This is a genomic window from Enterobacter cloacae complex sp. P12RS (assembly GCF_014895875.1).
Classification (GTDB): Bacteria; Pseudomonadota; Gammaproteobacteria; order Enterobacterales; family Enterobacteriaceae; genus Enterobacter; species Enterobacter bugandensis.
This window is the reverse complement of sequence record NZ_JADBQO010000018.1, coordinates 53,438-158,337: the sequence shown is the minus strand read 5'-3', so window position 1 is coordinate 158,337 and position 104,900 is coordinate 53,438. Positions and strand designations below refer to the sequence as shown.

Genomic DNA, 104,900 nt, shown 5'->3' with positions numbered 1-104,900 from the left:
GTTTGAATGAAACCATAAACCAAATCAATATACAATAACCATCCAGTTAAGGATGACTTAAGTATAATTAAACTGTTATCGACATTGAGCAGAATTAAGTTAACAATCTGTTATCAATGATTCTATTTGAAGGTAGAAAGAGTTCTCTTAAAAAACATAACTCGATGATAGTAAAACGGTTTAAAGAGAAAGCATTTGTGAGGACTGCGTCATCTGAAAAATACCCGTTATGTTTATTCGTTTCTGCAAATGTTTTTTAAGTCCAAAAATAGACAATTAGTTAAGTTAAAAATCAAAAACCCAGCACAATAAGCTAAACAACACACCCTCTCTGTTTAGCCTTCTGGGGCCGTTTTTACCATCAGGGGTTGACATGCACAGCGGTATCCAGTACCACTAAAAGCATATTGAATTTAACGGAGCACGATTCATGACACGCACCATTCGTTTCATCGGTCTACTACTACTAAACGCATCCACTGTGCGCGGTAGACTGGCGGGCGAAATTCAGCGTTGAATCGTCACCAGTAAGACTAAAAACCCGCGCCACTGCGCGGGTTTTTTTATGCTCGTAGCAAGGCGCCCTAAGACTGACAAGGACCTAACCCATGAGCCAGCAAGTCATTATTTTCGATACTACTTTACGTGACGGTGAACAGGCATTACAGGCAAGCCTGAGTGTAAAAGAAAAACTGCAGATTGCGCTGGCTCTCGAGCGTATGGGCGTCGACGTGATGGAGGTTGGTTTCCCCGTCTCCTCTCCGGGTGATTTTGAATCCGTACAGACTATCGCCCGCACCATTAAAAACAGCCGCGTGTGCGGTCTGGCGCGCTGCGTAGAGAAAGACATCGACGTTGCGGCTGAGTCACTGAAGGTGGCCGAAGCCTTCCGTATTCATACCTTTATTGCAACCTCACCAATGCACATCGCAACCAAGTTGCGCAGCACGCTGGATGAGGTCATTGAACGCGCGGTATACATGGTTAAGCGCGCACGCAACTACACCGATGACGTTGAATTCTCCTGTGAAGATGCGGGCCGTACGCCGATTGAAGACCTGGCGCGCGTAGTCGAAGCCGCCATCAACGCGGGCGCTAAAACCATCAACATCCCGGACACCGTCGGCTATACCATGCCGTTTGAGTTCTCCAACATCATTACCGGCCTGTATGAGCGCGTACCTAACATTGATAAAGCAATCATCTCAGTACATACCCATGATGATTTGGGCCTGGCCGTAGGCAATGCCATCGCTGCGGTGCACGCCGGTGCACGTCAGGTAGAAGGTGCAATGAACGGTATCGGTGAACGCGCGGGCAACTGTTCACTGGAAGAAGTGATCATGGCGATCAAGGTGCGCAAAGACATCATGAACGTGCACACCCGCATCAATCACAACGAAATCTGGCGCACCAGCCAGACCGTCAGCCAGATTTGCAACATGCCGATTCCGGCTAACAAGGCGATTGTTGGAACCGGCGCTTTCGCCCACTCCTCCGGCATTCACCAGGACGGCGTGCTGAAAAACCGTGAAAACTACGAAATCATGACTCCGGAATCCATCGGCCTGAACCAGGTTCAGCTGAACCTGACCTCCCGTTCCGGTCGTGCGGCAGTGAAACACCGGATGGAAGAGATGGGCTATCAGGACAGCGATTACAACATGGATCAGCTGTACGACGCGTTCCTGAAGCTGGCCGACAAGAAAGGCCAGGTATTCGATTACGACCTGGAAGCGCTGGCCTTCATCAACAAGCAGCAGGAAGAGCCAGAGCACTTCCGTCTGGACTACTTCAACGTGCAGTCCGGCTCCAGCGACATCGCTACCGCCTCGGTCAAGTTGGCCTGCGGTGATGAAATTAAAGCGGAAGCCGCCAACGGTAACGGCCCTGTGGATGCCATCTATCAGGCGATCAACCGCGTTACCGAGTACGACGTAGAGCTGGTGAAATACGACCTGACGGCGAAAGGGCACGGTAAAGACGCGCTGGGTCAGGTGGATATCGTCGTCAACTATAATGGCCGCCGTTTCCACGGTGTGGGCCTGGCGACGGATATTGTCGAATCCTCCGCGAAAGCGATGGTGCACGTCCTGAACAACATCTGGCGCGCCGCTGAAGTCGAAAAAGAGTTGCAACGCAAAGCTCAGAATAAAGAGAACAACAAGGAAACCGTGTAATGTCGAAGAACTACCATATTGCTGTGTTGCCGGGTGACGGTATTGGTCCGGAAGTGATGGCACAGGCGCTGAAAGTACTGGAAGCCGTTCGCTCGCGTTTTGCGATGAAAATTACCACCAGCCACTACGACGTGGGCGGTATTGCGATTGATAACCACGGAACGCCATTGCCGAAAGCCACCGTTGAAGGCTGCGAAAATGCCGATGCCGTGCTGTTTGGCTCCGTCGGTGGCCCAAAATGGGAACACCTGCCGCCGGCAGAGCAGCCAGAGCGCGGCGCGCTCCTGCCGCTGCGTAAACATTTTAAGCTGTTCAGCAACCTGCGTCCGGCTAAGCTGTATCAGGGGCTGGAAGAGTTTTGTCCGCTGCGCGCGGATATCGCGGCCAACGGTTTCGACATCCTGTGCGTGCGTGAGCTGACGGGCGGGATTTACTTCGGTCAGCCAAAAGGTCGCGAAGGCAGCGGGCAGCACGAGAAAGCGTTTGATACCGAGGTGTACCACCGTTTCGAAATTGAACGTATCGCCCATATCGCCTTTGAATCTGCACGCAAGCGCCGCCATAAGGTGACCTCTATTGATAAAGCGAACGTGCTGCAGTCGTCCATTTTGTGGCGCGAGATCGTCAGTGAAGTCGCTAAGCAGTACCCGGACGTTGAGCTGTCGCATATGTACATCGACAACGCGACCATGCAGCTGATTAAGGATCCGTCCCAGTTTGACGTGCTGCTCTGCTCCAACCTGTTCGGCGATATTTTGTCTGACGAGTGCGCGATGATCACCGGCTCTATGGGCATGCTGCCATCCGCCAGCCTGAATGAAGAAGGCTTTGGCTTGTACGAACCGGCGGGCGGTTCCGCGCCGGATATCGCAGGCAAGAACATTGCGAACCCGATTGCGCAGATCCTCTCCCTGGCCCTGCTGCTGCGCTACAGCCTCGATGCAGGTGACGCAGCAACCGCAATTGAAAACGCCATTAACCGGGCGTTAGAAGAAGGCGTCCGTACCGGTGACTTAGCGCGCGGCACGGCAGCAGTCAGTACTGATGAAATGGGCGACATCATTGCCCGCTATGTCGCTGAAGGGGTGTAATCATGGCCAAGACGTTATATGAAAAACTGTTTGATGCGCACGTTGTCTACGAGGCGCCAAACGAAACCCCGCTGCTGTACATTGACCGCCACCTGGTGCACGAAGTGACCTCTCCGCAGGCCTTCGACGGCCTGCGCGCGCACAAGCGTCCGGTGCGCCAGCCGGGTAAAACCTTTGCCACGATGGATCACAACGTCTCCACCCAGACCAAAGACATCAATGCTTCCGGCGAGATGGCGCGCATCCAGATGCAGGAGCTGATCAAGAACTGCAACGAATTTGGCGTGGAGCTGTACGATCTGAACCACCCGTATCAGGGCATCGTCCACGTGATGGGACCTGAGCAGGGTATTACGCTGCCGGGCATGACCATCGTCTGCGGCGACTCCCATACCGCGACCCACGGCGCGTTTGGCGCGTTGGCGTTCGGCATCGGCACATCGGAAGTTGAGCACGTTCTGGCGACGCAAACTCTGAAACAGGGCCGCGCCAAAACCATGAAGATTGAGGTGAAGGGCAAAGCCGCGCCGGGTATCACCGCGAAAGATATCGTGCTGGCGATTATCGGCAAAACCGGCAGCGCAGGCGGTACCGGTCACGTGGTGGAATTCTGCGGCGACGCGATTCAAGCGCTGAGCATGGAAGGCCGTATGACCCTGTGCAACATGGCTATTGAGATGGGCGCTAAAGCAGGCCTGGTCGCACCGGACGAAACCACCTTCAACTATGTGAAAGGCCGTCTGCACGCGCCGAAAGGTCAGGATTTTGACGACGCGGTCGCGTACTGGAAAACCCTGAAAACTGACGACGGTGCCACCTTTGATACCGTTGTCACGCTGCAGGCGGAAGATATTGCGCCGCAAGTCACCTGGGGTACCAATCCTGGCCAGGTCATCTCCGTCAACGACAGCATTCCTGACCCGGCTTCCTTCGCCGATCCGGTCGAACGCGCCAGCGCGGAAAAAGCGCTGGCCTATATGGGGCTGAAACCCGGCGTACCGCTGACCGATGTGAACATTGATAAGGTGTTTATCGGCTCCTGCACCAACTCCCGTATCGAGGATTTACGCGCGGCGGCAGAGATTGCCAAAGGTCGCAAAGTGGCGCCGGGCGTGCAGGCGCTGGTGGTTCCTGGCTCCGGTCCGGTGAAAGCCCAGGCGGAAGCGGAAGGACTGGATAAGATCTTTATCGAAGCAGGCTTCGAATGGCGCCTGCCGGGCTGCTCCATGTGTCTGGCGATGAACAACGACCGCCTGAATCCGGGCGAGCGCTGCGCCTCCACCAGCAACCGTAATTTTGAAGGCCGTCAGGGCCGGGGTGGACGCACCCACCTGGTCAGCCCGGCAATGGCCGCCGCTGCGGCAGTCACCGGCCATTTCGCCGATATTCGCAGCCTGAAATAAGGAGACAATCATGGCAGAGAAATTTACCCAACATACGGGCCGTGTTGTCCCGCTGGACGCCGCTAACGTCGATACGGACGCGATCATTCCGAAGCAGTTTTTGCAGAAAGTGACCCGCACCGGTTTTGGCGCACACCTGTTCAACGACTGGCGTTTTCTGGACGACAAAGGCGAAGTGCCAAACCCGGAGTTCGTCCTGAACTTCCCGGAATACAAAGGTGCATCCATTCTTCTGGCGCGGGAAAACTTCGGCTGCGGCTCCTCGCGTGAGCATGCGCCCTGGGCGCTGACCGACTACGGCTTTAAGGTGGTTATCGCCCCGAGCTTCGCGGATATCTTCTACGGCAACAGCTTCAACAACCAGTTGCTGCCGGTGACGCTGAGCGACGAGCAGGTCGATGAACTGTTCGCGCTGGTTAAGGCAAATCCGGGGATGGCATTTGAGGTGGATCTGGAAGCGGAAGTGGTGAAAGCCGGGGATAAGACCTACAGCTTCAGCATTGATGCCTTCCGTCGCCACTGCATGTTGAACGGTCTGGACAGCATTGGCCTGACGCTCCAGCACGAGGACGCCATCTCAGCGTACGAGAAAAAACAGCCTGCATTTATGGGCTAAAGGCAATGGCCCGCAGGGCGCGGGCCATTGATAAGGGTGCGTTGAGGCAAGTACGTTTTGGCATTCCAGCCTCCTTATTGCTTTTCGGCAATGAAGAGACTAACCTCGCAATGTTGGTTGTGAAGTTGGTCTCCCCATCAGTTTTTTGATGTGGGACTCTCCACTGTTTGCCTCTTGCGAAAGCCTGAGGCAAACAGCCTCAAGCACCCGTCACGCGCTCTATGCGCCTTCTCTGTATCTGTCAGAAAATCGTTTCATTTCGTGAAGCCGCCTTCCAGAATCAAACATCCTTGACCCGGCAGGTCAGCCCAAGCGTTACCACCGAAATCGCCGCAATCATCCAGTAAACCGAGGCATGACCATAACTTTGCGCCAGCGCGCCCTGAATCACTCCCGCCAGAATAACGCCCGTCGAAATACTGTTGGTAAAAAGCGTTGTCGCAGAGCCGGCGCGGCCGGGCATGAGATCCTGGAACCAGAGCATGCCGATCCCGGCAACGATGCCGATAAACACGGCATTAAACAGCTGCAGCGCCAGCAACGCTTCACGCGAATGGAAAAGGAGCAGCCCCGCGTAGAACAGCACCCCAGCCGCCACGGCAACGATCATCATCCGACGCTTTCCGAAGCGCTTAACGTAATACCCCGCCAGAATCATCGCCGGAATTTCCAGCCCGGCGGCGGTCCCCATTAAGATCCCCGCAAGCTTGTCCGGTAGGCCTAGATCGCTGCTGATCCACAGCGGCATATCAATAATGTACATGGTGTTGCAGGTCCACATCAGCGTGGAGGCGATAAACAGCATCCGCACGTTTTTATCCTGCCAGCCGCTTACCTGAGTGATGGGCTTATCCGTCGTCTGCTCAACCCGGGCGACAGACGGCAGCGCAAAGGCAATCAGAGCCAGACTGATAATAAAAATGCCTGCCGCGATAGAAAACATGACCGTAAAGCCATAGTTCAGCGCCAGCATGAAGGCCAGCGGCGGGCCGATGACCCACGCCAGCGAGAGCTGTGCGCGCATCACCGAGCTGAACATCACCACCTCTCGCGCCGAGCTGTCGGCGTATTCACGGGCCAGCGCGAACAGCTGCGGCATGGCGGTGTTCGCCAGAGAGGCCAGCAGCACGCCGCAGGTGATGAGCGTCAGGTAATGGCGGTTAAAGGCAAAAAGCAGCGCGTTGCCCACGGCCATGGCGCAGCAAAAGAGGATCAGCCTGCGGCGATCGCCCTGGCTGTCGGATCGTTTCGCCAGCCCCAGGCTAACGAGGATCCCGGCAATCGCGTTAACGGTATAAAACAGGCCCACCCAAAACGGCTGCGCCCCCACCTCGCGGCTGAGAAACAGGCTCAGCGTCGGTGCCTGTAGCGCACCGGCCACGCCCATCATGAAGGCCACCAGCATAAAAGCAGCGTACACGCCATTCAGGCGGCGCCCCATCGTCATCAACCACAGCATGCGCAAGTCCTTGTGAAAGCGAATCGAAATTGGGTGAAAGAATAAACGAAAAAAGCCAGCAAAAACATTTTGCTGTAGGGTGATAAACACCAATACTCAGTCACACATGATCGAGGCGAGTTAGCGAGAAGAGGTCGGTTTCGTAACGTCCCACTGCATCAGATCTTCCAGGATTCTCAGCCGCTGCTCTGCGCACTGGCGGGCCAGCCAGGACACTCCCTTTGTCGCTGAAAAATAGTGCTGATAAAACTGACGTGCGGTAGACCTCTTCATAATTTACCTCCTCGCTTCATCGGGAAGAATTATTGGCCTAATATAGGGATAAATAAATTGCTGATTTTTTGTCAGGAGTTCCTCTTTTATGCCATCCGGTCGACTGCAACAACAATTCATTCGCCTGTGGCAGTGCTGCGAGGGTCAATCGCAGGAGACCACGCTTAACGAGCTGGCAGAACTCCTCAACTGCTCTCGCCGCCATATGCGCACGTTACTCAACACCATGCAGCAGCAGGGCTGGCTAAGCTGGGAGGCCGAGGCGGGACGCGGCAAGCGCTCACGCTTGACCTTCCTTTATACCGGCCTGGCGCTGCAGCAGCAGCGGGCGGAGGATCTGCTGGAGCAGGACCGCATCGATCAGCTGGTCCAGCTGGTGGGTGACAAGGCCGCCGTGCGCCAGATGCTAGTCTCACACCTGGGACGCAGCTTTCGCCAGGGACGCCACATTCTGCGGGTGCTTTACTACCGCCCAATGAAAAATCTGCTGCCCGGCACGGCATTACGACGTTCTGAAACCCACATGGCCCGGCAGATATTCAGCGGTCTGACGAAAATAAATGAGGAAAACGGGGAACTGGAAGCGGATATCGCGCACCACTGGCAGCAGCTTTCCCCCCTGCACTGGCGTTTCTTTTTACGCCCGGGCATTCACTTCCACCATGGCCGCGAGCTGGAGATGCGTGACGTCATCGCTTCTTTAGAGCGCGCCCGCACGCTGCCGCTCTATTCGCATATCACGCGGATCCACTCCCCAACGGCCTGGACGCTGGATATTGAACTGTCCCAGCCAGACAACTGGCTGCCGTGGCTTCTGGGCTACGTGCCCTCGATGATCCTGCCTGCCGAGTGGCGATCCCTGAACAATTTTTCCAGCCAGCCGATCGGTACAGGCCCCTACTCCGTTACGCGCAATAACAGCAATCAGCTGAAGATCCGCGCCTTTGATGACTATTTTGGCTATCGGGCGCTGATCGACGAAGTGAACGTCTGGGTGTTACCGGACCTCAACGAAGAGCTGAGCGCAGGCCTCACCCTGGAGGGGCCCACAACCAGCGAAAAGGCGTTCGAGAGTCGCCTGGAGGAGGGCTGCTACTATCTTCTTTTTGACAGCCGCAGCCATCGCGGGGCGAATCACGACGTCCGCAAGTGGATCAGCCATATTCTGGCCCCCGCTAACCTGATTTATCACGCTGAAGAGCAATACCAGACCTGGTGGTTTCCGGCCTATGGCCTGCTTCCGCGCTGGCACCATGCTCAGCCGGTGCGCAGTGAAAAACCCGCCGGGCTGGAGACCATCACCCTCAGCTACTATCGCGATCACATTGAGCACCGGTTTATCGCGAGGATCATGAGTAAACTGCTGGCGGCCGAAGGCGTGACGCTGGCGATACAGGAAGTCGATTATGATGAATGGCACCGCGGGGATGTCGTCAGCGATATCTGGCTCAACAGCGCGAACTTTACGCTGCCGCTTGATTTCTCGCTCTTTTCACACCTGTATGAAGTGCCTCTTATTCAGCACTGCATCAGCCGGGACTGGCAGCAGGACGCCGCAAGGTGGCGGGCAGGAGAGATGGATCTGGCCGCGTGGTGCCAGGAACTCCTGACCGGGCAGACGATCGTACCGTTGATCCACCACTGGCTGCTGATCCAGGGACAGCGCAGCATGCGCGGCCTGCGGATGAATACCCTGGGCTGGTTTGATTTTAAATCCGCCTGGTTTGCGCCGCCGGAGCCATAACGCTTTCGTAATATTCACCAAATCATTACAATAGCGCCGTTCTCAACGGGGTGCTGCATCACAGATGTGCGCTGAGATAATACCCGTCGAACCTGATCCGGATAACGCCGGCGAAGGGATTTGAGGCTGTTTCTCAAAATCCTTTGCCACTCAACCCTGAGGTGCAAAGTGTTAAAAAACGTTCTTCCTCTGCTGGCGCTGGTTGCGCTGCCTGTTTTTGCTAAGCCTGTTCTGACGGTCTATACCTACGACTCCTTCTCCGCCGACTGGGGCCCCGGCCCGGTGGTTAAAAAAGCCTTTGAAGCCGACTGCAACTGCGAGTTGAAATTCGTGGCGCTGGAAGATGGCGTGTCGCTGCTTAACCGCCTGCGCATGGAAGGGAAAAACAGCAAGGCCGACGTGGTGCTCGGGCTGGATAACAACCTGCTGGAAGCCGCCACGCAAACCAGACTGTTTGCCAAAAGCGGCGTAGCGGCAGATGCCGTCAACGTGCCGGGCGGCTGGAAAAACGACACCTTCGTTCCCTTCGATTACGGCTACTTTGCGTTCGTCTACGATAAAAACAAGCTGAAGAACCCGCCGAAGAGCCTGAAAGAGCTGGTCGAAAGCGATCAGAAGTGGCGCGTGATTTATGAAGATCCTCGCACCAGCACGCCGGGTCTGGGCCTGCTGCTGTGGATGCAGAAAGTCTACGGCGACAAAACGCCGGAGGCGTGGCAAAAGCTGGCTGCGAAAACCGTTACGGTCACTAAAGGCTGGAGCGAAGCCTACGGCCTGTTCCTGAAAGGCGAAAGCGATCTGGTGCTGAGCTACACCACCTCTCCGGCCTATCATATTATTGCCGAGAAGAAAGACAACTACGCCGCCGCGAACTTTGCCGAAGGGCATTATCTCCAGGTGGAAGTGGCGGCGCGGACCGCTGCCAGCAAGCAGCCGGAACTGGCCGAAAAATTCCTGAAATTTATGGTCTCCCCGGCATTCCAGAACGCCATTCCGACGGGCAACTGGATGTACCCGGTTACCGACGCGGCGCTGCCGGCAGGCTTTGAGCAGCTGAACAAACCGCAGAGCGCGCTGGAATTTACGCCGCAGCAGGTTGCCGCTCAGCGTGCCGCATGGATAAGCGAATGGCAACGCGCCGTCAGCCGCTGATCCCCGGCTGGTTAGTTCCCGGACTGATTGCCGCCATACTGATGGTGGTCGTCAGTCTGGGAGCGTTTCTGGCGCTGTGGTTTAACGCGCCAGAGAGCGATCTGCTCGCGCTCTGGCACGATAGCTATCTCTGGCACGTCATCCGTTTCTCCTTCTGGCAGGCGTTTCTTTCCGCGCTGCTGTCAGTCATCCCGGCCATTTTCCTTGCGCGCGCCCTCTATCGCAGACGTTTCCCCGGCAGGCTGGCCCTGCTGCGCCTGTGCGCCATGACGCTGATCCTGCCCGTGCTGGTGGCCGTTTTTGGTATTCTGAGCGTATACGGTCGCCAGGGCTGGCTGGCCTCGCTCTTCGCGTCTTTAGGCCTGGAATGGACCTTCTCCCCTTACGGCCTGAAGGGCATCCTGCTGGCACACATTTTCTTCAATATGCCGATGGCGACGCGCCTCTTTTTGCAGGCGCTGGAGAACATACCCGGCGAGCAGCGCCAGATTGCGGCCCAGCTCGGCATGCGCGGATGGTCATTCTTCCGCTTTGTCGAATGGCCGTGGCTGCGACGCCAGATTGCCCCGGTGGCCGCGCTGATCTTTATGCTCTGTTTCGCCAGCTTTGCGACCGTGCTTTCTCTCGGCGGCGGCCCGCAGGCCACCACCATTGAGCTGGCGATCTATCAAGCATTAAGTTACGACTACGATCCGGGCCGCGCCGCGTTGCTGGCGATCGTACAAATGGTGTGCTGCCTGGCGCTGGTGTTACTCAGCCAGCGGCTGAGCAAAGCGATCCCCGCAGGAAGCAATAATCTTTCTGGCTGGCGCGATCCGCAGGACAGCCTGCACAGCCGCATCTCGGACGTGATGCTGATTGCGTTGGCGCTCCTGCTTCTGCTGCCGCCGCTGCTGGCCGTGATCGCCGATGGCCTCAACAGGAATGTGGTATCGGTACTTCAACAGCCGGTCCTGTGGCAAGCCACATGGACCTCATTGCGCATCGCGCTGGCAGCCGGGCTAATCTGCGTGACGCTGACCATGATGCTGCTCTGGAGCAGCCGCGAGCTGTACGCGCGACATGCCCGTAAAGCCGGACACGCGCTGGAACTGACGGGCATGCTGATTCTGGCGATGCCGGGCATTGTGCTGGCGACTGGCTTCTTTTTACTGTTTAACAGCACCATCGGCCTGCCGGAAAGCGCCGACGGCATCGTCATTTTTACCAACGCCTTAATGGCCATACCGTACGCGCTGAAGGTGCTGGAAAACCCGATGCGGGATGTTAACAGCCGGTACAGCGCCCTGTGCCAGTCCCTTGGCATTATGGGCTGGCGGCGGCTGAAAGTGGTCGAACTACGCGCCCTGAAGCGGCCGCTCGCCCAGGCGATGGCCTTCGCCTGCGTGCTGTCGATTGGGGATTTTGGCGTGGTGGCCCTCTTTGGCAACGAGGATTTCCGCACGCTGCCTTTCTGGCTTTATCAGCAAATTGGCTCCTATCGCAGCCAGGACGGCGCGGTCACGGCACTTTTACTGCTGGTGCTGTGCTTTGCGTTATTTACCGTTATCGAAAAACTCCCGGGGCGTGATGTTAAAACTGACTGATGTAACCTGGCTTTACCAGCACCTGCCGATGCGTTTTACCCTCTCTGTTCGTCAGGGAGAGCGAATTGCGGTGCTTGGCCCAAGCGGGGCCGGTAAAAGTACCCTGCTCAATTTGATTGCCGGTTTTTTGCAGCCTGTCAGCGGGTCGATAGTCATTGATAATGGCGAGTATACCTACGCTCCGCCGTCTAAGCGCCCGGTGTCGATGCTGTTTCAGGAAAACAATCTGTTTAATCACCTTACGGTGTGGCAGAACATCGCGCTGGGAATCGATCCGGGGTTAAAACTCAATGCTGCGCAGCGTCAGAAGCTGGAGGCGATTGCCGAACAAATGGGCCTGTCCGCGTTGATTTCAAGACTGCCCGGTGAGCTTTCCGGCGGCCAGCGTCAGCGCGTGGCGCTGGCACGTTGTCTGGTGCGCGAACAGCCGCTGCTGCTGCTCGACGAACCCTTCTCGGCACTCGACCCGGCCCTGCGCCAGGAGATGCTCTCGCTGGTGGAAGAGGTTTGCCAGCGCCAGCAGATCACGATGCTGATGGTTTCGCACAGCATTGAAGATGCCGCACGCATTGCACCCCGATCGGTAGTGATCGCGGAGGGACGGATTTTGTGGGATGGAGAAACAGAAGAACTTCTGAGTGGTAACGCGGGGGCGTCTTCATTGTTGGGCATTCGTGCGGTCTGACGCCCTCGCCCTCTCCCACGGGGAGAGGGAAAACACCTTAACGGCTCACCACCTTCAGCAGGATCTCGCCGTACACCGGCATCAGCGGGTGACGAATCAGCGCGACCAGCGCCACCACCGCCACGCCCAGCGTCAGCGGGGCCAGCCAGAGCAGGCGCGCGCGGGGGAGATAGCGCGTCAGGCGATCGACGCTGGCTTTCGCGCTGCGCCATAGCCGCCAGCAGAGCCAGACCGCCAGCCACAGCAGCACCGCCGTTCCCAGCAGCAGCCACTTGAACTCACCGCTTTGCATACCGTCAGGGATATCAATGGCCGCACCCGCGAGGATCCCCGGCAGGAAGTAAAACGGCGGCCAGAATACGCAGCCGATAATGTTCGGCACCACGAATTTTGCGACGGGCAGATCCAGCATCCCCGCCACCATCGGCACCAGCGGACGCGTTGGCCCGACAAAGCGGCCTACCAGAATGGTGAACATGCTGTGCTGGTGCAGCGCATGTTCGGTTTTATCCAGCAGCGCTTTGTTCTTTTTCATGAACGACCAGCGGTGCAGCGGCTTCTTAAAGCGCCAGCCCAGCCAGAAGGAGATCCAGTCCCCCAGCAGGCAGCCGATAATCCCGGCCAGCCACGCCTGCCAGAAATTGACCTCACCGCTGCCAATAAGCGCCCCAAGCCCCGCCATCATCACGGTGCCGGGCAGGATCAGCCCAACCAGCGCCAGCGATTCCAGAAACGCCACCAGCGCCACGGCGATGAGCGAATACATAACGGACTGGGTAATAAAGTGTTCCAGCAATGCCTGCATAACTATTCCGGTCAGAAAACGAATCAGCGATTCTGCTTAGCGCCCCGCACCGCGTCAAGGCATCAATTGTCTGAATAGTTTACAGGATGCTCCTGAAGTTCACCTGAATGTTTACCGTTTATTCACATCCCGCGCGGAATTCACTGGGACTGGCGCCGGTGCACTTCTTAAACACGCGAGAGAAATAGAGCTGATCTTCAAAGCCCACGTTGCGTCCGACGGTCGCGATAGGCATCCGGGTGGTGCTGAGCAACAGCTTTGCCTGGCTGATGCGCTGATCCTCACGCCAGCTCAGCACGCTCACGCCAAGCTGCTGGCGGAACAGGTGTGACAGGCGGGACGGCGAAAGACAGACGTGCTGGGCAACGCTGGCGATATCAAACTGGCTGTCGGCCAGATGGTCGCTGATGTACTGGCAGGCGTCGCGGACGCGGTTATCCAGCGGCGGGTTAAGCGACTCGTTGATCGCCTCCATGCGGCGCAGCAGCACCTGCTCAAGCAGGTTGATCGCCAGCAGTTCGGCATAGCGCCCGCCCGCCTGCCCCGCCTCAATAATTTGTGCGAACAGTTCACGAAACTGCGCCAGATGCGCCTCATCCGGACGATAAAAACCCGTTTGCGCGAAAATAGCCGGCCATGAGAGCCACTCCTGCCAGTAGGCGCGCGGACGGAAATAGACCCACTGGTGATACCACTCTTTGGCGTCCGGGTGACGCCCGTAGTGGTGGATCTCCCCCGGCGGGAACAGCAGCATATCGCCCGGGCGGCAAACAAACTGCCGATCGCCGTTTTTGATCACCCCTTCCCCGCGTACGGTCAGGTTCAGAATATACCCTTTCATGCCGAGCGGCCGGTCGACGTAAAAATCGAGATACCCCTCGGCCTCAATTGGCGTCAGCCCCGCCACCAGATGGGCGTTAAATGAGTATCCCGGCAGCAGGGGATCGTTTTGCGGTTCGGCCATAGATTCAGTTCTCCCAAGGGTCCTGAAGGAAACCATTTGTCCATATCGTTAAAAGCAGTATAAAAATGGCCTGCGAAAAGATCCAAAAAGCATCACGCCTCTTTTACGTCCGCCATGTTTCAGCCTTTTCCCCTGATTTTTCTGCCGGCACGGGCAGAGAAGCAGTAACAAAAGTGTCTATAAGTGCGGCAGAAATGTCCACATTGAATATTTGCACGGCGTCACACTTTCCGTTGCTACAGCAATTTAGTCCATAAGATTAGCGGATCCTGCCTGACGATTTTTATCCCCAGTCTCTAATGTTCTTCCATACCTGTTTCGGATGGAGCAACACCATGGCAATTGCAATTGGCCTCGATTTTGGCAGCGACTCGGTTCGCGCGCTGGCAGTGGACTGTACGACTGGCCAGGAGATAGCAACCAGCGTTGAGTGGTATCCGCGCTGGCAAGAGGGGCGCTACTGCGACGCGCCAAACAACCAGTTCCGTCACCACCCGCGCGATTACATTGAATCGATGGAAGCGGCGATCAAAACCGTGCTGGCTGAACTGACTGACGCCCAGCGGGCCGACGTCGTGGGGATTGGTGTCGACAGCACCGGTTCAACGCCAGCCCCGGTGGACGCTGAAGGCCGCGTGCTGGCGCTGCGCCCGGAGTTTGCCGACAACCCGAACGCCATGTTCGTGCTTTGGAAAGACCATACTGCCGTGGAAGAGGCGGAAGCCATCACCCGCTTATGCCATCAGCCGGGCAAAACCGACTACTCGCGCTACATCGGCGGCATCTACTCCAGCGAATGGTTCTGGGCCAAAATCCTGCACGTTACCCGCGCGGACGCCTCGGTCGCCCAGGCCGCAGCATCCTGGATTGAGCTGTGCGACTGGGTTCCCGCCCTGCTCTCCGGCACCACTCGCCCGCAGGATATCCGCCGCGGCCGCTGCAGCGCCGGGCATAAATCCCTGTGGCATGAAGGCTGGGGCGGTCTTCCTCCGGCAGCGTTCTTCGATGAACTTGACCCGATCATCAACAAAAACCTGAAATACCCGCTCTTTACCGACACCTTCACCGCCGATATTCCGGTCGGCACGCTCTGCGAAGAGTGGGCGACGCGTCTCGGCCTGCCGCAAAACGTGACCATTTCCGGCGGCGCGTTCGACTGCCATATGGGTGCCGTGGGCGCGGGTGCGCAGCCTAACACGCTGGTGAAAGTGATCGGCACCTCCACCTGCGACATCCTGACGGCAGATAAAACCAGCGTCGGAGACCGCGCGGTGAAAGGGATTTGCGGCCAGGTTGACGGCAGCGTGGTGCCAGATTTTATCGGCCTCGAAGCAGGGCAGTCCGCGTTTGGCGATATCTACGCCTGGTTTGGCCGGGTGCTCGGCTGGCCGCTGGATCAGCTGGCTGCCGCGCATCCTGAGCTGAAAACACAGATTACCGCGAGCAAAAAACAGCTCCTGCCGCAGCTCACCGAAGCCTGGGCAAAAAATCCGTCCCTAGACCACCTGCCGGTGGTGCTGGACTGGTTTAACGGTCGCCGCACGCCGTTTGCCAACCAGCGCCTGAAAGGGGTGATTACCGATCTCAACCTGGCGACCGATGCCCCGGCGCTGTTCGGCGGTCTTATTGCCGCCACCGCGTTCGGCGCGCGCGCCATTATGGAGTGCTTCACCGAACAGGGCATCGACGTGAACAACGTGATGGCGCTGGGCGGTATCGCCCGTAAAAACCCGGTGATTATGCAGGCCTGCTGCGACGTGCTGAACCGTCCGCTGCAGATTGTGGCCTCCGATCAGTGCTGCGCGCTGGGCGCCGCGATTTTCGCTGCCGTGGCCGCAGGCGTTCATGCGGATATCCCGACCGCGCAGCAGCACATGGCAAGCGCCGTCGAAAACACGCTCCAGCCGCGTGTCCAGCAGGCACAACGCTTTGAACAGCTTTATCAGCGCTACCAGCAATGGGCAAAAAGCGCCGAGCTTCACTATCTCCCTGTCGCCGCCCCGGCCAAAAGCACCGCGGACACTACGGCAACCCTGACCCATTAAGGACACGATGATGACCATTTTTAATAATTATGAAGTGTGGTTTGTGATTGGCAGCCAGCATCTGTACGGACCGGAAGCGCTGCAGCAGGTAACGAAACACGCGGAGCACGTGGTTAACGCGCTGAACGCGGAAGCCAAACTGCCGTGCAAACTGGTGCTGAAGCCGCTGGGTACGACGCCGGACGAAATCACCAATATCTGCCGTGACGCCAACTACGACGACAAATGCGCCGGCCTGGTCGTGTGGCTGCACACCTTCTCACCGGCCAAAATGTGGATCAACGGCCTGGCAATCCTCAACAAACCGCTGCTGCAGTTCCACACTCAGTTCAATGCCTCCCTGCCGTGGGACAGCATCGACATGGACTTCATGAACCTGAACCAGACCGCGCACGGCGGCCGCGAGTTCGGCTTCATCGGCGCGCGCATGCGCCAGCAGCACGCTGTGGTCACCGGCCACTGGCAGGACGGCAAGGCGCAACAGCGTATCGGCTCCTGGATGCGTCAGGCGGTCTCTAAGCAGGATACCCGCCACCTGAAAGTGGTGCGTTTCGGCGACAACATGCGTGAAGTGGCGGTGACCGACGGCGATAAAGTCGCGGCGCAGATCAAGTTCGGCTTTTCCGTGAATACCTGGGCGGTGGGCGACCTGGTGCAGGTGGTGAATGACATCAGCGACGGCGACGTGAGCGCGCTGGTGGACGAGTACGAAAGCAGCTACCGCCTGACGCCTGCGGCGCAAGTTAACGGCGACAAGCGCCAGAACGTGCTGGATGCAGCGCGCATTGAGCTGGGCATGAAGCGTTTTCTGGAACAGGGCGGCTTCCACGCCTTTACCACTACATTTGAAGACCTGCACGGCCTGAAACAGCTGCCGGGTCTGGCAGTACAACGTCTGATGCAGCAGGGCTACGGCTTTGCGGGTGAAGGCGACTGGAAAACTGCCGCTCTGCTTCGCATCATGAAGGTGATGTCGACCGGTCTGCAGGGCGGCACCTCCTTTATGGAGGACTACACCTACCACTTCGAGAACGGCAACGATCTGGTGCTCGGTTCGCACATGCTGGAAGTGTGTCCCTCCATCGCGGTTGAAGAGAAACCGATCCTTGACGTGCAGTACCTCGGCATCGGCGGCAAAGCGGATCCGGCCCGTCTGATCTTCAACACCCGTACCGGTCCGGCCATCAACGCCAGCCTGATCGACCTCGGCGACCGCTTCCGCCTGCTGGTGAACTGCGTCGATGCGGTTGAAACCCCGCACTCTCTTCCGAAGCTGCCGGTCGCCAATGCCTTGTGGAAAGCGCAGCCGGATCTGCCAACCGCGTCAGAGGCGTGGATCCTGGCGGGTGGCGCGCACCACACCGTCTTCAGCCACGCGCTGGACCTGAACGATATGCGCCAGTTTGCCGAGCTGCACGATATCGAGCTGACCGTGATTGATAACGACACCCGTCTGCCAGACTTTAAAGATGCGCTGCGCTGGAACGAAGTCTATTACGGTTCAAAACGCTAAGTACGTAATGCCCGGTGGCGCTGCGCTCGCCGGGCAGGGAGACAACGATGTTAGAAGATCTCAAACGTCAGGTACTTGAAGCCAACCTGGCGCTGCCAAAACATAACCTGGTGACCCTGACCTGGGGCAACGTCAGCGCCGTTGACCGGGATAAAGGTGTATTCGTGATCAAGCCTTCGGGCGTGGATTACACGGTGATGACCGCAGAGGATATGGTCGTGGTCAGCATCGAAACGGGTGAAGTGGTGGAAGGTAACAAAAAACCGTCGTCCGATACGCCCACCCACCGTCTGCTGTATCAGTCCTTCCCGACTATCGGCGGCATCGTGCATACCCATTCGCGTCACGCGACCATCTGGGCGCAGGCGGGCCAGTCCATTCCGGCCACCGGCACCACCCACGCGGACTACTTTTACGGCACCATTCCCTGCACGCGTCTGATGACCGATGCGGAGATTAACGGTGAGTACGAATGGGAAACCGGGAACGTGATCGTCGAAACCTTTGAAAAACAGGGGATCGACGCGGCGCAAATGCCCGGCGTACTGGTGCATTCTCACGGCCCGTTTGCCTGGGGTAAAAACGCGCAAGACGCGGTGCATAACGCAATAGTGCTGGAGGAAATCGCCTACATGGGGATCTTCTGCCGCCAGCTGGCACCGCAGTTGCCGGATATGCAGCAAACCCTGCTGGATAAACACTACCTGCGCAAGCACGGCGCGAAGGCCTATTACGGACAATAAACTGTATATATCCCCAGCATAAAACATTCAACCAGGCTATAATCAGGCCTGGTTTTGTTTTTGGGATAACGGCGTGGCACAGGCGCAAGAAGGCTTTTTACTGACCCGACACTGGCGGGATACCCCTCAGGGCACCGAGGTTGCGTTCTGGCTGGCGACAGATAACGGCCCGCTGCACGTTACGCTTCCTCCTCAGGAATCCGTGGCGTTTATCCCTGAACATTACGTCGAGAAGGTAAAACAACTGCTGCGCGATGAGAACGGCTGGCGCCTCACGCCTCTTGAGCTAAAAGATTTCCATCGTCAGCCGGTGTATGGCCTTTACTGCCGCGCCCATCGCCAGCTGATGCGCTACGAAAAACTGCTGCGCGAAGCGGGCGTGACGCTCTACGAAGCGGACATTCGTCCGCCGGAACGCTTTCTGATGGAGCGGTTTATTACCGCCCCCGTCTGGGTTGACGGCACTGAGCAAAACGGCACCCTTATTAACGCTCGCCTCAAGCCTAATCCGCATTATCGCCCCCCGCTAAAGTGGGTATCCCTGGATATCGAAACCACCCGCCACGGCGAACTGTACTGCATCGGCCTGGAAGGCTGCGGGCAGCGGGTTGTCTATATGCTCGGGCCGCCGAACGGCGATGCGTCCGCGCTCGATTTTCAGCTTGAGTACGTCAACAGCCGACCGCAGCTGCTGGAGAAGCTTAACCAGTGGTTTGCCGAGCACGACCCGGACGTGCTGATCGGCTGGAACGTGGTGCAGTTTGACCTGCGCGTGCTGCAAAAACACGCAGAGCGGTATCGCATCCCACTGATGCTCGGGCGCGGAAATACGGAGCTGGAGTGGCGTGAGCACGGCTTTAAGAACGGCGTGTTCTTTGCGCAGGCCAACGGCCGCCTGATTATCGACGGCATCGAGGCGCTGAAATCCGCGTTCTGGAATTTCTCCTCCTTCTCTCTGGAAGCGGTAGCGCAGGAATTGCTCGGTGAAGGCAAATCCATCGACAATCCGTGGGACCGCATGGACGAGATTGACCGGCGCTTCAACGAAGACAAACCGGCGCTCGCCACCTATAACCTGAAAGACTGCGAGCTGGTGACGCAGATATTCCACAAAACCGAGATCATGCCGTTCCTGCTGGAGCGCGCGACGGTAAATGGCCTCGCGGCTGACAGGCACGGCGGCTCGGTAGCCGCCTTTAGCCACCTCTATTTCCCACGAATGCACCGTGCGGGCTATGTTGCGCCCAACCTCGGGGACGTACCGCCGCAGGCCAGCCCCGGCGGCTACGTGATGGACTCCCGCCCAGGACTGTATGACTCGGTTCTGGTGCTGGACTACAAAAGCCTCTACCCGTCAATTATCCGCACTTTCCTTATTGACCCGGTGGGGCTGGTGGAGGGGATGGCGCAGCCAGACGACGCGCACAGCACCGAAGGTTTTCTCGGAGCACGCTTCTCGCGCGAAAAACACTGTCTGCCGGAGATTGTGGGGAACATCTGGCACGGCCGCGACGAGGCGAAACGTCATGGCAACAAGCCGCTCTCGCAGGCCCTGAAAATTATTATGAACGCTTTCTACGGCGTGCTGGGTACCAGCGCCTGCCGCTTCTTCGATCCGCGTCTGGCGTCGTCCATCACCATGCGCGGACACGACATCATGCGTCAGACCAAAGCGCTGATTGAATCCCGGGGCTATGACGTTATCTACGGCGACACGGATTCAACCTTTGTGTGGCTGAAGGGCGCACATTCAGAAGACGACGCCTCACGAATCGGCAAAGAACTGGTGGCCTTCGTAAACGAGTGGTGGCAGGAACATTTGCAAAAAGAGCGGTTAACCAGCGCATTAGAACTGGAATTTGAAACCCATTTTGCCCGTTTTTTAATGCCCACCATCCGCGGAACCGACCAGGGCAGCAAGAAGCGCTACGCCGGGCTGATCCAGGAGGGTGAAAAGCAGAGAATGGTCTTTAAAGGCCTGGAGACGGTGCGCACTGACTGGACGCCGCTGGCCCAGCAGTTCCAGAAGACGCTCTATCTGCGGATTTTCCGCAACGAGCCCTATCAGGACTACATCCGCGAAACCATCGCCAGCCTGATGGCCGGCGAGCTGGATGACCAGCTGGTGTATCGCAAGCGCCTGCGCCGCCCTCTGGCGGAGTACCAGCGCAACGTCCCACCCCACGTGCGCGCCGCGCGCCTGGCGGACGAAGAGAATGTACGCCGGGGACGCGCGCCGCAGTATCAGAACCGGGGGACGATAAAATACGTCTGGACAACGAACGGGCCGGAGCCCGTTGATTACCAGCAGTCGCCTCTCGATTACGATCACTACCTGACCCGCCAGCTTCAGCCGGTTGCGGAGGGAATTTTACCGTTCATCGACGACGATTTTGCTACACTTGTGACAGGGCAACTTGGCCTATTTTGACGCGTGACGAAATGGCTGCCATCCAGTACCATAGCGCCCTTTCCATTCCCGGACCCATTTTTCGATGACCGTCTTTTTTGACGGGGGTCGAACTATTGCCTGCAATTAAAGATTAGAGCCGAACAACTATGCCTTTTACACTTGGTCAACGCTGGATCAGCGATACAGAAAGCGAACTTGGATTAGGAACCGTCGTTGCCGTTGATGCGCGCATGGTTACCCTCCTCTTCCCTGCTACCGGTGAAAACCGCCTGTACGCTCGCAATGACTCCCCTGTGACCCGCGTAATGTTCAATCCGGGCGACACCGTGACCAGCCACGAAGGCTGGCAGCTAAAGGTTGAAGACGTAAAAGAAGAGAATGGACTGCTCGCCTACATCGGAACGCGTCTTGATACCGACGAGACGAACGTCATCCTGCGTGAAGTACTGCTCGACAGCAAACTGGTGTTCAGCAAGCCGCAGGACCGCCTGTTTGCCGGGCAAATCGACCGTATGGATCGCTTCTCGCTGCGCTACCGCGCGCGTAAGTTCCAGAGCGAACAGTACCGCATGCCGTGGAGTGGCCTGCGCGGCCAGCGCACCAGCCTGATCCCCCACCAGCTGAATATCGCCCATGACGTGGGCCGTCGCCATGCGCCCCGCGTGCTGCTTGCCGACGAAGTGGGCCTGGGTAAAACCATCGAAGCGGGCATGATCCTGCACCAGCAGCTGCTCTCCGGCGCTGCCGAGCGCGTGCTGATTGTCGTGCCGGAAACCCTCCAGCACCAGTGGCTGGTGGAGATGCTGCGCCGCTTTAACCTGCGCTTCTCCCTGTTCGACGACGAGCGCTATGCCGAAGCGCAGCACGACGCGGACAACCCGTTTGAGACCGAACAGCTGGTGATCTGCTCGCTGGATTTCGTGCGCCGCAGCAAGCAGCGTCTTGAGCATCTGTGCGATGCCGAATGGGACCTGATGGTCGTCGACGAAGCGCACCACCTGGTGTGGAGCGAAGATGCCCCAAGCCGCGAATATCTGGCGATTGAACAGCTTGCCGAGCGCGTGCCCGGCGTCCTGCTGCTGACCGCAACGCCGGAGCAGCTCGGTCTGGAGAGTCACTTCGCCCGTCTGCGCCTGCTCGATCCAAACCGTTTCCACGACTTCGCTCAGTTCGTGGAAGAGCAGAACAACTACCGTCCGGTTGCGGATGCCGTCGCGCTGCTGCTGGCGGGTAAACGTCTCTCAAACGACGAACTTAACACCCTGAGCGATCTGATTGGCGAGCAGGATATCGAACCGCTGCTGCAGGCTGCGAACAGCGACAGCGAGAATGCGGGATCCGCGCGTAAAGAGCTGATCGACATGCTGATGGACCGTCACGGCACCAGCCGCGTGCTGTTCCGCAACACCCGTAACGGCGTGAAAGGGTTCCCTAAACGCGAACTGCACACCATCAAGCTCCCGCTGCCGACGCAGTATCAGACGGCGATTAAAGTCTCCGGCATTATGGGCGCGCGCAAAACTCAGGAAGAGCGCGCGCGTGACATGCTCTACCCGGAACAGATTTATCAGGAATTTGAAGGCGATACCGGCACCTGGTGGAACTTCGACCCGCGCGTGGAGTGGCTGATGGGCTACCTCACCGCGCACCGCTCCCAGAAAGTGCTGGTGATCTGCGCCAAAGCCGCCACCGCTCTGCAACTGGAACAGGTTCTGCGCGAGCGCGAAGGCATTCGTGCCGCCGTGTTCCACGAAGGCATGTCCATCGTCGAGCGCGACCGCGCGGCGGCGTGGTTCAGTGAAGAGGACAGCGGCGCGCAGGTGATGCTGTGCTCCGAAATCGGTTCTGAAGGGCGTAACTTCCAGTTCGCCAGCAATCTGGTGATGTTCGATCTGCCGTTCAACCCGGATCTGCTGGAGCAGCGTATCGGCCGTCTGGATCGTATCGGCCAGGCGCATGATATTCAGATCCATGTGCCGTACCTGGAAAAAACCGCTCAGTCCGTGCTGGTGCGCTGGTTCCACGAAGGTCTGGATGCGTTTGAGCATACCTGCCCGACGGGTCGCACCATTTATGACCAGGTGCATGGCGATCTGATCGGTTACCTGGCCGCACCGGAAAATACCGACGGTTTTGACGATCTGATTAAATCCTGCCGCGAGAAACATGAAGCGCTGAAGGCGCAGCTTGAACAGGGGCGCGACCGCCTGCTGGAGATCCACTCCAACGGTGGCGAAAAAGCGCAGGCGCTTGCCGAGAGCATTGAAGAACAAGATGACGACACCAGCCTGATCGGCTTCTCCATGAACCTGTTCGACATTGTCGGGATTAACCAGGACGATCGTGGCGAGAACCTGATCGTGTTAACCCCGTCAGACCACATGCTGGTGCCCGATTTCCCGGGCCTGCCGGAAGATGGCTGTACCATCACCTTCGAGCGTGACGTGGCGCTGTCCCGCGAAGATGCTCAGTTCATCACCTGGGAACACCCGCTGATCCGCAACGGGCTGGATCTGATCCTCTCCGGTGATACCGGCAGCAGCACCATCTCCCTGTTGAAAAACAAGGCGCTGCCCGTAGGCACGCTTCTGCTGGAGCTGATCTATGTTGTGGAAGCGCAGGCGCCGAAACAGCTTCAGCTCAACCGCTTCCTGCCGCCAACGCCGGTGCGTTTGCTGCTGGATAAAAACGGTACGAACCTGGCAGGACAGGTGGAGTTCGAAAGCTTCAACCGCCAGCTGAGCGCGGTGAACCGCCATACCGGCAGCAAGCTGGTGAACGCGGTGCAGCAGGACGTGCACGCCATTCTCCAGCAGGGCGAAATCCAGATCGAAAAAGCGGCCCGAGACCTGATTGACGCCGCGCGCAATGAAGCCGACGAGAAACTGTCTGCCGAGCTGTCCCGTCTGGAAGCGTTAAAAGCGGTCAACCCGAACATCCGCGACGACGAACTGGCGGCAATTGAAAGCAACCGTCAGCAGGTGCTGGAAAGCCTGAATCAGGCAGGCTGGCGTCTGGATGCCCTGCGTCTTATCGTTGTGACGCATCAGTAAACGGAGCGCAAGATGGTGATGGAGCCGTATAATCCGCCGCAGGATCCCTGGCTGGTCATTCTGTATCAGGATGAACACATTATGGTGGTCAATAAACCGAGCGGCCTGTTGTCCGTGCCGGGCCGTCTGGATGAGCACAAAGACAGCGTGATGACGCGCATTCAGCGCGATTATCCGCAGGCCGAGTCCGTCCATCGCCTGGACATGGCCACCAGCGGCGTGATTGTGGTGGCGCTGAATAAAGCAGCGGAGCGCGAGCTGAAGCGTCAGTTCCGCGAGCGCGAGCCGAAGAAGCAGTATGTTGCCCGCGTCTGGGGCCACCCGGCGCAGGCGGAAGGGCTGGTGGATTTACCGCTGATTTGCGACTGGCCGAACAGGCCAAAGCAGAAGGTGTGTTATGAAACCGGCAAGGCCGCGCAAACCGAATATGAAGTGCTGGAGTACGCACCGGATAATACTGCGCGCGTCCTGCTTAAGCCGATTACCGGACGTTCACACCAGCTGCGCGTGCATATGCTTGCGCTGGGTCACCCGATTCTGGGTGACCGCTTCTACGCCCCGCCAGAGGCCCTGGCGTTAGCGCCACGCCTGCAGCTCCATGCGCAGACGCTCACCATCACCCACCCTACTTTCGGTAACGCGATGACGTTTAAAGCCCCGGTGGACTTCTGAAAAAAAAGCCCGACATTGTCGGGCTTTTTCTTATTTGAAACCTTTCTTCTCTTTAATGAGCTCGTACGCCTTCTGGATTTCCTGCGCTTTTTGCTTCGCCATCTCCATCATTTCCGGCGGTAAACCTTTCGCCACCAGCTTGTCAGGATGATGCTCGCTCATCAGCTTACGGTAGGCACGTTTAATCGTGGTTTGATCGTCCGTGGGCTTCACGCCAAGCACGTTGCAGGCATCTTCCAGCGTCGGGCCACGCTGCGCCTGCTGCCATGCACCGCCGGAAGACTGCTGGTGATAGCCGCCGCCAAACTGGGCGCCGCCCTGCATCATGCGCAGGAACTGGTCAAACTGCATACGGGAGATACCCAGTTCTTCCGCAATAACGTACAGGACATCGCGTTCATTGGGGTGAAGCGAGCCGTCGGCAAACGCCGCCTGGATTTGGATTTCCAGAAACATCCGAATTAAATCAAAACGTCCGAAGCAGATGCTGCGGAACTGGCGCATCTTTTCACGCAGCGGATAGTTATCCGATTTACCGATGCGAAACGCATTCTGCGCCGCCAGGCGGGACTCACCATGCAGGTTCATGCGATCCATAAAAACGCTGGCAATCTGAATATCCGCTTCGGTCACGCGGCCTTTGGATTTGGTTAAGTGCCCCATGACCTCAAAGGTGGTGGAGAAAAAGAGCGACTGGCGCTCGCGCTGATTGGCAAACCAGGCCATTTTGCGGCTGCGTGCCTTATCAAACATATGGCCAATGATAAGCCCAAGCACAATTCCCCAGAACCCGGCACCCATGATGATGGCGAACGCAACGCCGATTATTTTACCCCAATACTGCATATACTCCCCGGATAGTCATATTCCCTGCCGACGCAACGTCATCATCACAGTGTTCAAGCCACGGTCAATTGAAGGACATCGCCTATAATTTGCTTTATCATACTCGTCATTCGATAGCGAGCCTAACACTCTGGCGCGCAAACGGGCAGGATTAACGCTGGTACTGCGCTGATGAGTAAGATAGTCTCTGAGCGTTTGTAAGCCGTAGCCACTGATGACGGAACAATAAAATATAACGTATGAAAAAACGTATCCCCACCCTCCTGGCCACAATGATTGGCTCCGCCCTGTACAGTCAACAGGGGCTGGCGGCCGATCTCGCCTCGCAGTGTATGCTTGGCGTCCCAAGTTATAATCGCCCACTGGTGGAGGGCGATACAAATAGCTTGCCGGTAACCATTACTGCCGATAGCTCCAAAGGTACTTATCCTGACAATGCCACGTTTACGGGCAATGTGGATATTAACCAGGGCAATAGCCGCCTGCAGGCTGATGAAGTGCAGTTGCACCAGAAGCAGCCGGAAGGCGCGGTCGAGCCGGTACGAACGGTGGATGCGCTGGGTAATGTGCACTATGACGACAATCAGGTCATCCTGAAAGGTCCGAAAGCCTGGTCAAACCTGAATACCAAAGATACTAACGTCTGGGAAGGTGATTACCAGATGGTGGGTCGCCAGGGACGCGGTAAAGCGGACCTGATGAAACAGCGCGGTGAAAACCGCTATACGATTCTGGAGAATGGCTCCTTTACATCATGTCTGCCGGGTTCAAATACCTGGAGCGTGGTCGGGAGCGAAGTTATCCATGACCGTGAAGAGCAGGTCGCAGAGATCTGGAACGCACGCTTTAAGCTGGGTCCGGTGCCGGTATTCTACAGCCCTTATCTCCAGCTTCCCGTAGGTGACAAGCGTCGCTCGGGCTTCCTGATCCCGAATGCCAAATACAGCACCTCGAACTACTTTGAGTTCTACCTGCCGTATTACTGGAACATCGCGCCCAACATGGACGCCACGATCACGCCGCATTATATCCACAAGCGCGGCAACATCATGTGGGAAAACGAGTTCCGCTATCTGACTCAGGCCGGTGCTGGCCTGATGGAGCTGGATTATCTGCCGTCGGATAAGGTCTTCCAGGATGAGCACCCTACAGAAGGCGATAAACACCGCTGGCTATTCTACTGGCAGCATGCCGGAGTGATGGATCAGGTGTGGCGCTTTAACGTTGACTATACCAAAGTTAGCGACTCATCTTATTTTAACGACTTCTCGTCTAAATACGGTTCGAGCACGGATGGCTATGCCACGCAGAAGTTCAGCGTAGGCTATGCGGTGCAGAACTTTGATGCAACCGTCTCAACCAAGCAGTTCCAGGTATTCTCTGACCAGTCCACGCCTACCTATGGTGCAGAGCCGCAGCTGGACGTTAACTGGTATCAGAATAATGTAGGTCCATTCGACACCCGGGTTTACGCTCAGGCGGTACATTTCGTGAACACGGATTCGGACATGCCAGAAGCTACGCGTGTTCACCTGGAGCCGACGATCAATCTGCCGTGGTCTAACGACTGGGCAAGCCTGAATACCGAAGCCAAGCTGATGGCGACGCACTATCAGCAAAAAAATATTGATAATTACAACACCACGAAGAATGCGCATCTGGAAGAGTCGGTTAACCGAACGCTCCCGCAGTTCAAAATGGACGGGAAGCTGATCTTCGAGCGTGATATGGGCCTGCTGGCGGATGGTTATACCCAGACGCTTGAGCCACGTATGCAGTATTTGTACGTACCGTACCGCGATCAGAGCAAGATTCAGAACTACGACTCGTCTTTACTGCAGTCTGACTACAGCGGCCTGTTCCGCGATCGTACTTACGGCGGTCTGGACCGTATCGCATCCGCTAACCAATTAACGACCGGCGTCACAACACGCGTTTATGATGATGCCGCCGTTGAACGTTTTAACGTTTCTGTTGGTCAAATCTACTATTTCACCGAGTCACGTACCGGTGATGACAACATTAACTGGGAGAAGGACAACAAAACGGGCTCGCTGGTTTGGGCGGGAGACACGTACTGGCGCATGACTGACCGTTGGGGCCTGCGTGGTGGTGTGCAATATGACACTCGCCTCGATAATATCGCCACAAGCAGTGCCGCTATTGAGTACCGTCGCGATGAAGACCGCATGGTACAGTTGACGTATCGTTATGCCAGCCCGGAATATATTCAGGCAACATTGCCTTCTTATGCAGGCGCAGAACAGTATAAAGACGGCATCTCGCAGGTTGGTGGTGCAGCAAGCTGGCCTATCGCCGACCGCTGGTCAATCGTAGGCGCTTACTACTTTGACACTAACGCGAATAAGCCAGCGGACCAGATGGTAGGTCTGCAATATAACTCCTGCTGTTACGCGCTGCGCGTCGGTTACGAGCGTAAGCTTAACGGCTGGGACACTGTAAACAATCAGAGCAAATACGATAACGTGATTGGCTTTAATGTCGAACTGCGCGGCCTGAGCTCCAACTACGGCCTGGGCACGCATCAGATGCTGCGTTCGAACATTCTGCCGTACAGTAGTTCTTTGTAATGTGCTTGATTTACAACGTAATCCGCTTTGCGGTTAATTGAAATGGAAAAAGTATGAAGAACTGGAAAACGCTGCTGCTTGGTGTCGCTATGGTTGCGAATACCAGCTTCGCGGCCCCCCAGGTTGTTGATAAGGTCGCCGCTGTCGTTAACAACGGCGTCGTGCTCGAAAGTGACGTTGATGGTCTGATGAAATCCGTGAAGCTCAATTCGGGCGAAGCGGGTCAGCAACTTCCGGATGACGCCACGCTGCGCCACCAGATCCTGGAGCGTCTGATCATGGATCAGATTATCCTGCAGATGGGTCAGAAAATGGGCGTGAAGGTGACCGACGAGCAGCTCGATCAGGCTATCGCTAACATTGCAAAGCAGAACAACATGTCGCCGGACCAGATGCGCAGCCGTCTGGCCTATGACGGCATCAGCTACGCTACCTACCGTAACCAGATCCGTAAAGAGATGCTGATCTCGGAAGTGCGTAACAATGAAGTGCGTCGTCGCGTCACGATCCTGCCTCAGGAAGTGGATGCGCTGGCAAAACAGGTGGGCAACCAGAACGATGCGAGCACAGAGCTGAACCTGAGCCACATTCTGATCCCACTGCCAGAGAACCCAACGTCAGATCAGGCTGCTGAAGCAGAAAGTCAGGCACGTTCAATTGTCGACCAGGCGCGTAACGGCGGCGACTTTGGCAAGCTGGCTATCACCTACTCTGCTGACCAACAGGCCCTGAAAGGCGGTCAGATGGGCTGGGGACGTATCCAGGAGCTGCCATCTATCTTTGCTCAGGCGCTGAGCACGGCGAAGAAAGGCGATATCGTCGGTCCAATCCGTTCAGGGGTGGGCTTCCACATTCTGAAAGTGAACGATCTGCGCGGTCAGAGCCAGAATATCTCCGTGACTGAAGTTCACGCCCGCCACATTCTGCTGAAGCCGTCACCGATCATGACTGACGATCAGGCGCGTGCGAAGCTGGAGCAAATTGCCGCAGATATTAAGAGCGGTAAAACGTCGTTTGCCAATGCAGCGAAAGAGTTCTCTCAGGATCCTGGCTCTGCGAACCAGGGCGGCGATCTGGGCTGGGCGGCTGCGGACATTTACGATCCTGCCTTCCGCGATGCGCTTATGAAACTGAATAAAGGCCAGATCAGTGCCCCGGTTCACTCTTCATTTGGCTGGCATCTGATCGAGCTGATGGACACCCGCAACGTGGACAAAACGGATGCGGCGCAGAAAGACAGAGCCTATCGTATGCTGTTTAACCGTAAGTTCTCCGAAGAAGCGGCAACCTGGATGCAGGAACAGCGCGCCAGTGCTTACGTGAAAGTCCTGAGCAACTAATGAAACAGCATCGTGTTGTTATCACTCCCGGCGAACCCGCCGGGATTGGGCCTGACCTCGTTGTCCAGCTCGCCCAGCGCAGCTGGCCAGTAGAATTGGTTGTCTGCGCGGATGCAACACTGTTACAAGACCGGGCGAATCTGCTCGGTCTGCCCTTAACGCTCATCCCTTACGTTGAAGGCCAACAGCCCGCACCACAGCAGGCCGGTACGCTCACTCTTCTTTCTGTTCCCCTTCGTACACCCGTTGTTCCAGGCAAGCTCAGCACGGAAAATGGCCACTACGTCGTGGAAACCCTTGCCCGCGCCTGCGACGGTTGCCTGAAGGGCGAATTTGCCGCTCTGATCACCGGCCCCGTGCATAAGGGCGTCATCAACGAAGCGGGCATCCCTTTTACCGGGCATACGGAGTTCTTCGAAGAGCGCTCGCACAGCCCGAAAGTGGTGATGATGCTGGCGACGGAAGCGATGCGCGTTGCTCTCGTGACCACCCATCTACCGATCAAGGCCATTCCTGATGCCATCACCCCGGAACTGCTGCGGGAGATCATCGGGATCCTGCATCACGACCTGCAAACGAAGTTCGGCATCAAGCGGCCGCATGTGCTGGTCTGCGGCCTCAATCCGCACGCCGGCGAAGGCGGGCACATGGGCACCGAAGAGATCGACACCATTATTCCGGTGCTTGAAGAAATGCGCGCCAAAGGGATGAATCTCAGCGGGCCGCTGCCTGCGGACACCCTTTTCCAGCCAAAATACCTGGATAATGCCGACGCCGTCCTCGCGATGTACCACGATCAGGGTCTGCCCGTGCTAAAATACCAGGGCTTTGGCCGCGGGGTGAATATCACCCTCGGTTTACCCTTTATTCGAACGTCCGTTGACCACGGCACTGCGCTGGATCTGGCAGGCCAGGGGAAAGCGGATGTCGGCAGTTTTATTACGGCGCTTAATCTCGCCATCAAAATGATTGTTAATACTCAATGACTAATCGAGTCCATCAGGGCCACTTAGCCCGTAAACGCTTCGGGCAAAACTTTCTCAACGATCAATTCGTGATCGACAGCATCGTCTCTGCTATTAATCCGCAGAAGGGTCAGGCTATGGTCGAAATCGGCCCGGGCCTTGCCGCACTGACCGAGCCGGTAGGCGAACGCCTCGACGAGCTGACCGTTATCGAACTGGACCGCGACCTTGCCGCACGCCTGCAAACGCACCCGTTCCTCGGACCAAAGCTGACCATCTATCAGCAGGATGCCATGACCATGAACTTTGGCGAACTGTCGGAAAAAATGGGCCAGCCGCTGCGCGTGTTCGGCAACCTGCCGTATAACATCTCCACGCCGCTAATGTTCCACCTCTTTAGCTATACTGATGCCATTGCCGACATGCACTTCATGTTGCAAAAAGAGGTTGTTAACCGTCTGGTTGCAGGGCCGAACAGTAAAGCGTATGGTCGTTTAAGCGTGATGGCACAATATTACTGCAACGTGATCCCGGTACTCGAAGTACCGCCATCAGCGTTCACGCCGCCACCGAAAGTAGATTCTGCGGTTGTGCGCCTTGTGCCGCACAAAACGAAACCGTATCCGGTTAAAGATCTGCGTGTACTGAGCCGCATCACCACGGAAGCCTTTAACCAGCGCCGTAAAACGATCCGTAACAGTCTGAGCAATTCGTTTACCGTTGAGGTGTTAGCAGAGCTGGGGATCGACCCGGCAATGCGTGCGGAAAACATTTCCGTAGAGCAGTACTGCAAGCTGGCTAATTACATCAGCGAAAATGCGCCGCCGAAGGAGAGTTAAGCCATGATTGATTCGCCCCGCGTATGTGTCCATGTACAAAGCGTCTATGTTGAATCGCAATCCTCGCCGGATGAAGAGCGTTTTGTCTTTGCTTACACCGTGACCATTCGCAATCTGGGGCGGATGCCCGTGCAGCTGCGCGGGCGCTACTGGCTTATCACCAACGGCAATGGCCGCGAAATTGAAGTTCAGGGTGAAGGTGTGGTCGGTGAACAGCCCCACATCGCCCCTGGCGAAGAGTATCAGTACACCAGCGGCGCGGTAATTGAAACGCCGCTGGGTACCATGCAAGGCCATTATGAAATGGTCGACGTCGATGGCAATGTGTTCCGCGTTGCTATTCCTGTGTTCCGTCTCGCCGTAACCACACTCATTCATTAATCTAATGTCTACATATCTGATTGGCGACGTTCACGGTTGCTACGATGAACTGATCGCATTGTTAAAACAGGTCGACTTTACGCCAGGACAGGACACGCTCTGGCTGACGGGCGATTTAGTCGCGCGTGGCCCGGGCTCGCTTGAGGTTTTACGTTTCGTCAAATCTCTGGGCGACAGCGTGCGCATGGTGCTGGGCAATCACGATCTTCACCTGTTGGCCGTATTTGCCGGGATCAGCCGCAACAAACCTAAAGATCGCCTCTCTCCCCTGCTGGATGCGCCAGACGCGGACGATCTGATTAACTGGCTGCGCCGCCAGCCTTTACTGCAGGTCGATGAGGAGAAAAAGCTGGTCATGGCTCATGCCGGGATCACCCCGCAATGGGATCTTGAGACGGCTAAAACCTGCGCGCGTGACGTTGAGGCGGTGCTGGCGAGCGACTCGTACCCCTTCTTCCTTGATGCCATGTACGGCGATATGCCGAATCACTGGAGCGAGGATCTCAGCGGTCTGGCCCGCCTGCGCTTTATTACCAACGCTTTTACGCGCATGCGTTTCTGCTTCCCGAACGGGCAGCTGGACATGTATTCCAAAGAGACGCCGGAAAGCGCGCCTGCCCCGCTCAAACCGTGGTTTGCCATTCCTGGCCCCGTGACAAGCGAGTACAACGTCGTCTTTGGCCACTGGGCTGCGCTGGAAGGAAAAGGCACGCCGGACGGGATCTACGGTCTGGATACCGGATGCTGCTGGGGCGGAGAGTTGACCTGCTTACGCTGGGAAGATAAAACTTACTTTGTTCAGCCGTCCAACCGACAGCTGGACTTAGGGGGAAGTGAGGCCGTTGCCTCCTGAATCATTCCCTCTCCCGGGCGGGAGAGGGACATCACTTAACGACGTTCCAGAATCTCGAAGCAGTAGCTGTGGGAGTTCTGTGCATCCGCGTCGTGGAACTCGCTGAATACCGATTCCCACTCGTCCGGATCGTAATCCGGGAAATGGGTGTCCCCTTCCACTTCCGCATCAATGTGGGTCAGATACAGCTTCTGCGCTTTTGGCAGGAACTGCTCATACACGCGGCCGCCGCCGATCACCATGATCTCTTCGGCGTCACCGCAGGCGGCAATCGCTTCATCAACGGACTTAACCCATTCGACGCGATCGTCAGTGCCCGGCTGGCTACTGATAACGATATTCTTACGGCCCGGCAATGGACGACCAATCGACTCCCAGGTCAGGCGGCCCATCACTACCGGCTTGTTTAACGTAGTACGTTTAAACCATGCGAGATCGGCAGGCAGGTTCCACGGCATGGCATTTTCCATACCGATAACGCGGTCCACCGCCAGCGCTGCAATCAGACTGATCATTGAAAATTTCCCGGATGCAAAAAATTGCCGCCACTATACGGAAAGCTTAATCTTTCGTCGACTGGCGGCAGAGTAAAGATAAAGAAATTTTTTATTATTGCTGGCAACTCCACTTCACGCGGAAGGTTTACTCTCGGGCTCGTCAGCCGGATCGCCGGTATGCTTGCCCTCTTCCGTGCCCTGCCAGCCATGACGTTGGATCAGCGACAGGTGATTGCGGTCCTCGTTAATGATTTCTGTCAGCATGGCGCTGGTGCGTTTAAACACCGCCGCACGCTCCGTGGCCGAACTTCCCGCCATCGCCGCCATCTCTTCCACCATCCCGGTGTTAAAGCGCCGGAACAGGTCCGCACGTTCGCGCGCTTCATACGCGCCGAGCCCCAGATTCTCCAGCGCCAGGCGGCCAGACTTCAGCGCGCCTTCGAACGTTTCACGCTCCGGCGCCTCTACGCCCGCCTGACGCAGCCGGATGTAATGATCCACATCGCGCGCGCGGGAGATAATGGTCAGCCCTGGAAAATGCTCTTTTACCAGCTCCACCATCTGCATGCTGGTCTCAGGATCGTCAATGGCGTTAATCAATACCTCGGCTTTTGCCGCCCCGGCGGATTCCAGCAGATCGACGCGAGTCGCATCGCCGTAAAACACCTTCATATCAAATTTACGCAGGGTATCGACATGGTCAGGATCGTGATCGAGAATCACCATTTTCACCCCGCTTGACAGCAGTAAACGCCCGACGATCTGCCCGTAGCGACCAAATCCGGCGATGATGACGCGCGGCTGCTCCTCATCGATCTCGTCGGCTTCGCGCTCCTGCTCGCTGCCTGATTTTTCCAGACGCGTCAGCACCACCAGTAGAACAGGCGTTGCCGCCATCGACAGCGCGACCGCCAGCGTCAGCGCTTTCGCCCACTCGGGATCGAGCACGTTTGCCATCTGCGCGGCACCAAAGACCACGAATGCAAATTCGCTCCCCTGACCCAGCAGTACGGCAAACCAGCGGCGCTGCTTGTTCGGCACCTTCAATGGACGCGTAATTAGCCACAGCATCGCCATTTTAATGATCAGGAAACCGACGAGCAGGATGACGATCCGCAGCGGGTGCGTGACCAGCGTGCCGAAGTCGACAGACATCCCCACGCCGATGAAAAACAGCCCCAGCAGCAGCCCTTTGAACGGCTCGATATCGCTTTCCAGGGCGTGACGATATTCAGAGCTCGCCAGCAGAACGCCTGCAAGGAACGCCCCCATCGCCATCGACAGTCCGGCTTCCTCCAGCAGCAAACCAAAGCCAAACACCAGGAACAGCGCCACGGCGCTGAACACTTCGCGCAGGCCTGAACGGGCAACAAACCGCAGTAACGGGCGGGTCACGTAGCGGCCAAGCAGGACCACCAGCGCCAGCGCCCCCACGACTTTTAATGCCGACAGCGCAAACGCCCCCAGCGTCGTGGATGAGCCGCTTGCCGCCAGCAACGGGATCATCGCCACCAGCGGAATAGCGGCGATATCCTGGAACAGCAGCACCGAGAACGCGCTGCGTCCCATCTGCGAGACCGTCAGATTTCGCTCGTTCATCGCCTGCATGGCAATGGCCGTCGAGGAGAGCGCCAGCGTCATGCCGATAAGCTCCGCCACTTTCCAGTCCATGCCCAACAGGATGCAGAACCCACCGAGCAGCAGGCCGCAGGCCACCATCTGCAGCGCGCCTCCACCAAATACCGAGGCGCGAAGTTTCCATAACCTCTGCGGATCCAGCTCCAGACCAATCACAAACAGCATCAGCACGACGCCAATTTCAGCGAAATGGAGGATCGCCTCCGCATCCGTTACCAGTCGAAAGCCCCAGGGCCCAATGACGCAGCCCGCAATCAGGTAGCCGAGAACCGACCCCAGCCCCAGACGTACCGCCACCGGCACAATCAGCGCCGCCGCGCCGAGATAAATCAGCGCCTGTATCAGCGTATGGCTATCCATGATGCGTCTCCTGCCACTCAAGCAAGCGTTGTTTATAATGGCGAGCCTGCGCCTGCAGCGTTTCATCGTCGCAAACAAAGGTGCAATGCATCGCAAAAGGCGGGAGCCAGTTCAGCCCGCAGTAAAGCGCCGTAGCCTGCAGCGGCTGCGCCAGGACGTCAAACCCCGGGAAGGAACCGATATCAAAGTGGCTTTCCCCACCGCCGGTGGTAACCGCCCACATCAGGCTTTTGCCTTTTAGCGCATGGCCGTTGTGACCATACGCCCAGCCGTGGGAGAAGACTTTATCAATCCACAGCTTCAGGAGCGGCGGCGTGCTGTACCACTGCATAGGATGTTGCCAGACGATCAGATCGGCACGGGAGAGCGCCTCCTGTTCAGCGGCGATATCGATATTAAAATCGGGATAGAGTCGATAGAGGGAACGTATCTCTACGTTTTCGAGCGTCCTTGCCTGCTCAAGCATCCGCTTATTCGCATGCGAGTGCTGCGGATAAGGGTGCGCATAAATTATCAGAATCATTGAGTAGCCTGTTGTTTTACTGCCTTCTTTTAACAAAAGAGTGTAGTCAGTAATTCAACAGGCTAATAGTGAATATTATTGACGGGCTTACGTCAGAATTCTGAATTAGTTATCCAGCTCGCCCATGGATTTCACCTGGTCGCGATTAATCTGTTCAGTTTGACCGGTTTCGGCGTTTTTGTACGACACCAGGCCGGTATCGTCATCCACCTGCGGTTTCCCGTCAGTCACGATGGTTTTACCATCGGTGGTTTTTACGGCCTGATTGGACGAACAGCCCGCGACGGTAAACATTGCGGTGGCAGCCAGAACGGAAGCGATCAGTAATTTATTTTGCATGGTGTTTTCCCCTGCTCTCAGTTGAATTTTCGTTATCGACCTAACTATTTTAGGCTAACTGACTGAAAGCGGATGAAAAACCAGAAGGTTCTTAAGATGGGAAAATTGCCCGGTAACCGAACGGTACCGGGCAATGGGGGTTACTTGCTAATCTGCGCGTGCATTTCCTGCACCGAAATCACCTTTTCGGTGGCATCCGCATTCAGCGCCATCGCTGTTGCGAAACCGCCATTCAGGGTGGTGTCGTAGTGCACTTTGTATTGCAGCGCGCTGCGGCGAATCAGCTTGGAGTCTTCAATCGCCTGGCGTCCTGCGGTGGTGTTGATGATGTAGGTATATTCGCCATTCTTGATACGATCCTGAATGTGCGGACGACCTTCATGCACTTTGTTCACCAGACGCGGGTTAATACCGGCTTCACCCAGCACAATCGCCGTACCGTGGGTTGCGTCCAGCTCGAAGCCCTGTTTCAGCAGCTTGGCGGCCAGGTCAACCACGCGCTCTTTATCGCCTTCGCGAACGGAGAGCAGCGCACGGCCCGATTTTCTCATGGTAGAGCTGCTGCCCAGCTGCGCCTTGGCAAACGCTTCTGCGAAGGTGCGGCCCACGCCCATCACTTCCCCGGTCGAGCGCATCTCTGGCCCTAACAGCGGGTCAACGCCCGGGAATTTGTTGAACGGCAGCACCACCTCTTTCACCGAGTAATACGGCGGGATGATCTCTTTGGTTACGCCCTGCTGCGCCAGCGTCTGGCCAGCCATCACGCGCGCCGCCACTTTCGCCAGCGGAATACCGGTCGCTTTAGAGACGAACGGTACGGTACGCGCCGCACGCGGGTTGACTTCAATCAGATAAACTTCGTTGTCTTTCACCGCGAACTGAACGTTCATCAGGCCACGAACCTGCAGCTCAAAGGCCAGCTTCTGCACCTGCTGGCGCATCACGTCCTGAATTTCCTGGCTCAGCGTGTAGGCTGGCAGAGAACAGGCGGAGTCGCCGGAGTGCACGCCCGCCTGCTCGATGTGCTCCATGATGCCGCCAATCAGCACCATTTCGCCGTCGCAGATGGCGTCAACGTCCACCTCAACCGCGTCGTCGAGGAAGCGGTCAAGCAGTACTGGCGCATCGTTGGAAACGCTCACCGCCGTCTGGAAGTAGCGACGCAGGTCGGCTTCGTCGTAGACAATTTCCATCGCGCGGCCGCCCAGTACGTAGGAAGGACGCACCACCAGCGGGTAACCAATCTCCTTCGCCTTCTCAACGGCCATTTCAATGGCGGTCACGGTGGCGTTCGCCGGCTGCTTCAGCTTCAGACGGTCAACCGCCTGCTGGAAACGCTCACGGTCTTCCGCGCGGTCAATCGCGTCCGGGCTGGTACCGATAACCGGTACGCCAGCCGCTTCCAGCGCGCGCGCCAGCTTCAGCGGGGTCTGACCGCCGTACTGCACGATAACGCCTTTTGGCTTCTCGATGCGCACGATTTCCAGCACGTCTTCCAGAGTAACCGGCTCGAAGTAGAGACGGTCAGAGGTGTCGTAGTCGGTAGAAACGGTTTCCGGGTTACAGTTGACCATGATGGTCTCGTAACCGTCTTCGCGCAGCGCCAGCGAGGCGTGTACGCAGCAGTAATCAAACTCGATGCCCTGGCCGATACGGTTTGGACCGCCGCCCAACACCATGATCTTGTCGCGGTCGACGGACGGGTTCGCTTCGCACTCGTCTTCATAGGTGGAGTACATGTACGCGGTATCGGTCGAGAACTCTGCTGCACAGGTGTCCACGCGCTTGTAAACCGGGTGCAGATCATACTGGTCGCGCAGCTTGCGGATTTCCGCTTCGCGCACGCCGGCCAGCTTAGCCAGACGCGCATCGGCGAAGCCTTTACGCTTCAGCATGCGCAGAAAGTCTGCGTCCAGGCCGTTGATACCCAGCTCCGCCACTTTCTCTTCCAGACGCACCAGCTCTTCAATCTGCACCAGGAACCAGCGGTCGATGTTGGTCAGGTTAAATACGCCGTCGACGGACAGGCCCGCGCGGAAGGCATCGGCGATGTACCAGATACGTTCTGCGCCCGCGTCTTTCAGCTCGCGGCGGATTTTGGTCAGCGCTTCCGGGTCGTCCAGGCTCACTTTTGGGTCAAAGCCGGTGGCGCCCACTTCCAGACCGCGCAGCGCTTTTTGCAGGGATTCCTGCTGGGTGCGGCCAATCGCCATCACTTCACCCACAGATTTCATCTGGGTCGTCAGACGGTCGTTCGCGCCCGCGAATTTCTCGAAGTTAAAGCGAGGAATTTTAGTCACAACGTAGTCGATGGACGGCTCGAAGGACGCAGGCGTGCGGCCACCGGTGATGTCGTTCATCAGCTCGTCGAGGGTGTAACCCACTGCCAGCTTCGCCGCCACTTTCGCAATCGGGAAGCCGGTGGCTTTGGAGGCCAGCGCGGAGGAGCGGGACACGCGCGGGTTCATTTCGATAACAATCAGACGGCCGGTTTTCGGGTTAACGGAGAACTGCACGTTAGAGCCGCCGGTTTCCACGCCGATTTCACGCAGTACCGCCATCGAGGCGTTACGCATGATTTGATACTCTTTGTCGGTCAGCGTCTGGGCTGGCGCAACGGTGATGGAGTCGCCGGTGTGGATACCCATCGCATCGAAGTTTTCGATGGAGCAGACGATGATGCAGTTGTCGTTTTTATCACGCACCACTTCCATCTCGTACTCTTTCCAGCCAATCAGCGATTCATCAATCAGCAGCTCTTTGGTTGGGGAGAGATCCAGACCGCGCTCGCAAATCTCTTCGAACTCTTCGCGGTTGTAGGCGATACCGCCACCGGTGCCGCCCATGGTGAACGATGGACGGATGATGCACGGATAGCCCACTTCAGCCGCAACGGCCAGCGCCTCTTCCATGTTATGCGCAATACCGGAACGCGCGGTGTCGAGGCCGATTTTCTTCATCGCCACGTCAAAGCGGCGACGGTCTTCGGCTTTATCAATCGCGTCGGCGGTGGCACCAATCATGGTGACGCCAAATTCTGCCAGCACGCCCTGACGCTCCAGCTCCAGCGCGCAGTTCAGCGCCGTCTGGCCGCCCATGGTTGGCAGCACCGCGTCCGGGCGCTCTTTTTCGATGATTTTACGCACCACTTCCCAGTGAATCGGCTCGATGTAGGTGGCATCCGCCATTTCCGGGTCGGTCATGATGGTGGCCGGGTTAGAGTTCACCAGGATAACGCGGTAACCCTCTTCGCGCAGCGCTTTACACGCCTGCGCGCCGGAGTAGTCGAATTCGCAGGCCTGGCCGATGACGATCGGGCCAGCGCCAAGGATCAGGATGCTTTTTATGTCTGTACGTTTTGGCATGGTCTTCTCGGCTCCTGATTATTTAGCGGTCTTACGGTATTGCTCGATAAGTTCGATGAAGTGATCGAACAGCGGCGCGGCGTCGTGCGGGCCCGGGCTGGCTTCCGGGTGGCCCTGGAAGCTGAACGCTGGCTTATCGGTACGGTGGATACCCTGCAGGGTGCCATCGAACAGTGATTTGTGCGTCACGCGCAGGTTAGCCGGCATAGAGGCTTCATCGACGGCGAAACCGTGGTTCTGCGCGGTAATCATCACCGTATTGTTATCAATGTCTTTCACCGGGTGGTTACCACCGTGGTGGCCGAACTTCATCTTGACGGTGTTCGCACCGCTCGCCAGCGCCAGCAGCTGATGGCCGAGGCAGATGCCGAATACCGGGATGTCGGTTTCCAGGAAGGACTTGATGGCGTCGATAGCGTAATCGCACGGTGCCGGGTCGCCTGGGCCGTTAGAGAGGAAGATGCCGTCCGGGTTCATCTTAAGCACCTCTTCAGCGGAGGTTTTCGCCGGTACCACCGTCAGGCGGCAGCCGCGGTCAACCAGCATGCGCAGGATGTTGCGCTTGGCACCAAAATCATAGGCCACCACGTGGAACGGCAGTTCGTTCTCTTTTTTCGCTTCCGGCAGGTCACCTTCCAGCGTCCAGCTCCCCTGCGTCCAGCTGTAGGCTTCGGCGGTAGTCACTTCTTTCGCCAGGTCCATACCGTTCAGGCCCGGGAAGGCTTTCGCTTTTTCCAGCGCCAGGGCCGCATCGAGGTTATCACCCGCGATGATGCAGCCGTTCTGTGCACCCTTCTCGCGCAGCAGACGCGTTAACTTACGGGTATCGATATCGGCAATCGCCACGATGTTATGGCGCTTCAGGTAAGAAGAGAGGTCTTCAGTGTTGCGGAAGTTGCTGGCAATCAGCGGCAGGTCGCGAATGACCAGGCCTTGCGCATGTACCTGAGAGGATTCTTCGTCAGCCGCATTGGTGCCGACATTGCCGATATGAGGATAAGTAAGAGTAACGATTTGGCGAGAATAGGAAGGATCAGTGAGGATTTCTTGATAACCGGTCATTGAAGTATTGAAAACGACTTCCCCAACCGCCGAACCCGTTGCCCCTATGGCCCGACCGATAAACTGGGTTCCGTCTTCCAGAACCAATAGCGCTGACTTAATCAAAACACCCTCCAGAGAATATTCACTCACTTTATTTGCATATTAATTCATGACTATGTCATAGATCAATGCAAATGTGTTGCCAGCGGATTTTTGGCAAACGGCGGCATTCTGGAGATTTGGTGGGTAAAAGTCAACTTAAAACGGATATTTTGTTTATTCTTTTGCAGGACTGGAAGCTTGAATAGGATTTAATGGGCAAAAAGATCAGGTAAATCATCCTGGAAAACGCTTGCGCGGTAGGTTTTATGGAATTTAAGAGATGCGAGCGACAAAAAGTGGACCAAATGGTCAAAATTTACATTCAATTCACATAATAATGGCATAAAACTCAGATTTATGACCATTAACAATCAAAATCCATTTAAAACAAATAAAATAAGAGGGCAATAAATTATTGCCCTATGCAATCAATACATTACGACTGCAATAACCACATCACGATGGGTAATAAAGCTTACAAATTGTTGAGATCCAGCACATCTCGCATATCAAAAAGACCCTTTTCTTTCGATTTCAGCCACAATGCGGAGCGTACTGCGCCATTGGCGAACGTCATGCGGCTTGACGCTTTGTGCGTAATCTCAACACGTTCGCCAATATCGGCGAACATCGCCGTGTGTTCGCCGATGATATCGCCCGCCCGGACGGTTGCGAAACCAATGGTGCCCGGCACGCGTTCTCCGGTATGCCCTTCACGGGAATAGACCGCGATGTCTTTTAAATCTTTATCCATTGCATAAGCAATCGCTTCGCCCATCGCCAGCGCCGTGCCTGATGGAGCATCAACTTTATGGCGGTGGTGCGCTTCAATAATCTCAATGTCGGTGTAGTCGCCCATCACCTTCGCCGCTTTTTCCAGCAGCTTCAGCATGACGTTAACGCCTACGCTAAAGTTCGCGGCAAAGACAATCGCAATGTCGGTGGCTGCATCCTGAATGGCCTGTTTACCCGCATCATCGAAGCCGGTAGTGCCAATCACCATCCCTTTACCGTGCTGGCGGCAAAACGCCAGGTGAGACAGGGTGCCTTCGGGACGGGTAAAGTCGATGAACACGTCAAAGTCATCTTTCACCGCATCAAGGCAGCTCTGAACGGTAACACCTGTCTTGCCCGCGCCGGCCAGTTCACCCGCATCGGATCCCAGCAGGGATGAACCTTCACGCTCCAGCGCCGCGCCGAGTGCCACGCCATCCATTTGTATTGCCGCCTGAATCAGCTGGCGACCCATACGTCCACCCGCGCCCGCAATGGCGACACGGATCTGTGCATCATGCATAGTTATTCTCTTACGTTAAAATGATGTAAACCGTTTTCAGATTAACCAGCCTTCGTAAAGGCTGCCAACTGAAAACACCAATAATTAGAATTTAACGTGAAACCGACTCAGATATCAGTAAAAGACATGATTTTGTCGTCACGATAAAGTCCGGGGCAAAAAAAAGGCCAGCACAGGAGGTGCTGGCCTTTCATCAGAAAAGAAATTATTCAACTTCGCGGGCGTCGATACGCAGCTCTTTCGGCACTTCGAAGACGATATTCTCTTCGCGTCCTTCCAGCGGAACCGCTTCGCCCCCGCCCAGCTCCTGCAGACGAGCAATCACGTTCTGCACCAGGATATCCGGCGCGGAAGCGCCTGCGGTAACGCCAACGCAGGCCGCATTTTTCACCCACGCTTCCTGGATGTCCGTCGCGTCGTCGATTAAAAACGCCGCTTTCCCCATACGCTGCGCCAGTTCGGCCAGACGGTTGGAGTTAGAGGAGTTTTTAGAGCCGACAACCAGCACCACGTCCGCCTGTTCAGCCAGCGCGCGCACCGCTTCCTGACGGTTAGTGGTGGCGTAGCAGATATCATCCTTACGCGGCCCGACGATTTTCGGGAAGCGCTGGCGCAGGGCGTCAATCACGTCTGAGGTGTCGTCTACGGAGAGCGTGGTCTGGGTCATAAACGACAGACGCGCTTCGTTTTTCACGTTCAGCGTCAGGACATCTTCCGGCGACTCCACCAGGTACATTCCCCCTTCCGGGTTGCTGTACTGGCCCATGGTGCCTTCAACTTCCGGGTGACCGGCGTGGCCAATCAGAATCGACTCTTCACCGCGACGGCTGGCGCGCGCCACTTCCATATGCACTTTTGTCACTAATGGACAGGTGGCATCGAATACGGTCAGATCGCGGCTTTTCGCTTCGTTACGGACCGCCTGAGAGACGCCGTGCGCGGAGAAGATCAGGATCGCGCCGTCCGGCACTTCGCTGATCTGCTCGATGAAAATAGCACCGCGCTCGCGCAGGCTGTCGACCACGTAGCGGTTATGCACCACTTCATGACGCACATAGATCGGCGCGCCGTAAATCTCCAGCGCGTTTTCAACAATGCTGATAGCGCGGTCTACACCGGCGCAGAAGCCGCGCGGGTTAGCCAACAGGATCTGCATTTCAGGCCTCCAGTGCCGGATCGATCTCCAGCACTTCAACATCAAAATGAACGGTACGCCCGGCAAGCGGATGGTTGAAGTCAACGGTGATAGAGTCGCCGTTAATCTCGCGGATCACGCCAGGCATTTCGCTGCCGTCCATAGCGGTAAAGAGCATAATCGCCCCGATTTCCGGTTCGCCCGCGTCCATAAACTCGCGGCGCGAGAAATACTGAATCAGGTCCGGGCTTGGCACGCCAAACGCCGCATCCGGCTCCAGCGAGAACGCTTTTTTCTCACCCTCTTTCAGGCCCAGGAGCTGCTGCTCAAGACCTTCAGACAGGGAGGTATCGCCGAGACGAAACAGGGCAGGTTTGCCGTTATTGCGGGTGGATTCAGCCGTGGAGCCGTCATCCAGCTTCAGCGTGAAGTGAACGAGAACCGCGCTGTTGCTCTGTACGGATTTAGACATACACATTGCTCTTTAATGTTGTGCCGGGTGGCGCAGCGCATCACCCGGCATTGACAATTACGCCTGCTCTTTCGCTGCGGGTTTAGGCAAGAAGCCTTCCAGCACGATTAACGCCGCACCGATGCAGATGGCGGTGTCGGCCAGGTTAAAGGTCGCGAAGTGCCAGTCGCCGACGTAGAAGTCGATCATATCGACCACAAAGCCGTGCCACAGGCGGTCAAACAGGTTGCCCAGCGCGCCGCCAATGATCAGCGCGTAGGCGATGTTATTCAGCTTTTGCGTGGCCTTCGAGCGGTACATCAGCACAGCCAGTACCACGCAGATACCGAGAGCGATACCCGCGAAGAACCAGCGCTGCCAGCCACCGCTGTCGGCAAGGAAGCTAAACGCCGCGCCGTAGTTGCGCGCATAGTGCAGGTTAAGCGACGGGAACAGCGAAACCGTCTCCCCCAGAGCGAAATTCTGGAGGATCAGGAACTTGCTGCCCAGATCGATAATCAGCACCACCACAACCAGCCACAGCCAGCGCAGTCCTGTTGAACAGAGAGTTTTACTCATCAGGCAAACTTACGTTTTTCGCCGTCACCGGCGACGTTGCTTACACAGCGTCCGCAGATGTCTGCGTGTTCCGCCACCTGGCCGATATCGGTAGTGTAATGCCAGCAGCGCGGGCACTTCTCACCTTCGGCTTTGCTCAGTGCGACTTTCAGGCCTTTGAGCAACTCGCTCTGCTGAGCATCAGCAGAAGCCTCGGCATAATCCGCAACTTTTGCACCGGAGGTCAACAGGACAAATCGCAATTCATCGCCCAGCGCGGTCAGCTTCGCCGCCAGCTCCGGTTCGGCGTACAGGGTCACTGCCGCTTCCAGAGAGCCACCGACTTTCTTATCCGCACGCGCCTGCTCGATCACTTTGTTCACTTCACCACGCACTTTCAGCAGCTCGTCCCAGAAGGCATCGTTCATTGCTTCGGTGCTGGAGAGATCGAACAGACCTTCATACCACTCGCCGGTGAAGACATACTTCTCACGGTCGCCCGGCAGGTAACCCCAGATTTCATCCGCGGTGAAGGACATGATCGGCGCCATCCAGCGTACCAGCGCTTCTGCGATGTGGAACAGCGCGGACTGGCAGCTACGGCGTGCCACGCTGTCCGCCTTCGCGGTGTACTGGCGATCTTTGATGATGTCGAGGTAGAACGAGCCCATCTCGATGGAGCAGAAGCGCATCAGGCGCTGCACCACTTCGTGGAAGTCGTAAGACTCATAGGCTTTCAGGATATCTTCCTGCGCCGCTTTCGCGCAGCCTACCGCCCAGCGGTCCAGCACGACCATCTCTTCCGGTTTCACCATGTCTTTCACTGGATCGAACCCGTTCAGGTTCGCCAGCAGGAAGCGCGCGGTGTTACGGATACGACGATAGCTGTCGGCAGCACGCTTCAGGATCTCGTCAGACACCGCCATTTCGCCAGTGTAGTCGGTTGAGGCTACCCACAGACGCAGGATGTCCGCGCCCAGCTTGTTCATCACGTCCTGCGGCGAAACGGTGTTGCCGATAGATTTAGACATCTTACGGCCCTGACCATCCACGGTGAAGCCGTGGGTCAGTACCTGACGGTAAGGCGCTTTACCTTTCATCGCGGTGGAGATCATCAGGGATGACATGAACCAGCCGCGGTGTTGGTCGGAACCTTCCAGATACATGTCGGCAGCGTGACCGGCAAACTCCGGGCGCACGTCAACTACGGAGGCGTGAGTCGACCCGGAGTCGAACCACACGTCCAGGGTGTCTGGCACTTTCTCATAGTTGTCCGCGTCCGCGCCCAGGATGTCACGGGCGTCGAGATCCCACCACGCCTGAATGCCGTCAACTTCGACGCGCTTCGCCACTTCTTCCATCAGTTCCAGGGTGTTCGGGTGCAGCTCATGCGTCTCTTTATGCACGAACAGCGACATCGGCACGCCCCAGGTACGCTGACGAGAGATACACCAGTCAGGACGGTTAGCCACCATGGATTCGATACGCGCCTGGCCCCAGTCCGGGATCCACTGCACGCCTTTGATCTCTTTCAGAGACTGCTCGCGCAGGCCTTTCTGATCCATGCTGACGAACCACTGCGGGGTCGCACGGAAGATGATCGGCGTCTTGTGGCGCCAGCAGCACGGATAGCTGTGCTGCATTTTCTCAACGTGAAGCAGCGCGCCGCTGGTGCGCAGCATATCAACGATGATGTCGTTGGCTTTGAAGACGTTGATACCATCCAGCGCCGGATAGGTGCCAGGCAGGTAAGACCCGTCCGGGCCTACCGGGTTGGCAATTTCCAGGCCGTATTTAAGGCTGATGTTGTAGTCGTCAGGACCGTGGCCACCGGCGGTATGTACCGCACCGGTACCCGCGTCCAGCGTGACGTGGTCGCCCAGGATCGCCGGAACGTCGAAGTCCAGGAACGGGTGTTTGAAGCGCATCAGCTCCAGCGCGTCGCCTTTTACGGTGCCCAGCACGGTGTAGTCGGTGATATTCGCGCGTTTCAGCACGCTTTCAACCAGATCTTTCGCCAGGATAACCGCGCGGCCATCAATCTGCACCAGCGCATATTCGAACTCGCCGGAGAGAGAGATTGCACGGTTGGCTGGCAGCGTCCAAGGGGTAGTAGTCCAGATCACCAGAGAGATCGGGCCGCTAACGCCAGGCAGACCGAATTTACCTTTAATGGCATCCTGATCGACCGCTTCGAAGGCCACATCGATTGAAGGTGAAGTTTTGTCGTAATATTCCACTTCCGCTTCTGCCAGCGCAGAACGGCAGTCCACGCACCAGTGCACAGGCTTGGCGCCTTTATGCAGGTGGCCGTTACCGATGATTTTGCCCAGCGCACGGATGATGTTGGCTTCGGTTTTGAAGTCCATGGTCAGGTACGGGTGCGACCAGTCGCCCAGCACGCCCAGACGGATAAAGTCAGCGCGCTGGCCTTCAACCTGAGTGGCCGCGTATTCGCGGCACTTCGCGCGGAACTCTGCAGCGGTGAACTTCTCACCTGGCTTGCCAAACTCTTGCTCCACTTTCAGCTCGATCGGCAGACCGTGGCAGTCCCAGCCCGGAACGTAAGGCGAGTCAAATCCCGCGAGTCCTTTGGACTTCACGATAATATCTTTCAGAATCTTGTTTACTGAGTGACCAATATGAATGCTGCCATTCGCATATGGAGGGCCATCATGCAGAATGAAGGTTTTTTTGCCTTTTTTGGCTGCACGAATGATGCCGTACAGGTCATCATCGGTCCAACGCGCCAGCATTCCCGGTTCACGCTTGGCGAGATCGCCGCGCATCGGGAACCCTGTTTCCGGCAAATTCAGGGTTGATTTATAGTCACTCATCAGATTCTCGGTTCCGTATTTATCACGTAGGCAGTTAAGCCGGTTCTAAAGCCCAAAAAACTCGCGGGCCGTTAATTCATCTCGCGCGATTTGCGCCTTAAGTTCATCCAGCGAAGCAAATCGCTGCTCGTTGCGTATTTTTTTACGCAGTATTACATCTATATGGCGACCATAAAGGTCCATTACAACGTCCAGCAGGTGCACTTCTAGCTGTTGACGCACACCGGCAACGGTAGGACGCGTGCCAATGTTGGCAACGCCGTAAAACGACTTATCGCCCAGTCCTGCCACTTCCACCGCATAGACCCCTTTAACCGGGGAAACCTGACGACGCAGCGGTATATTCGCCGTCGGGAAACCAATCGTGCGGCCCAGCGCATCGCCATGAACCACGCGGCCAGAGATGGTGAACGGATGGCCCAGCAAATTTTCTGCCGTCTCCAGTTCATCATTAGCCAGCGCCTGCCGCACCGCCGTGCTGCTGACGCGCACGCCGCCTTCACAGAAGGTCATCGCGCTGGTGACGTCAAAACCGTACTCCAGACCAGCCTTCTGTAATAGCAAGAAATCGCCCTGACGACCAGCGCCAAAGCGGAAATCATCCCCCACGGCGAGAAACTGAACGCCAAGACGCTTAACCAGCAGGTCGCTGACAAAATTTTGTGCTGTCAATGCGGCAAAGCGGCGATCGAAACGCACACACAATACGTAGTCCACGCCGGACTCCGCCAGGTAGCGCAACTTTTCGCGCAGGCGAGTGAGGCGAGCGGGAGATTTATCGCCCGCGAACAGCTCCAGCGGCTGTGGCTCGAAAATCATCACCACAACGGGCAGGCCACGGGCCTCCCCTTCTTTACGCAATCCCTGCAACAGCGCCTGATGACCACGATGCACGCCGTCGAAATTACCAATGGTCAGCACGCACCCGTGTGGCGCTCTGCTGAGATTATGTATGCCGCGTATCAGCTTCATGTCTGGCTCAAAACAGTGAAAATCGCCAAAGTATACCTTGTACAGCGGTTAAGGTTAACCGGCGATTGTTCGCGCAAAACAGAAAGCCGTAATGATTTCATCAGGCTGACCTTTCACAGCGAAAAAATCTGCCCGTGAACTGCGATTTTTACGCCGAAAGGCTGTATTCACGAAAGACAAGCTGGTAGAATCCTGCGCCATCACTACGTAACGTAGCGTCGCTAATTAACGGCGCTTATTTGCACAAATCCATTGACAAAAGAAGGCAAAGAGGGCATATTCCTCGGCCTTTGAATTGTCCACATAGAACATATTTGGGAGTTGGACTTGGCTAATATCAAATCAGCTAAGAAACGTGCCGTTCAGTCTGAAAAGGCTCGTAAGCACAACGCAAGCCGTCGCTCTATGATGCGTACTTTCATCAAGAAAGTATACGCAGCAATCGAAGCTGGCGACAAAGCTGCAGCGCAGAACGCATTTAACGAAATGCAACCAATCGTGGATCGTCAGGCTGCTAAAGGTCTGATCCACAAAAACAAAGCAGCGCGTCATAAAGCAAACCTGACCGCGCAGATCAACAAACTGGCTTAATCGCTACTTGTTGTTGCTTGTTTAAAGAACCCGCTTAACGCGGGTTTTTTTATGTCTTCAGAATGCCGGTGGCGTAAACAGCGCCGAGTAGTCACGGTTGCAGATTCGCTGCACCGCCGGGTGTTGAATCATCCTTTCGGCGAATATGGCGTGGTACTCCTCCATCACGTTATCTACTCTGCCAATCTCCGTAATCTTATCGTCTGAATAGAGATCGTGCGCGTAGAGCGTTGGCGCCACGAAGATCGCATTATGCGCTTCGCCAAAGGCTTTCATCAGCGCCGCATCGTCGAACTCACCGAGGATCTCCACGTTCAGCCCCTGCGAATTAAACCAGTTCAGCAGCTTGCGTCCGAGCATGGAACGCCTGCCTGGCACCAGCAGGCGACGCTCTTCCAGACAGGCCGGGAAAGGTTTCTCCGGCGGTGGATTGATGCACCAGAAGCTCACGCCGCATTCGCCAATTTTCACCGAGAACAGCCCCTCCTGCTGCGTGGAGTCGATGGGGCAATCCGAGATAATCATGTCCAGCTTGTGCTGGCTCAGCTGCTCCAGCAGCATCTCGTGGGTGGATTCAAAGCAGCGCAGATGGATTTGTTCATCCTCTACCACAGCGGCATCCAGCACGCCGCTTACCAGCCGTTTGGACAGTGCATCCGCCACCCCCACGTCAAAGAGCAGGTTCGACTCTTTGCGGTAGTTGACGATATCCAGCATCTCCTGGCTGAGGGTGAACATTTTGTCCGCATAGCGGAAAACCAGTTCACCCAGTTCGCTGGGCTCAATCCCACGGCCCTTGCGCTTGAAGAGCTTACCCTGCAGCCGTTCTTCAAGGGCCTTGATTTGCCCGGTGATGGTTTGCGGCGTCAGGTAAAGCGCCTCTGCAGCCCCCACGACCGAGCCCTGTTTGTAAACGTGCCAGAAGTAGTAAAGATGGTTGTAATTCAAATGAGGCATCGCGTCTTCGCTCCCTGAGTGTGTATCGGGAGAAGAGTGACCTTCTCCCGGTGTTCCGTTATGCCTGGACGGCCTGTCCGGACAACTTCACCTTCAACAAAGTATACCCAATCACTGCCGCCAGTAATGACCCGATGAGAATGCCGAGCTTCGCCCAGACGATGAGCTCTGGCGCGTTTGCACCAAACGCCAGCGTCGAGATAAAGATCGACATGGTGAATCCAATACCGCACAGTATGCCGACGGCCATGATCTGACTAAAGGTTGTACCGTTCGGCAACGATGCCAGCTTCATCTTCAGCGCCAGCCAGCAGAAGAGGCTGATCCCCAGCGGCTTACCGATAAACAGCCCGGCAATAATGCCCAGCGGCAGGACAGACGTCAGCCCGTCCAGCGTGACCCCCTGCAGGGAAACGCCCGCGTTGGCAAACGCAAACAGCGGCAGGATCATAAAGGCGACCCACGGGTGCAGCACGTGTTCCAGCTGTTTAGCGGGTGACTTACCGTCCTGCGGCTTAAGCGGCACGAAGAAGCCCACAATCACGCCGGCCAGCGTGGCGTGCACGCCGGATTTCAGCACCGCCGTCCACAGCACCATCCCCACCAGGATATAGATACCGATGCGGCGAACGTTGAAGATGTTCAGCACCGCCAACACCGCAATCGCCCCTGCGGCTACGCTCAGGGACAGGATCGACAGATCGCTGGTGTAGAACAGCGCGATAATCACAATGGCGCCCAGGTCATCAATGATCGCCAGCGCCATCAGGAAGATTTTCAGCGCAACCGGCACGCGGCTGCCGAGCAGAGCTAAGACACCAAGCGCAAAGGCGATATCCGTTGCGGCCGGGATCGCCCAGCCGTCACGCGCGACAGGATCCTGCCAGGTAAATGCGAGAAAGAGCAGCGCTGGAACGACCATCCCACCGAGCGCGGCAATAACCGGGAACGCCGCGCGCTGGCGGCTGGCTAGCGAACCTAGCACCAGCTCGCGCTTAACCTCAAGACCAACGAGCAGGAAGAACACCGCCATTAGCGCATCGTTGATCCACAGCAGCATGTTCTTGTTAATTTCCAGCGCCCCGACCTTCAGCTCGACGGGCGTTTCCAGAAATGCGTGATAGAGATCGCGGGTCATGCCCAGGTTAGCCAGCACCATCGCGGCGGCCGCGGCAATAATCAGGATCACACCACCGGACGCCTCACTGCTAAAGAAACGGTGTAGTAATTTCATTTATGTTCTCTCTTTTACAACGATACCTCGATAAAACCATAATACCAAGCCAAATAGCTCGGCAAAAACAGATTAATATTGGGTATAGACTCAGTTTTACCGATCTATAACTGCAAAAAAAAGCCCGGAATCGCTTCCGGGCTTTTTGAAGTTAGACACCAGCTAACGAATTAGCGGGTCAAATCATCGAAGAATTTTTTGACGCCATCAAAGAAGCTTTTGGAGCGCGGGCTGTTTTTCTCACCCGTTGGGCCGCCAAAGCTCTCCTGAAGCTCTTTCAACAGCTGTTTCTGCTTGTCGTTCAGGCCAACCGGCGTTTCCACGACGACGCGGCACAGCAGATCGCCCTGCGCACCACCGCGAACGGATTTCACGCCTTTGCCGCGCATGCGGAACAGCTTGCCGGTCTGGGTTTCACCAGGGATTTTCAGATTGACGCGACCGTCCAGCGTCGGCACTTCGATTTCACCGCCGAGAGCCGCCATCGCGAAGTTGATCGGCACTTCACAATACAGGTTATTGCCTTCACGCTCGAAGATGGCGTGCTGCTTCACCTGAACCTGAACGTACAGATCGCCTGCCGGCGCGCCGTGCTCGCCTGCTTCGCCCTCACCCGCAAGACGGATGCGGTCGCCCGTATCAACGCCAGCCGGGATCTTAACGGACAGGGTTTTGGTTTTCTCAACGCGACCGTGGCCGTGACACTTGGTGCACGGATCTTTAATCAGCGTACCGCGACCGTGACAGTGCGGACAGGCCTGCTGTACCGCGAAGAAGCCCTGGCGCATCTGTACCTGGCCGGAGCCATGACAGGTTGGACAGGTCTGTGGCTGGGTACCCGCTTTCGCGCCGCTGCCGTGGCAAACGTCACACTCTTCCAGCGTCGGGATACGGATCTCTTTCGTGACGCCACGAACGGCCTCTTCAAGAGTGAGATCCATGTTGTAGCGCAGGTCTGCGCCGCGCGATGCGCGCTGACGACCACGACCGCCGCCGAAGATATCGCCGAACACGTCACCAAAGATGTCGCTGAAATCCGCACCGCCGCCAAAGCCGCCGCCACCGAATCCACCGCCGCCCATACCGCCCTGTTCAAAGGCCGCGTGGCCGTACTGGTCATAGGCCGCACGTTTTTGTGCATCGGTCAGGACTTCGTAGGCTTCTTTGATCTCTTTAAATTTTGCTTCAGCCTCTTTGTCACCCTGGTTACGGTCCGGGTGGAATTTCATGGCCAGGCGCTTATACGCCTTTTTGATTTCACGCTCTTCCGCAGTTTTCGGAACGCCTAAAATCTCGTAATAGTCTTGCTTTGCCATTGGTTTTTTTAAGCCCCTTAACATGCGAGCACGGGCGTGGAGAGTTCTCCTACGCCCGTGCCGATTAATTACCCTGCATCAGGGCGATTATTTTTTATCTTTAACTTCTTCGAACTCAGCGTCGACAACGTCGTCGTCTTTCGCGTTGTTCGCAGAAGCGTCAGCGCCTGCCTGCTGCTGTGCGTGCTGCTGCTGAGCGATTTCCATCAGCTTCTGGGAAGCCTGTGCCAGCTCCTGCATCTTCGCTTCGATATCCGCTTTGTCTTCGCCTTTCAGAGACGTTTCCAGCGCGGTCAGTGCAGCCTCGATAGCAGTTTTGTCTTCCGCTGGCAGTTTATCGCCCGCTTCTTCAACCTGCTTACGGGTGCTGTGCAGCAGATGGTCACCCTGGTTACGGGTCTGAACCAGCTCTTCGAACTTACGGTCGGATTCCGCGTTAGCTTCGGCATCGCGAACCATTTTTTCGATTTCCGCTTCATTCAGGCCAGAAGATGCCTTGATGGTGATCTTCTGCTCTTTACCGCTGTTTTTGTCTTTCGCAGACACGTGCAGGATACCGTCAGCATCGATGTCGAAGGTAACTTCGATTTGCGGCATGCCGCGCGGTGCCGGGTTGATGCCATCCAGGTTAAACTGACCCAGAGACTTGTTATCAGACGCACGCTTACGCTCACCCTGCAGCACATGGATGGTTACCGCAGACTGGTTGTCTTCAGCGGTAGAGAACACCTGGCTGTGCTTGGTTGGGATGGTGGTGTTTTTGTTGATGAGCGCAGTCATCACGCCACCCATGGTTTCGATACCCAGAGACAGTGGGGTAACGTCCAGCAGCAGTACGTCTTTCACTTCACCGGTCAATACACCACCCTGAACCGCCGCACCGATAGCTACCGCTTCGTCCGGGTTCACGTCTTTACGTGGCTCTTTACCAAAGAATTCAGCCACTTTCTTCTGAACCATTGGCATACGGGTCTGACCACCCACCAGGATAACGTCCTGGATGTCAGATACGGACAGGCCAGCATCCTGCAGTGCAACTTTCAGCGGCTCGATAGAACGGTTCACCAGGTCTTCTACCAGGCTTTCCAGTTTCGCACGGGTCACTTTGATGTTCATGTGTTTAGGACCGGTCGCGTCTGCGGTGATGTACGGCAGGTTCACGTCGGTCTGCTGAGCAGAAGACAGTTCGATCTTCGCTTTCTCAGCGGCTTCTTTCAGGCGCTGCATCGCCAGCGGGTCGTTACGCAGGTCAATGCCCTGATCTTTCTTGAACTCGTCAACGAGGTAGTTGATCAGACGGGTATCGAAGTCTTCACCACCCAGGTGGGTATCACCGTTGGTTGCCAGAACTTCAAAGGTTTTTTCGCCATCAACTTCGTCGATTTCGATAATAGAGATATCGAAAGTACCACCACCCAGGTCGTAAACCGCGATAGTACGGTTGCCGACTTCTTTATCCAGACCGTAAGCCAGTGCAGCCGCGGTTGGTTCGTTGATGATACGTTTTACTTCCAGACCTGCGATACGGCCAGCATCTTTGGTTGCCTGACGCTGAGCATCGTTGAAGTAAGCAGGAACGGTGATAACAGCTTCAGTTACCGGCTCACCCAGGTAATCTTCAGCGGTTTTCTTCATTTTTTTCAGCACTTCAGCAGAGATCTGCGGTGGTGCCGTTTTGGTGCCTTTCACATCAAGCCACGCATCGCCGTTATCTGCTGCGATGATTTTGTAAGGCATAATAGAAACGTCACGCTGAACTTCTTCGTCCTGGAAGCGGCGGCCAATCAGGCGTTTGATCGCAAACAGGGTGTTTTGCGGGTTTGTCACTGCCTGACGTTTAGCCGGCTGACCAACCAGAGTTTCACCATCCTGGGTATAAGCAATGATAGAAGGCGTGGTGCGATCGCCCTCGGCGTTCTCCAGCACGCGTGCAGTAGTGCCGTCCATAATCGCTACACAAGAGTTGGTAGTACCCAGGTCGATACCAATAATTTTACCCATCTAAACGTCTCCACTAAAAATTCAGTCAACATGTGGTTGTGTACCTGTAATAAGGGCAGAACGTGCTTTTTCAACTGCCCAGATTTGATTTTTTTCAGGTCCACACACTGCGGTTGACTACAAGATGGGGTCGCGACGGCATCCATCAAGGGGCAAGCATAAAAAAAATTTTAATTTCACCCTGATGAGATCATAGGCGGCGTCGATGCCGCCCATTATGATGCCGCGCCCCGTCAGGGAGTATTGACGCGGGTTTAACCATTTCACCATTTTAATGATGATTTTTTTGAGGACTTATGGGCAAGCCCATTTTCATTTATACAAACGCAATCTCTCGCATTCGAATGTGATAATGATTCTCATTAAAGTTAATTTTCATCACAAGCCATGATAAAATATCCTCTGTGATAAATAACTTATGAGAGAACATACTGTGCTGTTACATTCCACCAGTCTTTAAACCACCATCTACCGATGAACGTAAAAAGCTGATAGCTATGCTCAAGAAGTCCAGATTAACCCTGACGACTTCGAGAATTCATCTTCTTCACCACCTGATGCAAACAAAGCTCCCACTTACAGCTTCCGACCTGTCACAGCAGGTTAATTTGCCCTTATCGACGACTCACAGGAACTTGTCCGCATTTGCCGATTTCGGGCTGGTGGATTTCATTGTCGAGCGCTCTAGTGTTGGTCGCTGGTTTGTAATCATCGCAGGACGCGCTAACTACTGTCCAGCTTGCAACTTAGCTTATAACACCGCTTACTGACAGACTGCGACCTAAAACAAAATGACCGGCTTAAGAACCTGATCCTGAAAGGCTGGCGGTTTCATCTTTCTGGCCCTTCTTCAGTACTTGCCAACCCATCGATGATTTCAATTACGCTGCAAAAGCCAGAAACTATGATCGAAGAAGAACTTAAGGTGCTACGCTCCAGAAGATCAGAGACTTACAGTGATGAAACGTTCAATGCAATGGAACAATTGTTGATACCACTTAGACGATGACGCCCTCACCCCTACTGATATTTAGTAAACATTAAGAAGCAACTATTACTAACGGGGAAAAACTGCCTGACCAATCTGACATTTCGTTATTGATATTTTTCATAGATGGCAAAACAAGACGGGAGGGATACTCCTGATGATTTTCAGCGGAGCATTAATACGTTGGAATACCTTAGGCTTTGAGTCTTCATTTTGTAACAAATTTGTCCACTTTTGAAAATTTGGGTTATGTCATAAGCGGTGTATTATGAGCAAATAACCATCATAAACCTAGGGATAGAAGGATGAAAATGGTACTACCTGTTGATGGCTATCGTTCAGCAACAGAGTTTATGGAGGCCTTACAGGGCAGTGAGGGTGATACTCACTGGTTGATGAAGAAGGCCGAACACTGGCATGGTGGAATCCATATTTATGACAGTTTTGCGGCTAATGCTGTATTTAAGCCCGGCAGCCACGGTCTGAAATGCATGGCTGATGGTCAGGTGGTCGCCTGGCGCTTAAATGATAATTACCAGACCGCTCCGTTTAAAAAGAAGATGCTGAAATTCAGCACCACCTTTGTTCTCATCAAGTCAACCTGTACCCCAGATAAAGACAAACCCGATAACTCACTGGACTTCTATACGCTGTGGATGCAGATAGCCCCGCTTTCTGAGTATGGGGTTACGGACACACCGACAGCCACCGTGACCGCCAGCGCATTGAAAATCCGTCAGGACAACACATTTTCGGGCTGGATGCGTAACGGAATGTCCCAGGGGATAAACGTTCCCCGCGATGCATTGCGTCACTATGAAGCTCCACAGGACACGCATACTACATTACCGCGCGGTTCAGTCGTAGAGATTGAACAAGAGGCGACTTTTATTCTTAACGGCAAACCGGCTCCATTTATTTTCATTACTGTTGTGTCAGTCCCCGAAGGAGCTAAAACCGGATTATCTGTCGGAGAGTCTGGCTGGATTTCTGGGTTGGATAAGTTTGTTAAGAGACAAGACATTACATTACCAGCGTGGATGCAGGAAGCACGTAAACATGGCGTATTTAATGAGGTCGTAACGGTATCCGTGGAAGATGCACTTCCGATTAAGGCCGGGGATGTTATAGGTCACCTTAGCCTGAACGAACAACCGTATGGCAATTCTCAGTATTTCTGTCATCTGGAAGTATTCAGCCAGGATGCACGAATGAAGGATTTTCTGACAAATAAGGCTGGCGTGACAAAAGGAGTCGCAGAACTGCATACTCTGGCGGATAAAATGCGCTGGCAGCATCGTGACAGAGATAATTCCTTTGTCGTGGCTGGTGTCGGCGGTGACCCTTCGCCAACAACAGCAGAGCGTTACACTCCCGAAACTCAGTGCCGCCGACTGGAGGCCGATGGAAAAACCTGGTATTACATTCCCGGCGAGTTGGCATGGATGGCGGCGGAAGATGTGGAGAGGGCAAATCAATTTGATCTTGAAAAACGGGGATTTATACCTCTGGAAGAGGAGGACGCCCCACAGAGCATTTTCCAGACTCCCAGAGAAAGCTGGCTACGACAAGCGTTCGGACGTCTTGAAGAATTAGCCAGGGGCGAAACACGGGATATGTATTCCTCCAGCTACACCGAAAAGTATCAGAAGCTGCTAAAGCAGATGGATTCAAACCAGGATGGTGTAATCGATGCAGGTGAACTATGGCGGTTTCTGCACAACCGTCAGCCACATATCCAGTATCAGGTGCAACGCCTGGTGGTGAAGCATCACAGCGAATGGCTTAAAGACGGTACATCAGCCCTTTGGCAGGCAGCGCTTGATGAACAGGCGAAGAAATATCCTGATCTGGCACTATTCAACCGTGACTTCATCAATAAACTGGTGTGGATGAAGGATGTACCAGAGATCCATAGCGATGAAGCTCTGTGGCATATGCATCCGGTGGTATTTCTTGATGCGCTAAAAATGCAGTCTCGAAGAGGTGTAATCAGACCTCGAAATGTCCAAGACTTTCTGGACATGGCTTCGGATTCAGCAGAACAAGCCGCTGCTAAATGGGGAGTACCAGCTTCCGTGTTACTCGCACAATCAGCTTTGGAATCCGGCTGGGGGAAACATGTCAAAAATAATGCATACTTTGGCATTAAAGGCAAATCACCAACTGGAAACAGTACGTCATTTGGCACAACAGAAGTCATCAACGGCAAGGTAATTCATATTAAAGATACTTTTCGTGCATACGCAGATTACGCGGAGTCGGCTGATGATTACGGTCGTTTTTTGAACGAAAACAAACGATATAAACCCGCATTCATTCACACGACTGAGCCAAACCAATTCATCACTGAAATAGCTAAAGCTGGCTATGCAACTGATCCTGATTATGCACCAAAACTTATCCGTCTTATGGAGCGGTATGATTTATATGAATTTGATAAATAAAATATTTTTTATATCTTCAGTTTGTTACTGCCTCTCTGCGCTTGGCTCGGAAAACGATGAAATGGTGCTAAAGGCATATGATGCTATCCATGATAACCGCCTAACGTCAGTCAAGGATGAATGCCTAGCATTTGATGTTGATGATAATAATGATGGTTATATTCTAATCCCTGTTCGCGAGAATCATTCAAAGCCACAATGCGGCGGCGATACTGGAACATCAGCAAAATTATTTGACCTACGCATAAGGAAATCTGATGGTCGGATTTACACAAACCAAGGAAGTGATCCAGATGATTTTAGAGCATTGCCTGCTCCGAATTCAAAATGCAGTGGCGCTAATAGAATAGCGGCTGCAATGCAGAAAAAAATACCGTCTGACAATTCAGGTTATGTCATTCACAATGCTGGGAGAACATATTTTTTTAGTGCACCTGATGAAAGCTGTAAGATTAAAGATCTCTTTTTAGTGCAAGGGGACTTAGTCAACGCTTATGCCGATTATAATGGTTTTTCCTCAATCATGTATTTCACAAAAAATGGCGATCCTGTGTCCGGTTGGATTCATTCAGACACCCTAAAACCCACAAGGGCAGGTATTGGTCCAAAAAAGCCGTAACGAAGGAGTGATAATGAGAAAATATTTCCCATTGGTCTTACTGATCTTAAGCAATCATGCCTTAGCCAGTAAGTTAAGATGCGGCTGGTTACAAAACCCCAGTCCAGCCAATCAGTGGCTCACCGATCGAGACGGTACATGGGATATTTCCTTGCAAGGTGGCTATTCTTCATCTGGAATAGAAAAACTAAAAGATTTTCCGGATGATCAATATGTCAGAACCAATGGAAATTACGGATATGGATGCTCCTGTATCAGGGTCGATGTGAACACCAAAGAGAAAAAAATCACTCAAATATACAGTTCCAAAGTACTCCCACTTGAGCGCTGTCAGTCAGATAAAAAACTCCCACTTCCCTAAACATTTAAGCATACGCGGAGGCATTCCCTCCGCGAGTATTATTTTTTCCGCTTAAAACCGCCCCTTCCAAGCATCCGTCGCTTACTAACGAAAGCCTGATGATTTTAAGATTGCCAAACCTAGCTTTAACAAACATATGAAAAGGTTCGGGGCCATCATGACCTCCAGTCTGGTTAGGCGGCGAAGGTTTTTAACATACAATCACAAAAACTAAGGAATAACTTGAGAAATTGTATTACTTACCAAGTAAAAAATTTTTTATTTCACCCAATCCAGATCATAGACGCAGCATCTCGCGCCCATTATGATGCCGGGCCGCGTCAGGGAGAACTGACGCGGGTTTAACCATTTCACCATTTTAATGATGATTTTTTTGAGGACTTATGGGCAACACTAAGTTGGCTAATCCGGCTCCGCTGGGCCTGATGGGTTTTGGCATGACCACCATTCTGCTGAACCTGCACAACATCGGGATGTTCCCGATGGACGGCGTAATCCTGGCGATGGGCATTTTTTACGGCGGTATCGCGCAAATCTTCGCGGGCCTGCTGGAATATAAGAAAGGCAACACCTTCGGCTTAACTGCTTTCACCTCTTACGGCTCGTTCTGGCTGACCCTGGTCGCCATCCTGCTGATGCCTAAAATGGGCCTGGCAGGCGCGGCAAACGCCCACTTCCTGGGCGTCTATCTGGGCCTGTGGGGCGTCTTTACCCTGTTCATGTTCTTCGGCACCCTGAAAGGCAACCGCGCGCTGCAGTTCGTCTTCCTGAGCCTGACCGTGCTGTTCGCCCTGCTGGCGATTGGCCACCTGGCGGATAACGAAGGCATCGTTCACGTAGCAGGCTGGATTGGCCTGGTGTGCGGCGCAAGCGCTATCTACCTGGCAATGGGTGAAGTGCTGAACGAACAGTTTGACCGCACCATTTTACCTATTGGTGAAAAACACTGATCCCTCTGTCGTGCCCGCCTCGCGGGCACGATATTCCCCCGCCTGCCGAAGCCAAACGCCTAATCCCAGCCCCATCAGCGAGAGCGCGAGTACATACCAGGCAGGCGCCATCGGCGACACCCCCATCATGACCGTGACCACTATCGGCGTCAGCCCGCCGAAAATGGCATACGCGACGTTATAAGAGAACGATATCCCGGTGAAGCGAACCTCCGGCGGGAAGGCGCGCACCATGACGTAAGGCACAGCCCCCACGACGCCCACGCACAGTCCGACCACGCCGTAAAGCAGGAACAGCTGTTCAGGATGACTGCCCGCAAGATGGTAAAACGCCCAGCTCGACGCGGCCAGCAGCAGGCTGCCGACAATAAAGGTCAGGCTGGCACCGAAACGATCCGCCGCCAGCCCGGCGGCCAGACAGCCAAAGCAGAGCATGATTGTCGCAATACTGTTTGCCTGTAAGGTCACGGCAGGGGCGAAACCGTACTGTTTCTGCAGCCACACCGGCGACATCAAAATCACCACCACGATGCCCGCCGACAACAGCCAGGTGAGCAGCATCGACACCACCACCGCTTTTTTATGACGCACCACAACGGCTTTGACCGGCAACTCCTGCGCCAGCGCTTTACGCTGCTGCATTTCGAGGAAAATCGGCGTCTCCTGCAGCCAGCGGCGCAGGTACATTGCCACCAGGCCAAACGCCCCGCCCAGCAGGAACGGAATACGCCAGCCCCAGTCGTGCACGGCCTGCTGCGTCATGCTGGTGTTGACTATCGTCGCCACCACCGACCCCAACAGGATCCCGACGGTCAGCCCCGCCGTTAACGTTCCGCAGGCGATCCCGATGCGGCGGGCAGGAACGTGCTCCGCCACAAATACCCAGGCCCCCGGCACTTCCCCGCCGATGGCCGCGCCCTGAAGAATGCGCATCAGCAGCAGCAATAGCGGGGCGAGAATGCCCATGGAGGCATAGGTGGGCAGCAGGCCGATGGCCAGCGTCGGCACCGCCATCAGCAGGATGCTCAGGGTAAACATCTTCTTACGCCCGACAAGATCGCCAAAGTGGGCCATGACGATGCCGCCCAGCGGACGTGCCAGATACCCGGCAGCAAAGATGCCGAAGGTTTGCACCTGACGCAGCCATTCTGGAATATCCGCCGGGAAGAAGAGCGCCCCCACCACGGCGGCGAAGAAGACAAAGATGATGAAGTCGTAAAACTCCAGCGCGCCACCTAAGGCGGCGAGCGTAAGCGTTTTGTAGTCCTGTCGATTCAGAGGTCGGGTGTTATGTGACATAGCGAACCATTGTGCATGTGTTGTGGATTATTTTTTACAGCAATCGTAAAGAAAAAATTACTATATCGTAAATCCATTTACACGCTACTGCGGCTGGCGCTAATGTCACATTTTAGTAAACTTCAGGAGATTGTCTCGCGGCGTGCGCTTTTAGGACGAAATGCTGCTACCACTTTGTCGTCAGTTTCCACGTACGGCCCGTCAAGCAACTGTATACAATACGGTACACTTGCAAATATGCCGTGCACGATGACGCGACCGTCCTCGGCTTTTAATCCTTCCAGCGTCTCTTTGATCGACTTTGGCTGCCCCGGCAGGTTCAGTATCAGCGCCTGTTTGCGGATCACCCCCACCTGGCGGGAAAGGATTGCCGTCGGGACAAAGTGTAGACTGATCTGGCGCATCTGTTCGCCGAAGCCCGGCATTTCACGGTCGGCGATAGCCAGCGTCGCGTCCGGCGTCACGTCGCGACGCGCGGGGCCGGTTCCACCCGTGGTGAGCACAAGGTGACAGCTCATCTCATCCACCAGCTCACACAGGGTCTGCTCAATGATCGGCTGTTCGTCGGGGATAAGGCGAGTCTGGATCTCAAACGGGGTGGTCAGCGCGCTTGCCAGCCACTCTTCCAGAGCGGGGATGCCTTTATCCTGGTAAACGCCGCTGGAGGCGCGGTCAGAAATCGACACTAAGCCGATGCGTAAGGTATTCATATCCATTCCATTCAAAGAGTACTGATTAAAGGGAATGATACACGCAGAGAGGAAATTCAGACAGGGGACGAAAGAAGTCGCGTGACCGGGAGCCCGGTCACGCAGAATGATTACAGCAGGTCGCCGATCATTTTTTCCAGTTTGCCCTGGTCAACGGCAAACTTACGGATACCGTCCGCCAGCTTGTCTACCGCCATTGGATCCTGGTTGTGCTGCCACAGGAACTCGGATTCAGTGATGCGCTCCGGGCGTGCTTTCACTTCACCAGTGTAGGACAGTTTACGCTCCAGAGTACCTTCGCTTTCTGCCAGCTCTTTCAGCAGCGCAGGCGCGATGGTCAGACGGTCACAGCCAGCCAGCTCGATGATTTCACCGACGTTACGGAAGCTTGCGCCCATAACCACGGTCTCATAGCCGTGCTGCTTGTAGTATTCGTAGATTTCAGTCACGGAAATCACGCCTGGATCTTCAGCCGGTGCGTACTCTTTCTTATCGGTATTGGCTTTGTACCAGTCCAGAATACGGCCCACGAACGGAGAAATCAGGTATACGCCCGCCTCTGCACACGCACGCGCCTGCGCGAAGGAGAACAGCAGGGTCAGGTTACAGTTGATACCCTCTTTTTCCAGCTGCTCTGCCGCGCGGATACCCTGCCAGGTGGAAGCCAGTTTGATCAGGATACGGTCGTTGCTGATGCCCGCGTCGTTGTACAGTTTGATTAGACGTTTCGCTTTGGCGATAGACGCTTCGGTGTCGTAGGAGAGACGCGCATCCACTTCGGTAGAGATACGGCCAGGAACCAGTTTCAGAATTTCCAGACCGATGTTCACCGCCAGTTTGTCGGTGGCATCAACAATCTGCTGCGCGCGGTCGTTGCTCTGCGCTTTCGCCCAGGTCACTGCGTCGTCAATCAGTTTGCGATACTCAGGGATCTGTGCGGCGTTAAGGATCAGAGAAGGGTTAGTTGTGGCATCCTGCGGCTGGTACAGCTTCATTGCCGCGATATCTCCGGTGTCAGCTACGACAGTGGTGAACTGACGAAGGGAGGTCAATTTATCCGTCATGATAGTGTTTCTCTTTTAACGTGCCCTGGATAATTCACGCTACCGACAGCATGCCTGCAGCGGAAAAATGACAGGTTTACTTGTTAGGGGGATGTAACCGGTCTGCCCTGATGATAACACGACGGAGGGGTAGCGCAACCGCAGACAGTGCGCTTAGGCAGAGTATGATAAACTCAAAATATTAACAGGCTGCTAAGCAACAGCATGCCCAATCAGTGGTAGCGCTTACATATTCACGTTGGCATCAACAAGAGGGACGTTAATGCCTGATTTCCTTTTCTTTATTAACGAAGTCCTCTGGGGTTCGATAATGATCTACCTGCTTCTGGGAGCAGGTATCTGGTTTACGCTACGCAGTGGGTTTATCCAGTTTCGCTATATTCGCAAGTTTGGCAGAAGTCTGAAAAACAGCGTCACGCCCCAGCCGGGCGGATTAACGTCGTTTCAGGCGCTGTGTACCAGCCTGGCTGCCCGCCTCGGTAGCGGAAACCTGGCAGGCGTTGCGCTGGCCATCAGCGCCGGTGGGCCAGGCGCGGTGTTCTGGATGTGGGTCACGGCGCTTCTCGGAATGGCTACCTCTTTTGCCGAAAGTTCGCTGGCGCAGCTCTACAAAGAGAAAGACAGAAACGGGCAGTTTCGCGGCGGTCCGGCCTGGTATATGGCGCGTGGCTTAGGAATGCGCTGGATGGGCGTTCTGTTCTCGCTTTTTTTACTGCTCGCGTACGGTCTTATTTTTAATACCGTGCAGTCAAATTCCGTCGCCCATGCCCTGCGCTATACCTTCTCCTGCCCGGAGTGGATCACCGGCATCGGTTTAGCCCTCTTTGTTTTGCTCACCATTTCTGCCGGCCTGAAAGGCGTTGCCCGCCTGATGCAGTGGCTGGTTCCCATCATGGCGTTGCTCTGGGTTGCCGCGAGCCTGGTCGTCGCTGCGCTGCATGCCGACCAGGTTCCGGGCGTGATTGCGACCATCTTTAAAAGCGCCTTTGGCTGGCGTGAGGTGGCCTCAGGCGCGCTGGGTTACACCCTGAGCCAGGCTCTGATGGCAGGTTTTCAGCGAGGCATGTTCTCCAATGAAGCCGGGATGGGCTCCACTCCCAACGCCGCCGCGGCCGCCTCTTCCTGGCCGCCGCACCCGGCAGCGCAGGGTATCGTGCAGATGATAGGCGTGTTTATGGATACCGTTATTATCTGTTCCGCCAGCGCCATGATCCTCCTGCTGGCCGGTCCTGCCGCGCATGACTCGGATATCGACGGAATACAGCTTCTCCAGCAGGCGCTGGTGAACCTGACCGGCGGCTGGGGTTCGGGATTTGTCTCGCTCATTCTGATGCTGTTCGCCTTCAGTTCGATTGTGGTGAATTACCTGTATGCCGAAAATAACCTTATCTTCCTGAAATACGACTCTCGTCCGGCCATCCTCCTGCTTCGCCTGGGCGTAGTACTGATGGTGATCGCGGGCTCCCTTCTGAATATGCCGCTGGTCTGGCAGCTGGCGGATGTCATTATGGCGCTAATGGCAATCACTAACCTGACGGCGATCCTGCTGCTCTCGCCCGTTGTGAACCTTATTGCCAGGGATTATCTTCGCCAGCGCAAGCTGGGCGTTCCCCCGGTATTTGATGCCGCACGCTATCCCGAAATTCAGTCACAGCTTGCCCCCGGCACCTGGGATGATTTGCCCCGGCGATAACAGCTATCGATCAATTCAGGGCGATTTTTTGTTAAAGTCGCTCTAAATTTCCTGCAAGGACTGGATATGCTGATTCTGATTTCACCTGCAAAAACGCTCGACTACCAGAGCCCGCTCGCCACCGAGCGTTATACCCAGCCAGAACTGCTGGACTATTCGCAACAGCTGATCCGCGAAGCGCGCAAGCTCTCTGCGCCGCAAATCGCCTCGCTGATGAGCATCAGCGACAAGCTGGCAGACCTGAACGCGACCCGGTTCCACGAGTGGCACCCGGATTTCACCCCCGCCAACGCGCGCCAGGCGATCCTGGCGTTTAAGGGCGATGTTTACACCGGCCTGCAGGCGGAAGATTTTAGCGAAGCCGACTTTGATTTTGCCCAGCAGCATCTGCGCATGCTGTCGGGCCTGTATGGCGTACTGCGCCCGCTGGATCTGATGCAGCCATATCGTCTGGAGATGGGGATTCGCCTGGAAAACGCCAAAGGCAAAGACCTTTACCATTTCTGGGGCGACATCATCACCGACAAGCTGAACGCGGCGCTGCATGCTCAGGGTGATAACGTGGTGGTTAACCTGGCATCCGATGAGTACTACAAGTCGGTGAAGCCTAAAAAGCTGAACGCGGAGATCGTTAAGCCGGTCTTCCTTGATGAGAAGAACGGCAAGTTCAAGGTCATCAGCTTCTATGCGAAAAAAGCGCGTGGCCTGATGAGCCGCTACATCATTCAGAACCGCCTGACGAAGCCGGAGCAGTTAACGGGATTCAACACCGACGGCTATTTCTTTGACGAGGCGTCGTCAGGGAAAGGTGAGCTGGTATTTAAGCGCCACGAGCAGTAAAACTAAACCCCGCCATCTGGCGGGGTTTTGCGTTAATGGTGCTTCCAGTCCGGGCCCGGACGGTGGTCGTCGTGATGATGGTCGTGTCGGTCATCACGATCGCGATGCTCGTCATGCGGACGCCAATGGTTATCGCGCCAGTCATAATGCGCCTTCCACCAGTCGTGGTCGCGCCAGCGGCCGCCATCCCAGTAATGCCCGCTATTGTCCCGATCGCCAATCTGCAGTTTTACCGCAGGTACGAGAGTAATTTCAGATGCCTGTACCGCCATGGGGGCGACCAGCACCAGAGAAAGCGCGATGAGTGCAGGTTTTAGTGTAGACACAGGTGACTCCTTATTCTTCTTGCCCAACGTGGGCCGATGTAAGGAGAGTACGCGAGGGGAACGGTGGATGTTATTCTCTGCAATCCTAAATGCTAAGTGACCGCATTTATTGGGAATTTCTGCTTTTTTCCTGCAATTTTTCTCCTTAATTTCTTCATAAAAAAAGCCGGGTGGCGCTGCGCTTACCCGGCCTACGGTCATCTCGTCGTTGTAGGCCCGGTAAGGCGTAGCGCCACCGGGCAACAAAATCACGCGCGCGTCATCATCAGATTCCGCAGTGCCGCAAAATCCGCCGGCAGCTCATGAGACAGCAGCGGCAGGTCGGCGCGCTCGGCCAGCTCTTTTGGCAGCGGCAGCGTTTCGCCCAGAATATCTTCCACGCTCTCTTTGAACTTCGCCGGATGCGCGGTGCCCAGGAACAGGCCATATTCACCCGGGTTAAGCTGGTCGCGCAGCGCGCGGTAAGCAATTGCCGCGTGCGGCTCAGAGGTGTAGCCCACCGCTTTCAGCTCGCGCATGGTGGCTTTGGTGGTTTCGTCCGTCACCGCAGCGTAGCCCAGGTCACCCAGACGCCACACCTTGCGGCGGAACAGCTCTTCCACGCGCGGCCAGTTGTTCGGCTGCGACACGTCCATGGCATTGGAGAGCGTCGCCTGCGTAGCGTTAGGCGCCCATTTGCCGTCTTTCAGGAAGCGCGGCACGGTATCGTTGGCGTTGGTGGCAGCGATAAAGCGTTTCACCGGCAGACCGAGAGATTTCGCCAGCAGCCCCGCCGTCAGGTCGCCGAAGTTGCCGCTTGGTACGGAAACTACCAGCTGATTGCGCGCTTCCTGCGGCAGCTGAGCCACCGCTTCGAAGTAGTAGCAGATCTGCGCCAGCAGGCGGCTGATGTTGATGGAGTTCGCCGAGTTCAGCCCCAGCGCGGCCTTCAGCTCTTCATCATCGAACGCCTGCTTGACCAGCGCCTGGCAGGCATCGAAATCGCCGTCGATCGCCACGGTTTCAATGTTGCCGCCGAGGGTGCAGAACAGTTTTTCCTGCAACGGGCTGATCTTGCCTTTCGGATAGAGGATCACCACGCGGACGTTTTTCAGGCCGTAGAACGCGTGTGCCACCGCCGCACCTGTATCACCGGAGGTGGCGGTCAGGATGGTCACCGGCTTGTCGCCGCTGATGTGGGTCAGCATCTGCGCCATAAAGCGGCCGCCGAAGTCTTTAAACGCCAGGGTCGGGCCGTGGAACAGCTCCAGACAACCGACGTCAGGCTCCACCTGCTTAACCGGAGCCGGGAAAGCAAACGCCGCACGCACGCGCTCTTCCAGCAGCTCCTGCGGGATTTCATCGCCAATAAACGCAGACAGAATTTTGGTGCTGCGGGTGACAAAGTCCTGCTTCAGCAGCTCATCGATTTCGGTCAGCTGAAATTCCGGCAGGTCGTGCGGGAAAAACAGCCCCTGATTTTTGCCCAGCCCCTGAGTCACCGCCTGCGCGAAGCTGACCTGCTCGTTATGATCTTTAAGGTTGTAGAGTTTCATTCGTTATCCCAGTACTCGTGCGCCAGCCGTGTCCAGACGGCAAATATGAACAAAGCCTTCCTGATTTTGCAGGTAGTGTTTAGAGAGCCAGTCCGCCACGCGCTGCGCGGTGTCTGGCTTATCGCACAGGGCGAACAGCGTCGGGCCGGAGCCGGAGATGCCGCACGCCTGCGCGCCGATATCCATTGAAGCCTGTCGCGCCTCGTTAAAGCCAGGAAGCAGCTTCGTACGGTACGGCTCGGCAATGACGTCTTTCATCAGCTTCGCCGCCAGCTGCGGCTGACGGGTGTAGCAGGCGTGGATAAAGCCCGCCAGATGACGCCCGTGGGCGATACAGTCCTGGCGACGATACTGCGCAGGCAGGATCGCACGCGCTTCCGCGGTAGAGACCTTGATGCCCGGATACGCCAGCACCCACAGCCACTCATCAAACCCTGGCACCTGCTGGCTGATGATGCCATTTTCTTCAATCATCAGTTGCATGCCGCCGAGGAAGCACGGCGCCACGTTATCGTAATGAATACTGCCGGAGATGCGCCCTTCCAGCTCGCCCATCAGCGCCAGCAGACGGCTATTGTTCAGCGGCTTGCCGCAGTGCTCGTTCATCGCCACCAGCGCGGCGACAACCGAGCAGGCGCTGGAGCCCAGGCCCGAGCCAATCGGCATGCTTTTTTCCAGCGTCATGGCGACCGGCACGTTTTTGCCGATCTCCTGACAGAAGCGCTCCCAGCACTGATAAACGATATTCTCGCGTGGTTCAGGCGGCAGCTTACTGGCGAAACGGCCGACGTTATTCAGGCTGAAGCTTTCTGCCGCCTCAACCGTTACCGTATCGCCCAGCAGCGAACCGTCCACCGGCGTCACCGCCGCACCCAGCACGTCAAATCCGACGCTCATATTGGCGCTGGAAGCCGGGGCATATACTTTAACCATCTTAAACTCCTAACTTCCATGACAGGGTACGCAGCAGGTCGGCAAACACGCCCGCCGCCGTCACATCATTCCCTGCGCCATAGCCGCGAAGCACCAGCGGCAATGGCTGATAATAGTGGCTGTAAAACGCGAGGGCGTTTTCGCCGTTTTTGACTTTATAAAGCGGGTCGTTACCATCCACTTCGGCAATCTTCACCCGGCATACGCCGTCCTCTTCAATGTTGCCAACATAGCGCAATACCTTACCTTCATCACGGGCTTTCGCAACGCGTGCGGCAAAGGCATCGTCAAGCTGAGGTAAATTCGCCATAAAGGTGCTGACATCGCCGCTGGTGTCAAACTCGGTTGGCAGCACCGGTTCAATCACGATATCCGAAAGCTCCAGCTCGCGGCCCGTTTCGCGCACCAGGATCAGCAGCTTGCGCGCCACGTCCATCCCGGAGAGATCGTCGCGCGGATCTGGCTCGGTGTATCCCAGCTCGCGCGCGGCACGGGTGGCTTCCGACAGGCTCATCCCTTCATCCAGCTTGCCGAAGATAAACGACAGGGAGCCGGAGAGGATGCCGGAGAAACGCTGCAATTCGTCGCCCGCGTTCAGCAGGTTTTGCAGGTTCTCGATGACCGGCAGGCCGGCGCCGACGTTGGTGTCGTACAGGAACTTGCGGCGCGACTTGCTCGCCGCCAGGCGCAGCTGGTGATAGTAATCCATCGACGAGGTGTTGGCCTTTTTGTTCGGCGTCACCACGTGGAAGCCTTCGCGCAGGAAGTCGGCGTACTGGTCGGCCACCGCCTGGTTCGAGGTACAGTCAACGATAACCGGGTTAAGCAGGTGATACTCTTTCACCAGACGGATCAGGCGCCCCAGGTTGAACGGCTCTTTCGCCTCTTCCAGCTCCGCCTGCCAGTTCTCCAGGTTCAGACCGTGAACGTTAGTAAGCAGCGCTTTCGAGTTCGCAATTCCGCAGACGCGCAGATCGATGTGCTTTTTCTTAAGCCACTCCTGCTGGCGCTTCACCTGCTCCAGCAGCGCACCGCCGACGCCGCCCACGCCAATCAGGAATAGCTCGATAACCTGATCGGTGTTGAACAGCATCTGGTGAACCACGCGCACGCCGGTAGTGGCGTCATCGTTATCCACCACCACGGAGATTGAACGCTCGGACGAGCCCTGAGCAATCGCCACGATGTTGATATTGGCCCGCGCCAGCGCGGCAAAGAATTTGGCGGAGATACCGCGCAGCGTGCGCATACCGTCGCCAACCACGGAAATCACCGCCAGGCGCTCCTGAATGGAGAGCGGCTCCAGCAGTTCCTCTTTCAGCTCCAGATAGAACTCTTCTTCCAGCGCGCGGCGGGCGCGCAGACAGTCGACCTGAGGCACGCAGAAGCTGATGCTGTATTCGGAAGAGGACTGGGTGATCAGCACCACCGAGATACCGTTGCGTGACATGGCCGCAAAAACGCGCGCCGCCATGCCGACCATCCCCTTCATCCCCGGACCGGAGACGCTGAACATTGCCATATTATTCAGGTTGGAAATGCCTTTCACCGGCAGACCATCTTCATCGCTGCTGGCACCAATCAGCGTGCCTGGCGCCTGTGGGTTACCGGTGTTTTTAATCAGGCATGGGATCTGGAACTGGGCAATGGGGGAGATGGTACGCGGGTGAAGCACTTTGGCGCCGAAGTAGGAAAGCTCCATCGCTTCCTGGTAGGACATCGACTTCAGCAGCCTGGCGTCCGGCACCTGGCGTGGATCGCAGGTATAGACGCCGTCGACGTCAGTCCAGATCTCACAGCAGTCAGCGCGTAAACAGGCGGCCAGCACGGCGGCGGAGTAGTCGGATCCGTTACGGCCCAGCACTACCAGCTCGCCCTTCTCGTTCCCGGCGGTAAAGCCCGCCATCAGGATCATGTGGTCAGAGGGGATTTTGCTCGCGGCAATACGGCGGGTTGATTCGGCAATATCAACGGTAGATTCGAGGTAGTGGCCCGCTGCCAGCAATTTCTCAACCGGATTGATCACGGTAACGTTGTGGCCGCGCGCTTCCAGCACGCCCGCCATGATGGCGATGGAAAGTTTTTCGCCCCGGCAGATCAGCGCCGCGTTGACGCTGTCCGGGCACTGGCCCAGCAGGCTGATGCCATGCAGCACATGCTTGATCTGAGCAAACTCCTGCTCAACGAAAGACTTCAGCTGCGCGAGCGGGAAACCAGGCTGTGCCTCTGCCAGCCCCTGCAGCAGCTCGGCGAAGATACGCTCGGCATCGCTGATGTTCGGGAGTGCATCCTGGCCACCGATGGTCTTTTCAATCATCGCCACCAGATGGTTTGTGATTTTTGCCGGGGCAGAGAGCACGGTCGCAACCTGCCCCTGCCTGGCGTTGCTCTCCAGGATATCGGCAACACGCAGAAAACGTTCTGCATTTGCCACTGATGTACCGCCGAACTTCAACACTCGCATGGTTCTACCTCGTTTCCTTTAGCCGAAAAAAAAGCCCGCACTGTTCAGGTGCGGGCTTTTTTCTGTTTTTCCTGTACGCGTCAGCCCGCATCGTTACCTGTGGTAATGATGATGGTTGTGGTAATGGTGGTGATGCTGATGCGTTTCATGGATGTTGTGTACTCTGTCATTATTATCTGTCTGTGCTGTATTCTTTTAGGGTTAAAGGAACGGGCACCTTAAGTCAATGAATTTTTAATTTGATCACAATTCCACGGACGTTCACGTCACGCTGCGTGACGTTTTATTTTCATCCGAATCCCCCAGCCGCAACCCTCCACGACAGACCATTTCGCCATAGTAAAAACTTATGACAGCATTTTACTCGGCCAATTTTTTTTCAATATCGTGTAGCAAACGGTGCAACATGGCGGTGTCCCGCTGCTCAAGACGTCCAAGGCGCTGCTGTAGCCAGTCGGCCATTTTTTGATCGTCCGCAACGCCAAGGCTCGATAAAAGACGCTCTACCCGAGCACGAAGCGCGGCCAGCTGATTTTCATTGGCGGCTTCTGTCTGGGGTTGAGGGATTTGCATTAGGGAAGCTAATTGATAGCAATAGACCATTACCGCCTGGCCTAAATTCAGGGAAGGATAATCGGCTACCATCGGCGCACCGGTGAGAACGTCCGCCAGCTCAAGCTCTTCGTTGGTGAGCCCGGAATCTTCACGACCAAATACCAGCGCGGCTTTCTCAAGCCACTGGCTTTTCTCTTCCAGCATGGGCACCAGTTCAGCAGGCGTGGCGTAGTAGTGGAACTTCGCCCGGCTGCGTGCTGTGGTGGCAACGGTAAATGAAATGTCATGCAGCGCGTCGGCAAGCGTAGCGTAAGTCGTTATATTATCGAGAATATCCCCCGAACCGTGCGCCACCCAGCGGGCGGCAGGCTCCAGGTGCGCAGTGCTGTCCACAATACGTAAATCGGTAAAACCCATGGTCTTCATGGCACGCGCCGCAGCGCCTATATTTTCGGCTCTGGCTGGAGCGACCAGTACAATCGACAGATGCATTTATGCTCTCTTTTTAATCAGTTAGCGGAGAAAAGTGTGATGCACTTCAACATATTACGCAGCACGAATTTACAAATTTGCAACACAAATCACCGAAATAGCGTTTCATAACAAATTAAAGACGCTAAACTATTTTGTGTCTGAACAATCAGTTAGAATGTTAACAGAAGCCTATTATCCCTATGTTTTATAATGATAATGGCAACGTGAATACCCTGTTCTGATTGGATTCGCTTTGTTTATAAATCAATCTCCGCAACTAGTTGGTTTATTGAAAAATTGTGACAAAGGCTAGCATTCGGCTACGATGATTTCATCAAACTGTTAACGTGCTACAATTGAACTTGATATATGTCAACGAAGCGTAGTTTTATTGGGTGTCTGGTGTCACTTAGCCTGTTATGTTGCTGTTAAAATGGTTAGGATGACAGCCGTTTTTGACACTGTCGGGTCCAAAGGGAAAGTACCCAAGACCAAGCTAATGATGTTGTTGACGTTGATGGAAAGTGCATCAAGAACGCAATTACGTACTTTAGTCACGTTAAGCCGATCATGTTAATTTGCGACATGTATCAGGCAGGTCAGGGACTTTTGTACTTCCTGTTTCGATTTAGTTGGCAATTTAGGTAGCAAACATGCAGACCCCGCACATTCTTATCGTTGAAGACGAGTTGGTAACACGCAACACGTTAAAGAGCATTTTCGAAGCAGAAGGCTACGATGTCTTTGAAGCGACCGATGGCGCAGAGATGCATCAGATCCTTTCTGAAAATGATATCAACCTGGTGATCATGGATATCAACCTGCCGGGCAAAAACGGTCTTCTGCTGGCGCGCGAACTGCGTGAACAGGCGAACGTCGCGTTAATGTTCCTGACGGGCCGTGATAACGAAGTTGATAAAATTCTTGGCCTGGAGATCGGTGCGGATGACTACATCACCAAACCGTTCAACCCTCGCGAGTTAACCATTCGTGCACGCAACCTGCTGTCCCGCACCATGAACCTGGGCACGGTCAGCGAAGAGCGTCGTAGCGTCGACAGCTACAAATTCAACGGCTGGGAACTTGATATCAATAGCCGTTCGCTGATCAGCCCGAACGGTGAGCAGTATAAGCTGCCGCGCAGCGAATTCCGCGCGATGCTGCACTTCTGCGAAAATCCGGGCAAAATTCAGTCCCGTGCAGAACTGCTGAAGAAAATGACCGGTCGTGAGCTGAAGCCTCATGACCGTACCGTAGACGTGACCATCCGTCGTATTCGTAAGCATTTCGAATCGACGCCTGATACGCCGGAAATCATCGCCACCATCCACGGCGAAGGGTACCGTTTCTGCGGTGATCTGCAGGAATAATCCCGCAGTTAACGCATGAAAAACGGCGCATTTGCGCCGTTTTTTTTATTTCCAGATCCGCATTGTGTCGTTATCAGGCTCTGCGGGCGGCGCAGGTCGCTTCGGCTGTGAAAGCGAATACCAGTCGAAATGACGAGTCAGGTACATGACGGCGAACAGCGCCAGCGCGAGAACCGCAGACCCCAACAGCAGTGCACTATCCTCCGAGCGCAGCAGGAACCACATCACCACGTCCAGCCCCAGCAAGGCCAGCACAAACAGTCCGCTGCGCTTCCAGCTTTTCAGCACGGCCTGCAGGTACATTCCGTTCATCGCCGCACCAACCAAACTTGCAACTACCCAGGCTGGCGTAAACCCGACATGTTCTGATAGCGCCAATAGCACCAGATAGAACAGCACCAGCGACAGCCCCACCAGCAGATACTGCATCGGATGCAGGCGCAGCCCGGTTAAGGTCTCGAAAACAAAGAAGGCCATAAACGTCAGCGCAATCAGCAAAATGGCGTACTTGATCGCCCGGTCAGTCAGCTGATACTGATCGGCGGGCGTGGCTACCGTAACGCTGAAGGCGGGGATCGACTCCCATGACGGCGACTCGCTTCCGTTGAACCAGCTCTCAAGATTGTTCGCAAACCAGCTGCTCTGCCAGTTCGCCTGAAACCCGGTGTCACCAATTTTATGCTTCACCGGCAGATAATTACCCATAAAGCCAGGATGCGGCCAGTTGCTGTTCAGCGCCATTTCACTGCTACGTCCTACAGGTACCACGGCAAAACTTCCTGTTCCCGTCAGATTCAGCGAAATATCCATAGCAAACGTTTTTAATTCCAGCGCCTTGTCAGTCAGCGGGATATGGATACCGGGAAGCGCGCCATACACGCCTGTACCCGGCTCCACACTTAGCGTCTCGCCGTTGATACTGGAGACGTTCACCGTGCCAATGCCTCGAGCATCGCCCACGCCAACAACGATAAACGGCTGCCCCAGGGTCATCGACTCCCCTTTCAGCTGCGTCATTTTTTCCGTGTTGAATCGGGCTTTTATGTTGAGGTCGGTATTCCAGATCTGTCCGTCATAGATGCCGATATTTCGCGACTCAACGCGCTGGTTACCCTCAACGCGCAGAGACTCCGGCAGGATAAAATGCATATAGCTTTTCTTGTACTCGACTTTTTTCTCATCCTCTAACTTGTAAAAAACCTCGGTTACCGGGATCGCAATCAGCGGGCCGACCAATTTTTGCGGCCCGCTGGTGCTCTGGCGAAGCGTATTTTCGACATCGTTGCGGTAGCTTTCACGCTCTGAAATGAGGTTACTCACCATAAACAGTGGGACTAACAACAGCAGGATGCACCCCAGCAGGGTGCTTACTTTCCAGAACAGGGGGGATTTCATCATTACGTCTCCTTTGTGATGTGGAGAGCGTAACCAGGCTGTGTGGGGCCAGTTTGAAGTTATGTGAAGGGACGGTGAAGTGTCAGCGTGGCTATCACGCCACCTTCATCACGATTACGCAATGTAATCTCTCCGTGGTGCAGACGCGCCACCTCCTGAACAAACGCCAGCCCGAGTCCGCTACTTTTCAACCCGTTCTCGCGCGGCAGGGAATAAAAGCGCTCAAAAATACGTTCCAGCGCATAATCCGGGATCCCGCTTCCGCTGTCGGTGACGATCAGCCGTATCTGCCCCTGCTCTTCCCGGGCCGCCAGTTCAATGGCGCCGCCCTGTGGGGTAAAATCGATAGCATTGTCCAGTAAATTACCAAGCGCCTGTTCGAGCAGGTCGGGATCGCCTTCAACAAGAAGCGAAGCGGGCTGGAGGGTCAGCGCAATCTCTTTTGCCGCCAATAGCGCCGAACGCGCGTCGGCAAGCCGTGTAAACAGCAGGTCGACGCGGACGGCCTGGGGCGTAATCTCGACCCGATTTTCAAGCCGCGCCTGAGTCAGCAGTTTTTCAACCAGCGACTGCATACGCGCGTTTTGCACCAGAATATTATCGATAAACCGCGCGGACACCTGCGGCGGCGGGTGTTCGGTGAGAATTTCTGCCGCGCCGCGTATGGCGGCTATTGGGCTTTTCAGCTCGTGGGTCAGCGCATGGACATAATGTTCAATGTAGTTTTTCCCCTCAAGGCGAATACGCATATTTTCCAGCGCCTGAGCCAGCTTGTGCAGTTCGCTACTGCCTGGATTAGGCAGCGGGAGAGGCGTATCAGTGGTCACCGAGTCGGCATAGCGCGATAACGTACTGATGGAACGATTGATCCACCAGGCGACGAGAAAACCGATCAGTAAAGCAATGCCAAGCAGCGCCCCGCCTGCCCACAATATCCGTCGCTCGCTGCGGTGAATCACCGGTGCCATCGCGCTGTTCGGTTTTCCCACCGACAGCACGCCGATAATCTTGCCCTGCTCAACAACCGGTGCGGCAACATACATCACCGTGCTCTCCGGATCGTCGGGATAGCTCTGGGTACTGCGCGCGCCGTATTGGCCGCGAAGCGTCAGCCAGACATCGTTCCAGCGAGAGTAATCTTGCCCCACGGCCAGGCCGGCAGAATCAAACACGACGCGGCCCTGCGCATCGGTCATGTAGACGTGATACTCGTTGCGCACCTTATGAATGCCACCGATATTGGCGCGGAAAGGACGCTGATGGAGCTGTAAAAAGGCCTGCGCCAGTCTGCCCTGCTGCGCATTGCCCGAAAGAAGATCCTCACGCCCAACTTCGGCGAGCAAGGTCGCGGTATCGATCAACGTGCCCTCGGTTGCCCTGCGCACGCCGGGCTTCACTTCCTGAACAAAGATCGACAGCACAAACCATGCGGCGATGGCGACGATCAGGAAGTACCCCAGCAGCAAACGCATTCCGATGCGCATTAATAAAGCCCCAGGCTATAGCCCATACCGCGATGGGTGCTGATGGGTGACAGTTCCTCATTCACTGCCCGCAGCTTGGCGCGCAGGGTCTTGATGTGAGTGTCCACGGTACGATCGTAACTGTCGCCGTCTTCGCCCCACACCTTGTCCATTAACTGTTGCCGAGAGAAAACCCGTCCCGGAGCCTGTAGTAACGTTTTAAGCAGCAAAAACTCATAGCGCGTGAGCGGTAATGCTTCACCGCACCAGCTAATTCGCGCGGCAGCTTCGTTCAGCTCAAACTGTCCGATACGCACCGTCTCCGCTGGGGCGGCGGATTTTTGCATCCGCCGTAAAATGGTCCTTACCCGGGCGCACACCTCACGCGGGGAGAAAGGCTTGGCGACGTAGTCGTCTGCGCCCATTTCCAGGCCGAGAAGTTTATCCACTTCGTCACTGCGTGCCGTCAGAAACAGCACGGGCAGTGACGGATGCTGCGCCAGAAGCTGGCGGCAGAGCTCAAAGCCGCTGATGTCCGGCAGCCCGACGTCAAGAATGGCGATCGCCGGAGCCTGCTGGCGCGCCGCCTCCAGCACCGGTAAACCGCGCTCAAACGCTTTTACTGCAAATCCTTCCTGCTGAAGCATGTAGATTAGCGTATCGGCGATACTGGTTTCGTCTTCAACCAGCCAGACTACAGGTTGTTGCATGGTTCATCCCTGAATTAATGCCACGGCATAATCGGCACCGCACTAATGGCGTTTTTCGGTGACCCTTCCACCACTTTATCGGAATACGCCAGGTAGGCCAGGGTGTTGCGTTTTGCATCATAGAAACGCACCACCTGCAGCTTTTTAAACACCAGCGAGGTCCGTTTCTGGAACACCACGTCGCCCTGCGCTTTGCCGTTTTTGATTTTATCGCTCAGCTCAACCGGTCCCACCTGCTGACAGGAGATCGCCGCATCGGAAGTGTCTTCCGCCAGCCCCAGGCCGCCTTTAATACCGCCCGTCTTCGCGCGGCTGACGTAGCAGGTGACGTTTTTCACGTCCGGATCGTCAAACGCCTCCACCACAATTTTGTGGTCCGGACCGAACATTTTGAACACGGTATCGACAGAACCAATCTGTTCCGCCTGCGCCGCACGGCCCGCTACCAGTAACAGGGCAGTAAGAAGCAAAGTCTTGTATTTCATATTGTTACCATTCTTTAAAATTGCATTGAGCGATTATTCAACACGTTAGTCAAAAATGTAGCAAGATCACAGGATTAGAATATATTCACCCAAAATGAGAGAGAAAAGGCATTAATGCGCAAAAAAAACACTGAATGCTAAAACATCAAAAAATGCTATTATCCGCTAACCTGTTATCAGGCACCTGCTGTTTTAAGGATGAGGATAGTATATGGATCAGGCTGGAATTATTCGCGACCTGCTCACCTGGCTGGAAGGTCATCTCGACCAGCCTTTGTCACTGGATAATGTGGCGGCTAAAGCGGGCTATTCCAAGTGGCATCTGCAAAGGATGTTCAAGGATGTCACCGGTCATGCTATCGGTGCCTATATTCGCGCACGTCGTTTATCGAAATCTGCGGTGGCTTTGCGCCTGACCGCGCGGCCAATTCTGGATATTGCCCTGCAGTACCGTTTTGATTCGCAGCAGACCTTCACCCGTGCCTTTAAAAAACAGTTCTCGTTGACGCCAGCGCTCTATCGCCGCTCGCCTGACTGGAGCTCGTTTGGCATGCGTCCGCCGCTGCGCCTGGGCGAGTTCGCGATGCCGAAATACGAAATGGTCACTCTGCCGGAAACCCATCTGATCGGTACAACCCAGAGCTACTCGTGCTCTCTGGAGCAGATTTCTGAGTTCCGCCATCAGATGCGCGTCCAGTTCTGGCGCGATTTCCTGAGCCATGCGCCGGCCATTCCGCCGATCCTGTATGGCCTCAACGAAACGCACCCAAGCCAGGAAAAAGACGACGAGCAGGAGGTGTTTTACACCACCGCGCTGACGCCGGAGCTGGCGAATGGCTACATTCAGGGTTCGAAGCCGGTCGTGCTGGAAGGCGGCGAGTACGTGATGTTCTCGTATGAAGGACTGGGTACGGGCGTCCAGGAGTTTATCCTGACCGTTTACGGGACCTGCATGCCAATGCTGAATCTGAATCGCCGTAAAGGTCAGGATATCGAGCGCTACTACCCGGCGCAGGATGCCAAACCGGAAGAAGGCCCAATCAATCTGCGTATGGAATTCTTGATTCCTGTCCGTCGTTAACGCTGCAGTTCATCAAGCGCAGGGGCATCGAGATGCGAAATGTCCCCTGCCATCTCCACGACCCAGCCCGACGCCAGCCACGCGCTTTCCTGATAATCAATCCGGGAAATGGAGCAGTTACGCAGGCGTAACCGACGCTCAGCGTAAGCCGGTAACCCCAGAATGGTGCTCACCAGGCAGCCGAGCGCGATACCGTGACTCACCAGCAGCGGACGGCTGCCTGCCGGAAGCTTGAGGCATTCCGCCAGCGCGGCATGCATACGCACGCTCAGCTCCTGCATGGATTCCCCTTCAGGAATACGACCATCTTCGGTACCGTTCACCAGCGTGCGGCGCCAGCCCTCTTCCGTTTCCGTCAGCGTATCAATATGGCGCTTTTCCAGCACGCCCATATCCAGCTCGCGCAGGCGCGGCTCAAGCATCACATCGCAGCCGCAGGCGTCGGCAATGATGCGCGCCGTCTGCTGTGTGCGACCTAAATCGCTGGTAATAACGTGGGTAATGCCCAGCGTTCTGGCGCGTTCCGCCACCTGCCACGCTTGCTGCACACCCTTCTCGGTGAGAGGACTGTCTGACTGGCCTTGAATACGTCGCTCGGCGTTCCACTGCGTTTCACCGTGGCGAACAAGGTATACCTGTAACATGCTTTTTTTCCGTTATACTGCGATGAGTTTTTTTGAATCGAGCTTAATTATGCACCATGTTGTCTCTGCTACCACCAATCCTGCCAAAATTCAGGCAATTCTAAAGGCTTTTGAAGAGATTTTCGGCGAAGGATCCTGCCATATTGAGGCCATCGGCGTCGAGAGTGGCGTACCTGAACAGCCGTTTGGCAGCGAGGAAACGCGCGCTGGCGCACGAAATCGCGTGGCAAATGCAAAAGCCGCGGCCCCGAAGGCTGACTACTGGGTCGCCATTGAAGCAGGCATCGACGAAGGCGCAACCTTTAGCTGGGTGGTGATTGAAAGCCGTGAGCAGCGCGGCGAAGCGCGCTCAGCCACCCTGCCGCTGCCGGAGATCATTCTGGAAAAAGTGCGTGCAGGTGAAGCGCTCGGGCCGGTGATGTCACAGTACACCGGCATTGATGAGATTGGGCGTAAAGAAGGGGCGATTGGCGTCTTTACGGCGGGTAAGCTCACGCGTTCAGGGGTTTACCATCAGGCGGTGATCCTGGCGCTGAGCCCGTTTCATAACGCCATTTATCGTTGATCGCTCAATAAGACTGACTCGAGCCACTGGCGCAGCTCAACCGGCGCAGACTTCAGGCTGTTCGATCCACGGGTGATCGTCGCGATGCCCGCGCCCAGCTCGTTTTTCAGCTCGCGCTGGCTCATCTCACCGCGCAATAGCTCTTCAATAATCCGCACGCGCGTGCCCAGCGCCTCACGCTCGTCCGGCGTAAGCATCAGCTGCATGAGGGGTAGGTGCAAATCCTGCTCGTAAGACTGGCGAAGCAGCTCCACAAAACGAAGCCACTCCTGGTGACGCTGTTCGGCCATTGCCGAGGAATACGGGGAATGCTGGGTCATGTTATGCTGCCTCTTGTACTCTTTAGCGAGTACAGCATAACACAACCCATGCCGATCAGTAACGTCTCTGCCACTCGGCATCGCTCATCAGGGTATCTTTCTGCCCCATGAAGTAGCGATAGTAGGCGTCATAGGCCAGCACGTTCTTAACGTAGCCGCGCGTTTCCGAGAACGGAATGCTCTCCACGAACGCCACTGCGTCAATGCGTCCTGCACTGTTGCCAAGCCAGGTGCGCACGCGGCCCGGACCGGCGTTATACGCCGCCGACGCGAAGATGCGGTTATTGCCAAATTGCTGATAGACATACTGCAAATAGCTGGTGCCGATGTTGATGTTGGTATCCGGATCGAGAAGCTGTGACGGGCTGCTGTAACCTGGAATGTTGAACATCTTCACCGTATGCGTCGCCGTCCCCGGCATAATTTGCATCAGCCCGCTGGCACCCACCGGTGAACGAACTTTCGGGTTCCATGCGCTCTCCTGACGGGCAATCGCCATGGCGTAGCTTTGCGGGATATCTTTGCCGCTGGTGTAGCGGTCAAACAGATCTTTATACGCCAGCGGGAAACGCTCTTCGAGATGGTCCCACAGCTTGCCTGAAATCGTCGCCTGCACGCTCAGATCCCACCAGCGATTATCAAACGCATAGCGGGCAAGCTGCGCTTTTTCATCCGTGGTGCGGCTGGTGACCAGATTCGCCCACTCGCTGCGCGCGGTGTTATCCATGTTCCAGTACATCAGCTCGCGCACGCGCGCCATCTCCGGCCCCTGCGTCAGAGCGGGGTGCGCGTTAGCGGGCGCTTTGTCGATCTTAAGCGTGTACTCCTCGCCCAGCCGTTGCGCCGCCGCCATCGGGTAGAACCCGCGCTGCTGCATCAGCGAGTGAAGAATCTCTTTGGCTTCGTCTTCACGACCGCGCTCCATCAGCAGATCGGCCTGCCAGTAGCGCCATTCGTCCTTCTCTTTGGCTTCCATCGGCAAACGCGCGAGCCAGGTGTTGAGGCCACGGCGGTCGCCGGTGCCCAGCGCCATGCGCACGCGGCGCTCGACAAGCGAGGTCGAGTTTGAGCGCATGATCGCATCGTCACGCCAGCGCGCCTGTTCGTCGGTCACGTCCGTGCCCATCAGTCGCCAGGCCACGATGTCGCGCAGCTCCTGGGTTTGATCTTCATTCAGCTGCTGCGCCTGCACCAGCTGCGGGATCATCAGCCGCGCGTTTTCGACATCGTCACGCGCCACGCTGGCAAAAGCTACCGCCGCCATCTGGCGGGTAAAATCGGTCGAGCCCGTGCTGCGGGCAAAGGTCAGGACGCTGTTCGGATCGTTTGCCAGCGCGATAACCGCCGAGGAGATCGTCTGGTAATCGGACGGCATCTGCCCTGCCAGCGCGGTCACCAGACGCGTGTTGCCGGCTTTCATCGCCAGGCGGATGCGCTCAAGGTAGGCCAGCGGATCCTGCTTGCCGGAAGCGCGCCATGCGCCGAACAGGGAATCACAGGCGTTCGGCTGGCTTTTGCCGGTCAGCCACAGATCTTTCGCCCCGGCCCAGGCCTCTTCCTGCTGCCCGGTCGCCCATTTCGCATAGTAGTAATTACACTGCGCTTCGGTGGTATTCGGCTTGTCAGGGCTAAACGCCAGCAGGCCGCGCCAGTCTTCACGCCGCGCCAGCTCATTCACAAAACGAGACTGAAGATTTCGGGCAGGCGGCAGGGTCGGGTTCGCCTGAATGAAATTATTCACGGTGACGGTCGGTTGATTCATGAGATCGTCCGTGATCTGGCGATACTCCAGATACGGATACAGCGGATAATCCTTCAGCGTCGGCATCAGCGCCTGCACGGTATCCATCTGCTTGTTGTCCCACGCCTGTTTAATCTGGGCGTAGCGGTTACGTTGTTCATCCAGTGAATCGGCATGCACCGCCTGGCTTACCGCCATTACGCATACGCTGGCAGCCAGCAGACGCCAGACCACCCGTTTGGCTTTTTCCACAAGCTCTTCCTCATTGTTTTTTCGTCAATTGCAGCGTCTTGCCACGTCAAAGTCACAACAACTTATGCTAACCAGGCATCCAGCAACGCGCCACGTCATGGACACTTTTTTACCTTTCTTGCGCGTTTTAACACTCCCGACGTTCCTGGCTGGGATTAGGGCGTGAAAAAGGCTACACTTCGAGGCTGAAATTCCTTCTCATTTACGATAAAAGAGGCGAAGTCCACGTGGCTCAATTCGTTTATACCATGCATCGTGTCGGCAAAGTTGTCCCGCCGAAACGTCATATTCTTAAAAATATCTCGCTGAGCTTCTTCCCGGGCGCAAAAATTGGTGTGCTGGGTCTCAACGGTGCCGGTAAGTCCACCCTGCTGCGCATCATGGCCGGCATCGATACAGACATCGAAGGTGAAGCCCGTCCGCAGCCAGGCATCAAGATCGGCTACCTGCCGCAGGAACCTCAGTTGAACCCGGAACACACCGTACGTGAATCCGTTGAAGAAGCGGTATCCGAAGTGGTTAATGCGCTGAAAGGTCTGGATGAAGTGTATGCCAAATACGCCGAGCCGGATGCGGACTTCGACAAACTGGCCGCTCAGCAGGGCAAATATGAAGAGATCATCCAGGCGCACGACGGTCACAACCTGAACGTGCAGCTGGAGCGCGCGGCGGATGCCCTGCGTCTGCCGGACTGGGATGCGAAAATCGCGAATCTCTCCGGTGGTGAACGCCGCCGCGTGGCGCTGTGCCGCCTGCTGCTGGAAAAACCAGACATGCTGCTGCTCGACGAACCGACCAACCACCTGGATGCGGAATCCGTGGCGTGGCTGGAGCGCTTCCTGCACGACTTTGAAGGCACCGTGGTGGCAATTACCCACGACCGTTACTTCCTCGACAACGTCGCCGGCTGGATCCTGGAGCTGGACCGCGGTGAAGGTATTCCGTGGGAAGGCAACTACTCCTCCTGGCTGGAGCAGAAAGATCAGCGTCTGGCGCAGGAAGCGTCTCAGGAAGCGGCCCGTCGCAAGTCTATCGAGAAAGAGCTGGAGTGGGTTCGTCAGGGCGCGAAAGGCCGTCAGTCTAAGGGCAAAGCCCGTCTGGCACGCTTTGAAGAACTGAACAACACCGAATACCAGAAACGTAACGAAACCAACGAACTGTTTATTCCACCTGGAGCACGTCTGGGGGATAAAGTGGTTGAAGTAACCAACCTGCGTAAGTCCTACGGTGACCGCGTGCTGATCGACGATCTGACCTTCTCCGTACCGAAAGGCGCTATCGTTGGCATCATCGGTCCGAACGGCGCGGGTAAATCGACCCTGTTCCGTATGATGTCCGGTCAGGAACAGCCAGACAGCGGCTCAATCACCCTGGGTGAAACCGTGAAGCTGGCCTCCGTAGACCAGTTCCGTGACGCGATGGATAACAGCAAAACCGTGTGGGAAGAAGTCTCCGGCGGTCTGGATATCATGCGTATCGGCAACACCGAGATGCCAAGCCGCGCCTACGTTGGCCGCTTTAACTTTAAGGGCACCGACCAGGGCAAACGCGTGGGCGAGCTGTCCGGCGGTGAGCGTGGTCGTCTGCACCTGGCGAAGCTGCTGCAGGTGGGCGGTAACGTTCTGTTGCTCGATGAACCGACCAACGACCTGGATATCGAAACCCTGCGCGCACTGGAAAACGCCCTGCTGGAGTTCCCGGGCTGCGCCATGGTTATCTCGCACGACCGCTGGTTCCTGGACCGTATCGCGACCCACATCCTGGACTACCAGGACGAAGGTAAAGTGGAGTTCTTCGAAGGTAACTTCACCGAATACGAAGAGTACAAAAAACGCACGCTGGGCGCAGACGCGCTGGAGCCGAAGCGTATTAAGTACAAGCGTATTGCGAAATAAAAGCAAAACGGCAACCTCGGTTGCCGTTTTTTATTCAGGGTGAGGGCATCAGGCCGCACAACATCACCCACCCACGTAATACCGCTTCACCTCATCAAACTGCATCGCAAACTCGATATAGCTCATCAGCGCGGGCGAATTCAGCTTCCGGCTCGGATAGGCCAGCCAGAGATCGTTACCTTCAACGCGCCATTCCGGCAGCACCTGAACCAACGCCCCCTTTTCGATCTTATCTTCCAGCAGAAATGCGGGTAACAGCGTGATCCCCGCCCCGGCAATCGCGCATTCGCGGGCGTACACCAGATTATCGGTCATGTGGCCGTTGTCCGGCAGGTAGCGGTAATCCTCACCCTCGCTTCGCAGCAGCCATTCCGACCACGCCCGGTGCGTAATACAGCGGTGCTCCACCAGCTGTCGGGGATGGATTAACGGCTCCCGGCGTGCCAGATAATCCGGCGAGGCCAGCATGTAGCGCGGGCAGTGCCCGATCATTCTGCCTATCAGAGAGGAGTCCTGCGGCTTGCCGGTGCGCAGCGCCACGTCAAAACCGGACTCGACCAGGTCCACCACGTCGTCAGAGATCGATACATCGAGCGACACGTCAGGATAGCGAAGCTGGAACTCGGCATTCATATGCGCCAGCAGGGTCGCGCCAATCCCCGCCGGGCAGGTAATACGCAGCCGGCCGCTGGGGTTTTCACGCAGGCGCTGAATGGCATACTCCGCCCGCTCGCTGGCCGCCAGCATCTCGCGACAGTGCACCAGATAGTGCTCGCCCGCAAAGGTCAGGCTGATCCTGCGTGTGGTGCGGTTTAGCAGACGGATCCCCACCTGCTGCTCCAGCTGGCTGATCCGCTGGCTGACGCTGGATTTCGGCAGTTCGGCTTTCTGCGCCGCCGCGGTAAAACTGCCCATTTCCGCCACCAGCGCAAACAGCGCCATATCCTGCAGCTGTTTAAACATGATTGTTCACCCTGTACGAACGCTGAGTTCATGATTGTCCATCTTATCATGCGGCTGGCCACTTAATAGACTAGCCTCAACAAAACGCATTCCATTGAGGAGCACACCATGTCAGTGAAAGCCATTGCCGTTAACCCAGAAAATCCGTCCACCTTCATTGAAATCACCCCGCCGATGCCGACGCCTGGCGAACACGATCTGCTGGTAGAGGTGAAAGCCGTATCGATTAACCCGGTTGATACCAAAGTGCATGCAGGCATCGCCAAAAATGGGCTGAACGAGCCGCGAATTCTGGGGTGGGATGCCAGCGGGGTCGTCAAAGCCGCTGGAGCTGGCGTCACCGGCTTCAAACCAGGGGATGAGGTGTGGTACGCGGGCGACATCACCCGCCCGGGCAGCAATACCACTCATCAGCTGATAGATGCGCGCATTGTCGGCCACAAGCCTGCCAGCCTCGGCTGGGCGGCAGCCGCTGCGCTACCCTTAACTGCACTCACCGCGTGGGAAGGTCTGTTTGAACGGCTGAACATTCAAGATGCCGAAGCGGACAAAACCCTGCTGATCATCGGCGGCGCGGGCGGCGTGGGATCGCTGGCGATCCCGTTTGCGAAGCACAACAGCAAGGTGAAGATTATCGCAACCGCTTCACGAGAAGATTCCGCCCAATGGTGCCGCGATCGCGGTGCTGACGTAGTGGTCAACTACCGCGATCTAAAAGGCGAGCTGGCGAAGCAGGGGCTTACCTTCGTGGATTATATTTTCATCCTCAACGACACCGACGGGCATTGGGATGCGGTCAGCGAACTGATTGCGCCGCAGGGGCATATTTGTTCCATCGTTGAGAATGAACATCCGCTGAACCAGGACAAGCTGAAGTCCAAATCCGCCGCCCTGCACTGGGAGTTTATGTACACCCGCAGCATGTACCAGACGGCTGATATGGCGCGTCAGGGTGAGATCTTAAATGAGGTGGCGAAGCTGGTGGATAACGGCGTGGTGGAAAGCTCGCTCAGCGAAACGCTGCACGGGCTGAGCGTAGAAAGCATTACCGAAGCGCACCGTAAGGTGCTGGAGGGGCATATGCGCGGGAAGGTGGTGGTTGAGTTCTGAGGTATTCCCCCCTCACCCCAAAAGGGCGAGGGGGAAGTTATTACCCCTGCTCCCCCATCATCTCCTTCACCAGCTCGACGCAGCGCAGGAAGCGGGTGTCATAATCCGACTCTTCCACATGCACAAACTCAACGTTGTTCTCGTTAAGCATCTCCACCAGCATGGTCTGGAACTCGCGCCTGTCCACCGAGCTGCCGAGGCTGCGCATGCCGTCGGCCACCCACGGGGTGTTGTTTTCCAGCAGGATCACCAGGTCAAAGCGGTATTCGTCAATCAGCGCCTGCACGAACGGGTGCTCGCGCCCCTCGTACTTTTTACAGAACGCCTGCGTGGTGACGAAATCGGTATCAATAAACGCCACTTTGTTAGCGTATTTCACCGCGAAATCAATGTACTGGGCGTGCCCGAGCGCGATTTTATCGTAGTCGGAATACTGCAGTGCCATCTCGTCGCCGCCGAGGTGAGAGAAGACGTAATCGCGTCCATACTCCCACGCGCTGGTGGTGTTGAAGATGTTCGCCAGCTTGTTGACCAGCGTTGATTTACCGCTCGACTCGCCGCCCAGAATAGCCACCGTACGCACGAAGAACGGCTTCACTTCGGTCGGAATATAATCCCAGTAGCGGAACGGGTTCTCGCGGATCTGCGCCCCGCTGATGTTCATAAAGGTGCGTTTCGGGTCGATCAGCACCGTCTCGATGCCCAGATGCTCGCGGAACTGCGGCGCGTCGGACTCTTCAGAGGTGTAGATCCAGTTAGGTGCAATGCCCTTCTCTTCCATAAACGCTTTGATGCCGTTGCTCCACACGTCCCAGCCGTGCGGGTACGGCTCCATGCCCTCTTCGTTAAAGGCATGAATGCGAATGTTTTTCTGGTACTTAAAGGTCTGAAGCAGCCAGCGCAGGCGGTCCGGTACGGTGGGCTGCTGCGACATGGCGCTGTCTTCAAAGAGCTGGCGATCGCGCGTTTCGTCATAGCCCATGATGATGTGCAGCTCGTCCACCTGGCTACAGGCGCGCTGGATCAGATAGATATGCCCGGTATGCAGCGGATAAAACTTGCCGAACACCACGCCGATGTTCTTTTGCATTCGCGGGAACTCCAGCCCCAGAAAGCGGTGCAGCGCTTCAAGCTTCTGCGCGCTGGGGCTTTTGATTTTGGCGTTCAGCAACTGGCTCAGGTAGCCTTTGGTCATGCCGCTGGCGTCCGCCACCTGCTGCAGCGTGCAGCCCTTCTGGCGGATCGCGGTCTTGATGTAGTCAAATGATGACATAAATTACGGTGCCTCCTGCAAAATCGAATACGTAATTATAAGTCGTCAAAGACATTTAACGCATCTGCGAGTTTCTTAACGCCAAAGACCTGCATCCCTTCCGGGATTTTTTTCGGCACGTTGGCGGCGGGAACGATCGCCCGACGGAAGCCGTGTTTTGCCGCTTCGGAGATACGCTCCTGGCCGCTGGGCACCGGACGGATTTCCCCGGCCAGACCCACTTCACCGAAGACGACCAGATCCTGCGGCAGCGGTCTGTCGCGCAGGCTGGAGACCATCGCCAGCAGCAGCGCCAGGTCCGCGCTGGTCTCAGTGACTTTCACCCCGCCAACCACGTTGACGAACACATCCTGATCCGCCATTTGCAGGCCGCCGTGACGGTGCAGCACCGCCAGCAGGATCGCCAGGCGGTTCTGCTCCAGACCGACCGCCACGCGTCGCGGGTTACCCATCATCGAGTGATCCACCAGCGCCTGAATTTCAACCAACAGCGGGCGCGTCCCTTCCCACAGCACCATTACCGAACTGCCGGAGGTGATCTCATCGCCGCGGCTCAGGAAGATGGCCGACGGGTTGCTGACCTCGCGCAGCCCCTGCTCGGTCATAGCAAACACGCCCAGTTCGTTAACCGCGCCAAAGCGGTTTTTGTGGCTGCGCAGGGTGCGGAAGCGGGAATCCGCGTCGCCGTCGAGCATCACCGAGCAGTCGATACAGTGTTCGAGCACCTTCGGACCCGCCAGAGAGCCATCTTTGGTAACGTGGCCGACCATCACAATCGCCACGCCGCGCGTTTTGGCAAAGCGCGTCAGGTAAGCGGCGGTCTCACGCACCTGCGCCACGCTGCCCGGCGAGGACTGAATGTCCGCCATGTGCATTACCTGGATGGAGTCGATCACCATCAGCTTCGGCTGCTCTTCTTCGGCGATCATGCAGATCTGCTCGATGCTGGTTTCCGACAGCATGTTCAGGTTACCGGTCGGCAGGCCGAGACGGTGAGCACGCATCGCCACCTGCTGGAGGGATTCTTCACCCGTCACGTACAGGGTTTTCATCTGTTCGGCGAGCTTGCAGAGCGTTTGCAGCAGCAGGGTCGATTTCCCCGCCCCCGGGTTACCGCCGATCAGAATCGCGCTGCCCGGCACCACGCCGCCGCCGAGCACGCGGTCAAACTCTTTGAAGCCGGTGGAAAAGCGCGGCAGCGCTTCCAGGCTGATATCAGAAAGCTTTTGCACCTTCGACACGCCTGCATTGCCCGCATAGCCGCTCAGGCGCTCATTGCGGGCCACGCTCGGCGAAGCCGCCACACCACGCACTTCGGTGATGGTGTTCCAGGCATGACAGGCGCTGCATTGCCCCTGCCAGCGCGGATAATCCGCACCACATTCATTACAGACAAATGCGCGTTTTGGAGCTTTCGCCACGGTTTACCTCGTTATTTCTGATTAAGGCTGCCGGAGAGAATGCAGAACACTCCCATCAGGTCAGCGTGACGGATAGTGACTTCCGTCTTTTCATTCACTTTTGGTTTGGCATGGTAGGCAATGCCAAGGCCAGCCACTTTGATCATTGGCAGATCGTTCGCGCCGTCGCCAATGCCGACGGTCTGCTCGACCGGAATCTCATACTTTTCCGCCAGGCGCGTCAGGGTATTGGCTTTGTACTGGGCATCCACAATATCGCCGATCACCTGGCCGGTCAGCTTGCCGTCCATGATTTCCAGCTCGTTAGCGACCACCGTGGTCAGATGCAGTTTCTCACGTAGATAATCCGCAAAGAAGGTAAAGCCACCGGAGGCGATCGCCACTTTCCAGCCGAGGGACTGGAGCTTCAGCACCAGCTGCGTCAGCCCCGGCATCAGCGGCAGCACGTCGCGCACCTGGCGCAGGATGTTAGCATCGGCCCCTTTCAGGGTCGCCACGCGCTGGCGCAGGCTGGCGGTGAAGTCCAGCTCGCCGCGCATCGCACGCTCGGTGACTTCCGCCACCAGCTCGCCGCTGCCTGCCAGTTTAGCAATCTCGTCAATACATTCGATCTGAATAGCGGTGGAGTCCATGTCCATCACCAGCAGACCCGGCGTTTTCAGGTGCGGAATTTTGCCGAGAGGCGCTACGTCCAGCCCGGCGTCATGCGCCAGACGCGTGGCGCGCTGCGTCAGGGAACCCGCGAGGCGAATGACCTGGTAATCTTCCACGCACCAGGCGGCAACAATGACCATCGCCGCGCCCAGTTTGGTTTGATACTGGGTCAGGCGTTGCTTATCCAGACCGCGTCCATAGAGGAGCCAGCCGCTACGGCCAGCGTGGTAATCCAGAGGCATCACCTCATCGCCACTTAACGAGAGCGGCAATCCTGGCCATAAAGAGACATCCGTTGGCAGGTCACACCAGGTAATGTTCGGCATTAAAGCTCCTGTAATTTTGTTCGCGCCGGAAGGTTCCAGAGGGAAAATAACGCATGAGGCTACCCTGTAACCATCACTTCTGGCAACATTAAGCCCTAAATTTTCAGCAGGTGGAATATGGCTCGCGCAAAACTGAAATTCCGGCTTCATCGCGCCGTGATTGTCCTGATCTGTCTCGCACTGTTAGTCGCATTGATGCAAGGGGCATCGTGGTTTAGCCAGAATCATCAGCGGCAGCGCAACCCGCAGTTTGAAGAGCTGGCCCGTACCCTGGCGCGTCAGGTGACGCTCAACGTTGCGCCCCTGATGCGCAATGAAACGCCGGACGATAAGCGGATAGGCCAGGTCTTGCGTCAGCTCACGGAAAACAGCCGCATTCTGGATGCGGGCGTGTACGATGAAAAAGGCGACCTGATTGCCCGCGCCGGTGAGCAGGTCGACGTGCGCGACAGGCTGGCGCTGGACGGCAAAAAAGCCGGAGGCTATTTCAACCAGCAGATTGTCGAACCCGTTCAGGGTAAAAATGGCCCGCTGGGGTATCTGCGCCTGACGCTGGATACCCACACCCTGCCAACAGAAGCTAAGCAGGTGGATAACACCACCAATATTCTGCGCCTGATGCTGTTACTCTCGCTGGCGATTGGCGTCGTGCTGGCGCGCACGTTGCTTCAGGGCAAGCGTACCCGCTGGCAGCAGTCGCCGTTCCTGCTGACCGCCAGCAGGTCGGTTCCCGAAGACGAAGAGAGCGAGAAGAAGGAATAGTGATAAAGTAGGCGAAAGATATGGAAAAGGAACTCTGCCATGACGACGTTACGCCTGCTTATCTCTGACTCTCACGATCCCTGGTTTAATCTCGCGGTTGAAGAGTGCATCTTCCGCCAGATGCCCGCCACCCAGCGCGTCCTGTTTCTCTGGCGTAACGCCGATACGGTGGTCATCGGCCGCGCGCAAAACCCGTGGAAAGAGTGCAACACCCGGCGTATGGAAGAGGACAACGTCCGCCTGGCGCGCCGGAGCAGCGGCGGCGGCGCGGTATTTCACGATCTGGGCAATACCTGCTTTACCTTTATGGCGGGAAAACCGGAGTACGACAAAACCATCTCAACGTCCATCGTCCTCAACGCGCTCAATGCGCTCGGCGTGACGGCTGAAGCTTCGGGGCGAAACGATCTCGTGGTCAAAACGCCCGAGGGCGACCGCAAGGTCTCCGGCTCCGCCTATCGCGAAACGCTGGATCGCGGATTCCACCACGGCACCCTGCTGCTGAACGCCGACCTGAGCCGTCTGGCAAACTACCTGAATCCTGACAAGAAAAAGCTTCAGGCTAAGGGCATCACCTCCGTGCGCGGACGCGTGGCGAATCTGGTGGAGCTGCTGGCGGGGATTACGCACGAGCAGATTTGCGACGCGATTCGTGAAGCGTTCTTTGAACATTACGGCGAGCGCGTGGATGCGGAAGTGATTTCGCCGGATAAGACCCCGGATCTGCCCAACTTCGCCGAAACCTTTGCACGCCAGAGCAGCTGGGAATGGAACTTCGGCCAGGCCCCGGCGTTTTCACACCTGCTGGACGAACGTTTTACCTGGGGCGGCGTGGAGCTGCACTTTGACGTGGAGAAAGGCCACATTACCCGTACGCAGGTGTTTACGGACAGCCTCAACCCGGCACCGCTGGAAGCGCTGGCGGCCCGCTTGCAGGGCTGTTTGTATCGGGCGGATATGCTGCAGCAGGAGTGCGACGCGTTAATGGGGGATTTCCCGGAGCAGGAACAAGAGTTGCGGGACTTATCGGCATGGATTGCGCAGGCAGTACGCTAGTAAAAAAGCCCGCTGGCGCTGCGCTTAGCGGGCCTGGAAAACCGTAGGCCGGGTCAGGCGAAGCCGCCACCCGGCACAACAGCTCTTACTCTTTATCGCCCAGCAGAACGGATTCCAGCGCGATTTTGATCATGTCGTTGAAGGTGGTCTGACGCTCGGCAGCGGTGGTCTGCTCGTGGGTACGGATGTGGTCAGACACGGTGCAGATGGTCAGCGCTTTCGCACCAAACTCAGCCGCCACGCCGTAGATACCCGCCGCTTCCATTTCCACGCCCAGGATGCCGTATTTTTCCATCACATCGAACATGTCGCCTTCTGGCGAGTAGAACAGATCGGCAGAGAACAGGTTGCCCACGCGCGCGTCAACGCCCAGCGCTTTTGCCGCGTCAACCGCGTTACGCACCATGTCAAAGTCAGCGATTGCCGCAAAGTCATGATCCTTAAAGCGGATGCGGTTAACTTTAGAGTCGGTACATGCGCCCATGCCGATCACCACGTCACGCAGCTTAACGTCCATACGCACCGCACCGCAGGAGCCTACGCGGATGATTTTCTTCACGCCGAAATCGGTGATCAGCTCTTTGGTGTAGATGGAGCAGGACGGGATACCCATGCCGTGGCCCATAACGGAGATTTTGCGGCCTTTATAGGTACCGGTGAAGCCCAGCATGCCGCGAACGTTGTTCACTTCACGCACGTCTTCGAGGAAGGTTTCTGCAATGTGCTTCGCGCGCAGCGGGTCGCCCGGCATCAATACGACGTCAGCGAAATCACCCATTTCTGCATTAATGTGAGGAGTTGCCATCTTCAGTTCCTTTTACATTGTTGTTTTTGCCGGGTGGCGGCTACGCTTTACCCGGCCTACATTCTGTTCTCCCTCTCCCTGTGGGAGAGGGCCGGGGTGAGGGCATCAGGCCGCACCCAATCCGTTTAGAACATGGCCTTGCCATATTCCATGTCAGACGTACCAAAGTATTTCGCCAGGGTCTGGCCGATGTCCGCGAAGGTTTCACGGTGACCCAGCGAGCCCGGCTTCACTTTCGGGCCGTACACCAATACCGGAATGTGCTCACGGGTGTGGTCGGTACCGGTCCAGGTTGGGTCACAGCCGTGGTCTGCGGTCAGGATCAGAATATCATCTTCCCCCACCAGCTCCATCAGCTCCGGCAGACGGCGGTCAAACAGCTCCAGGCCCGCAGCATAACCGGCTACATCGCGACGGTGGCCCCAGGAGGAGTCGAAGTCCACGAAGTTGGTGAAGACAATGGTCTTATCGCCCGCTTCTTTCATCTCTTTGATAGTGGCATCGAACAGCGCATCCAGACCGGTCGCTTTTACTTTTTTGGTGATACCGCAGTTGGCGTAGATATCCGCTATTTTGCCCACGGACACCACGTGACCGCCCTTCTCGTCAACCAGCTTCTGCAGCACGGTAGGTGCCGGTGGCTCAACGGCCAGGTCATGACGGTTACCGGTACGCTGGAAGTTACCCGCTTTGTCGCCGATAAACGGACGTGCGATAACGCGGCCAATGTTGTAGCCGCCTTCGGTCAGCTCTTCACGGGCGATTTCGCACAGCTCGTAGAGTTTATCCAGGCCAAACGTCTCTTCGTGGCAGGCAATCTGGAACACGGAGTCAGCAGAGGTGTAGAAAATCGGCTTGCCGGTTTTCATGTGCTCTTCGCCGAGCTGATCCAGAATCACGGTGCCGGAAGAGTGGCAGTTACCGAGGTAGCCCGGCAGGTTGGCACGCTTCACCAGCTTATCGAGCAGCTCCTGCGGGAAGCTGTTCTCGTGATCGGAGAAGTAGCCCCAGTCAAACAGCACCGGCACACCGGCGATTTCCCAGTGACCGGAAGGGGTATCTTTCCCGGAAGAGAGCTCGTGCGCCCAGGCGTAGGCGCCCACCACTTCCGCGTTGCCGTCCATACCGGCTGCGATTTTACCGGTAGAGCCTTCATGCGCTTTTACCAGCCCGAGGCGGGTCAGGTTAGGTAGAGTCAGAGGGCCTTTACGACCGTTGTCCGCTTCGCCTTTTGCACAGGCTTCCGCGATGTGACCCATGGTATCGGAACCCACGTCACCAAAACGTTCTGCATCTTCGGTTGCGCCGATGCCGAATGAGTCCAGCACCATAATAAATGCACGTTTCATAATTGTTCTCCGTACTTAGTGCTTCATAAAAATGCGATCAGATCAGTATACCGCTATTCAGTGATACGACGATAGACCGTCGGTGTGGTTTCCGGTGCTTTATCGTCAAGAGATATTGCCGCTTTCACCGCTTTCGCCGCGTCCTGCCAGCTGGCTTCGTCTTTCGCGTGGATCACCGCCAGCGGACGTTGGCCGTCGACGCTGTCGCCCAGACGGGCCATGTCGGTAAAGCCGACGCTGTAATCAATGGTGTCCGATGCCTGACGACGACCACCGCCCATAGATACAACAGCCATGCCAAGCGCGCGGGTGTCCATGGCGGAGACAAAACCTTCGCCATCCGCATAAACAGCTTTGCTGAGCATCGCGGTCGGCAGGTATTTCGCGTAGTTTTCGACGAAATCGGTCGGGCCTTTCTGCGCCGCCACCATGCGGCCAAAGATCTCCGCCGCTTTGCCGTTGTCCAGCACCGCCTGCAGTTTCGCGCGGGCTTCCGCGTCGTCTTTGGCCAGCTTGCCGGAGATGAGCATCTCAACGCACAGCGCCATGGTGACATCGAACAGGCGCGGGTTACGGTATTCGCCTGTGAGGAACTGCACGGCTTCGCGGACTTCAACCGCGTTACCGGCGCTGGAGGCCAGCACCTGGTTCATGTCGGTCAGCAGCGCGGTGGTGCGCACGCCCGCGCCGTTGGAGACGCCAACGATCGCTTCGGCAAGCTGAGCAGAGAGTTCATAGGTCGGCATAAACGCGCCGCTGCCCACCTTCACGTCCATCACCAGCGCGTCCAGCCCTTCCGCCAGTTTTTTGGCGAGGATAGAGGCGGTGATCAGCGGGATGGAGTCTACGGTGGCGGTAATATCACGCGTCGCGTAAAAACGCTTGTCTGCCGGAGCAAGAGAGCTGGTCTGGCCGATAATCGCCACACCAACGTCTTTAATAATATCGCGGAAGCGATTGTCATCCGGGAAGATATCGAAGCCCGGAATGGCTTCCAGTTTGTCGAGCGTGCCGCCGGTGTGGCCCAGGCCGCGCCCGGAGATCATGGGAACGTAACCGCCGCAGGCTGCCACCATAGGGCCGAGCATCAGCGAAGTCACGTCGCCCACGCCGCCGGTGGAGTGTTTGTCCACAATCGGGCCGTTGAGGTTGAGGCTTTTCCAGTCCAGAACGGTTCCTGAATCTCGCATCGCCATGGTCAGCGACACGCGCTCAGGCATCGACATATCGTGGAAGAAAATGGTCATCGCCAGGGCCGCAATCTGCCCTTCTGAGACGGTGTTGTCACGAATGCCGTTGATGAAGAAGCGAATTTCTTCGTCGCTTAAAGCAAGACCATCACGTTTTTTACGAATAATTTCTTGTGCGAGAAACACGGTAACCTCCATGCGGAATCGGGTGAATGGCGGCGGGTACGCTTACCCGCCCTGCGATCCTGTAGGCCGGATAAGCGAAGCGCCATCCGGCATTGTCTGGCAATCAGTAGCTGCTTGCGCTTTTACCGTCGCCGTGACCCAGCGCCTTCAGCAGGCTTGCCAGCAGGCTGGACGCGCCGAAGCGGTAGTGGCGGGAGTCAGCCCACTCAGCGCCAAACAGTTCGTCGGCAATCGCCAGGAACTGCTGCGCGTCTTCCGCGGTACGTACGCCGCCCGCAGGTTTGAAGCCCACGGTTTTGGACACGCCCATATCGCGGATAACTTCCATCATGATGCGCGCGCTTTCCGGGGTCGCATTAACCGGCACTTTACCGGTAGAGGTTTTAATGAAATCCGCACCGGCTTTGATGGAGATTTCTGACGCCTTACGAATCAGGGCCTCTTCTTTCAGCTCACCGGTTTCGATGATCACTTTCAGCAGCACGTTTGCCGCCGCACACGCGTCTTTACAGGCTTTCACCAGGTCAAAACCGACCTGCTCGTTGCCGGCAATCAGCGCGCGGTACGGGAACACCACGTCAACTTCGTCTGCGCCGTAGGCAATTGCCGCGCGGGTTTCCGCCAGCGCAATCTCAATGTCGTCATTGCCGTGCGGGAAGTTAGTCACGGTTGCAATGCGCACGTCCGGCGTGCCCTGCTCTTTCAGCGTTTTGCGCGCAATCGGGATAAAGCGCGGGTAGATACAGACGGCGGCGGTGTTACCCACTGGCGTTTTTGCCTGATGGCACAGGGCGATGACTTTTTCATTGGTGTCGTCATCGTTCAGGGTGGTCAGGTCCATCAGCTTCAACGCGCGCAGGCTGCTTGCAGTTAAATCGGTCATAACATTCTCCAACGGCAGTGCCGTATAAATTTTACCTTGCGGGTCTGTGAGTATTCTAACATTCACCCGCATCCACACTTCGACATTCATCACAGTTAATGAAAACTGCGTACAAATTTGCATTACTGTAATGAGATCTTGTTCAAACTTTAGCGTGCAAATTGCTGACTAAAGCAGCGATACCCCTTGTTGGATCAAAAGCGCCGGCAGGCTGGCTTCCTACAATCCGTTCATCATCCGCAGAACATTCAAGGAAGCGAACATGCCCGACGCCCTGCAACAACGTTGCCAGCACATTGTGACAAGCCCGGTGTTAACCCCGGAGCAAAAACGTCATTTTCTGGCGCTGGAAGCGGAAAATTATCTGCCCTACCCGATGCTATCTCCGGCCGCCCGCGCCGCGCTGGACGAGGGGTTTATCTGCGACATGTACGAAGGTCATGCCCCCTACAAACCGCGTTACGTGCTGCCGGATTATGAAAAATTCCTGGCTAACGGTTCGGAATGGCTGGAGCTGGAAGGCGCGAAAGATCTTGATGACGCCCTCTCTCTGTTAACTATTCTCTATCACCATGTTCCTTCAGTGACATCAATGCCGGTCTATCTGGGGCAGCTTGATGCACTACTGAACCCGTATGTTAGAATTCTAACACAAGAAGAAATCGATAGCCGAATAAAACGTTTCTGGCGCTATCTCGACAGAACGCTGCCCGATGCGTTTATGCACGCCAACATCGGGCCCGCCGACGGCCCTGTCACCCGTGCCATTCTGCGTGCAGATGCTGAACTGAAGCAGGTTGCGCCCAATCTGACCTTTATCTACGATCCTGAGATCACCCCAGACGATTTACTGCTTGAGGTGGCAAAAAACATTTGTGAATGCAGCAAACCGCATATTTCAAACGGCCCGGTGAATGATAAAATTTTCACAAAAGGCCGTTTTGGCGTGGTGAGCTGTTACAACTCTCTGCCGCTGGCGGGCGGTGGCAGCACCCTGGTGCGCCTTAACCTCAAGACAATCGCCGAACACAGCACATCCATTGACGACTTCTTCACCCGCACGCTACCGCACTACTGCCAGCAGCAAATCGCCATCATCGATGCGCGCTGCGATTTTCTGTACGGGCAATCCGGCTTCTTTGAGAATAGCTTCCTGGTGAAAGAGGGGCTGATTGATGCCGATCGGTTTGTGCCGATGTTTGGCATGTACGGTCTTGCCGAAGCGGTGAACGTACTGTGTGAGAAAGCAGGCATGGCGGGGCGTTACGGGAAAGACGAGCAGGCCAACGCGCTGGGTTATCGCATCAGCGAACAGCTTGCGGCGTTTGTTGAAAATACGCCGCTGAAGCACGGCTGGAAGCATCGCGCGATGCTGCACGCCCAGTCAGGCATCAGCTCCGATTCGGGCACCACGCCGGGGGCGCGTCTGCCGTACGGTGACGAGCCGGATCCTGTCAGTCATCTGCTGGCCGTAGCGCCGCACCATAAACACTATCATTCCGGGATCAGCGATATTTTAACGCTGGATGAGACGGTAAAACGCAATCCGCAGGCGGTGGTTCAGCTTTGCCTGGGGGCGTTCAGGGCCGGTATGCGTGAGTTCACCGCGAATGTGGCCGGTAACGATCTGGTACGCGTGACCGGCTATATGGTTCGCTTGTCGGATCTGGAGAAATACCGGGAAGCGGGTTCAAGAACGAACACCACGTGGCTGGGGGAAGAGGCCGCACGCAATACCCGTATTCTGGAACGTCAGCCGCGCGTGATAAGCCATGAACAGCAGATGCGCTTTAGTTAGTCAGGTCATCCCCTTCTCCTGCGTGGACGGGCCGGGCAGCCGCCTGGCGCTGTTCCTGCAGGGCTGTAACCTGCGCTGCAAAACCTGCCACAACCCGTGGACCATCGGGCGCTGCAACGACTGCGGGGACTGCGTGCCCCACTGCCCGCACGACGCGCTGACCATTCAGGCCGGACGCGTCTGGTGGCAGGAGAGTCACTGCCAGCAGTGCGACACCTGCCTGCGCCTGTGCCAGCAGCAGGCCACGCCCATGGCGCACCGCCTGAGCGTCGACGAGATCCTCGTTCAGGTCCGTAAATCCGCGCCCTTTATCGAAGGGATCACCGTGAGCGGCGGCGAAGCCACAACCCAACTGCCGTTTTTGATCGCCCTGTTTACCGCGATCAAAACCGATCCTGAGCTACATCATTTAACCTGCCTGGTAGACAGCAACGGTCTGCTAAGCGAAACCGGCTGGCAAAAACTGCTGCCGGTGCTGGATGGCGCAATGCTGGATCTCAAAGCGTGGGGGAATGAACATCACCGCTTCCTGACCGGACGCGAAAACCCGCAGATTAAGGAGAGCATTCGTTGGCTGGCAGACCGTCACCGTTTGACGGAGCTCCGCTTGCTGGTCATCCCGGAACAGTGTGATTATCTGGAACATATCAAACCGTTGATCGCGTTCATCCTCGAGCTGGGGAATGTTCCGGTGCGTATTAACGCGTTTCATGCACACGGGGTCTACGGCGAGGCGGCGTCATGGCGCAGCGCCACGCAGGAGGATATTGAACCGCTGGCGTGGGCGCTGGAAAAACAGAAGATAACGGTGATTCGTCCGGCGCTTTATCTATAGCGTGATACCAAAAACCGCACGGGTATTTTCGAGCAGCGCGCTGGCAATGACCTCTTCAGGTTCCTGACGCAGTTCACACAGCACGTCAAACACCCGCGCCGCCTGTTCCGGGCGATTCGGCTGCCCCTGAAAACCATTCAGCGGCATATCGGGGGCATCCGTTTCCAGTAACAGCGCAGAGAGAGGCAGCTGCGCCATTACGTCACGGGTTTTACTGGCGCGCGGATAGGTGATGGTGCCACCGACGCCAATTTTATAGCCTAGTTCAATAAAACGCTGCGCCTGCTGCAGGCTGCCGGAAAAACCATGCACTACGCCTCTTCGCGGCAGGTCGATGCGCTTCAGGTGCATCGCCAGTTTGTCATGAGTGCGTCGGGAGTGGAGGATCACCGGCAGATCGTGACGCTTTGCCAGCCGAAGCTGCGCGTCCAGGATCGTCTGCTGGCGTTCAAACTGCGGATCTTCGCGATAGAGATCGAGGCCGATCTCGCCGATGGCGACAAGTTTCTCTCCTGCACGTTGCAGCACCCGATCCAGCTCTTCAAGATGCTCATCACGATGGCGCTCAATCACAATCGGATGCAGGCCGAGCGCGGCATAAAGCGCGGAGTGTCGCGCGGAAAGATCCAGCACGCGGGTAAAATAGGCCGCTTCAACCGACGGCACAATGATGGCCTGCACGCCGGCTTCGGCAGCTTTCGCAATGCTTTGCGCTTCATTCCCCGTAAACGGCGGGAAATCAAAATGGCAGTGGGTATCAACAAAGCGGTGCGTCACGCCAGATCCTCGTTATCCAGTAAAGCGTCATTCGCCTGCGGAATGTCCACCAGCGGCATGGTCAGGGCGTCATTGGCGACAATTGCAGGTGGCGTAATAATGCGTTTATGGCGATGCAGAGGCGGTTGCTCGGCCAGCATTTTCCCGACGGTCGCCAGGAAGTAACGCCCGCACAGCCGCCCCGTTTTGTAATCCATACGCAACGCAGGCAACCGGCTGCCCAACGCCATACTCAGCAGCGGCTTAGGCGGATAAATTTCAAAGATGCGCAGCTTGCCCGGGGGTTTTTCAATAAAGCGCTGCATCGCGCCGTAGGTGGTTTCATGCTGCTTCGCGATGTTCACCAGCGGCTGCAGGCTGCTGTCGCCCAGCCAGCGCTCCATCCGCTTAAACCACTGGGGGGTGTAATACATTTGCGACGGAACGGTACGGATCACCACGATAGTTTTCGCCCCGCGTCGCGCGGCTTCCTGCACCGGCACCGCGTCACTGATGCCGCCGTCCAGATAGCTGATGCCATCCAGCAGCGCGCCGGTACGATAAAAACCGGGAATGGCGCTGGAGGCGCGGATGATGTCGAGCCAGTTCTCCTTCTGCGGTGAGAAATAGCCCGGCGAATAGTCATCCCCCCGGCTGGCGCACATCCAGAATTCTTTGCCGCTATCAAACAGGCGGGCAGCGGTATCCATGGCCAGCGGCATCTGGCTGGAGGTCGACTCCAGCAGCCAGTCGAGATCGATCAGGTTGCCGCCGCGCACGAAGCGCACCGGGTTAAAAAATTCTTTCGCCGTGGTGAAGCGCATGATCACTTTTCGCGCGTAGCCGGGCTGGTTACAGACATAGGCAGAGAGATTCTGCGCCCCGGCGGACGTGCCGAAGTAGAGGTCAAACGGGTTGAACTGCGCGCGCATAAATTCATCCAGCACGCCAGCGGTGAAAATGCCGCGCTGTCCTCCCCCCTCGCAGACCAGTGCGAGTTGACCCGCACTAAACGGTTTTAACGTCAGCGGCGCAATATTGCCGAGCGTAACGGGAATTCGTTGCCCCACCTCTGTTTTCCTGTTTTGATTATTTTATCACTCCACAGTAACGCACCCGACCTGTAACGCAAATAAGAAAAAGCCAGTCGCAGTGACTGGCTTTATTTTGTTGAAGGAATATTGCGTTTGCTACGGACGTCTACGACCCGTAAACAGGCTGACCAGGAACAGAATAATACCGACGACGAAGACAATTTTAGCTGCCCATGCCGCTGTACCTGCCAGACCACCAAAGCCCAATGCGGCGGCAATTAACGCGATAACCAGAAATATAATGCCCCAACGAAACATAAGCTTCTCCTTTACCATAGTTAATGTCGGCCGCTAAACGTGAGCGCTCAGGTCACTCACCGGCGTTTTTCCAGAGTCGTTCTTATTTCGCCCGCAGGGTTAAGCCTTACGGGCGAATGGTCCAGATTTACTTCGTTTTCAGATCGTTTTTAACGCTTTTAACACCATCAATGGCTTTCGCAATTGACTCGGCGCGTTCACTTTGCGCCTGTGAATCAACCGTACCGGAAAGCTGAACCACGCCATCGGTGGTTTCCACTTTCACCTTACGAGACGGCACGATGTCATCTGCTAACAGTTTAGCTTTGATTTCGCTGGTAGTAGCGGCATCACCGGCATAACCTTTCACCGAGGCGTTTTTACCGTCGCGAACGTGCAGTTTATCGCTCACGGATGCGACACCTTCGACACCCTTCGCCACCTTCACTGCCTGTTCGGCCTGGGCCTGGCTTTCAACAAAGCCACTCAGGGTAACGACCTTTTTGTCGGTCTTAACGGAAATATCGGTGCTCTTGATGGCTTCATCATCCACCAGTGCGGCTTTCACTTTTGCTGTGATAGAGCTGTCGTCCATGAAATTACCGACTTTATTCATAGAGCTATCGATTTTTTGCCCTGCGGTGTCGGCCGTGGACTGTGCTTTATCCATGGTGCTGCTTTCCGCCAGGGCGGAACCGCTAACCAGAACGCTACCCAGTGTTACAGCCAGCAGAGTTTTAGAAATCTTCAGTCTTGTCATATTCATCGATGTATTCCTGTGTTTTACCCGTTATTCGGGCTAAATACTTCCTTAGTAGTTTTATATATCGCGAATAAACACACGGGTGAAATGGAGAACCAATCGACATGCATTGAACAGTTAATTCATCCATGCCCGGTGCTAAACACTGAGTTAAATATAGATCACTCTCACAATGCCGCTTTCAGAATTGCGTAAAAAACGCGCGAATAGCGTGAATTTGCGGTGAATTAAGAACATTCCGCAAGGGACTAATAAGACAGGAATAAAAGATGAGCACGGCGATTGCCGTGCTCCGGGAGGGGATTAGTGTTCGCGCGTTTTGCGGAACTGAACGTCTGGATAACGTTCCTGCGTCAGGTTCAGGTTGACCATCGTTGGCGCGATATAGGTCAGGTTGTCGCCGCCATCGAGCGCCAGCTGAATTTCGTTCTTACGCTTAAATTCTTCGAATTTCTTCACGTCAGAACACTCAACCCAGCGCGCGGTCGCCACGTTGACCGATTCGTAAATCGCTTCCACGTTGTACTCGCTCTTCAGGCGCGCAACCACCACGTCGAACTGCAGCACGCCGACCGCGCCAACAATCAGATCGTTGTTGGCGATTGGACGGAACACCTGCACGGCGCCCTCTTCAGAGAGCTGAACAAGGCCTTTCAGCAGCTGTTTCTGCTTCAGCGGATCGCGCAGACGAATTCGACGGAACAGCTCCGGTGCGAAGTTCGGAATACCCGTGAACTTCATCATCTCGCCCTGGGTGAAGGTATCGCCGATCTGGATCGTACCGTGGTTGTGCAGACCGATGATGTCGCCCGGATACGCCTCTTCAACGTGCGAACGGTCGCCCGCCATAAAGGTCAGCGCGTCGGAAATCACGACATCTTTACCGATGCGCACCTGGCGCAGCTTCATGCCCTTCTCATACTTACCGGACACCACGCGCATGAAGGCCACGCGGTCGCGGTGTTTCGGGTCCATGTTGGCCTGAATTTTAAAGACGAAGCCGGTGAACTTCTCTTCCTTCGCTTCCACTTCGCGGGTGTCGGTTTTACGCGGCATCGGCTGAGGTGCCCACTCCACCAGACCGTCCAGCATGTGATCAACGCCGAAGTTACCCAGCGCGGTACCGAAGAAGACCGGGGTAATTTCGCCGCTCAGGAACAGTTCTTTGTCGAACTCGTGAGACGCACCCTTCACCAGCTCCAGCTCGTCGCGCAGCTGCGCGGCCAGCTCTTCGCCAACGGCGGCATCGAGATCCGGGTTGTCCAGACCTTTCACAATGCGCACTTCCTGAATGGTGTGGCCTTTACCGGTCTGATACAGGTAAGTTTCGTCTTTATAGAGGTGATAAACCCCTTTGAACAACTTACCGCAGCCAATTGGCCAGGTGATTGGCGCACAGGCGATCTTCAGCTCGTTTTCCACTTCATCCATCAGCTCCATCGGATCGCGGATGTCACGGTCGAGTTTGTTCATAAAGGTGAGGATCGGCGTATCGCGCAGACGGGTAACTTCCATCAGCTTGCGGGTACGATCTTCTACACCCTTCGCGGCGTCGATCACCATCAGACAGCAGTCCACCGCCGTCAGGGTACGGTAAGTATCTTCGGAGAAGTCTTCGTGCCCCGGGGTGTCCAGCAGGTTCACCAGGCAGTCGTGATACGGGAACTGCATCACGGAGGTGGTAATCGAAATACCACGCTGCTTTTCCATCTCCATCCAGTCAGATTTTGCATGCTGGCTGGAGCCACGGCCTTTAACGGTACCCGCAGTCTGGATCGCCTGTCCGAACAGCAACACCTTCTCGGTGATGGTCGTTTTACCGGCATCCGGGTGCGAGATAATGGCAAAAGTACGGCGCTTGGCCACCTCTTGCAGATAAGGAGACAACGTCATAATTAAATCTTCTTTTATAAGCGCGGCAGCACGCCACGCATCATGGAATACAAAATTGCGGCTATTTTACCCATCAACGGGGGGCAGGCAATCATTGTTTACACAGGAGTTGCTCCAGTTCGGTCAATGACGTGACGGTCCAGGTTGGCTCGATGCCTTCAGGCTTCACGCGGCCATGCGCATTCAGCCAGACGGTCGACAAACCTGACTTCATACCGCCAAGAATATCAGACTCTGCGGTATCACCCACCATTAGCACGCTATCGCGGTCGGGATTACCGGCCTGCGCCAGCGCATAATCGAAAATTCGCGGATCCGGTTTCGGCACACCAACCTCTTCGGAGATCACCAGCGCATCGAAATGATCGCGCAGGCCGGTGCGCTCAAGGCGGATCTGCTGCAGGGCGGTAAAACCGTTGGTGATGATCCCCAGTTTCACCTTGCCTTTCAACGCATTCAGCAGGGAAACCGCGCCCGGCAGGGGCGCACAGATATCGGCCATGGCGTTAAGGAAAGCCTCGTTCAGCGTCCCCGGACTGACCTTTAAGCGCTCCGCCCAGACGTCAAATCGCTGGTGCTGAAGTTGTAACGCAGTGATGGCACCGTTCTGGTAATCCACCCACAGCGGCTTATTCACCGCCTGATAGTCCTGAAAATCTTCGGCGGTGAAGGTCACGCTATAGTCGAGAAACATCCGCTGTAGGCCGCCGAACGAGTCAAACGTAAACAGCGTTTCGTCGGCATCAAAGAAAATCCAGTCCCATTTCATCGTTACAACCTTATATTCGTTATCCAATTGGCAGAGCCATGATAATGGCGTCTTCACGTCCCTCTGCGGTGGGGTAGTAGTTACGTCGGACTGTCGCCTCGTTAAAGCCTAAGCTTTCATAGAGCGCGATGGCGGCGACATTCGACGCGCGCACCTCCAGCCACAGGGTGAAAACGTCGCGGGTTTCGAGCTCACGAATGAGATGCTCAAGCAGTTCTCTGCCCAGCCCACGGCGCTGAAACGCCGGGTCGACGGCGATGTTAAACAGCGTCGCCTCGTCAAGAACCACCTGCGTGATGGCAAACGCGGCCAGAGTGCCGTCAACGTCCAGACGGTAGTTCAGATAGCGCTCGCCCTGATTGCTGGCAAACGTTTTTTCGCTCCACGGAAAAGCGTGGGCGCGTGTTTCAATCGCGAACGCTGCGGTCAGGTCAGGCGTCGTGAGGGAAGAAATCGTGTTCATATTCGCAGATTTGTTGCCATAGCGCGCTGCGCGCCTTTGGATTGGCTTTCAGCTCGTCCAGCACTGGTGAGCTGATTTGGCTCCCCTGAAGAGAGATGTCGTTTGTCTCTCCGATGCGCCAGCTGTTACAGCGGCTATCAGAAGGAAGCATGGCAACCCGTTCCGGCGTCAGCTGTAAGACCTGGTCGGGCGTCAGCTTCAGGCTGCGAAGGACATCACCGATCAGGGGCTCATTCAGGGCAGGCAGTTCTTCCGCCACCATCACCAACCGAACGTGCGCGGGGATGGAGATGGCGATTTCGCCCTGCAACGCCGTCGGGCGACGCAAAGCCCACTGGGTGATGCCCAGCTGCTGCAACTGCCAGTCTCGTCGGGATGTCATAGGGATAACTCCTGTCTCTCAGGCGCGCAAATATAGCAAATGTGTCGAAAGTGCGCCATCTACCTACTATAATCCCCGCCTGAGTTTATTGAGGAACAATTCATGTCTGCATTTACCCCGGCAAGTGAAGTCTTGCTGCGTCACAGTGATGATTTCGAAGAAAGCCGTATTCTGTTTGCCGGAGATATGCAGGATGACCTGCCCGCGCGTTTCGACTGTGCTGAAAGCCGTGCCCACACCCAATACTACCACCACTGGCAGGTGCTGAGCCGCCAGATGGGCGAGCGCGCACGCTTCAGCCTGGTGGCGGAGCAGAGCGATATTGCCGACTGCGATACGCTGATCTACTACTGGCCGAAGAACAAGCCGGAAGCCCAGTTCCAGCTGATGAACCTGCTCTCCCTGCTGCCGGTTGGCTGCGATATTTTCGTGGTCGGTGAAAACCGCAGCGGTGTCCGTAGCGCCGAGCAGATGCTGGAAGCCTACGCGCCGCTGACCAAAGTTGACAGCGCACGTCGCTGCGGTCTGTATCATGGCCGTCTGGAAAAACAGACAACGTTTGATGCGCAGGCATACTGGGACGAGTACCAGCTTGACGGTCTGACCATCAAAACCCTGCCGGGTGTCTTCAGCCGTGACGCGCTGGATACGGGCAGCAAGCTGCTGCTCTCCACCCTGACACCGCACACCAAAGGCAAAGTGCTGGACGTGGGCTGCGGCGCGGGCGTGCTTTCAACGGTGCTTGCCAGCCATTCACCAAAAGTGCGTTTAACCCTGTGTGACGTGAGCGCCCCGGCGGTAGAAGCCAGCCGCGCAACGCTTGCGGCCAACGGCATTGAAGGCGATGTGATTGCCAGCAACGTCTTCTCTGACGTCACCGGCCGCTTTGACATGATCATCTCTAACCCGCCGTTCCACGACGGGATGGAAACCAGCCTCGAAGCTGCGCAAACCCTGATCCGTGGCGCGACTCGTCACCTCAACAGCGGCGGCGAGCTGCGCATCGTGGCGAACGCCTTCCTGGCGTACCCGAAAGTGCTGGACGAAACCTTCGGCTTCCACGAAGTGATCGCCCAGACGGGCCGCTTTAAGGTCTACCGCACCGTGATGACGCGTCAGGCAAAGAAATAATTCGCCATACAATGCAGGCCGGATAAGCGCCAGCGCCATCCGGCAAGCAGGCGTCGCAATTCCGTCCATTTTTGCAGCAATCAATAAAAGGCGCGCACTTTTCTGTTGACGTAAAGCTGAAAACATCTAGAATGCGCCTCCGTGGTTACGATACTTTTACAGTATCGATGGTATGCGAAGGTGGCGGAATTGG

The 104,900-nt window shown here is 56.1% G+C and carries 93 protein-coding genes, 1 pseudogene, 1 riboswitch and 1 other annotated feature; of the genes and pseudogenes, 39 read left to right on the top strand and 55 right to left on the bottom strand.

Annotated elements, in window-relative coordinates:
• Positions 1-430: 430 nt before the first annotated feature.
• The 5 genes from leuL (at position 431) to leuD (ending at position 5,290) form a co-directional block, all read left to right on the top strand.
• The gene (gene leuL, locus IM284_RS23760; RefSeq protein ID WP_071993742.1) at positions 431-517 is read left to right on the top strand and encodes a leu operon leader peptide; all 87 of its coding nucleotides are present in this window, start codon (positions 431-433) and stop codon (positions 515-517) included.
• Positions 518-608: 91 nt separating this feature from the next.
• Positions 609-2,180, top strand: a complete 1,572-nt coding sequence (leuA, locus tag IM284_RS12945; protein ID WP_028015499.1) for a 2-isopropylmalate synthase — start codon at positions 609-611, stop codon at positions 2,178-2,180.
• Positions 2,180-3,271, top strand: a complete 1,092-nt coding sequence (leuB, locus tag IM284_RS12940; protein ID WP_014882533.1) for a 3-isopropylmalate dehydrogenase — start codon at positions 2,180-2,182, stop codon at positions 3,269-3,271. Before leuA ends, leuB begins: the two co-directional genes overlap by 1 nt.
• Positions 3,272-3,273: 2 nt before the next feature.
• Positions 3,274-4,674, top strand: a complete 1,401-nt coding sequence (gene leuC, locus IM284_RS12935; protein WP_047367321.1) for a 3-isopropylmalate dehydratase large subunit — start codon at positions 3,274-3,276, stop codon at positions 4,672-4,674.
• A 10-nt stretch (positions 4,675-4,684) separates the two neighbouring features.
• Complete coding sequence (gene leuD / locus IM284_RS12930) at positions 4,685-5,290, top strand: 3-isopropylmalate dehydratase small subunit (protein ID WP_028015497.1); 606 nt, start codon at positions 4,685-4,687, stop codon at positions 5,288-5,290.
• Positions 5,291-5,570: 280 nt separating this feature from the next.
• Here leuD and IM284_RS12925 read toward each other — a convergent pair whose 3' ends face one another.
• Both IM284_RS12925 and sgrT read right to left on the bottom strand, forming a co-directional pair.
• Positions 5,571-6,749 carry a sugar efflux transporter gene (locus tag IM284_RS12925; protein ID WP_028015496.1) on the bottom strand — a complete coding sequence of 393 codons (1,179 nt, stop codon included), beginning with the start codon at positions 6,747-6,749 and terminating at the stop codon, positions 5,571-5,573.
• A 120-nt stretch (positions 6,750-6,869) separates the two neighbouring features.
• Positions 6,870-7,022, bottom strand: coding sequence for a glucose uptake inhibitor SgrT (sgrT, locus tag IM284_RS12920; RefSeq protein ID WP_003856388.1), 153 nt, complete (start codon positions 7,020-7,022; stop codon positions 6,870-6,872).
• 88 nt (positions 7,023-7,110) lie between these two features.
• On the opposite strand from sgrT, the gene sgrR reads away from it, so the two are divergent.
• The 4 genes from sgrR (at position 7,111) to thiQ (ending at position 12,189) form a co-directional block, all read left to right on the top strand.
• A complete protein-coding gene (gene sgrR / locus IM284_RS12915; RefSeq protein ID WP_047367320.1) occupies positions 7,111-8,766 on the top strand; it encodes an HTH-type transcriptional regulator SgrR in 1,656 nt (551 codons plus the stop codon).
• Between the two features lie 36 nt (positions 8,767-8,802).
• A riboswitch (TPP riboswitch) is annotated at positions 8,803-8,903 on the top strand.
• A gap of 31 nt (positions 8,904-8,934) precedes the next feature.
• Entirely contained in the window at positions 8,935-9,918 is a 984-nt protein-coding gene (thiB, locus tag IM284_RS12910; protein WP_047367319.1) for a thiamine ABC transporter substrate binding subunit, read from the top strand.
• Positions 9,894-11,504, top strand: coding sequence for a thiamine/thiamine pyrophosphate ABC transporter permease ThiP (thiP, locus tag IM284_RS12905; protein WP_047367318.1), 1,611 nt, complete (start codon positions 9,894-9,896; stop codon positions 11,502-11,504). Before thiB ends, thiP begins: the two co-directional genes overlap by 25 nt.
• Positions 11,488-12,189: a thiamine ABC transporter ATP-binding protein ThiQ gene (gene thiQ / locus IM284_RS12900; RefSeq protein ID WP_047367317.1), complete on the top strand. Its 702-nt coding sequence runs from the start codon at positions 11,488-11,490 to the stop codon at positions 12,187-12,189. Before thiP ends, thiQ begins: the two co-directional genes overlap by 17 nt.
• Positions 12,190-12,226: 37 nt before the next feature.
• On the opposite strand, the gene IM284_RS12895 is transcribed toward thiQ, so the two are convergent.
• Positions 12,227-12,994 carry a DedA family protein gene (locus tag IM284_RS12895; protein ID WP_047367316.1) on the bottom strand — a complete coding sequence of 256 codons (768 nt, stop codon included), beginning with the start codon at positions 12,992-12,994 and terminating at the stop codon, positions 12,227-12,229.
• Between the two features lie 118 nt (positions 12,995-13,112).
• Positions 13,113-13,958, bottom strand: coding sequence for an arabinose operon transcriptional regulator AraC (araC, locus tag IM284_RS12890; protein ID WP_028015490.1), 846 nt, complete (start codon positions 13,956-13,958; stop codon positions 13,113-13,115).
• Between the two features lie 335 nt (positions 13,959-14,293).
• Here araC and araB point away from each other — a divergent pair, with 335 nt between their 5' ends.
• The 6 genes from araB (at position 14,294) to rluA (ending at position 24,397) form a co-directional block, all read left to right on the top strand.
• Positions 14,294-16,003, top strand: a complete 1,710-nt coding sequence (gene araB, locus IM284_RS12885) for a ribulokinase (protein WP_047367315.1) — start codon at positions 14,294-14,296, stop codon at positions 16,001-16,003.
• 10 nt (positions 16,004-16,013) lie between these two features.
• Positions 16,014-17,516 (top strand): L-arabinose isomerase, encoded by a 1,503-nt coding sequence (gene araA / locus IM284_RS12880; protein WP_047367314.1) that lies wholly within the window; start codon positions 16,014-16,016, stop codon positions 17,514-17,516.
• Between the two features lie 47 nt (positions 17,517-17,563).
• A complete protein-coding gene (gene araD, locus IM284_RS12875) occupies positions 17,564-18,259 on the top strand; it encodes an L-ribulose-5-phosphate 4-epimerase (protein WP_047367313.1) in 696 nt (231 codons plus the stop codon).
• Between the two features lie 73 nt (positions 18,260-18,332).
• Positions 18,333-20,690, top strand: a complete 2,358-nt coding sequence (gene polB, locus IM284_RS12870) for a DNA polymerase II (RefSeq protein WP_047367312.1) — start codon at positions 18,333-18,335, stop codon at positions 20,688-20,690.
• Between the two features lie 128 nt (positions 20,691-20,818).
• Positions 20,819-23,725: an RNA polymerase-associated protein RapA gene (gene rapA, locus IM284_RS12865; protein ID WP_047367311.1), complete on the top strand. Its 2,907-nt coding sequence runs from the start codon at positions 20,819-20,821 to the stop codon at positions 23,723-23,725.
• Between the two features lie 12 nt (positions 23,726-23,737).
• Entirely contained in the window at positions 23,738-24,397 is a 660-nt protein-coding gene (rluA, locus tag IM284_RS12860; RefSeq protein ID WP_028015484.1) for a bifunctional tRNA pseudouridine(32) synthase/23S rRNA pseudouridine(746) synthase RluA, read from the top strand.
• A gap of 30 nt (positions 24,398-24,427) precedes the next feature.
• Here the strand turns inward: rluA and djlA are convergent, their stop codons facing one another.
• A complete protein-coding gene (djlA, locus tag IM284_RS12855; RefSeq protein ID WP_028015483.1) occupies positions 24,428-25,243 on the bottom strand; it encodes a co-chaperone DjlA in 816 nt (271 codons plus the stop codon).
• Positions 25,244-25,482: 239 nt separating this feature from the next.
• Here djlA and lptD point away from each other — a divergent pair, with 239 nt between their 5' ends.
• The 6 genes from lptD to apaH are packed head-to-tail and all read left to right on the top strand — an operon-like array spanning position 25,483 to position 32,212.
• On the top strand, positions 25,483-27,834 hold the full coding sequence (gene lptD / locus IM284_RS12850) for an LPS assembly protein LptD (RefSeq protein WP_047367310.1): 2,352 nt from the start codon (positions 25,483-25,485) through the stop codon (positions 27,832-27,834).
• 53 nt (positions 27,835-27,887) lie between these two features.
• Complete coding sequence (gene surA / locus IM284_RS12845; protein WP_028015481.1) at positions 27,888-29,174, top strand: peptidylprolyl isomerase SurA; 1,287 nt, start codon at positions 27,888-27,890, stop codon at positions 29,172-29,174.
• On the top strand, positions 29,174-30,160 hold the full coding sequence (pdxA, locus tag IM284_RS12840; protein ID WP_047367309.1) for a 4-hydroxythreonine-4-phosphate dehydrogenase PdxA: 987 nt from the start codon (positions 29,174-29,176) through the stop codon (positions 30,158-30,160). Before surA ends, pdxA begins: the two co-directional genes overlap by 1 nt.
• On the top strand, positions 30,157-30,978 hold the full coding sequence (rsmA, locus tag IM284_RS12835; RefSeq protein ID WP_028015479.1) for a 16S rRNA (adenine(1518)-N(6)/adenine(1519)-N(6))-dimethyltransferase RsmA: 822 nt from the start codon (positions 30,157-30,159) through the stop codon (positions 30,976-30,978). The genes pdxA and rsmA overlap by 4 nt, the downstream gene beginning before the upstream one ends.
• Before the next feature lie 3 nt (positions 30,979-30,981).
• Positions 30,982-31,359: a Co2+/Mg2+ efflux protein ApaG gene (apaG, locus tag IM284_RS12830; protein WP_014882505.1), complete on the top strand. Its 378-nt coding sequence runs from the start codon at positions 30,982-30,984 to the stop codon at positions 31,357-31,359.
• A gap of 4 nt (positions 31,360-31,363) precedes the next feature.
• A complete protein-coding gene (apaH, locus tag IM284_RS12825) occupies positions 31,364-32,212 on the top strand; it encodes a bis(5'-nucleosyl)-tetraphosphatase (symmetrical) ApaH (RefSeq protein WP_047367308.1) in 849 nt (282 codons plus the stop codon).
• Positions 32,213-32,247: 35 nt separating this feature from the next.
• Here the strand turns inward: apaH and folA are convergent, their stop codons facing one another.
• The 13 genes and pseudogenes from folA to IM284_RS23370 all read right to left on the bottom strand — a co-directional run bounded on the left by folA (position 32,248) and on the right by IM284_RS23370 (position 47,556).
• Positions 32,248-32,727, bottom strand: a complete 480-nt coding sequence (gene folA / locus IM284_RS12820) for a type 3 dihydrofolate reductase (protein ID WP_006173915.1) — start codon at positions 32,725-32,727, stop codon at positions 32,248-32,250.
• Between the two features lie 114 nt (positions 32,728-32,841).
• On the bottom strand, positions 32,842-34,707 hold the full coding sequence (kefC, locus tag IM284_RS12815) for a glutathione-regulated potassium-efflux system protein KefC (RefSeq protein ID WP_047367307.1): 1,866 nt from the start codon (positions 34,705-34,707) through the stop codon (positions 32,842-32,844).
• Positions 34,700-35,230, bottom strand: a complete 531-nt coding sequence (gene kefF, locus IM284_RS12810; protein WP_047367306.1) for a glutathione-regulated potassium-efflux system oxidoreductase KefF — start codon at positions 35,228-35,230, stop codon at positions 34,700-34,702. The genes kefC and kefF overlap by 8 nt, the downstream gene beginning before the upstream one ends.
• Positions 35,231-35,335: 105 nt before the next feature.
• Positions 35,336-35,569 carry a YgdI/YgdR family lipoprotein gene (locus IM284_RS12805; protein WP_003856439.1) on the bottom strand — a complete coding sequence of 78 codons (234 nt, stop codon included), beginning with the start codon at positions 35,567-35,569 and terminating at the stop codon, positions 35,336-35,338.
• A 140-nt stretch (positions 35,570-35,709) separates the two neighbouring features.
• Positions 35,710-38,934, bottom strand: coding sequence for a carbamoyl-phosphate synthase large subunit (gene carB, locus IM284_RS12800; protein WP_041911263.1), 3,225 nt, complete (start codon positions 38,932-38,934; stop codon positions 35,710-35,712).
• Positions 38,935-38,952: 18 nt separating this feature from the next.
• Complete coding sequence (carA, locus tag IM284_RS12795) at positions 38,953-40,101, bottom strand: glutamine-hydrolyzing carbamoyl-phosphate synthase small subunit (RefSeq protein WP_028015473.1); 1,149 nt, start codon at positions 40,099-40,101, stop codon at positions 38,953-38,955.
• A 454-nt stretch (positions 40,102-40,555) separates the two neighbouring features.
• Positions 40,556-41,377 (bottom strand): 4-hydroxy-tetrahydrodipicolinate reductase, encoded by an 822-nt coding sequence (gene dapB / locus IM284_RS12790; protein ID WP_047367305.1) that lies wholly within the window; start codon positions 41,375-41,377, stop codon positions 40,556-40,558.
• Positions 41,378-41,582: 205 nt separating this feature from the next.
• A complete protein-coding gene (gene ispH / locus IM284_RS12785) occupies positions 41,583-42,533 on the bottom strand; it encodes a 4-hydroxy-3-methylbut-2-enyl diphosphate reductase (protein ID WP_028015471.1) in 951 nt (316 codons plus the stop codon).
• A 1-nt stretch (position 42,534) separates the two neighbouring features.
• Positions 42,535-42,984, bottom strand: a complete 450-nt coding sequence (fkpB, locus tag IM284_RS12780) for an FKBP-type peptidyl-prolyl cis-trans isomerase (protein ID WP_003856450.1) — start codon at positions 42,982-42,984, stop codon at positions 42,535-42,537.
• A gap of 57 nt (positions 42,985-43,041) precedes the next feature.
• The gene (gene lspA, locus IM284_RS12775) at positions 43,042-43,542 is read right to left on the bottom strand and encodes a signal peptidase II (RefSeq protein ID WP_028015470.1); all 501 of its coding nucleotides are present in this window, start codon (positions 43,540-43,542) and stop codon (positions 43,042-43,044) included.
• Positions 43,542-46,358 (bottom strand): isoleucine--tRNA ligase, encoded by a 2,817-nt coding sequence (gene ileS / locus IM284_RS12770; RefSeq protein ID WP_045631133.1) that lies wholly within the window; start codon positions 46,356-46,358, stop codon positions 43,542-43,544. Before ileS ends, lspA begins: the two co-directional genes overlap by 1 nt.
• A 45-nt stretch (positions 46,359-46,403) precedes the next feature.
• Complete coding sequence (ribF, locus tag IM284_RS12765) at positions 46,404-47,330, bottom strand: bifunctional riboflavin kinase/FAD synthetase (protein ID WP_028015468.1); 927 nt, start codon at positions 47,328-47,330, stop codon at positions 46,404-46,406.
• A 7-nt stretch (positions 47,331-47,337) separates the two neighbouring features.
• Positions 47,338-47,556 (bottom strand): annotated as a pseudogene (locus IM284_RS23370) (DUF2575 domain-containing protein).
• A 101-nt stretch (positions 47,557-47,657) separates the two neighbouring features.
• Here IM284_RS23370 and rpsT point away from each other — a divergent pair.
• Positions 47,658-47,921: a 30S ribosomal protein S20 gene (rpsT, locus tag IM284_RS12760; protein WP_003856458.1), complete on the top strand. Its 264-nt coding sequence runs from the start codon at positions 47,658-47,660 to the stop codon at positions 47,919-47,921.
• Positions 47,922-47,978: 57 nt separating this feature from the next.
• On the opposite strand, the gene nhaR is transcribed toward rpsT, so the two are convergent.
• The 4 genes from nhaR to dnaK form a co-directional block, all read right to left on the bottom strand.
• Complete coding sequence (gene nhaR / locus IM284_RS12755; protein ID WP_028015467.1) at positions 47,979-48,878, bottom strand: transcriptional activator NhaR; 900 nt, start codon at positions 48,876-48,878, stop codon at positions 47,979-47,981.
• 58 nt (positions 48,879-48,936) lie between these two features.
• Positions 48,937-50,112 carry a Na+/H+ antiporter NhaA gene (gene nhaA / locus IM284_RS12750; protein ID WP_041911268.1) on the bottom strand — a complete coding sequence of 392 codons (1,176 nt, stop codon included), beginning with the start codon at positions 50,110-50,112 and terminating at the stop codon, positions 48,937-48,939.
• Between the two features lie 170 nt (positions 50,113-50,282).
• Positions 50,283-51,428, bottom strand: coding sequence for a molecular chaperone DnaJ (gene dnaJ, locus IM284_RS12745; RefSeq protein WP_047367304.1), 1,146 nt, complete (start codon positions 51,426-51,428; stop codon positions 50,283-50,285).
• 87 nt (positions 51,429-51,515) lie between these two features.
• On the bottom strand, positions 51,516-53,429 hold the full coding sequence (dnaK, locus tag IM284_RS12740) for a molecular chaperone DnaK (protein WP_028015465.1): 1,914 nt from the start codon (positions 53,427-53,429) through the stop codon (positions 51,516-51,518).
• A gap of 497 nt (positions 53,430-53,926) precedes the next feature.
• Between dnaK and IM284_RS23755 the strand changes: the two genes are divergently transcribed.
• The 5 genes from IM284_RS23755 to satP all read left to right on the top strand — a co-directional run bounded on the left by IM284_RS23755 (position 53,927) and on the right by satP (position 58,794).
• Positions 53,927-54,199: a helix-turn-helix domain-containing protein gene (locus IM284_RS23755; RefSeq protein WP_072058726.1), complete on the top strand. Its 273-nt coding sequence runs from the start codon at positions 53,927-53,929 to the stop codon at positions 54,197-54,199.
• A gap of 523 nt (positions 54,200-54,722) precedes the next feature.
• A complete protein-coding gene (locus tag IM284_RS12730) occupies positions 54,723-56,864 on the top strand; it encodes a glucosaminidase domain-containing protein (protein WP_082131792.1) in 2,142 nt (713 codons plus the stop codon).
• Positions 56,839-57,483 (top strand): hypothetical protein, encoded by a 645-nt coding sequence (locus IM284_RS12725; RefSeq protein WP_131701649.1) that lies wholly within the window; start codon positions 56,839-56,841, stop codon positions 57,481-57,483. Before IM284_RS12730 ends, IM284_RS12725 begins: the two co-directional genes overlap by 26 nt.
• Positions 57,484-57,496: 13 nt before the next feature.
• Positions 57,497-57,844: a DUF4087 domain-containing protein gene (locus IM284_RS12720; protein WP_072058725.1), complete on the top strand. Its 348-nt coding sequence runs from the start codon at positions 57,497-57,499 to the stop codon at positions 57,842-57,844.
• A gap of 383 nt (positions 57,845-58,227) precedes the next feature.
• Positions 58,228-58,794 carry an acetate uptake transporter gene (gene satP / locus IM284_RS12715; RefSeq protein WP_047367303.1) on the top strand — a complete coding sequence of 189 codons (567 nt, stop codon included), beginning with the start codon at positions 58,228-58,230 and terminating at the stop codon, positions 58,792-58,794.
• Here satP and IM284_RS12710 read toward each other — a convergent pair.
• From IM284_RS12710 to tal, 3 genes are all read right to left on the bottom strand, one after another.
• On the bottom strand, positions 58,771-60,093 hold the full coding sequence (locus IM284_RS12710) for an MFS transporter (protein WP_028015463.1): 1,323 nt from the start codon (positions 60,091-60,093) through the stop codon (positions 58,771-58,773). The two genes, satP and IM284_RS12710, sit on opposite strands and share 24 nt — an antisense overlap.
• 122 nt (positions 60,094-60,215) lie before the next feature.
• Positions 60,216-60,803, bottom strand: coding sequence for a molybdopterin adenylyltransferase (gene mog, locus IM284_RS12705; protein WP_028015462.1), 588 nt, complete (start codon positions 60,801-60,803; stop codon positions 60,216-60,218).
• 110 nt (positions 60,804-60,913) lie between these two features.
• On the bottom strand, positions 60,914-61,867 hold the full coding sequence (gene tal, locus IM284_RS12700) for a transaldolase (RefSeq protein WP_047367302.1): 954 nt from the start codon (positions 61,865-61,867) through the stop codon (positions 60,914-60,916).
• 262 nt (positions 61,868-62,129) lie between these two features.
• On the opposite strand from tal, the gene IM284_RS12695 reads away from it, so the two are divergent.
• The gene (locus IM284_RS12695) at positions 62,130-63,560 is read left to right on the top strand and encodes a sodium:alanine symporter family protein (RefSeq protein ID WP_047367301.1); all 1,431 of its coding nucleotides are present in this window, start codon (positions 62,130-62,132) and stop codon (positions 63,558-63,560) included.
• A 66-nt stretch (positions 63,561-63,626) separates the two neighbouring features.
• Positions 63,627-64,400: a peroxide stress protein YaaA gene (gene yaaA / locus IM284_RS12690; protein WP_028015460.1), complete on the top strand. Its 774-nt coding sequence runs from the start codon at positions 63,627-63,629 to the stop codon at positions 64,398-64,400.
• A 32-nt stretch (positions 64,401-64,432) separates the two neighbouring features.
• On the opposite strand, the gene IM284_RS12685 is transcribed toward yaaA, so the two are convergent.
• From IM284_RS12685 to yjjY, 7 genes are all read right to left on the bottom strand, one after another.
• Positions 64,433-64,726: a DUF2502 domain-containing protein gene (locus IM284_RS12685; protein ID WP_028015459.1), complete on the bottom strand. Its 294-nt coding sequence runs from the start codon at positions 64,724-64,726 to the stop codon at positions 64,433-64,435.
• 248 nt (positions 64,727-64,974) lie between these two features.
• Complete coding sequence (thrC, locus tag IM284_RS12680) at positions 64,975-66,261, bottom strand: threonine synthase (protein ID WP_045631128.1); 1,287 nt, start codon at positions 66,259-66,261, stop codon at positions 64,975-64,977.
• Between the two features lie 3 nt (positions 66,262-66,264).
• Positions 66,265-67,194, bottom strand: a complete 930-nt coding sequence (thrB, locus tag IM284_RS12675; protein ID WP_041911275.1) for a homoserine kinase — start codon at positions 67,192-67,194, stop codon at positions 66,265-66,267.
• A 1-nt stretch (position 67,195) separates the two neighbouring features.
• On the bottom strand, positions 67,196-69,658 hold the full coding sequence (gene thrA, locus IM284_RS12670; protein WP_047367300.1) for a bifunctional aspartate kinase/homoserine dehydrogenase I: 2,463 nt from the start codon (positions 69,656-69,658) through the stop codon (positions 67,196-67,198).
• Between the two features lie 24 nt (positions 69,659-69,682).
• Positions 69,683-69,800: a sequence feature (Thr leader region), on the bottom strand.
• Positions 69,739-69,807 carry a thr operon leader peptide gene (gene thrL / locus IM284_RS12665; RefSeq protein WP_015572623.1) on the bottom strand — a complete coding sequence of 23 codons (69 nt, stop codon included), beginning with the start codon at positions 69,805-69,807 and terminating at the stop codon, positions 69,739-69,741. Its footprint overlaps the feature before it by 62 nt.
• 211 nt (positions 69,808-70,018) lie before the next feature.
• Positions 70,019-70,705, bottom strand: coding sequence for a tRNA/rRNA methyltransferase (locus tag IM284_RS12660; RefSeq protein ID WP_045259421.1), 687 nt, complete (start codon positions 70,703-70,705; stop codon positions 70,019-70,021).
• Between the two features lie 399 nt (positions 70,706-71,104).
• Positions 71,105-71,245 (bottom strand): protein YjjY, encoded by a 141-nt coding sequence (gene yjjY, locus IM284_RS12655; RefSeq protein WP_085928893.1) that lies wholly within the window; start codon positions 71,243-71,245, stop codon positions 71,105-71,107.
• Between the two features lie 95 nt (positions 71,246-71,340).
• On the opposite strand from yjjY, the gene arcA reads away from it, so the two are divergent.
• Entirely contained in the window at positions 71,341-72,057 is a 717-nt protein-coding gene (gene arcA / locus IM284_RS12650; protein WP_003856501.1) for a two-component system response regulator ArcA, read from the top strand.
• A 45-nt stretch (positions 72,058-72,102) separates the two neighbouring features.
• Here the strand turns inward: arcA and creD are convergent, their stop codons facing one another.
• Genes creD through creA form a run of 4 tightly spaced genes read right to left on the bottom strand, consistent with a single transcriptional unit; the run spans position 72,103 to position 76,110 of the window.
• Positions 72,103-73,455 carry a cell envelope integrity protein CreD gene (gene creD, locus IM284_RS12645; RefSeq protein ID WP_047367299.1) on the bottom strand — a complete coding sequence of 451 codons (1,353 nt, stop codon included), beginning with the start codon at positions 73,453-73,455 and terminating at the stop codon, positions 72,103-72,105.
• A 56-nt stretch (positions 73,456-73,511) separates the two neighbouring features.
• A complete protein-coding gene (creC, locus tag IM284_RS12640) occupies positions 73,512-74,936 on the bottom strand; it encodes a two-component system sensor histidine kinase CreC (RefSeq protein WP_047367298.1) in 1,425 nt (474 codons plus the stop codon).
• Entirely contained in the window at positions 74,936-75,625 is a 690-nt protein-coding gene (gene creB, locus IM284_RS12635; RefSeq protein WP_047367297.1) for a two-component system response regulator CreB, read from the bottom strand. Before creB ends, creC begins: the two co-directional genes overlap by 1 nt.
• Positions 75,626-75,639: 14 nt before the next feature.
• Positions 75,640-76,110 carry a protein CreA gene (gene creA / locus IM284_RS12630; RefSeq protein WP_014882476.1) on the bottom strand — a complete coding sequence of 157 codons (471 nt, stop codon included), beginning with the start codon at positions 76,108-76,110 and terminating at the stop codon, positions 75,640-75,642.
• 211 nt (positions 76,111-76,321) lie between these two features.
• On the opposite strand from creA, the gene robA reads away from it, so the two are divergent.
• Complete coding sequence (robA, locus tag IM284_RS12625; RefSeq protein WP_028015450.1) at positions 76,322-77,191, top strand: MDR efflux pump AcrAB transcriptional activator RobA; 870 nt, start codon at positions 76,322-76,324, stop codon at positions 77,189-77,191.
• On the opposite strand, the gene gpmB is transcribed toward robA, so the two are convergent.
• Positions 77,188-77,835, bottom strand: a complete 648-nt coding sequence (gene gpmB / locus IM284_RS12620) for a 2,3-diphosphoglycerate-dependent phosphoglycerate mutase GpmB (RefSeq protein ID WP_008502057.1) — start codon at positions 77,833-77,835, stop codon at positions 77,188-77,190. The two genes, robA and gpmB, sit on opposite strands and share 4 nt — an antisense overlap.
• A gap of 49 nt (positions 77,836-77,884) precedes the next feature.
• Between gpmB and yjjX the strand changes: the two genes are divergently transcribed.
• On the top strand, positions 77,885-78,400 hold the full coding sequence (gene yjjX, locus IM284_RS12615) for an inosine/xanthosine triphosphatase (RefSeq protein ID WP_045259419.1): 516 nt from the start codon (positions 77,885-77,887) through the stop codon (positions 78,398-78,400).
• Here the strand turns inward: yjjX and trpR are convergent.
• Positions 78,391-78,720: a trp operon repressor gene (trpR, locus tag IM284_RS12610; protein ID WP_024907404.1), complete on the bottom strand. Its 330-nt coding sequence runs from the start codon at positions 78,718-78,720 to the stop codon at positions 78,391-78,393. The genes yjjX and trpR overlap by 10 nt on opposite strands.
• 55 nt (positions 78,721-78,775) lie before the next feature.
• The gene (sltY, locus tag IM284_RS12605; RefSeq protein WP_047367296.1) at positions 78,776-80,713 is read right to left on the bottom strand and encodes a murein transglycosylase; all 1,938 of its coding nucleotides are present in this window, start codon (positions 80,711-80,713) and stop codon (positions 78,776-78,778) included.
• Between the two features lie 227 nt (positions 80,714-80,940).
• On the opposite strand from sltY, the gene ettA reads away from it, so the two are divergent.
• Positions 80,941-82,608, top strand: a complete 1,668-nt coding sequence (ettA, locus tag IM284_RS12600) for an energy-dependent translational throttle protein EttA (RefSeq protein ID WP_003856515.1) — start codon at positions 80,941-80,943, stop codon at positions 82,606-82,608.
• A 63-nt stretch (positions 82,609-82,671) separates the two neighbouring features.
• Here ettA and IM284_RS12595 read toward each other — a convergent pair whose 3' ends face one another.
• Entirely contained in the window at positions 82,672-83,571 is a 900-nt protein-coding gene (locus tag IM284_RS12595) for a LysR family transcriptional regulator (protein ID WP_047367295.1), read from the bottom strand.
• Between the two features lie 108 nt (positions 83,572-83,679).
• On the opposite strand from IM284_RS12595, the gene IM284_RS12590 reads away from it, so the two are divergent.
• Entirely contained in the window at positions 83,680-84,681 is a 1,002-nt protein-coding gene (locus IM284_RS12590) for a zinc-binding alcohol dehydrogenase family protein (protein WP_047367294.1), read from the top strand.
• A 40-nt stretch (positions 84,682-84,721) separates the two neighbouring features.
• Here the strand turns inward: IM284_RS12590 and nadR are convergent, their stop codons facing one another.
• The 3 genes from nadR to serB are packed head-to-tail and all read right to left on the bottom strand — an operon-like array spanning position 84,722 to position 88,355.
• Positions 84,722-85,954 (bottom strand): multifunctional transcriptional regulator/nicotinamide-nucleotide adenylyltransferase/ribosylnicotinamide kinase NadR, encoded by a 1,233-nt coding sequence (gene nadR / locus IM284_RS12585; RefSeq protein ID WP_003856522.1) that lies wholly within the window; start codon positions 85,952-85,954, stop codon positions 84,722-84,724.
• Positions 85,955-85,989: 35 nt separating this feature from the next.
• Positions 85,990-87,375, bottom strand: a complete 1,386-nt coding sequence (gene radA / locus IM284_RS12580) for a DNA repair protein RadA (RefSeq protein ID WP_003856523.1) — start codon at positions 87,373-87,375, stop codon at positions 85,990-85,992.
• Between the two features lie 11 nt (positions 87,376-87,386).
• Complete coding sequence (gene serB / locus IM284_RS12575) at positions 87,387-88,355, bottom strand: phosphoserine phosphatase (RefSeq protein WP_028015444.1); 969 nt, start codon at positions 88,353-88,355, stop codon at positions 87,387-87,389.
• A 117-nt stretch (positions 88,356-88,472) separates the two neighbouring features.
• Here serB and IM284_RS12570 point away from each other — a divergent pair, with 117 nt between their 5' ends.
• Both IM284_RS12570 and lplA read left to right on the top strand, forming a co-directional pair.
• The gene (locus tag IM284_RS12570; RefSeq protein ID WP_047367293.1) at positions 88,473-89,117 is read left to right on the top strand and encodes a YtjB family periplasmic protein; all 645 of its coding nucleotides are present in this window, start codon (positions 88,473-88,475) and stop codon (positions 89,115-89,117) included.
• A gap of 39 nt (positions 89,118-89,156) precedes the next feature.
• The gene (lplA, locus tag IM284_RS12565) at positions 89,157-90,173 is read left to right on the top strand and encodes a lipoate--protein ligase LplA (protein ID WP_047367292.1); all 1,017 of its coding nucleotides are present in this window, start codon (positions 89,157-89,159) and stop codon (positions 90,171-90,173) included.
• 85 nt (positions 90,174-90,258) lie between these two features.
• Here lplA and deoD read toward each other — a convergent pair whose 3' ends face one another.
• From deoD to deoC, 4 genes are all read right to left on the bottom strand, one after another.
• Entirely contained in the window at positions 90,259-90,978 is a 720-nt protein-coding gene (deoD, locus tag IM284_RS12560; RefSeq protein ID WP_003856538.1) for a purine-nucleoside phosphorylase, read from the bottom strand.
• 125 nt (positions 90,979-91,103) lie between these two features.
• Entirely contained in the window at positions 91,104-92,327 is a 1,224-nt protein-coding gene (gene deoB, locus IM284_RS12555; RefSeq protein ID WP_025912138.1) for a phosphopentomutase, read from the bottom strand.
• 53 nt (positions 92,328-92,380) lie between these two features.
• Positions 92,381-93,703: a thymidine phosphorylase gene (deoA, locus tag IM284_RS12550; RefSeq protein ID WP_041911290.1), complete on the bottom strand. Its 1,323-nt coding sequence runs from the start codon at positions 93,701-93,703 to the stop codon at positions 92,381-92,383.
• Positions 93,704-93,806: 103 nt separating this feature from the next.
• Positions 93,807-94,586 carry a deoxyribose-phosphate aldolase gene (gene deoC / locus IM284_RS12545; RefSeq protein ID WP_032644972.1) on the bottom strand — a complete coding sequence of 260 codons (780 nt, stop codon included), beginning with the start codon at positions 94,584-94,586 and terminating at the stop codon, positions 93,807-93,809.
• Positions 94,587-94,848: 262 nt separating this feature from the next.
• Between deoC and IM284_RS12540 the strand changes: the two genes are divergently transcribed.
• Positions 94,849-96,384, top strand: coding sequence for a YjjI family glycine radical enzyme (locus IM284_RS12540; protein ID WP_047367291.1), 1,536 nt, complete (start codon positions 94,849-94,851; stop codon positions 96,382-96,384).
• Complete coding sequence (locus IM284_RS12535) at positions 96,359-97,219, top strand: YjjW family glycine radical enzyme activase (protein ID WP_047367290.1); 861 nt, start codon at positions 96,359-96,361, stop codon at positions 97,217-97,219. The genes IM284_RS12540 and IM284_RS12535 overlap by 26 nt, the downstream gene beginning before the upstream one ends.
• Here the strand turns inward: IM284_RS12535 and IM284_RS12530 are convergent.
• The 8 genes from IM284_RS12530 to IM284_RS12495 form a co-directional block, all read right to left on the bottom strand.
• Complete coding sequence (locus tag IM284_RS12530) at positions 97,214-97,996, bottom strand: TatD family hydrolase (RefSeq protein ID WP_047367289.1); 783 nt, start codon at positions 97,994-97,996, stop codon at positions 97,214-97,216. The two genes, IM284_RS12535 and IM284_RS12530, sit on opposite strands and share 6 nt — an antisense overlap.
• Complete coding sequence (locus IM284_RS12525) at positions 97,993-99,045, bottom strand: patatin family protein (RefSeq protein WP_032644971.1); 1,053 nt, start codon at positions 99,043-99,045, stop codon at positions 97,993-97,995. The genes IM284_RS12530 and IM284_RS12525 overlap by 4 nt, the downstream gene beginning before the upstream one ends.
• Positions 99,046-99,165: 120 nt before the next feature.
• Positions 99,166-99,327 (bottom strand): DUF1328 domain-containing protein, encoded by a 162-nt coding sequence (locus tag IM284_RS12520; RefSeq protein ID WP_003856556.1) that lies wholly within the window; start codon positions 99,325-99,327, stop codon positions 99,166-99,168.
• A 127-nt stretch (positions 99,328-99,454) separates the two neighbouring features.
• Positions 99,455-100,072: a molecular chaperone OsmY gene (gene osmY / locus IM284_RS12515; protein WP_028015434.1), complete on the bottom strand. Its 618-nt coding sequence runs from the start codon at positions 100,070-100,072 to the stop codon at positions 99,455-99,457.
• Between the two features lie 300 nt (positions 100,073-100,372).
• Positions 100,373-101,962 carry a peptide chain release factor 3 gene (gene prfC, locus IM284_RS12510; protein ID WP_028015433.1) on the bottom strand — a complete coding sequence of 530 codons (1,590 nt, stop codon included), beginning with the start codon at positions 101,960-101,962 and terminating at the stop codon, positions 100,373-100,375.
• 91 nt (positions 101,963-102,053) lie between these two features.
• Complete coding sequence (yjjG, locus tag IM284_RS12505) at positions 102,054-102,731, bottom strand: pyrimidine 5'-nucleotidase (protein ID WP_047367288.1); 678 nt, start codon at positions 102,729-102,731, stop codon at positions 102,054-102,056.
• Positions 102,732-102,750: 19 nt separating this feature from the next.
• Positions 102,751-103,194 carry a ribosomal protein S18-alanine N-acetyltransferase gene (gene rimI / locus IM284_RS12500; RefSeq protein ID WP_028015431.1) on the bottom strand — a complete coding sequence of 148 codons (444 nt, stop codon included), beginning with the start codon at positions 103,192-103,194 and terminating at the stop codon, positions 102,751-102,753.
• Entirely contained in the window at positions 103,163-103,576 is a 414-nt protein-coding gene (locus IM284_RS12495; protein ID WP_047367287.1) for a DNA polymerase III subunit psi, read from the bottom strand. Before IM284_RS12495 ends, rimI begins: the two co-directional genes overlap by 32 nt.
• A 102-nt stretch (positions 103,577-103,678) precedes the next feature.
• On the opposite strand from IM284_RS12495, the gene rsmC reads away from it, so the two are divergent.
• Positions 103,679-104,707, top strand: a complete 1,029-nt coding sequence (rsmC, locus tag IM284_RS12490) for a 16S rRNA (guanine(1207)-N(2))-methyltransferase RsmC (RefSeq protein WP_047367286.1) — start codon at positions 103,679-103,681, stop codon at positions 104,705-104,707.
• Positions 104,708-104,900 lie beyond the last annotated feature (193 nt).

Bases quoted from the DNA above. Each gene is read 5' to 3' on its own strand.
- leuL (WP_071993742.1), top strand. From the start codon at position 431: ATGACACGCACCATTCGTTTCATCGGTCTACTACTACTAAACGCATCC.
- leuA (WP_028015499.1), top strand. From the start codon at position 609: ATGAGCCAGCAAGTCATTATTTTCGATACTACTTTACGTGACGGTGAA.
- leuB (WP_014882533.1), top strand. From the start codon at position 2,180: ATGTCGAAGAACTACCATATTGCTGTGTTGCCGGGTGACGGTATTGGT.
- leuC (WP_047367321.1), top strand. From the start codon at position 3,274: ATGGCCAAGACGTTATATGAAAAACTGTTTGATGCGCACGTTGTCTAC.
- leuD (WP_028015497.1), top strand. From the start codon at position 4,685: ATGGCAGAGAAATTTACCCAACATACGGGCCGTGTTGTCCCGCTGGAC.
- IM284_RS12925 (WP_028015496.1), bottom strand. From the start codon at position 6,749: ATGCTGTGGTTGATGACGATGGGGCGCCGCCTGAATGGCGTGTACGCT.
- sgrT (WP_003856388.1), bottom strand. From the start codon at position 7,022: ATGAAGAGGTCTACCGCACGTCAGTTTTATCAGCACTATTTTTCAGCG.
- sgrR (WP_047367320.1), top strand. From the start codon at position 7,111: ATGCCATCCGGTCGACTGCAACAACAATTCATTCGCCTGTGGCAGTGC.
- thiP (WP_047367318.1), top strand. From the start codon at position 9,894: ATGGCAACGCGCCGTCAGCCGCTGATCCCCGGCTGGTTAGTTCCCGGA.
- thiQ (WP_047367317.1), top strand. From the start codon at position 11,488: ATGTTAAAACTGACTGATGTAACCTGGCTTTACCAGCACCTGCCGATG.
- IM284_RS12895 (WP_047367316.1), bottom strand. From the start codon at position 12,994: ATGCAGGCATTGCTGGAACACTTTATTACCCAGTCCGTTATGTATTCG.
- araC (WP_028015490.1), bottom strand. From the start codon at position 13,958: ATGGCCGAACCGCAAAACGATCCCCTGCTGCCGGGATACTCATTTAAC.
- araB (WP_047367315.1), top strand. From the start codon at position 14,294: ATGGCAATTGCAATTGGCCTCGATTTTGGCAGCGACTCGGTTCGCGCG.
- araA (WP_047367314.1), top strand. From the start codon at position 16,014: ATGACCATTTTTAATAATTATGAAGTGTGGTTTGTGATTGGCAGCCAG.
- araD (WP_047367313.1), top strand. From the start codon at position 17,564: ATGTTAGAAGATCTCAAACGTCAGGTACTTGAAGCCAACCTGGCGCTG.
- rapA (WP_047367311.1), top strand. From the start codon at position 20,819: ATGCCTTTTACACTTGGTCAACGCTGGATCAGCGATACAGAAAGCGAA.
- rluA (WP_028015484.1), top strand. From the start codon at position 23,738: ATGGTGATGGAGCCGTATAATCCGCCGCAGGATCCCTGGCTGGTCATT.
- djlA (WP_028015483.1), bottom strand. From the start codon at position 25,243: ATGCAGTATTGGGGTAAAATAATCGGCGTTGCGTTCGCCATCATCATG.
- lptD (WP_047367310.1), top strand. From the start codon at position 25,483: ATGAAAAAACGTATCCCCACCCTCCTGGCCACAATGATTGGCTCCGCC.
- surA (WP_028015481.1), top strand. From the start codon at position 27,888: ATGAAGAACTGGAAAACGCTGCTGCTTGGTGTCGCTATGGTTGCGAAT.
- pdxA (WP_047367309.1), top strand. From the start codon at position 29,174: ATGAAACAGCATCGTGTTGTTATCACTCCCGGCGAACCCGCCGGGATT.
- rsmA (WP_028015479.1), top strand. From the start codon at position 30,157: ATGACTAATCGAGTCCATCAGGGCCACTTAGCCCGTAAACGCTTCGGG.
- apaG (WP_014882505.1), top strand. From the start codon at position 30,982: ATGATTGATTCGCCCCGCGTATGTGTCCATGTACAAAGCGTCTATGTT.
- apaH (WP_047367308.1), top strand. From the start codon at position 31,364: ATGTCTACATATCTGATTGGCGACGTTCACGGTTGCTACGATGAACTG.
- folA (WP_006173915.1), bottom strand. From the start codon at position 32,727: ATGATCAGTCTGATTGCAGCGCTGGCGGTGGACCGCGTTATCGGTATG.
- kefC (WP_047367307.1), bottom strand. From the start codon at position 34,707: ATGGATAGCCATACGCTGATACAGGCGCTGATTTATCTCGGCGCGGCG.
- kefF (WP_047367306.1), bottom strand. From the start codon at position 35,230: ATGATTCTGATAATTTATGCGCACCCTTATCCGCAGCACTCGCATGCG.
- IM284_RS12805 (WP_003856439.1), bottom strand. From the start codon at position 35,569: ATGCAAAATAAATTACTGATCGCTTCCGTTCTGGCTGCCACCGCAATG.
- carB (WP_041911263.1), bottom strand. From the start codon at position 38,934: ATGCCAAAACGTACAGACATAAAAAGCATCCTGATCCTTGGCGCTGGC.
- dapB (WP_047367305.1), bottom strand. From the start codon at position 41,377: ATGCATGATGCACAGATCCGTGTCGCCATTGCGGGCGCGGGTGGACGT.
- ispH (WP_028015471.1), bottom strand. From the start codon at position 42,533: ATGCAGATCCTGTTGGCTAACCCGCGCGGCTTCTGCGCCGGTGTAGAC.
- fkpB (WP_003856450.1), bottom strand. From the start codon at position 42,984: ATGTCTAAATCCGTACAGAGCAACAGCGCGGTTCTCGTTCACTTCACG.
- lspA (WP_028015470.1), bottom strand. From the start codon at position 43,542: ATGAGTAAAACTCTCTGTTCAACAGGACTGCGCTGGCTGTGGCTGGTT.
- ileS (WP_045631133.1), bottom strand. From the start codon at position 46,358: ATGAGTGACTATAAATCAACCCTGAATTTGCCGGAAACAGGGTTCCCG.
- ribF (WP_028015468.1), bottom strand. From the start codon at position 47,330: ATGAAGCTGATACGCGGCATACATAATCTCAGCAGAGCGCCACACGGG.
- nhaR (WP_028015467.1), bottom strand. From the start codon at position 48,878: ATGCCTCATTTGAATTACAACCATCTTTACTACTTCTGGCACGTTTAC.
- nhaA (WP_041911268.1), bottom strand. From the start codon at position 50,112: ATGAAATTACTACACCGTTTCTTTAGCAGTGAGGCGTCCGGTGGTGTG.
- dnaJ (WP_047367304.1), bottom strand. From the start codon at position 51,428: ATGGCAAAGCAAGACTATTACGAGATTTTAGGCGTTCCGAAAACTGCG.
- dnaK (WP_028015465.1), bottom strand. From the start codon at position 53,429: ATGGGTAAAATTATTGGTATCGACCTGGGTACTACCAACTCTTGTGTA.
- IM284_RS23755 (WP_072058726.1), top strand. From the start codon at position 53,927: ATGCTCAAGAAGTCCAGATTAACCCTGACGACTTCGAGAATTCATCTT.
- IM284_RS12730 (WP_082131792.1), top strand. From the start codon at position 54,723: ATGAAAATGGTACTACCTGTTGATGGCTATCGTTCAGCAACAGAGTTT.
- IM284_RS12725 (WP_131701649.1), top strand. From the start codon at position 56,839: ATGATTTATATGAATTTGATAAATAAAATATTTTTTATATCTTCAGTT.
- IM284_RS12720 (WP_072058725.1), top strand. From the start codon at position 57,497: ATGAGAAAATATTTCCCATTGGTCTTACTGATCTTAAGCAATCATGCC.
- satP (WP_047367303.1), top strand. From the start codon at position 58,228: ATGGGCAACACTAAGTTGGCTAATCCGGCTCCGCTGGGCCTGATGGGT.
- IM284_RS12710 (WP_028015463.1), bottom strand. From the start codon at position 60,093: ATGTCACATAACACCCGACCTCTGAATCGACAGGACTACAAAACGCTT.
- mog (WP_028015462.1), bottom strand. From the start codon at position 60,803: ATGAATACCTTACGCATCGGCTTAGTGTCGATTTCTGACCGCGCCTCC.
- tal (WP_047367302.1), bottom strand. From the start codon at position 61,867: ATGACGGATAAATTGACCTCCCTTCGTCAGTTCACCACTGTCGTAGCT.
- IM284_RS12695 (WP_047367301.1), top strand. From the start codon at position 62,130: ATGCCTGATTTCCTTTTCTTTATTAACGAAGTCCTCTGGGGTTCGATA.
- yaaA (WP_028015460.1), top strand. From the start codon at position 63,627: ATGCTGATTCTGATTTCACCTGCAAAAACGCTCGACTACCAGAGCCCG.
- thrC (WP_045631128.1), bottom strand. From the start codon at position 66,261: ATGAAACTCTACAACCTTAAAGATCATAACGAGCAGGTCAGCTTCGCG.
- thrB (WP_041911275.1), bottom strand. From the start codon at position 67,194: ATGGTTAAAGTATATGCCCCGGCTTCCAGCGCCAATATGAGCGTCGGA.
- thrA (WP_047367300.1), bottom strand. From the start codon at position 69,658: ATGCGAGTGTTGAAGTTCGGCGGTACATCAGTGGCAAATGCAGAACGT.
- IM284_RS12660 (WP_045259421.1), bottom strand. From the start codon at position 70,705: ATGCATCTGTCGATTGTACTGGTCGCTCCAGCCAGAGCCGAAAATATA.
- arcA (WP_003856501.1), top strand. From the start codon at position 71,341: ATGCAGACCCCGCACATTCTTATCGTTGAAGACGAGTTGGTAACACGC.
- creD (WP_047367299.1), bottom strand. From the start codon at position 73,455: ATGATGAAATCCCCCCTGTTCTGGAAAGTAAGCACCCTGCTGGGGTGC.
- creC (WP_047367298.1), bottom strand. From the start codon at position 74,936: ATGCGCATCGGAATGCGTTTGCTGCTGGGGTACTTCCTGATCGTCGCC.
- creB (WP_047367297.1), bottom strand. From the start codon at position 75,625: ATGCAACAACCTGTAGTCTGGCTGGTTGAAGACGAAACCAGTATCGCC.
- creA (WP_014882476.1), bottom strand. From the start codon at position 76,110: ATGAAATACAAGACTTTGCTTCTTACTGCCCTGTTACTGGTAGCGGGC.
- robA (WP_028015450.1), top strand. From the start codon at position 76,322: ATGGATCAGGCTGGAATTATTCGCGACCTGCTCACCTGGCTGGAAGGT.
- gpmB (WP_008502057.1), bottom strand. From the start codon at position 77,835: ATGTTACAGGTATACCTTGTTCGCCACGGTGAAACGCAGTGGAACGCC.
- yjjX (WP_045259419.1), top strand. From the start codon at position 77,885: ATGCACCATGTTGTCTCTGCTACCACCAATCCTGCCAAAATTCAGGCA.
- trpR (WP_024907404.1), bottom strand. From the start codon at position 78,720: ATGACCCAGCATTCCCCGTATTCCTCGGCAATGGCCGAACAGCGTCAC.
- IM284_RS12595 (WP_047367295.1), bottom strand. From the start codon at position 83,571: ATGTTTAAACAGCTGCAGGATATGGCGCTGTTTGCGCTGGTGGCGGAA.
- IM284_RS12590 (WP_047367294.1), top strand. From the start codon at position 83,680: ATGTCAGTGAAAGCCATTGCCGTTAACCCAGAAAATCCGTCCACCTTC.
- nadR (WP_003856522.1), bottom strand. From the start codon at position 85,954: ATGTCATCATTTGACTACATCAAGACCGCGATCCGCCAGAAGGGCTGC.
- serB (WP_028015444.1), bottom strand. From the start codon at position 88,355: ATGCCGAACATTACCTGGTGTGACCTGCCAACGGATGTCTCTTTATGG.
- IM284_RS12570 (WP_047367293.1), top strand. From the start codon at position 88,473: ATGGCTCGCGCAAAACTGAAATTCCGGCTTCATCGCGCCGTGATTGTC.
- lplA (WP_047367292.1), top strand. From the start codon at position 89,157: ATGACGACGTTACGCCTGCTTATCTCTGACTCTCACGATCCCTGGTTT.
- deoD (WP_003856538.1), bottom strand. From the start codon at position 90,978: ATGGCAACTCCTCACATTAATGCAGAAATGGGTGATTTCGCTGACGTC.
- deoB (WP_025912138.1), bottom strand. From the start codon at position 92,327: ATGAAACGTGCATTTATTATGGTGCTGGACTCATTCGGCATCGGCGCA.
- deoC (WP_032644972.1), bottom strand. From the start codon at position 94,586: ATGACCGATTTAACTGCAAGCAGCCTGCGCGCGTTGAAGCTGATGGAC.
- IM284_RS12540 (WP_047367291.1), top strand. From the start codon at position 94,849: ATGCCCGACGCCCTGCAACAACGTTGCCAGCACATTGTGACAAGCCCG.
- IM284_RS12535 (WP_047367290.1), top strand. From the start codon at position 96,359: ATGAACAGCAGATGCGCTTTAGTTAGTCAGGTCATCCCCTTCTCCTGC.
- IM284_RS12520 (WP_003856556.1), bottom strand. From the start codon at position 99,327: ATGTTTCGTTGGGGCATTATATTTCTGGTTATCGCGTTAATTGCCGCC.
- osmY (WP_028015434.1), bottom strand. From the start codon at position 100,072: ATGAATATGACAAGACTGAAGATTTCTAAAACTCTGCTGGCTGTAACA.
- prfC (WP_028015433.1), bottom strand. From the start codon at position 101,962: ATGACGTTGTCTCCTTATCTGCAAGAGGTGGCCAAGCGCCGTACTTTT.
- yjjG (WP_047367288.1), bottom strand. From the start codon at position 102,731: ATGAAATGGGACTGGATTTTCTTTGATGCCGACGAAACGCTGTTTACG.
- rimI (WP_028015431.1), bottom strand. From the start codon at position 103,194: ATGAACACGATTTCTTCCCTCACGACGCCTGACCTGACCGCAGCGTTC.
- IM284_RS12495 (WP_047367287.1), bottom strand. From the start codon at position 103,576: ATGACATCCCGACGAGACTGGCAGTTGCAGCAGCTGGGCATCACCCAG.
- rsmC (WP_047367286.1), top strand. From the start codon at position 103,679: ATGTCTGCATTTACCCCGGCAAGTGAAGTCTTGCTGCGTCACAGTGAT.